Source organism: Azospirillum brasilense, assembly GCF_005222205.1.
GTDB classification, from domain to species: domain Bacteria; phylum Pseudomonadota; class Alphaproteobacteria; order Azospirillales; family Azospirillaceae; genus Azospirillum; species Azospirillum brasilense_G.
On record NZ_CP032345.1, the window covers coordinates 1,596,284 to 1,707,021 of the forward strand.

Consider the following 110,738-nt stretch of genomic DNA (forward strand, 5'->3'; position numbering starts at 1 on the left):
TTCACGAAACCCTCGGCGTCGGCCTGGGCGAAGTCGATCTTGTAGACGCGCTTGAACTGCGCCGGGACGTTGAAGCAGTCCGGAGTCGGCTGGCCGGTGCAGCCCTGGGCCGGGTTGCCCTCGCCATTGTCGCGCTCGATGATCAGGCCGGTGGTGGCGTCGATCATGTTGAAGTCGCCGATGTTGTTGCCGTTGGCCTCCAGAAGGTACTTGAAGCTGCGGCCCGTGAAGTCACCCTTGGCGACGTCGAATTCGGCGATGCGCAGGTACTCCCGCCCGTCCTTGGTCTCCCAGGCACCACCCGTCCACAGCGGACCTTCGAACAGCGGGTAGAGGAACTTGCCGTCCTTGGAAGCGGCCATTCCTTCGAAGCCCCGCGAGCGGCGCACCTCGAAGCCGACAGCGCCCGGCACCGCCGGGGTGGACACCGCATAATGGTCGGGGGAACGCACGGGCTTGCCGTCAACCTTGCTCTCATGCAGGGACAGCAGCTTGCCGGTGCGATCGGTCACCAGGATGTAGGGGCCGAACTCGTCGCCGAAATACATCCGGTCGCCGACGATCTGCACGCTCTCGACGTCGAAGTCGGCGCCGGTCAGGTAGCGTTCCTTGGTCGCCTCGGTGACGATGGGGAAGGGCACCTTGCGGTCGGGATCGCGCAGGAACAGCGTCTCGGCCACCGCCGCCGCGCCGGTCTTCCAGTCGATGGTCAGCCTGTGCACCGTCAGCATGGCGTCGGCCGAGTTGCCCTTGCTGCCGAAACCGTTGTCGGTCAGCACCAGGAAGCTGCCATCGCCCAGCGCCTTGATGCCGGAGAAGCCCTGGACCGGCTGGCCGTTGAAGGGCAGCGCCATACCGGTGGCGCGCGGCGCGCCCGGCGCCGACAGGAAGGACGTGCCGTCGATGCTGCGGGGCTGGTCGACGCGCTTGCGGTCGGCGGCGGTGAATTTCCCGGAGGTCCGGAACAGGTCCGGCGCGTCGGCGGGCGGCGCCACGAAGGTCGCCGCGTCGATGACACCGTGGCCGGCCAGCTCCGCCGGGAATTTCTGGTCTGCGAAAGCAGGACCGGCCAGCAGGGCCGCGGTGAGGCCGGCAAGGCACAGGCCGTGGATGGGCTTCATGAATCTCCCCTCTGTGTCGGCTCCGGCCGCGTCGCTGCGGCCGGACGACCCTGTTTAGGGGGATTTCATGTTAGTGCCGTTTCACTAAAGTGACAGTTTGGTTCCGCGACTTCCTACTCACCACCAAGGCGCCGCAGCACGTCGTCAAGCTGATCGAGCGTCTGGTAATGGATGGTGATGGAGCCGCCCTTGCCCTGCGGGGTGATCGCGACCTTCAGCCCAATCCGGGCCGAGATCTCTTCCTCCAGATTCACCAGATCGACGTCCTTGAGCGTCGGGTCGGTGGCGGCACCGCCGCGCGCACCACTCGCTTTCTTGGCCTTGACCGGCGCACTGCCGCGCATCAGGTCTTCGGTCTGCCGGACGTTCAGGCCGCGCTTGACCACCTCGCGCGCCACCGAGACCGGATCGGAGGAGGTGAGCAGCGCGCGGGCATGGCCGGCGCTGAGCGCCCCGTCCTGCACCATGCCCTTGACCGGGTCGGGCAGGGCGAGCAGGCGCATCATGTTGGCGACGTGGCTGCGGCTCTTGCCGACCGAGCGCGCCAGATCCTCCTGCGTGTGCTCGAACTCCTCCATCAGGCGCTTGTAGCCCTCGGCCTCTTCGAGCGGCGTCAGGTCCTGGCGCTGGATGTTCTCGATCAGCGCGATTTCCAGCGCCTCACGGTCCGACAGCTCGCGGATGACGACCGGCACCTCGTGGAGGCCGGCGATCTGCGCAGCCCGCCAGCGACGTTCGCCGGCGATCAGCTCGTAGGAGTTGGTCGTCTCCGGGTCCCGGCGGACGAGCAGGGGCTGGAGGATGCCCTTGTCGCGGATCGACTCGACCAGCCCCTGCAGCGCCTCATCGTCGAAGGTGCGGCGCGGCTGGTACTTGCCGGGATGGATGAACTCGATGGGCACCTGCTTGGATTGGCGCACCTTGTCGAGCGCGGAGTAATCCTCGGCCGCCTCGCCGAACAGGGCGGACAGGCCCCGGCCCAGGCTGGCACGGCGGGCACCGCCGTCCGAACGTTTGGTATCCTCCATCACGCGCTCAGCCTCTTCTCACGGCGCAGCACCTCGCCGGCCAGATGGATGTATGCCTGCGACCCGGGGCAGCGCATGTCGTAGATCAGCACCGGCTTGCCGTGGGACGGCGCCTCCGACACCTTCACGTTCCGCGGGATGACGGTGTCGTAGACCTTCTCCCCGAAGAAGCCGCGGACGTCGGCGGCCACCATGTCGGACAGGTTGTTGCGCTTGTCGAACATAGTCAGCACGACGCCATGGATGTCCAGGTCCGGGTTGAAGGCGCGCTTCACCCGCTCGATGGTGCGGACGAGGTGGCTGAGGCCCTCCAGCGCATAGAACTCGCACTGCAGCGGCACCATCACGGCGTGGGAGGCGACCAGCGCGTTCAGAGTCAGCAGGCCGAGCGCCGGGGGGCAGTCGATCAGCACGTAGTCGTATTCCAGCGCGCTCTTGTCCACCGCCTCGCGCAGCCGGAACTCGCGCCGCTCGGAGGTGACCAGCTCGACCTCCGCGCCGGACAGATCGACGGAGGAGGTGATGATCGACAGGTTCGGCACCGTCGACACCGTCGCGGCGTCTTCCAGCGGCATGCCGTCGAACAGCACGTCGTAGATGCCGACACGACGTTCGGCGCGCGGAATGCCGAGGCCGGTGGAGGCGTTGCCCTGGGGATCGAGGTCGATCACCAAGACGCGCTTGCCGATGGCGGCCAGAGCGGTTGCCAGATTGATGGTGGTCGTGGTCTTGCCCACGCCGCCTTTCTGATTGGCAATCGATATGACGCGGGCGGAGGGAAGGACGGAGGGCATGTCAGCCTCTCGGGAAGCCTCGGAGCGGGAATGCATCAGGGTCGCGGTCTTAGACACGGGCGATACCACTCACACGCAGGATGGTTCCGGTGGGGTCGGTGCGGCTGTCGAAACGCTCGGTCCGCATCTTCCAATATTTGGTGGTATCGGTCAATTCGTCCGCCACATTTTGCCCCTTGGGAAACAGTGCCGCACCCCGGTCCTGAAGGAAGGGATGGGCCCAGCTCAGCAGGTCGTTCAGTGGCGCCAGGGCGCGGGCGGTCACCACATCGGCGGCGATCGGCGGCACCGCCTCGATCCGCTTGTTGTGTACGGTAACCGACGCTCCCGCCACCCGCGCAGCCTCGCGCAGGAAAGCGCATTTGCGGGAGTCGCTCTCCACCAGATGGACCTCCGGCACGCCGAGGATGGCAAGGACGAGGCCGGGAAAGCCGGCTCCGCTGCCGAGATCGACCAGCACCCGCGTCCCTTCGGGCAGCAGCGGGTAAAGCTGGGCGGAGTCCAGGAAATGCCGGCGCCAAGCGTCGGGCAGGGTGGAGGGGCCGACGAGGTTGATCTTCGGCTGCCACTTGCGCAGCGTCGCCTCGTAAGCGGCGAGGCGGTCGAGCGTTTCACGTGAAACACCGGTCTCAGCCTGGAAGGCCGCGGCATCGAACAGGCTCATCAGACGGCCACCTTCACGTCGCGCCGTTTCACGTGGCGGAGCAGGGCAACCAGCGCCGCCGGCGTCATGCCGGGGATGCGGGCCGCCGCCCCCAAAGTCGCAGGGCGGGCTTGCCGGAGCTTTTGCCGGATCTCCGCCGACAGGCTGCCGATGCTGTCGGGATCGAGATCATCGGGAAGCTCCAGCGCCTCGTCCTTGCGGAAGGCACGGATGTCGGCCTCCTGCCGGTCGAGATAGCCGGCGTACTTCCCGTCGATCTCCAGCTGCTCGACAACATCGGCGGGGACTGCCGACAGCTCCGGCCACAGCCGGGCAAGGGTGGCAAGATCGAGGTCCGGGTAGCGCAGCAGATCGGCAGCGGTCCGGCGCACACCGTCCTGGTTGACCGCGATGCCCTGCCGCTGCAGCTCCGCCGGGGTGGCCTGGAGCGCACGCACCAGCGTGCGGCCGGCGGACAGCGCCTCAGCCTTCGCCGTGAAGGCATCGCGCCGCGCCGACCCGACGCAGCCGATCGCGAGGCCTTTCGGCGTCAGCCGCTGGTCGGCGTTGTCGGCGCGCAGGATCAACCGGTACTCGGCGCGCGAGGTGAACATCCGGTAGGGTTCGTTGGTCCCGCGGGTGATCAGATCATCGACCAGCACCCCGATATAGGCGTCGGCGCGGTCGAGCACGAAGCCCTCCGCCGAGCCGCCGGCCAGAAGGGCGGCGTTGATGCCGGCCATCAATCCCTGCGCCGCGGCTTCCTCGTAGCCGGTGGTTCCGTTGATCTGGCCGGCGAAGAACAGGCCGGGGGTCCGGCGGGTCTCCAGCGTCGGCTTCAGCTCCCGCGGGTCGACGAAGTCATACTCGATGGCGTACCCGGGGCGGATCATCACCGCCCGCTCCAGCCCTGGCATCGTCTTCAGGAAGCCGACCTGGACGTCGCGGGGCAGGGAGGTCGAGATGCCGTTCGGGTAGACCGTGTCGTCGTCCAGCCCCTCCGGCTCCAGGAAGATCTGGTGGCGCTCCTTGTCGGCGAAGCGCACCACCTTGTCCTCGATGGACGGGCAATAGCGCGGGCCGGTGCTCTGGATCTGGCCGGAGTACATCGGCGCGCGGTGGAGGTTGCCGCGGATCAGCGCGTGCATCTCCGGGGTCGTCCAGGTGATCGCGCAGTCGATCTGCGGCGTGTCGATCCGGTCTGTCAGGTAGGAGAAGGGCGGGGGCGGCGTGTCGCCGGGCTGCTTCTCCAGAGCGTCCCAATCGATGGTCTTGCCATCGAGCCGGGGCGGCGTGCCGGTCTTCAGCCGGCCGAGTGGGAAGCCCAGACGCGCCAGCGTGTCGGACAGGCCGATGGACGGCGCCTCGCCGACGCGACCCGCCGGGGTGGTTTCCTCACCGATGTGGATCAGACCGCGCAGGAAAGTGCCGGTGGTCAGCACCACGCTTCCCGCCGCGAGGGTCTCGCCGGACCCGGTGACCACACCGGTGACCCGCCCATCCTCGCCGATGGTCAAGTCCTCGGCGCCGCCGGCCTCGATGGACAGGTTCGGCTGTTCCGCGAGGATCGCCTGCACCGCCTGCCGGTACAGCTTGCGGTCGGCCTGGGCGCGCGGGCCGCGGACGGCCGGTCCCTTGCTGCGGTTCAGGATGCGGAACTGGATGCCGCCGCGGTCGATGGCGCGGGCCATGACGCCGTCGAGCGCGTCAATCTCGCGCACCAGATGGCCTTTCGCCAACCCGCCGATGGCCGGGTTGCAGGACATCTCACCGATGGTGTCCAGCTTGTGGGTGAGCAGCAGGGTGCGCGCACCCATGCGCGCCGCGGCGGCGGCAGCCTCGCAACCGGCGTGGCCTCCGCCGACAACAATGACGTCGAACGTTCGCATGGCCGGACCATAGCCGAGTCAGCGCCGGACGCCAAGCGCCGCGACGCCGCGCAGCCCGTGTTTCACGTGAAACAGAGCGGCGCGGCGCGTTTGTCACGCCCCGCTCGGCTCACTTGCCGATGCAGAAATCCCGGAAGATCACATCCAGCAAATCTTCGACATCGACACGCCCGGTGATGCGGCCGAGGGCGCGGCTCGCCAGTCGCACATCCTCGGCCATCAGCTCCGGCAGGGGGGCGGTCAAGGCGCGGCGCAGGGCATCCCGGCACCCCTCCAAGGCGGAGCGGTGCCGCGCACGGGTCAGCGCCGGGGCGCCGCTGCCAGCCAGCCGGTCGGCGGTAAACGCCGTCAAACGCCGCTCCAACTCGGGCAGGCCGGCACCGGTCCGGGCGGAGACCGCAACGGCCTCCCAACCGCCGACCGTCGGCACCGCGGCATCGACAACGTCTGTCTTGTTCAGCACCACCACCGTGTCCTTGTCGAGCAGGGCGACCGTCGCCGGGTCCAGCGTGGGCAGGGCGGTGGCGTCGAACACGGCGACCTTCACGTCGGCACGCGCAGCCCGGTCGAGCGCACGGCGGATGCCTTCCTCCTCGACCTCGTCGGCGGCCGCCTCGCGCAGGCCCGCCGTGTCGGCCAGCACCACCGGGTAGCCACCGAGGTCGAGATGGACTTCGATCACGTCGCGGGTGGTGCCGGCGCGGGCCGAGACGATGGCGGCCTCGCGGCGGGCAAGGGCGTTCAGCAGGCTCGACTTGCCGGCGTTGGGCGCGCCGACGATGGCGATGTGCAGACCCTCGCGCAGCCGTTCCCCGCGGCCACGGTCGTCGAGATGGGCGTCGATCTCGGCGGCCAAGGCGTCCAGCACGGGACGCGCGGCGTCCGACACACCGGACGGCAGATCCTCGTCGGGGAAGTCGATGTCGGCCTCGATGTGGGCCAGCGACCGGGTCAGCCTCTCGCGCCAGCCGTCGTAGAGTTTGCCGAGCGCGCCCTCCATCTGTCGCAGGGCCTGACGGCGCTGGGCGGAGGTTTCGGCGTCCACCAGATCGGCCACCGCCTCGGCCTCGGTCAGGTCGAGCTTGCCGTTCTCGAAGGCGCGACGGGTGAACTCGCCGGGTTCGGCGACGCGCAGGCCGGGCAGGGCGGAGAGCGCCTCCACAACGCCGGCGACCACGGCGCGCCCGCCATGCAGGTGCAGCTCGACCACGTCCTCGCCGGTGAAGCTGCGGGGGGCGGTGAAGCGCAGCACCAGGGCGTCGTCCAGCGCCTCCCCGGTCTTGGGATCGCGCAGCCGGACGAGCGTGGCCATGCGGGGTTTGGGCAGGGACTTGCCGGTCAGGGCAGCGAGCGCGTCGCCGGAGGCCGGGCCCGAAACGCGAACCACCGCCACACCGGCGCGGCCGGGGGCGGTGGCGAGGGCAAAGATCGTCGGGATCATTGTGCCAAAGATCATCGTGCCGGTTCCGGAACGATCAGCCGACCTGTTCCGGCAGCAATTCTTTTTGTTCCGGCTTCAGCATGAGCCGTTCCACACGGCCACCGCCGATCAGGTGCGTCTCCAGGATCGCGTCCACATCGGCGAAGGAGCGGTAGGTGTACCAGACGCCCTCCGGATAGACGACCAGCACCGGCCCCAGTTCGCACCGGTCCAGGCAGCCGGCGGCGTTGATGCGCACCCGGCCGTCCAGGCCCAGCTCGCGGGCTCGCGCCTTCATGTAGTCGCGGAGTTTTTCGGAACCCCGGGCGGCGCAGGAGCCGCGCTTGTGTCCGTCGGGGCGGCGGTTGGTGCAGGAGAAAACATGGGCTTCGAAGTAGGGCTTCGGATCGGTCACTTGCGTCCATCCTGTCCCATGGCGGCGGCCATCTGGGACCAAAACATTTTCTGAAGCTGCTCCATGCCCTGAATTCCCGCCGGCAGCCACGTCTTCATCATCGTCTCGGGATCCATGGCGAGCAGGGAGGCCTGCATGCGGTCCTGGATCTCCTGCATCATGGCGTCCTGCATGGGCTTGACGTCGGGAAGGCCCAGGAAGTGGCGCGCCTCCTCGGATGTGCAGTCGATGTCGATGGTGATCTTCATGGCCCCATTCCCTTGGAGAGCGCGCGGTGCGCGGGAAATTAAGGGTTGAGCGCCGCTTCGGCTCATGCCCCACTATACAGATAGGAAGCCCTGGCGCAACGGCACCGCCGCGCCAGTTTATTCCCAACCACGCCACAGACCGGAAACGCCTGCGATGCCCGCGAACCTGCTTGGCCGGGAGACCAGCCCCTACCTGCTCCAGCACAAGGACAACCCCGTCCATTGGATGGCCTGGGGCCGCGACGCCTTCGAACGGGCCAAGCGCGAGAACAAGCCGGTGCTGCTGTCGGTCGGCTACGCCGCCTGCCACTGGTGCCACGTGATGGCGCACGAGAGCTTCGAGAACCCGGAAATCGCCGCGCTGATGAACGAGCTGTTCGTCAACATCAAGGTGGACCGGGAGGAGCGGCCCGACGTCGACCAGATCTACCAGTCGGCCCTGGCCATGCTGGGGCAGCAGGGCGGCTGGCCGCTGACCATGTTCCTGACTCCGGAGGCCGAGCCCTTCTGGGGCGGCACCTACTTCCCGCCGGCCTCGCGCTACGGGCGCCCCGGCTTCCCCGACGTGCTGCGCGGCGTGGCCGAGACCTACCGCAACAAGCCGGAGAACGTGACCCGCAACGTCGCCGCGCTGAAGGACGCGCTGGGCAAGCTGGCCGAGAACCGGGCGGCGGGGGAGGTCGACCTCGCCATGCTCGACCAGATCGCCGACCGGCTGGTCCGCGAGGTCGATCCCTTCCACGGCGGCATCGGCCACGCCCCGAAATTTCCTCAGGTGCCGATCTTCACGCTGCTGTGGCGGGCCTGGCTGCGCACCGGCAAGGAACCCTACCGGGAGGCGGTCACCAACACGCTGGCCCATATGAGCCAGGGGGGCATCTACGACCATCTGGGCGGCGGCTTCGCCCGCTACTCGGTGGACGAGATGTGGCTGGTGCCGCATTTCGAGAAGATGCTCTACGACAACGCCCAGCTTCTCGACCTGATGACCCTGGTCTGGCAGGCGGAGCGGGAGCCGCTGTTCGAGACGCGCATCCGTGAAACGGTGGGCTGGGCGCTGCGCGAGATGATCGCCGATGGCGGCGGTTTCGCGGCGACCCAGGACGCCGACAGCGAGGGCGAGGAGGGACTCTTCTACATCTGGAACGAGGAGGAGATCGACCGTCTCCTCGGCTCCGGCGGGGAGGTCTTCAAGCGCGCCTACGGCGTCACGCCGCAGGGCAACTGGGAGGGGGCGACCATCCTCAACCGGCTGCACCGCATCGAGGCGCTGGACGCCGAGACCGAGGCGACGCTGGCCGAACAGCGGGCGATCCTCTGGCGGGAGCGCGAAAAGCGGATCAAGCCGGGCTGGGACGACAAGGTGCTGGCCGACTGGAACGGCCTGATGATCGCGGCCCTCGCCCAGGCCGGCATGGTCTTCGACGAGCCGGAATGGATCGCGGCCGCGCAACGCGCCTACGCCTTCGTCCGCGACCGCATGACCGAGGACGGGCGTCTGCTGCACAGCTGGCGGGCCGGGCAGCTCAAGCACCGGGCGACGCTCGACGACTACGCCCACATGGCGCGCGCAGCACTCGCCCTGCACGAGGCGACCGGCGACGCGGAGCCGCTGGAGCAGGCGCGGGCCTGGGTGCGGGTGCTCGACGCGCATTTCTGGGACTCCCAGGCCGGCGGCTACTTCTACACGGCGGACGACGCCGATGACCTGATCGTCCGCACCAAGTCGGCCGGCGATGCGGCGACGCCCAGCGGCAACGGCACCATGCTGGCCGTGCTGGCGACCCTGCACCACCGCACCGGCGAGGCCGCCTACCGGGAGCGGGCGGACGCCCTGGCCGCCTCCTTCTCCGGCGAGCTGAGCCGCAACTTCTTCCCGCTGCCGACCTATCTGAACGCGGCGGAGCTTCTCCAGAAGGCCCTGCAGATCGTCATCGTCGGCGACCCGCGGGCGTCGGACACCGCGGCGCTGCGCCGGGCGGTGCTCGACCGTCCGCTTCCCGACCGCATCCTCAGCGTCCTGCCGCCGGGGACGGATCTGCCCGCCGGGCACCCGGCCCACGGCAAGGGCATGCAGGGTGGGGTGGCGACCGCCTATGTCTGCACCGGCATGACCTGCTCCCCGCCGGTGACCGCGCCCGACGCGCTGGCCGCCGCCCTGACCGGGAGATGACCGCCATGACGACGACCGGCAGCCTGACCGTCGACAGCCCGCTGGGCCTGCTGACCCTGACCAGCGCGAACGGTGCCGTCCTGGCGCTCGACTGGGGACGGCTGGGCGACGACCGGCCGGACCCCGTGCTGGAGGAGGCGGCGCGCCAGCTCCGCGACTATTTCGCCGGGACGCGGTTGGAGTTCGACCTGCCGCTGGCCCCCCGCGGGACCGCCTTCCGGCAGAAGGTCTGGGCGGCGATGCGGGCCATTCCCTACGGCGGCGTCCTGACCTACGGCGACGTCGCGCGGATGCTGGAAACGGCGCCGCGCGCCGTCGGCGGGGCCTGCGGGGCGAATCCGATCCCGGTGATCATTCCCTGCCACCGCATCGTCGGGGGCGGCGGCGCGCCCGGCGGCTATTCCGGCCTGGGCGGCCTGCGGACCAAGGACTGGCTGCTCCGCCATGAGCGGCGGTACCGGGTGACAGCGGACCAGGCCGGCGATACGCTGGAGCTTCAGCTTCTATAAAAACGGAAGGGACCAACCACCATGGTTCACGCGATCCGCATCCACGACTACGGCGGACCCGAAGCGCTGCGCTGGGACGAGATCGAGGTGGGCGACCCCGGCCCCGGTCAGGTGCGCCTGCGCCAGACCGCCGTCGGGCTGAACTACATCGACACTTATCACCGCTCCGGCGCCTACAAGCTGCCGCAGCTTCCCGCCATCATCGGGACCGAGGGCGCCGGCGTGGTCGAGGCCGTGGGGCCGGACGTGACGACGCTGAAGCCCGGCGACCGGGTGGGTTACGCGCCGCTGATCGGCGCCTACGCCGAATCCCGCCTCGCCCCCGCCGACCGGCTGATCCCGCTGCCGAGCTGGATCGAGGACCGGCAGGCCGCCGCCATGCTGCTCCAGGGCATGACCGCGCAGTTCCTCCTGCGCTCCACCTACGCGGTGCAGCCGGGCGACACCATTCTGGTCCAGGCCGCCGCGGGCGGCGTCGGCCAGATCCTCTGCCAGTGGGCGAAGCATCTGGGCGCCACCGTGATCGGCACGGTCAGCAGCGACGAGAAGGCGGAGCTGGCCCGTGCCGCCGGCTGCGACCATCCCATCGTCTACACGCGCGAGAACTTCGTGAACCGCGTGAAGGATCTGACGGACGGGCAGGGCGTGCCGGTGGTCTATGACGGCGTCGGCAAGACGACCTTCATGGACAGCCTTGACTGCCTGCGGACGCGCGGCTTCATGGTGCTGTTCGGCGCGGCGTCCGGCCCGGTCCCGCCTCTGGACCTCCAGGTCCTGGCTGCCAAGGGCTCGCTCTACGTCACGCGCCCGACCCTGTTCAGCTACGTCGCCAAGCGCGACGACCTGATGGCCAGCGCCGCCGACCTGTTCGAGGTGGTGCATTCCGGCGGGGTGACGATCAACGTCGGCCAGACCTTCGCGTTGCGCGACGCGGCGGAGGCCCACCGGGCGCTGGAGTCCCGCGCCACGACCGGGTCCACGGTGCTGCTGCCGTAAGGTTCAAAGCCCTCTCCCGCCCCGGGAGAGGGAGGGACCCACGCGCGAGTGTGGGAGGGTGAGGGTGTTGGCAAGGACCAGTGCCTTGATCCTCGTGCGACCCTCACCCGCCTGCTTCGCAGGCACCCTCTCCCGAGACGGGAGAGGGAACAACTCATTCGGCGGCCCAGAGCGGGTTCTTCAGCTTCTTCAGAAGCTCCGCATGGGCCGCCAATTCCTCCTCGCTCGGCGCGTGGGCGCGCGGGGCGCGGTAGGGGCGGTCGATGCGGATCGCCGCGGGACCGCCTGCCGCCGGGCCGGAGGCCAGCGCCAGACCGGCCTGACGCCCGCCGCGCAGCTCCAGATACACTTCGGCCAGAAGCTGGGCATCGAGGAGCGCGCCGTGGTAGGTGCGGCTGGAATTGTCCACGCCGAAGCGCTTGCAGAGCGCGTCCAGGGTGGCCGGCGCGCCGGGGAACTTCTGCCGCGCCATCAGCAGCGTGTCGATGGCCCGGTCCTTCGGCATCACCGGATAGCCGGCGATCCGCAGCTCCCAGTTCAGGAAGTGCATGTCGAAGGCCGCGTTGTGGATCACCAGCGGCGCGTCGCCGATGAAGGCCACGAACTCCGCCACCACGTCGTTGAACAGCGGCTTGTCCGACAGGAACTCCGTCGTCAGCCCGTGCACCGCCACGGCGTCCGGCGGCACGTCGCGCTCCGGGTTGACGTAGCAGTGGAAGGTCTTGCCGGTGGCGACGTGGTTGTGCAGCTCGACGCAGCCGATTTCGATCAGCCGGTGCCCTTCCTCGGGCTTGAAGCCGGTCGTTTCCGTATCGAGGACGATCTCACGCATGAACCACCTGTCCGGGCTGGTATCCCCGCGGCGGCCATTGCCGTCCGCGGCGCCGCTTCACGTCGGCGAGGATGTTGCGCAGCGCCCGCCGGGTGGCCCGCCGCCCGTCGCCGGTGTTGACGACATGGTCGGCGCGCCGCCGCTTCTCCGCGTCGGGCATCTGCCGGGCCAGAATAGCGGCGAACTTCTCCGGCGTCATGCCCGGCCGCGCCAGCACCCGTGACTTCTGCACCAGGAAGGGGGCGGTGACCACCACGGTGCGGTCCACCTTGCGCTCCCCGCCGGTCTCGAACAGCAGGGGGATGTCGAGCACCGCCACGCGGACGCGGCGACGCGCCGCCTGCCTCAGGAAGCGCCGCTGTGCCGCCTGCACCGCCGGGTGGAGGATCGCCTCCAGCCGCTTCAGCGCCGCCGGGTTGCCGAAGACCGCCGCGCCCAGAGCCCGCCGGTCCACCGCACCCGCCACGACCACGCCGGGGAAGGCCGCGTCGATGGCTGGCACCGCGGCGCCGTGGCGCCCCAGCAGGCCATGCACCACCGCGTCGCTGTCGCAGACCGGCGCGCCCATGCGCTTCAGCATGCGCGCCGCCGTGCTCTTGCCCATGCCGATGGAGCCGGTCAGTCCCAAGACGATCATCGCGCGACCTCAGCCCTGGAGAACAGCCGTCTTCAGCCCCTCGGTCACCTCCGGCTCCCGGCCGAACCAGGCGGCGAAGCCGGGGCGGGCCTGATGGAGCAGCATGCCGACGCCGTCCACCACCCGGTTGCCGCGGGCCTGCGCCGCGGCCAGCAGCGGAGTCATCAGGGGCGTGTAGACGATGTCGGTGACGACCGCCGAACCGGGCAGGGCACGCAGGTCCAGCTCCAGAGGCGGCTGGCCCGCCATGCCCTGCGTCGTCGTGTTCACCACCAGCGCCGCCCCTTCGAGGAGGGTTTCACGTGAAACCCAATCGGCAACCTCGATGGCGCCGCCGATGTCGGCGGCCAGCTCCTCCGCCCGGGCCCGTGTGCGGTTGACCAGCCAGACCCGTGGCGCGCCCTCGTCGAGGAGCGAGGCGACGACGGCGCGTGCCGCACCGCCGGCCCCGATGACCAGCGCCGGACCGTCCGCGGCGGACCAGCCCGGCGCGCCGCTCCTCAAATTCTCAATGAATCCGAAGCCATCGGTGTTGCGGCCCTCCAGCGACCCGTCCTCGCCGACCACGATGGTGTTGACGGCGCCCATCCGCTTGGCGGTGGCGTCCAGCCGGTCGACCGTGCGGTAGGCGGCCTCCTTGTGCGGCACCGTCACATTGCAGCCGCGGAAGCCGAGCGCGGGCAGGGCCCGGATGGCCTGCTCGATGCGGTCGGGCGGCACGGCCAGCGGCACATAGGCGCCGTCGATGCCGTACTGCTCCAGCCAATAGCCGTGCAGCCGGGGCGAGCGCGAATGGCTGATCGGCCAGCCAAACACCCCGGCCAGCTTCGCCTTGCCGCTGATCGTCATTCCGCAATCACCCCATGCACCCGCAGGAACCCGAGCAGCGGCAGCAGCGGCAGCCCGAGGATCGTGAAGAAGTCGCCGTCCACCCGGTGGAAGAGTTGCGCACCCATCCCTTCCAAGTGATAGGCGCCGACCGACCCCAGAACGTCGTCGCCCGCCGCGTTCAGGTAGGAGTCCAGAAAGGCGTCGCTGAAGGGACGCATGGCCAGGCGGGCGCGGTCGACATGGTGCCACAGCCGCTCGCCGTCGCGGATCACCACGGCGCAGCTCACCAACCGGTGCGTCTTGCCGCGCAGGTCCTGAAGCTGGGCCCGCGCGGCGTCGCGGTCGGCCGGCTTGTCGAACCAGCGGCCCTCGCACTCCAGCATCTGGTCGGCGCCGATCACCAGGGCGCCGGGATGCTTGCGGGTGACGCGCTGCGCCTTCAGCTCGGCCAGAGCCTCGGCGACATCCTCGACCGGCGCGCCTTCGGCGCGGGCGGCCAGCTTGATCTCCTCCTCGTCCACCGCGGCGGGGGCGAGCGCGACGCGCACCCCGGCGCGCTCCAGCATCTCCGCCCGCGTGCGGGAGCCGGAGGCGAGGACGACCCTGGGAGCCGCTCCGCTCACGTCACCGGCCCCTCGGGAACGACGCCTGGAACGACGCCGGGCAGGCCGCCGGACTGGCGGCGGGCGAGCAGCATCATGATCTCCGCCGCCGTCTCCTCGATGGAGCGGCGCGACACGTCGATCACCGGCCAGCCGCGCCGGGTGAACATGCGCCGGGCGTCGGTAACCTCGGCGCGCACCACCTCGGGATCGACGTAAGTCGAGGACTCGTTCTGGTTCAGCAGCTTCAGCCGGTTGCGGCGGATCTGCACCAGACGGTCGGGGTCCTTGGTCAGGCCGACGACCAGCGGCCGGGTCAGCTTCTCGATCTCCGGCGGCATCGGGCATCCGGGAACGATCGGGATGTTCGCCGCCTTGATACCGCGGTTCGCCAGATAGATGCAGGTCGGCGTCTTCGACGTGCGCGACACGCCCATCAGGATCACGTCGGCCTCGTGCAGGTCCCAGCTCGACTGGCCGTCGTCGTGGGCCAGCGCGAAGTCCATGGCGTCCATGCGCCCGAAATACTCGGCGTCCAAGGCGTGCTGGCGGCCGGGCTGACGCTGCGATTCCACGCCGAGGAAGGCGGCCAGCGCGTTGATCAGCGGGTCGAGCACCGGGATGCAGGGGACCTGCACCTCGCGGCAGAAGTCCTGGAGGCGGCGGCGCAGCTTCTCGTCGACCAGCGTGAACATGACGAGGCCGCGATTCTCCTGGACGCCCTCCAGAACCATGTCGAGCTGACGCTCGGTCCGCACGAGATTCCAGAAATGCTCGACCGGGCGAACATCGTCGAACTGGATGACGCAGGCGCGGGCGACGCTGTTGATCGTCTCGCCGGTCGCGTCCGACACAAGATGCAGGTGGAACTGTCTCATCCGTCCCCAACGTGTTGTGGAGAACCCGTCCGAATCTGTGGACAACGGGGATCTCCTGGATTCTGTCCCTCCGGGCGGGACTCGTCGCCCCCGCTGGCGCCCCCTTCGGGACAATCCGCGCGCCCTCTCCGGAACATGGGTACAATGACTCCCGCGGACCATGTTATCCACGGGATTCCCAGGCTTCCTGATATAGCATTTCCGCCGTTTCCGGAGAAAGCGTCCGGAGTCGTCCACAGAATCCGATTTTCGTCCACAGCGCGCCGTCCGGCCTGTGGACGATTCCGCGCAAAGCGGGGATTCCCGTTTTCCACAGGCACCCACCACCCCTTCTTCCTTTCTCTCTTTAAAAAGAATACTGAGTAGAGGGGAGACAACCTGCAGACCCGATTCACTCATAGGGGAACGATCCGCCGTGTCCGAGGCCGTGACCAAGATTGCCAAGCCGATGCTCGCAGCCCTCGCCGGCGAGGCGCGTCCGCGCCCGCCCTTCTGGCTGATGCGCCAGGCCGGCCGTTACCTGCCGGAATATCGGGAATTGCGCGCCAAGGCCGGCAGCTTCCTGGACATGTGCTACAACCCCGACCATGCGGTGGAGGTGACCCTGCAGCCGCTGCGCCGCTACGACATGGACGCGGCGATTCTGTTCTCCGACATCCTGGTGGTGCCGCACGCCCTGGGCCAGTCCCTGGCCTTCCTCGAGGGCGAGGGCCCGAAGCTGGACCCTGTGAGAAGCGTGGAAGACCTCAAGCGCCTGTCGCGCGACCGCTTCCACGAGCGGCTGGAGCCGGTCTACGAGACCGTCCGCCGCCTCTCCCGCGCGATTCCGGCGCACACCACGCTGATCGGCTTTGCCGGGGCGCCCTGGACGATCGCCTGCTACATGGTCGAAGGGGCGGGGTCCAAGGAGTACGCGCACGTCAAGCGCTGGGCCTACGGCGATCCCGCCGGGTTCGGCGCGCTGATGGATCTGCTGGTCGAGGTGACCGCCGACTATCTGTGCACCCAGATCGAGGCCGGGGCCGAGGTCGTGCAGCTGTTCGACAGCTGGGCGGGTGTCCTGCCGGCCGGCGAATTCCACCGCTGGGTGATCGAGCCGACGCGGCGGATCGTGGAACTCATCAAGGCGCGCCACCCTGCGATTCCGGTCATCGGTTTCCCGCGCGGTGCGGGCCTCTCCTATGAGGCTTACGTCACGGGCAGTGGGGTGGATGCGGTCGGGCTCGACACCACCGTCCCGGTGGCTTGGGCGGCCGGGAATCTGCAATCCAGATTGCCGGTGCAGGGCAACCTCGACCCGATCATGCTCGCCGCCGGTGGCGAGGCCCTGCGCACCGCCGCGTCGGAGATTCTGGAGACGCTCGCCGGCAAGCCCTTCGTCTTCAACCTGGGCCACGGCGTGATCCAGACAACGCCGCCGGACCATGTCGCCGAGCTGGCCCGTCTGATCAAGGATTGGCCGAACCGCGGCTAAGCCCCGGCAGGTTCCAAAAAGTGCGCAACGGGAAGGGAAGGGGATTCCAGTGCTTTATCTCTGGGTCAAGGCTCTGCACGTCATCAGCATCATCGCCTGGATGGCCGGGCTTCTTTATCTGCCGCGGCTGTTCGTCTATCATTGCGAGACGGCGCCGGGCTCCGAATCCTCGGAGCGGTTCAAGGTGATGGAGCGCCGCCTGCTGCGCGCCATCATGAATCCGGCGATGGGCGCCGCCTATCTGTTCGGAATCACGATGATCGTGATGGAGCCGGCCTGGATGAAGCAGGGCTGGCTGCACGCCAAGCTGCTGTTCGTCCTGGCGCTCACCGGCACGCACATGATGATGGCGCGCTGGCGCAAGGACTTCGAGGCGGACCGCAACACCCGCCCGCAGCGTTTCTTCCGCATGTGGAACGAGGCGCCGACCCTGCTGATGATCGGCATCGTCATCTTCGTGATCGTGAAGCCGTTCTGACGGGACGGGGCGGCGGTCAGCCCCGCCGCCCCATCATCCGGCGGGTGACCGCCTTCTCCGCCTCTACCGCCAGGAAGATCGCCAGACCGGCCGCCGTCATGGCCACCCACTGGGTCCAGTCCACCGCCGCCGTGCCGAACAGGCTTTGCAGGGGCGGGGCGTAGGTGAAGGCGAGCTGGAAGACCAGCATCAGCCCGATGGAGATCCACACCGGGCGGCTGCCGAACAGCCCCCGCCGGTTCAGCACCGAGGCGGTGACCGCCCGGGCGTTCAGCAGGAAGAAGATCTCGCCCATCACCAGCGCGTTGACGGCCATGGTGCGGGCGACCGGCGTCGGGTCGCCGTGTCCCTCGTGGAGCAGGAAGAATCCGAAGCTGGTGGCGACCAGAAGCACCATCACCAGCACCATGCGTCCGATCAGGAAGCCGGGCAGGATCGGCTCGTCCTGCGGGCGGGGCGGGCGCTTCATCACCGCGGCTTCCGGCGGCTCGAAGGCCAGCGCCAGGCCCAGCGTCACCGCCGTGACCATGTTGACCCACAGAATCTGGACGGGCGTGATCGGCAGGGTGTAGCCGGCCAGCACGGCGACCAGGATCACCAGCGCCTGGGCGCCGTTGGTCGGCAGCATGAACAGGATCGTCTTGCGCAGATTGTCGTAGACGGTCCGCCCTTCCTCGACCGCGTGGGCGATGGAGGCGAAGTTGTCGTCGGCCAGCACCATGCTGGCGGCCTCCTTCGCGGCCTCCGTCCCCTTGCAGCCCATGGCGACGCCCACGTCGGCGCGCTTCAGCGCGGGGGCGTCGTTCACCCCGTCTCCCGTCATGGCGACCGTGTAGCCGGCCGTCTGGAGCGCGCGGACGAGGCGCAGCTTGTGCTCCGGCGTGGTGCGGGCGAAGACGTCGGCCTCGCGCGCCACAGCGACCAGCGCCGCGTCGTCCAGCCGGTCCAGCTCGCTTCCCGACACCGCGTCGCCCGACAGGTTGAATTGCCGCCCGATGGCCTGGGCGGTGCCGGCGTGGTCGCCGGTGATCATCTTGACGCGGATTCCCGCCGCCTGGCACTCGGCCACCGCCGCCACCGCCTCCTCCCGCGCCGGGTCGATGAAGCCGCACAGGCCGAGCAGGGTCAGCCCCTCGCGTACATCGTCCATGTCGAGCACGGTCTGGCCGGGCAAAGCGGGGCGACCGGCGAGCGCCAGGACGCGCTGGCCGCGCGCCGCCAGATCCTCCACCCGCGCCAGCCAATGGGCGATGTCGAGCGGCGCGCTGCCGCCGTCCGCGGCCCGTACGTGCGCGCACATGGACAGAACGCGCTCCGGCGCGCCCTTGACGTACAGCAGCCCGTGCCCCTCATGGTCGTGGTGCAGGGTGGCCATGTACTTGTGTTCGGATTCGAAGGGGATGACGTCCGTACGCGGGCGGCGGGCCGTCTCCTCCCGCGCGTCGAGCCCGGCCTTCATGCCCAGCGCCAGCAGGGCGCCGTCGGTCGGGTCGCCGGCCACCGTCCACCCCTCCTCGCCGCGCTGAAGCTCCGCGTCGTTGCACAGCAGGGCGGCGCGGGCCAGCTCGGCCAGGACGGGATCGGCGGCGGGGTCCAGGGCCTTGCCGTCGCGGCGGAACTCGCCCTCGGGGCGGTAGCCGGTGCCGGTCACCGCGCAATCGCCCGCCGTGGTCACCACGGTCTGCACGACCAGCTCGTTGCGGGTCAGCGTGCCGGTCTTGTCGGAGCAGATGATCCCGACCGAGCCCAGCGTTTCCACCGCCGGCAGGCGGCGGATGATGGCGTTGCGCCGGGCCATGCGGGTGACGCCGATGGCCAGCGTGATGGTCATCACCGCCGGCAGCCCTTCCGGGATCGCCGCCACCGCCAGACCGACCGCGGCCATGACCATTTCCGGCCAGGGCTCCCCCTGGACCAGCGCGCCGTAGAGGAAGGTCAGCGCGGTCAGCGCCAGGATGCCGATGGTCAGCCAGCGCCCGAAGACGGCCATCTGGGCGAGCAGCGGCGTGGTCAGCTCCTCCACGCCCGCCAGGAGCGTGCCGATGCGGCCCAGCTCCGTCCGGTCCCCCGTGGCCACCACGACGCCGGTGGCCTGTCCCTGGGCCACCAGCGTGCCGGAATAGGCCATGCCGCCGCGCTCCGCCAGGGGCGCGTCCGCGGCCACCGCGTCGGCGCTCTTGGCGACCGGCACGGATTCTCCCGTCAGCGCCGCCTCCTGCACGCGCAGCCCCTTGACGCGGACCAGCCGCAGGTCCGCCGGCACCTTGTCGCCCGAGGCCAGCAGGACGCGGTCGCCGGGCACCAGATCCTCCGCCGGGACGGTCACCTGATGGCCGCCGCGCAGAACCACCGCCTGCGGCGACAGCATGCTGCGGATGGCGTCCAGCGCCTGCTCCGCCTTGCCTTCCTGGACATAGCCGATGGCGGCGTTGATCAGCACGACGCCGGCGATCACCGCGGCGTCGACGAACTCGCCCAGCAGGACCGTGACGATTCCCGCGCCGACCAGCACGTAGATCAGCAGATTGTCGAACTGCGCCAGGAAGCGCATCAGCGCCGACCGGCGGGGCGGCGGGGTCAGCCGGTTGGGGCCGTACCGCCGCTGACGCTTCGCCGCCTCGTCGGGCGTCAGCCCGTCGTCGGGGCTGTCCAGCGCGGCCAAGGCCTGGTCCGGCGGTTGGGCGTGCCAGGGCAGGGGGTCGGCGGAAGCTTCGGGAGCGACGATGGTTCCGGGTGCGGAACGGTCATGCGGGCTCATGATGTCAACCTAACCGTTTCTGTCCTGCCAAACCGCTTCTGTCCTGAACGTCCAGGTCGTGTCCCGGTGGCCTGGATAACAGGGGATGCGGCATCGTGACCCGGACGAAATCGCGCAAGATTCCGCCCCGTTTCCAAGAATTCGCTTTCATTTGACTTGCAGACGGCGTTCCGCTAACCATCTTTCCCACCACGGGGCGGCAAGCCTCGCGGGCACCCATCCCACATCCGCCGTTCCGTCCCTCCCCAACGATCTGGGCGCGACGTCCGACAGGCATTCCCAGCCTTCAGCGCCGTCCGACGCTCAACCGACGCACCCTGCGCCGGCCCGGGACCTCTGGCACTCCCCCTCGCATGACCGATTCCCTTAAGGCACCCCCATGCATCTCCAAGAGCTGAAGTGCAAGAGCCCCGCCGAACTGCTGGCGTTCGCGGAGGAATTGCAGATCGAGAACGCCAGCACACTGCGCAAGCAGGACATGATGTTCGCCATCCTCAAGCAGTTGGCGGAAAACGATGTTCCGATCTACGGCGACGGCGTGCTCGAGGTTCTTCAGGACGGCTTCGGGTTCCTGCGCTCGCCGGAGGCCAACTATCTTCCCGGCCCCGACGACATCTACGTCAGCCCCAGCCAGGTGCGCCGCTTCGGCCTGCGCACCGGCGACACGGTGGAAGGTCAGATCCGCGCGCCCAAGGACGGCGAGCGCTACTTCGCCCTTCTCAAGGTCAACACGATCAACTTCGATGCGCCGGACAAGGTCCGCCACCGCATCAACTTCGACAACCTGACCCCGCTCTACCCGGAAGAGCGGCTGCGCATGGAAGTCGACGACCCGACCAAGAAGAACTACACGGGCCGCATCATCGACCTCGTGGCACCGCTGGGCAAGGGCCAGCGCGGGCTGATCGTCGCCCCGCCGCGCACGGGCAAGACCGTGATGCTGCAGAACATCGCCCATTCCATCGCGACCAACCACCCGGAAGCCTACCTGATCGTCCTGCTGATCGACGAGCGTCCGGAAGAGGTGACCGACATGGCCCGCTCCGTGCGGGGCGAGGTCATCAGCTCCACCTTCGACGAGCCGGCGACGCGCCACGTCCAGGTCGCCGAGATGGTCATCGAGAAGGCCAAGCGGCTGGTCGAGCACAAGCGCGACGTGGTGATCCTTCTCGACTCCATCACCCGTCTGGCCCGCGCCTACAACACCGTCGTTCCGTCCTCGGGCAAGGTGCTGACCGGCGGCGTCGACGCCAACGCGCTGCAGCGCCCGAAGCGCTTCTTCGGTGCGGCCCGCAACATCGAGGAGGGCGGCTCGCTGACCATCATCGCGACCGCGCTGATCGACACCGGCAGCCGCATGGACGAGGTGATCTTCGAAGAGTTCAAGGGCACCGGCAACTCGGAGATCGTGCTGGACCGCAAGCTCTCCGACAAGCGCACCTTCCCGGCCATCGACATCTCCAAGTCGGGCACCCGCAAGGAGGAGCTGCTGGTCGACAAGGGCACCATCTCCAAGATGTGGATCCTGCGCCGCATCCTGATGCCGATGGGCGTGACCGACGCGGTGGACTTCCTGGTCGACAAGCTGAAGCACACCAAGTCGAACTCGGAATTCTTCGAGTCCATGAACCAGTAGTCGGTGGTCGCCTCTCCCCCATCCGGTCCAAGGCTGGGGGAGGGCATGAAAAAAGGCGGGAGGCCCGATGGAGCCTCCCGCCTTTTTGTTTGTCCGAAACCAATGGCTCGGATCAGGACGGCGCTGTCAGAACCGCGTCATCAGAACGGCGACTGCGGCGCCTCTTCGGCCTGGGCCTGCTGGCCGGCGGTCTGGCGGCGGTACAGGTCGACGAAGTCGATCGGGTTGATCATCAGCGGCGGGAAGCCGCCGTCCTGGGTGCAGCCGGCGACGATGGCGCGGGCGAACGGGAACAGCATCCGCGGCGCCTCGATCAGCAGGACCGGGCGGTGATGCTCCTGCGGCAGGCCGGGAAGCTGGAACAGGCCGCCGTAGGCGACCTCGACCAGGAAGGCCGTCGCCTCGGCCTGCTTGGCCTCGCAATGCAGCTTCAGCACGACCTCGTAGACGTCCTCGCCCATCGGCTGAACCTGCACGTCCACGCCGATGTTGACCTGCGGCTGCGGCTGGCCGGGCAGCAGGCTCTGCGGGGCGTTGGGGTTCTCGAAGGACAGGTCCTTCACATACTGCGCCAGCACATGCATCGGCAGCGACGAGGCGGCTTCCTGATCTTGACCGTTGATCTGCTGATCGGACATGGACAACTCCTGGCCGCTGGGCGGCATCACGATGGAAAGGTCTTCAAGACCCGCTGGCTAGCACGGAACCGCGGGCTCCACAAAGTGAAACCGGTGCGTTTCACCCGCGGTCGTTGCGGTGGGGCGAACCGGGAGGCGCCCAGCGGGAGTCACCCAGCTTGGGCATGTCGTCCGACCCGTCACGGTCCGCCGGACCGCCGCTTCCCGGGCGGCCGCCGTCGGGGTCGACCTCCTGGTAATCGACGTCGATCACACCCGGCGGCGGGCGGTTGCGCGGGCCGCCTTGCGGGCCGGCGGGGCCGCTGCCGCTCCAAGTCCGGCCGTGCATCTGGAAGGAGGTGGCGCCTTTCATACGGTCGAACAGCCAGCGGCCCAGAGCGTTGCGGATCGGGCGCACGAACAGCAGGATTCCGACGATGTCCGTCAGGAAACCGGGGATGATCAGCAGCAGGCCGGCGACGACGACGCAGAATCCCTCGAACACGGCGCCGACCGGGCTCTCGCCACGTTCCGCCGCCTGCTGCGCGCGCTTCAGCACGGACAGGCCCTGCCAACGGATCAGGACGGACCCGAGGACGGCGGACAGGATGACCAGCCCGACCGTCGGGCCGGCGCCGATCCAGTCGCCGACCTCGATGAAGGTCGCGATTTCCGCGATCGGCAGCAGAAGGAACAACAGCAACAGTGGATTCATGGCCGTCCTTGCTCTTTCAACCCCAAGGGCCTATCTACACCAGGGTACGCACCCGATCTTTGTTGGGAGAACAGCTCCGGCACGGGCCATCGGGTGGAATCCTCGGCGGAGAGAGCGAGCAGGGACTTGGTCCCGGCACCGTTCCGGTACACTTAATGCTCACCCGCCGGAGGGTCCAGTAGTGGATCAAGCGGGGCCGGTGTTTTCGGGGCCGGCCTTCAGTCACCCGGAAGGATGGATGATGGGAGATGGGTTTGTGTTCGTCGAGATCCTGATCTTCGCGATGATCGCGGCGTTTCTCGTGTACCGGCTGCGCAGCGTGCTCGGCCGCCGCACCGGTGAGGAACGTCAGCGGCCGAACCCCTTCACGGCCCGCCCCAACAACCAGCCCGACAATGTGGTGGCGATGCCCAACCGCGAGCGGCCCGTGCCGAACGCCGCGCCGTCGCCCGACGAGCCGGTGTCGCTGGCCACCGCGCTGGAGCAGATCAAGGCTGCCGACCCCAGCTTCGACGAGAAGTACTTCCTTCAGGGGGCCCGCGGCGCTTTCCAGATGATCGTGGAGGCCTTCGCCAAGGGCGACACGGCCACCCTGCGCCCGCTGCTGTCCGACGAGGTCTACGACAACTTCGCCCGCGCGGTGCGCGAGCGCCAAGCGGCGGGCGAGACGCTGGAAACGCGCATCGAGACGATCACCGACGCCGATGTGGTGGAGGCCCGCATGGACGGCCGCACCGCGCTGGTCACCGTGAAGTTCGTGTCGGAGCAGATGAACGTCGTGCGCAACAGCGCCGGTGCCGTGGTGGACGGCGATCCGAACGCCGTGGTCGAGGCGGTGGACGTCTGGACCTTCGCCCGCAACACCCGCGCCAGCGACCCGAACTGGGCGCTTGTCGAAACCCGCACCCCTCAATGACCGATCGGTTCTGATGCTCTCCCATCCGGTTGTTCGTCTCAGCGCCGCGGCAGTCCTTGCCGCGGCGTTTCTCATTGGCTGCGAGCGCAAGGAGGAGGAGGCCAAGGCGCCGCCGCCCCCGCCGCCCGAGAAGCTGGTCCTCACCCCGGTCGCCTTCACCGCGCTGCCGGGCTGGAGCGCCGACCGCGTGGCGGAGGCCGTCCCGGCCTTCCAGCGTTCCTGCGCGAAGGTCAAGGCGCTGGCCGCCGACCGCTCCATCGGCCCGGACGGGGTCGGCGGCAAGACGGCGGACTGGCAGGCCCCCTGCGCCGAGCTGGCCAAGCTGCCACCCGGCGACGACGCGGCGGCGCGGGCCTATTTCGAGACCTGGTTCACCCCCTACGCCGCGGCCAACAACGCCGAGCGGCGCGGTCTCTTCACCGGCTATTACGAGGTCGAGCTGAAGGGCAGCCGGACGCCGGACCCGGCCTTTCCGGTGCCGCTCTACAAGCGCCCCGCCGATCTGGTGATGGTCGACCTCGGCGAGTTCGCCGACCGCTGGAAGGGCGAGCGCATCGCCGGGCGCGTCACCGCGGGCCGGCTGAAGCCCTTCGAGGACCGCGCGGCCATCGAGGCCGGGGCGCTGAACGGCAAGGGGCTGGAGCTGGTCTGGCTGCAGGACCCGATCGCCACCTTCTTCCTGCACATCCAGGGGTCGGGCCGGGTCAGCTTCCCCGACGGGACCGAGACGCGCGTCGGCTATGCCGCCCAGAACGGCCACAAATACGTCGCCATCGGGCGGGAGCTGATCGACCGCGGCGCCCTGAAGCGCGAGGACGTGTCGCTCCAGACCATCCGCGCCTGGCTCCAGGCCAACCCCGGCGAGGCGGCGGCGCTGATGAACAAGAACCCCTCCTACGTCTTCTTCCAGGAGCTGAAGGGGGAGGGGCCGAACGGCGCCCAGAACGTCGCCCTGACGCCGGGGCGCAGCCTCGCCATCGATTCCAAGTTCCTGCCCTACGGCGTGCCGGTCTGGCTGGACGCCGAGGACCCGCTGGACGCCCAGACCCGGCTGCGCCGTCTGCTGATCGCCCAGGACACCGGCGGGGCCATCCGCGGCCCGGTCCGCGGCGACGTCTTCTGGGGCCACGGTGCGGAGGCCGAGGAGAAGGCCGGTGTGATGAAGAGCGCCGGGGAGTATTACGTCCTGCTGCCGAAGACCGTCGCCCCGGCGAGCTGACCGCCGCCCGCTTCTCCTCTGAGGAACCGAAGCGCAGCGGTTTCGGTTGTGTCAACCAGCGCCGATCTTGGCGGTTCTGGTTGACACACGGGGGAGGGGGCCATGACCCCGCTGCAACGGCAAATCGACAGGCTCAACGAAATCGAAGGGTTGGCGCGGCTGGGCTACGCCGCGCGCGGCCTCGTCTATCTCATCGTCGGCTGGTTCGCCGTCACGGCGGCCTACGGCAGCAATCGGCCGACCGACACCAAGGGCGCGCTGGTCGAACTGTTCCAGAATCCCTTCGGCTCGGTCCTGCTGGCGCTGACGGCGCTTGGGCTGGCCGGCTACGCGCTGTGGCGGGTCATGCAGGCGGTGCTGGACGTCGACCATCTCGGGACCTCGCCCAAGGGGCTGGTGGTTCGCGCCGGCTTCGTGGTCGCCGGGGTGATCCACGCCGGTCTGGCAATCTTCGCCATCAAGCTGCTGGCCGGGCGCGGCGGCGGCAGCGGCGACGGCGAGGCGGCGGCGCATGACTGGACGGCGTGGCTGCTCACCAAGCCGATGGGCCGCGTCCTGGTCGCCGCGGTCGGGGCCGCCATCATCGGCGCGGCCGTCGCCCACGCCGTCAAGGCCTACAAGGCCAGCTTCCGCCGGGAGCTGGACGCCGATCCGAACACCATGAAGGTCATCTGCCCGATCGGCCGCTTCGGCTTCGCCGCCAAAGGGCTGGTCTTTGCGGTGGTCGGCAGCTTCTTCCTGGTGGCGGCGTGGCAGTCGGACTCGTCGGAGTCCGGCGGGCTGCTCAAGGCGCTGCAGTTCCTTCAGCAGCAGCCCTACGGCCCCTGGCTGCTTGGGATCGTGGCGGCCGGGCTGTTCGCCTTCGGTGCCTTCAGCGTCGTCCAGGCCGTCTACTGCCGCATCGACGGCGAAGCGGCGGAGCGGCAGATCCGCGCCATGGTGTGAACGCGGCAGGGGAGCGAAAAAGCCGGACCAAAATGAGAAGGGCGCCGAGGGTTTCCCCGGCGCCCTTTCCATTCGAGACGATGTTTCACGTGGATCGTCGTGCCCCTTGGGTGATCACCCCTTGGTGATCATCGGGCCCAGGCGGCGGCCGGCGAAGACGTGGATGTGCAGATGCGGGACCTCCTGGTTCGCGTCCTCGCCGCAGTTGGAGAGGATGCGGTAGCCGGGCTCGGCGGCACCGGCGCCGCGCGCCACCTCGCCGACCGCGCGGAACAGGCCGGCGATCTCCGCCTCCGTCGCGCGGGCGCTGAAGTCGTCCATGTCGACATAGGCGCCCTTCGGGATCACCAGGATGTGCGTCGGGGCCTGCGGGTTGATGTCGTGGAAGGCCAGCGCGTGCTCGGTCTCCAGGACCTTCTTGCACGGGATTTCGCCGCGCAGGATGCGGGCGAAGACGTTGTTCGGATCGTAGGTCTTGGCCATCGCGTCGTTTCCCCTTCCGCCTTTTATCGATTTAAGCCTTGCGCGCGTTCTTCTCGGCGATGCCGCTGGTGCCCTCGCGCTGGGCCAGCTTCTCCCACACCGCGGCGGGCTCCAGCCCGGCGTCGGCCCACAGCACCATCAGGTGATAGAGCAGGTCCGCCGATTCCGAGGCCATCGCCGCCTTGTCGCCGCGCACCGCCTCGATGACGGTCTCCACCGCTTCCTCGCCGACCTTCTGGGCGATCTTGGCGGTGCCGCGGTGGAACAGCTTGGCGGTGTAGGAGGTCTCCGGATCGGCGCCCTTGCGCGCCTGGACGGTGGCGTAGAGCCGGTCCAGGACCTCGGCGTTGACGGCCGCCTCATCGTTAGACATGAGCGGCCTCCGCCGTGGAAGACACTGGCCGCGCCGGACGCACCGGGATGCCGGCCTCGGCGAGCGCCGCCTTGGCCTGCCCGATGGTGTAGGTGCCGAAATGGAAGATGGAGGCCGCCAGAACCGCCGTGGCGTGGCCCTCGCGGATGCCCTCCACCAGATGGTCCAGCGTGCCGACGCCGCCCGAGGCGATGACCGGGATGCGCAGCCCGTCGGCCACCTTGCGGGTCAGGGCGAGGTCGAAGCCGCTCTTGGTGCCGTCACGGTCCATCGAGGTCAGCAGGATCTCGCCGGCGCCGTAGGACTCCATGCGCTTGGCCCATTCCACGGCGTCGATGCCCGTGGCCTTGCGTCCGCCGTGGGTGAAGATCTCCCAGCGGCCCGGCTCGACCTGCTTGGCGTCGATGGCGACGACGATGCACTGGGCGCCGAACTTCTCCGCCGCCTCCTGCACGAACTCCGGACGGTGGATGGCCGCGGTGTTGATCGACACCTTGTCGGCGCCGGCCAGCAGCAGCTTGCGGATGTCCTCGACCGTGCGCACGCCGCCGCCGACGGTCAGCGGCATGAACACCTGCTCGGCGGTGCGGCGCACCACGTCGTAGATCGTGTCGCGGTTCTCGTGGCTGGCCGTGATGTCGAGGAAGGTCAGCTCGTCCGCCCCCTCCCGGTCATAGACGCGGGCCTGCTCCACGGGGTCGCCGGCGTCGATCAGATCGACGAAGTTGACCCCCTTGACGACCCGCCCGTCCTTGACGTCCAGGCAGGGGATGACGCGCATCTTGAGCATCAGCCGGCCTTTCCGGTGACAGGAGTGGGGGAGAGCAGGTCCAAGGCCGTCTTCGGGTCGATGCGCCCGTCGTAGAGCGCGCGGCCGCAGATGACGCCCTGGATGCCGGTGTCCTCCTCCTTCTTCAACGCGATCAGGTCGTCGATGGAGGAGACGCCGCCCGACGCGATCACCGGGGTGGTCAGGTGGAAGGCGAGGTCGGAGGTCGCCTCGACATTCACGCCGCCCATGGCGCCGTCGCGGTTGATGTCGGTGTAGATGATGGCGGCGACACCGCTGTCCTCGAACTTCAGCGCCAGATCCAGCGCCTTGATGGTCGAGGTCTCGGCCCAGCCGGCGACCGCCACGTAACCCTCGCGCGCGTCGATGCCGACGGCGACCTTGCCGGGGAATTCGCGGCAGGCCTCGCGGACCAGCTCCGGCTCGCGCAGGGCGACGGTGCCGAGGATGACCCGGCTGACGCCCTTCTCCAGCCACATGGCGATGGTCTTCAGGTCGCGGATGCCGCCGCCCAGCTGCACCGGGATGGTCACGGCGCCCAGGATGCTCTCGACCGCCTGGCCGTTGACCGGCTTGCCCTCGAAGGCGCCGTTCAGATCGACCAGATGCAGCCATTCGAAGCCCTGACTTTCGAACAGGCGGGCTTGGTCGGCGGGTTCGGTGTTGAAGACGGTCGCCTGGCTCATCTCGCCGCGCAGCAGCCGAACGCAGGCACCGTCTTTGAGGTCGATGGCGGGATAGATGATCATCGCGGTGTCTCGTCCTATGGCGTGTCGTGAAGCGTGTCGGGGGTGAGGTCTTTCACATAAAAATGACCGGCCAGCCTTTTGCCGTCCACCAGCGCATAGAAGGGATGCGTGCCCCAGCGCTTGAAGCCCAGGTCCTCGTACAGCGCGATGGCCGCGGTCTGGGTCTCGCGCACGTCGAGGTTCAGGACGCGGAAGCCGGAGGCCCGCGCCTCCTCCTCGACCGCCACGGTCAGGCGGCGGGCCAGCCCGTGGCCGCGCGCCCAGGGGGCGACGAAGCTGGTGGTCAGGGTGGCGGCGTGGGCCTGCGCCTCGTTGTTGCGGGCCGGCTTGACGAGCTGGGCGGAGCCGGCGATGACGCCGTCCAGCCGACCGACGAACAGGATGCGCTCCGGCACCACCAGGACGCCCTTCCAGTAGCGTTCCATGATCTCGCGGGCGGGCGGCGCCACCCAGCCGAAGCCGCCGCCGGCCTTGACGGCGTCGTCGGCGGCGTCGCACAGGTCGTGCAGGTCGCCGGTCTTCAGCGTGTCGATGCGTTCGACCGTGACGTCGGCCATGGTCAGACCCGCCAGGTCAGGAAGTTGGCGACCAGGGCGAGGCCGGTCTCCTGGCTCTTTTCCGGGTGGAACTGGGTCCCGACCAGATTGTCGCGCCCGACCACCGCGGCGAAGGGCCCGCCGTAATCGGCGCTGGCGATCACGTCCTCCGGCCGCTCCACGGCGAAGCGGTAGGAGTGGACGAAATAGGCGTGCGCCCGCTCCGGCAGGCCGGCCAGCAGCGGGTGCTCCCGGCGCACGTCCAGCTCGTTCCAGCCCATGTGCGGGATCTTCAGCGTCGGGTCGGCGGGCTCCAGCTTGACCACCTCGCCCTTGATCCAGCCCAGCCCCTCGGTCACGCCGTATTCGCGCCCGCGCTCCGCCATCAGCTGCATGCCGACGCAGATACCCAGGAAGGGGCGGCCCTTGCGGTGCACCACCTCATCCAGCGCGTCGAGCATGCCGGGGACCTCCGACAGGCCGCGCTTGCAGTCGGCGAAGGCGCCCACGCCCGGCAGGACGACGCGGTCGGCCTTGCGCACCGCGTCGGCGTCGGAGGTCACCAGGACCTGGAAGGAGGCGTGGCACCCCGCCGCCGCGCGCTCCAGAGCCTTGGCGGCGGAACGCAGGTTGCCGGAGCCGTAATCGATCAGCGCAACGGTTTCCATGAAACGAGGACCTTGTGACAGAGAGCCGGCCTTATGGAAGCCGCCGGTTTTTTAGAGGGAGCCGCCCAGCGTCCCCTTGGTGGAGGGCACGGCGTCGCGCTTGCGCGGGTCGATTTCGATCCCGGCCCGCAGCGCGCGGGCAAGCGCCTTGTAGCAGCTTTCCACGATGTGGTGGTTGTTCTCGCCATAGAGGCATTCGACGTGCAGCGTCACGCCCGCCGCCATGGCGAAGGCCTGGAACCACTCGCGGAACAGCTCGGTGTCCATGTCGCCGATCTTGTCGCGGCTGAAGGACACCTTCCAGATCAGGTAGGGCCGGTTGGAGAAGTCCAGCGCGACGCGGGTCAGCGTCTCGTCCATCGGGATGTAGGCGTGGCCGTAGCGCTGGATGCCCTTGCGATCGCCCAGCGCCTTCGCCACGGCCTGGCCGATGGCGATGCCGCTGTCCTCGGTCGTGTGGTGGGCGTCGATGTGCAGATCGCCCTCCGCCGCCACCGACAGGTCCATCAGGCTGTGGCGCGACAGCTGCTCCAGCATGTGGTCGAGGAAGCCGACGCCGGTCTTCACGTCATAGACGCCGGTGCCGTCCAGATTCACGGCGACCCGGATCCGGGTTTCGGTGGTGTTCCGCTCGATCGAGGCGCGGCGGACGCCATTGGCAAGGCTCTGGTCCATGAGTCCGGGTTTTATCAGGAAGCGCGCGGGCGCGCCAGAGGCGCAGCCTCCGAAAACGCCTATGACCGTCGGCGGCGATGCCGCATAATGCGTGTGTGTTCATGCTTGTGTGCACGCTCAACGCGCATAATGGGATATGCCACCGGACATGCCGACGCCCGGACGCCTTTTTCTGTCCCTCGCCGCCCTGCTGGCGCTGGCCGCCTGCATGGGCGGGGAGCTGCCGCAGACCCGCAAGACGCCGCCCGTCGCCCGCGGTTCGACGGAGCCGGTCCGCTTCGACGGTCTCTCGCTCGGCTCGATGCGGCGGGGCATGGTGACGGGGCGTTACGTCTGGGCGCTGGAGTGCTGGCCGCCCTACGAGGACGTCTATTGGACCAGCGGGCGCAGCCTTCACGAGAACTCCACCTTCCAAGAACGCTTCGCCGAGGTTCTGGCCGACGCCGGCTACGACGTCGCGGGCGTCCAGGGCAGCGACTACGAGGCGGAGTTCGACCGCAAGCGCGCCCGCTTCATCCTGCGCGGCGACCTGCGCGCGGTGAACAGCGACCTGTGCCGCCGCCGGAGCTGGCTGACCGGCCGCAGCGAGGGGGTGTCCGGTGTCGGCAGCCTGCGGGTGGACTGGGCGGTCTACGACGCCGTGACGGGGCGGCTCGTCCACCGCGTCACCACCACGGGGATTGCCCGCAAGGACAGCGGCGTGCCGCAGGGCGACGTTCTGCTGATCGAGGAGGCCTTCGGTACGGCGGTGGAGGCGTTGGGCGCCGACCCCGGCTTCCGCGCCGCGGTGTCGCGGGGCGGGGCGATAGCGTCAAGTGGCCCCGCGATAGTGTCAAGTGGGCGGGGAGGAGTGTCAACCGCCCCCCTGGGAGCGTCAAGTGAGGCCCCGGTAGTGTCAAGTGGGGCGGCGGTAGTGTCAAGTGCCGCTCCGCGTGTGTCAACCGGGCCGGCGGTGGTGTCAACCACGGCGGTCGAAACGGTGATGGTCGATCCCGGCGGCGCCTCCGGAGGACCGGCGCCCGTCCTGGAGGACACCCGCCCGCCGACCCTGATTCTGCGCGTCGCCGACCCGCTCCAGGGCTACGCCGACGATCCCACCGCCCGCGTGTCCGCCGCCACGGTGCGCGTCGGACCGGAGGAGCGCAAGGGCCGGGGGATCGTGCTGGGGGAACTGGACGGCCAGTCGCTTCTGCTGACGCTCGACGCCGGGCTGGACGCGACCGTCACCGTCGCGCCGTCCCGTGGGGTGTCGCTGGACGGCACGGTGATGGCACGGGACCGCTCCGGCGGGATCGCCCTGGTCCGCGTGCCGGCCCGGTTGCGCGCGGCGCCGCTGCGTCTGGACGCCCCGGCGGTCAGCGAACCGGTGACGGCGGTCCTGGAGCGGGGCGACGAGACGGCATCCGGCATCCTGGCGGCCCGGCGCGCCGATCCGCAAGCCGCGCCGGGGGTGGAGGCGACGCTGCTCCAGGCTGACCTGACCGGGCCGGAGCCGGCTCCGGGCGACCCGCTGGTGGACGAGGCGGGCAACCTGCTGGGCGTCGCCCGCTCCGCTCCGCCGCCGGGCGGCGCGCACGGCCTGTCCGCCTTCGTCCCGGTGATGGAGGCGCTGGCCCGCCTGGGGGTGGAGGTCACGCAGCTCGCTCCCCGGCCAATTCCGTCCCGTGGGATGCCGGCCCGTGACGGCAGACTTGACGGGACCCGCCGTCCCCCCACATAGACCCGTGTTCCGATGTGCCTATGTCGGCCGGCGTCGCGCCGGGCCGTTCGGGCACGGGCGCCTCTTCCTTAGACCACGGTCCCGATGACTTCCCACGATCCCATCCAGTGGCACGGCACCACCATCCTCTCGGTCCGCAAGAACGGGCAGGTGGTCATCGCCGGCGACGGCCAGGTGTCCGTCGGCCAGACGGTCATGAAATCGAACGCCCGCAAGGTGCGCTGGCTCGCCGGCGGCACGGTGATGGGCGGCTTCGCCGGCGCCACCGCCGACGCGCTGACCCTGTTCGAGCGTTTGGAGACCAAGCTGGAGAAGCACCCCGGCCAGCTGCTGCGCGCCTGCGTGGAGATGGCCAAGGACTGGCGCACCGACCGCTACCTGCGCCGGCTGGAGGCCATGATGGCCGTGGCCGACCGCAACGTCAGCCTGATCCTGACCGGCAACGGCGACGTGCTGGAGCCGGAGGACGGCCTCATCGGCATCGGGTCCGGCGGCGCCTACGCCCTGTCGGCGGCGCGCGCGCTGGTCGACGTCGATGGTCTGGACGCGGAGGCCGTGGCCCGCAAGGCGATGAAGATCGCCGCCGGCATCTGCGTCTACACCAACGAGAACGTCACGCTTGAAAAGCTCTAACCCTCAGACCGGGTCCCACGCCATGTCCGCCCCCAGCACCGCCCCGAGCATCGCCGCCGCCACCGCCGCCTTCAGCCCGCGCGAGATCGTCTCCGAACTCGACCGCTACATCGTCGGCCAGCACGAGGCCAAGCGCGCGGTCGCCATCGCGCTGCGCAACCGCTGGCGCCGCCAGCAGCTCCCCGAGGGGCTGCGCGAGGAGGTTCTGCCCAAGAACATCCTGATGATCGGCCCGACCGGCGTCGGCAAGACGGAGATCGCCCGCCGTCTGGCGAAGCTGGCCCAGGCGCCCTTCCTGAAGGTCGAGGCGACCAAGTTCACCGAGGTCGGCTATGTCGGCCGCGACGTCGAGCAGATCGTTCGCGATCTGGTGGAGGCCGCCATCGGCCTGACCAAGGAGCGCCTGCGCAAGGAGGTCGCCGCCAAGGCCGAGCTGCGCGCCGAGGAGCGCGTGGTCGACGCGCTGTGCGGCGAGAACGCCAGCCCGGAGACGCGGCAGAAGTTCCGCAAGATGCTGCGTGAGGGCACGCTGAACGACCGCGAGATCGAGATTCAGGTGGCCGACACCGCCGGTGGCCTGCCGACCTTCGACATCCCCGGCATGCCGGGCGCCCAGATGGGCATGCTCAACCTGAACGACATCTTCGGCAAGGCGCTGGGCGGGCGCACCAAGTCCCGGCGCATGACCGTCGCCGAGAGCTACACCGTCCTGATGGCGGAAGAGTCGGACAAGCTGCTTGACCAGGAAAAGGTCGTTTCGGAAGCGATCCAGGCGGTGGAGCAGAATGGCATCGTCTTCCTCGACGAGATCGACAAGATTTCCGCCCGCTCCGACTACAAGGGCGGTGCCGACGTCAGCCGCGAGGGCGTGCAGCGCGACCTGCTGCCGCTGATCGAGGGCACGACCGTCAGCACCAAGCATGGCGCGGTGAAGACCGACCACATCCTGTTCATCGCGTCGGGCGCCTTCCACCTGTCCAAGCCCTCGGACCTGCTGCCGGAGCTGCAGGGCCGCCTGCCGATCCGCGTCGAGCTGAAGGCATTGGAGCGGGAGGATTTCCGCCGCATCCTGACCGAGCCGGAAGCCAGCCTGATCAAGCAGTACAAGGCGCTGCTGAAGACCGAGGAGGTCGATCTCGTCTTCACCGACGACGCCATCGACGAGCTGGCGCGCCTCGCCACCGAGATCAACGCGACGGTGGAGAACATCGGGGCGCGGCGCCTGCACACCGTCCTGGAGCGGCTGCTGGAGGACATCAGCTTCACCGCCAGCGACAAGGCCGGCCAGACCGTGACCATCGACGCGGAGACCGTCCGCTCCCAGGTCGGCGGCCTCGCCAAGAACGCCGACCTGTCCAAGTTCATTCTGTAAGACAACTCAAGACTATTTCATTTGTGATCCCCTCTCCCCTCTGGGGAGAGGGTTAGGGTGAGGGGGTTGCGCTTGTGCCGGACGTACCGCCACGCGCAACCCCCTCACCGCCCGCTTCGCGGGCACCCTCTCCCCGCTTTCGGCGGACCTTCGGTCCGCCTGTCGCGTCAGCGCAAACGAAGTTTGCGCGTGAGCGGAGGGGAGAGGGCTATAAGAATCCACCCGCCTTGATCGGCGGCCCGGCTGGGCTTAGGATGGCCGGCGTCTCACCACGGCAGGATGCGCAGAACGATGGATTTCAACCCGACCGCAACGTCCGTTCGTTTCGTCTTCGGGGAAATCCGCGTCCATGCCTGCTTCCATCACGCCGCCCGCCATCACCCTGGCGAACCTGTCCTGGTCCACGCCTGACGGGCGTTCCGTCCTATCCGACATCAGCCTGGGTTTCGGCCTTGAACGGACCGGGCTCGTCGGACGCAACGGCACCGGGAAATCGTCCCTTCTCAAGCTGATGACGGGCGCGCTGCGCCCGCAATCCGGGACGGTGTCCGTCCGCGGCAGCCTGGGAATCCTGAATCAGAACCTGCTGGTGAGACCGGACGACACGGTCGCCGGGCTGTTCGGCGCGACCGCCATGCTGGACCTGCTGCGCCGTGCCGAGCGGGGCGACGCGGACGCCGACGCGCTGGCCGAGGTGGATTGGACGCTGGAAGGCCGCATCCGGTCGGCGCTCGGCCGGGTGGGGCTGGAGGCGGAGCCCGAGACGCCGCTGACGCGCCTGTCGGGCGGGCAGCGCACGCGCGCCGCCCTGGCGGCGGCGATCTTTCCGGAGCCCGATGTCCTGCTGCTGGACGAGCCGACCAACGATCTCGACCGTGAGGGGCGGGAGGCGGTCATCGGGTTGCTGGCCTCCTGGCGGGCCGGGGCGGTGGTGGTCAGCCACGACCGCGACCTGCTCGACCGCATGGACGCCATCGTCGAGCTGACCACCCTCGGCGCCACCCGCTATGGCGGGAACTGGAGCCATTACCGCGCCGCCCGGGCGCAGGCTCTCGACGCCGCCCGCCACGATCTGGCGGATGCCGAGAAACGTGTGGCGGAGGCGGCCCGGACGGCGCAGGCCACCGCCGAACGGAAAGCGCGCAAGGACCGGGCGGGGCAGCGGAAGGCGGCGAAAGGCGACCTGCCGCGCATCCTGCTCGGCGGCCGGAAGGAGCGCAGCGAGGCCACCGGCGGCGACAACGCCCGCCGCGCCTCCCAGCAGAAGGCCGACGCGCTCGACGCCGTGGCCGCCGCCCGCGCGCGCATCGAAATCCTTCAACCCCTGTCGGTCGTGCTGCCGCCCACCGGCCTTCCACCCGGGCGGACCGTGCTGACGCTCGACGGCGTCTCCGCCGGCTACGAAGCGGGAAGGCCGGTCGTCCGCGACCTGTCCTTCACCATCACCGGGCCGGAGCGCGTCGCCGTCACCGGCCCCAACGGATCGGGCAAGACAACGCTGCTGACGCTCGTCGCCGGCCATCGCGCCCCCTGGTCCGGGACGGTCCGCGTCGTTGCCGGCGCGGTGATGCTCGACCAGCGGGTGAGCCTTCTCGATCCGTCGGAAACGATCCTGGACAATTTCCGGCGCCTCAATCCGCAGGCGGGAGAAAACGCCTGCCGGGCGTCGCTGGCCCGCTTCATGTTCCGCGCCGACGCCGCGTTGCAGCGCGTGTCGACCCTCAGCGGCGGGCAGACGCTGCGCGCCGGCCTCGCCTGCGTCCTCGGCGGTGCCGTCCCGCCGCCCCTGCTGATCCTGGACGAGCCGACCAACCACCTCGACATCGAGTCCATCGAAGCGGTGGAAGCCGGGCTGCGCGCCTATGACGGGGCGCTGCTGGTGGTCAGCCACGACGAGGCCTTCCTCGACGCCATCGGGATCACACGCCGGCTGGACCTCACCAATCGGTCAGGAAGCGGTCCTTCGGCAGGTGGATGACCACCGACGTGCCGGCGCCCTCCAGCGAGCGGATCTCCAGCCGGCCGCCGTGCCGTTCCACCAGCGACTTGGCGATGGACAGGCCCAGCCCGATCCCCTCGAACCGGCGGGCCAGTGAGGAATCGCCCTGGAAGAAGGGCTGGAAGACGGTTTCCAGACGGTCCTCCGGAATGCCGACGCCGCTGTCGAACACCTCGGCCACCAGGGCGCCCACGGAATCCACGCGGGCCGACACGCCGACGCGCCCGCCTTCCGGCGTGAACTTGATGGCGTTGGACAGGAGGTGCAGCAGCACCTGCTTCAGCGCCCGCGGGTCGGCCAGCAGGGGCGGCAGCTCGCTGGCGATGTCGGCCTCGACGTGCAGCTTGCCGCGCTCCGCCCGCTTGGCGACCAGACGGACGCAGGACACCACCACGTCGCGGAAGTCGCAGAGCGCCTCCTCCAGACCGACCTGACCGGCCTCGATGGTGGCCATCTCCAGCAGGTCGTTGATGTTGGCGAGCAGCAGCTCGCCCGACCGTTTGATCTCCGCCGCGAAGGTGACGTACATGGGGTTCTCCAGCGACCCCAGCATCTGCTGGTGGATCACGTCGGCGAAGCCCAGGATGCCGTTCAGCGGCGTGCGCAACTCGTGGCTCATGTTGGCGAGGAAGGCGGTCTTGGCGCGGTTGGCCAGCTCAGCCGCCTCCTTGGCCTCGATCAGCGCCTGCTCGGCGGCCTTGAAGGCGCTGAGGTCGCGCAGCATCGCAACGAAGACGTGGAAGCCCGGCAGGTCGATCTCCGACAGGGACAGCCAGACGACCATGGCGGTGCCGTCCCGGCGGAGAACGGTCACCTCCCGCCCGACGCCGATGACCTGCCGCACCCCGGTTTCCTTGTAACGGCGCATGTGGGCGCCGTGCTGCGCGGCCTCCTCCGGCGGCATCAGGACGGCGATGTGCCGGCCGGTCAGCTCGTCCGGGCTGTAGCCGAGGAGCAGCTCCGCCGCCTGGTTGGCGGCCAGGATGACGCCGCGGGCGTCCACGGTCAGGATGGTTTCGACCGCCTGTTCGACGATGGCGCGGTTGCGCGCCTCGCTGCGCTGGAGTTCCTCCTCGGCGGCGCGGGCGGTCGTCACGTCCTCGATCACCGCGGCCAACGCCCGCACCCGCCCGTCGGGTCCGTGCAGGCAGGACGGGCGCATGGCGGCGCGCATCACCCCGCCGTCGGCGTGCAGGAACCGCTTCTCGAAGGGAGCCGGCGCCGCTTCGCCCCGCACCACCCGATCGAAGCGCAGGCTTTCCCAGGCCCAGTCCTCCGGATGGGTGACGTCGGCCAGATGCTGGCCGGCCATGTCTAGCGGCCGGTATCCCAGGCTGCGGGCGAAGGCGGGGTTGGCGGCCAGGATGCGCCCGTCCGGCCCGGCCACGATCATGCCGACCGACGCGCTGTCGAAGATGGAGCGGAACAGGGCGTCCGTGACGCCGTCCCCCGGCATTACGGACCCGACCTCGGCGGTCATGCGATAATCCCGTCTGGTCAAGCCTGGATCTGGGGAACCCCGGAGCGGATGGTACGGGATTCGGCGCGGTGAAAGCGAACGCGAAACGTCCGGTTGCCTATGCCCAAGGTGCGACCGATTAACCCACAAGGCAATTCAGGGCGTTACGCGGCTTTCCCGTCCTATCGCCGCCGCGGAGCCGCCCGCCGCCGCACCGCCGCACCACCGCGGGCCGGCGCCTCGTCCAGCAGCAGCAGCAGCCGGTCCAGCGTGCCGTCGTCCAGGTCGTGGATGCGCTCGGCCAGCCGGTTCGCCAGCTCGGTCGCCTTCGGATTGAGCCCGGCGGTGTCCACCGTCACCCGCGGGTGCGACAGGTCGGCCAGCCGCTCCAGCTCCTCCGCCTCGTCCCAGATGATGCCGAAATAGGCGCAGATCTGCCGGACGAGCTGGGGGGAGGGCTGGCCCCGCTTGCCATGCTCCAGCGCCGACAGGTAGGCCGAGGAGATGTGGAGGTCCGCCGCCATCTGCTTGAGCGTCACGCTCTTGCCCTCGCGCAGCGCGCGGACCCGTTCGCCGAAGGGTGTCATGGCGGCCCCGTCCTATCGGTGATGGTCGCGCCGCCGCTTGACGAGGACGTACAGCGCCCCGTCGCCGCCGTGCCGGGGCTGCGCCGGGCGCACCGCCAGAACCATCGGGCGCAGGGCGGCGTCGGCCAGCCAGCGCGGCACCGACTGGCGCAGCACGCCGGCCCCGCCGGTGTAGGTGCCCTTGCCGGTGATGACCAGCACGCAGCGCCGCCCCTCGTGCCAAGCCCGGTGGACGAAGCCGGACAGGGCGCCGTGGGCCTGGGCCTGGCTCATCCCGTGCAGGTCGATGCGCCCGTCGATCTCCATCTCGCCGCGCGAGAAGCGGTCGGCGGTGCGGCGGTCGATGTTGTCAAGGTTTCCGACCTTCAGCGGCGGCTGCGACGGGCGCCCACCCTTCGGCACGCCGCCGCGCGGCGGCAGGGTGGGGGGCGGGGAGGCGGTGGTGGCGACCGGCTCCGGCTCGCCCGCCGGGGCGGCGGGGGGATCGGGGTCCTCGATGGTCCGGCCCGGCATCGGCTCCGCGTCGCGCATGGCGATCCGCCACAGCCGCCGTTCCTCGGTGGAGACCGAGCGGCGGCGGCTCATCGCAGGGACCTCGGCGCGGCCCGTTCGGGCGCGCGGGTCGAAGGGCGGGTCGGATCAAGCACGGTGAAACAGGGGTTCCGGCACGGACAACGCTCCGATAAACCCTTGAACGCTCAGCCGTGTCAATCCTCCACCAGCAGAATGTGAAGACGCCGCGGCCCGTGGGCGCCCAGCTCGATCCGCATCTCGATGTCGCCGGTCCGCGACGGCCCGGTGATGAAGTTGACGGTGCGGGGCAGGGAGCCCTCTCCCCCGGCGGCGCGCAGCCGGTCCCAGGCGTCCTCCATCGTGCCGACGATCTGGCCGCGCCGCAGCACGACGATGTGGGTGTCGGGCAGGAAGTTCAGCGTGGTCGGCCGCTCCGCCCCGGACAGCAGCATCAGCGTGCCGGTTTCCGCCACCCCGGCGAAGGCGCCGGTCAGCGACGCACCGTCGCTGTCGCGGGCGCGCCCCCTGGTCACCGTCAGGGTCGGGCGTTGGTCCCAGGGGATGGCGTCCAGCGCGGCGTCCGGGGCGACGCGGAGCTCGGCGGGCAGGTTCAGCCCCGCCAGATAGTCGGCCACCGCCCCCGGCACCTCGGCCATCCCGCCCAGCAACTCGACGGTCGCCGAGACCTCGGTGGCCATGGCGGCGAACAGCTCGACCTGCCGGTCGTGGGGGAGCTGGGCGCGGGCCGGGATCAGGTTGCGCGGGTGGGTGGCGAGACGGCGGCGGGCCTCCTCGGTCCCCTCGGCGGAGTTCAGCGCCTTGCGGATGCCGCCCAGGATCTGGGCGCGGGCGGAGCTGGTGTCGGCCATGGTCAGCGCGTCCCCTTCTTTTCGGCCGCTTTCCGTTCGGCTGCCTTTTTCTGGGCCCACATCTGCTGGAAGGTCTTGCCCTCCGGCGCCGGCATGTCGCGGTGCCGGGTCCAGCCCTGGGCCAACGGCAGGCGGGCGAAGCGTCCCTTGCCGCGGCCCAGCGCCCCCAGCGCCCGCACCGCCATGCGGGTGGCGGCGTGGTACAGCGCCGGGCGCCGGGCGAACCAGCCCCACAGGGCCAGCCCCCGGCGCATGGCGGCGGGCTGGAGGTTCTGCTCGAACTCCTTCTCCCGCCAGTGTCGCATCATCTTGGGCAGGGGGATGCGCATCGGGCAGACCGCCTCGCACCGCCCGCAGAAGGTCGAGGCGTTGGGCAGGTGCCCGGCCTCCTTCACCCCCAGCAGCGCCGGCTGCATCACCGACCCGATCGGTCCCGGATAGACCCAGCCGTAGGCGTGGCCGCCGACCGAGCCGTAGACCGGACAATGGTTCATGCAGGCGCCGCAGCGGATGCAGCGCAGCACGTCCTGGAACTCGGTGCCGAGCAGCGCCGACCGCCCGTTGTCGAGCAGCACGACGTGGAACTCCTCCGGCCCGTCGAGGTCGCCGGGGCGGCGCGGCCCGGTGGAGAAGGTGGTGTAGGCCGACGCCTCCTGCCCGGTGGCGGAGCGCGCCAGCAGGCGCAGCACAAGCGCCGCGTCCTCCAGCGTCGGCACCACCTTGTCGATGGTGGCGATCACCACATGGACGCGCGGCAGGATCTGGGTCAGGTCGCCGTTGCCCTCGTTGGTGACGATGACGGTGGAGCCGGTCTCCGCCACCATGATGTTGGCGCCGGTGATGCCGACATCGGCCTGCTGGAACTTGCGGCGCAGCACCTGCCGCGCCTCGGCGATCAGCACCTTGGGCTCGTCCAGCACGCGGTCCGCCGGCAGGTCGCTGTGGGCCTGCCGGAAGGTGCCCTCCACGTCCGCCTTGGACAGGTGGAAGGCCGGGGCGATGATGTGGCTGGGCGGCTCGCGGCGGAGCTGGATGATGTATTCGCCCAGATCCGTCTCGATGGGGGTCAGGCCGTTGGCCTCAAGGTAGTCGTTGATCCCGATCTCCTCGGAGATCATCGACTTGCCCTTGGTGACGGTCTTCGCCCCGACCTTGCGGCAGATGCCCAGGATGGCGTCGCGCGCCTCCTGGTCGGTGCGGCACCAGTGCACATGGCCGCCCTGTTCGGTGACCTTGACCTCGAAGGCCTCCAGATAGGTGTCGAGGTTGGCCAGGACGTGGTTCTTCAGGTCGCGGCCCTGGTCGCGGAGATCCTCGAACTCCGGCAGCCGGTCGGCGGCCTGTTTGCGGCGGTTGACGAAGCCGGCCGGCGCGATGGCCAGGACCTTCTGGAGCCGCTCGTCGCTCAGCGCCTTGCGGGCGTTCTCAGGGAAGGCGTGGGTGGTCGGCTGCATGGCGTTATGCCTTCTCGCCAATCGGGGGGGTGTCGGTGACGCCGGCCAGCACCTCCGCGACATGGCGGACGCGGATGGCGGAGCCCTCGCGCTTCAGCTTGCCGGCCATGTTCAGCAGGCAGCCCATATCGCCGGCCAGCAGCGTGTCGGCCTTCGTCTCCTTGATGTCCGCGGTCTTGGCCTCGACCATGCGGTTGGAGATGTCGGGGTACTTGACGCAGAAGGTGCCGCCGAAGCCGCAGCAGACCTCCGCCCCCGGAAGCTCGTTCAGCGTCAGGCCCTCGACCTTGGCCAGCAGGCGGCGCGGCTGTTCCTTGACGCCCAGCTCGCGCAGGCCGGAGCAGCTGTCGTGGTAGGTGATCGTGCCGTCGTAGCGCGCGCCGGTGTCCGTCACCCCCAGCACGTCGGTCAGGAAGGACACCAGCTCATAGGTGCGCGCCGACAGATGCTGCGCCCGCGCCGCCCAGGCCGGGTCGTCGGCCAGAAGCTCCGGGTAATGCTTGCGGATCTGCCCGGCGCAGGAGCCGGAGGGGACGACCACATGGTCGAACCCCTCGAAGGCGGCGATGGTGCTGCGGGCGAGGTCCCGCGCGGTGGCGCGGTCGCCGGCGTTGAAGGCGGGCTGGCCGCAGCAGGTCTGGGACGCGGGCACCTCGACCGTGCAGCCGGCGTCCTCCAGCAGCTTCACCGCGGCGAAGCCGACCGTCGGGCGGTAGACATCGACGAGGCAGGTGACGAACAGCCCCACTTTGGGGGCGGGGCGGGTGTCGGCCATGGTGTCCTGTTCTTCTTGTGTGCTGATCCCCTCACGTTGGCGACTGTAGGTCGTCCTGTTGGGGATGGCAACGGGCCGGGCCGGCGGCGTCCGGCCGCGGTGCGCCGGTTGTCGGAAGGTCTCTGCACAACCAAAAGTGAAAAAGATAAACATACAGAAAGCGAAACAAACAATGGGGCAGGCGCGCTTTCTGTTTCAAAAAGATGGAAAACGTTTTTACCAAAATGAAATCTAAATTCACATATCGTCCGTATACGAAGATAGGCCGACCGATCGATTCGGTCATGGAAATCATCTGTAAGTTGCAGAGATCGTCGCGTGAGGGGAGGGGGCAAGTCCATGAGTCTGATGGGATTTTTCCGGGGTGGGTCCAAGGGCGGCACTGGCCGTGGCGCTGAACTGGCTGAGCTGACCGAAGCGCTCGACCTTTATGGCAACCACGCCGGCGTGGGTCTGTGGGACGCGGTGTTCCACAACGGCGACCCGGCGCATCCGCAGAGCCGCTGGACCTGGTCCGGGCAGTTCCGCCGCCTGCTCGGCTTCGAGGGCGAGCAGGACTTCCCGAACCTGATGACCTCCTGGTCGGACCGCCTGCACCCGGAGGACAGCGCCCGCACCTTCGCCTCCTTCGGCGCCTTCCTGGCCGACGCCAGCGGCCGCACGCCCTTCAACGTGCGCTACCGCGTCAAGATGCGCGACGGCTCCTACCGCTGGTTCCGTGCCATTGGCGGCTGTCGGCGCAACGCGGCCGGCTTGGCGCTGCGCGCCTGCGGCTCGCTGATCGACGTCCAGGAGGAGGAGGAGATGCGCCAGCGCGCCGCCTCCCTCGCCGCCGACTTCGACGCCAAGGTCAAGAGCGTGGTGCAGGCGGTGTCCGGCAGCTCGGCCGACATGCAGGGCGTGTCGCGCCAGCTCGGCGCCCTGTCGGAACGGTCGACCCGCCAGAGCGCGGAGGCGGCCAGCGCCACCGCCCAGGCGGCGTCCAACGTCCAGGCGGTCGCCGCGGCGGCGGAGCAGCTCTCCGCCTCCATCGGGGAAATCGGCCAGCAGGTCGAGCGGTCGGTCGCCATCGCCCGCGAGGCGGTGTCGCGCACCGAGCAGATCGGCGGCACCGCCGACAGCCTCGCCCAGTCGGCGCAGCTCATCGGCGACGTGGTGAAGCTGATCCAGGGCATCGCCGGCCAGACGAACCTGCTGGCGCTCAACGCCACCATCGAGGCGGCGCGGGCCGGAGAGGCCGGCAAGGGCTTCGCCGTGGTGGCGAGCGAGGTCAAGAGCCTCGCCAACCAGACGGCCAAGGCGACCGAGGACATCTCCGCCCAGATCGCCGGCATCCAGGCGGCGACCAACCAGACGATCGGCGCCATCCAGGGCATCGGCGAGACGATCCGGTCGATCAACGAGATCTCCACCACCATCGCCTCGGCCGTTCAGGAGCAGGCGGCGGCGACGCAGGAGATTTCCAACAACGTCGCCCAGGCCGCCCGCGGCACCGACGAGATCGCCCGCAGCATCGAGGCGGTCAGCGTGGCGGCGAACGAGACGGCGCAGGCCTCCACCCTCGTCATCCGCTCCTCCTCCGACCTCTCGGGCCAGTCCGACAGCCTGAAGCATCAGGTCGAGACGTTCCTGCAGGCGCTGAAGGCGTCCTGACGACCGGACCGGCGCGGGGAAGGGGGATCTCCGCGCCGGCCCCCTGTCGACGTCCCATCGCTCAGGCGACCAGGGTCACCGCGATCGTGCACATGACGACGCCGATGCCGGTGTCGAGCGCCCGCCACGCGCCGGGCCGGGCGAAGACGGGCCGCAGCAGGCGCGCACCAAAACCCAGCGCGAAGAAGAACAGGACGGACGCGGTCATCGCCCCCAGCGCGAAGGCGTGCTTGCCCTCGGCGAACTGGGTGGACACCGACCCCACCAGCACCACCGTGTCCAGATAGACGTGCGGGTTCAGCCAGGTCAGCGCCAGGCAGGTCGCCAGCGTCGCGCCGAGCCCCGCCGGAACCGCCGAAGCCGGGTCCAGCGCGCCGCTCGCCCGCCAGGCCGAGCGGAAGCTGCGCAGCCCGTAGACCAGCAGGAAGGCCGCCCCGGCGTAGCGGGTCGCCGTTTCCAGCCAGGGCAACCAGTGGGCGGCCTGGGCGAAGCCGCCGACCCCGGCCAGGATCAGCAGGGCGTCCGACACCGCGCAGGTCGCGCAGACGGCCAGCACATGCTCCCCGCGCAGGCCCTGGCGCAGCACGAAGGCGTTCTGCGCGCCGATGGCGACGATCAGGCTGAGACCAAGCAGAAGGCCGGGAAGGAAGGCGGAGAGCATGGCGGCCCCATTCGTTGGCGATATCGGTGGCGGAGGGCGTTCCCCTACCATCGCCGTCTGGATTAGAATAACTAAAGTCCCTTATCCGGATTAAGGAACGCTAAGCCATGCTGGACTACGCCCTGCTCGCCGCACTGGCCGCGGTCGTCCGCACCGGCAGTTTCGAGCGGGCGGCGCAGCAGCTCCACGTTACCCCCTCCGCCGTGTCGCAGCGGGTGAAGCTGCTGGAGGAGCGGATGGGGACGATCCTGGTGGTGCGCGGATCGCCCTGCACCGGCACCCCCGCCGGTTTGCGGCTGAGCCAGCACGCGGAGCGGGTGGCCTTGCTGGAGAGCGAGCTGCGGGACGGGCTGCCCGGCCTGCCGCAGGACGGACCGGCGGTGACGGTGCGCATGGCGGTCAACGCCGACAGCCTCGCCACTTGGTTCGTCGCCGCCATGGCCGGGACGCCGGACGTGCTGTTCGACCTCGTTCTGGACGACCAGGAGCACAGCGCGGACTGGCTGCGCCGGGGCGAGGTGCTGGCGGCGGTGACGGCGAGCGCCCAGCCGGTGCAGGGCTGCGACAGCACCCCGCTGGGGGCCTTGCGCTACGTGGCGACGGCCAGCCCGGAGTTCCTGCGGCGGCATTTTCCGGAAGGGGTGGAGGCGGCGTCGCTGGCCCGCGCGCCGCGCCTCACCTACAACAGCAAGGATCGCCTTCAGACGCAGTGGACCCGTCAGGCTTTCGGGGTGGAGATCGCCTCGCCGACCCACTGGATGCCCTCCACCCACGCCTTCGTGGACGCGGCTCTGGCCGGGCTCGGCTGGGGGATGAATCCGGAGCCGCTGGTCGCCGACGCCCTGCGCGACGGGCGGCTGGTGGCGCTGGTGCCGGACCAGCCGCTCGACGTGCCGCTGTTCTGGCAGCGCAGCCGCATCGCCAGCCGCACCCTGGCCGACATCACGCGCTCGGTGTTGACGACGGCGCGCGTCCGCTTGACGCAAGTGTGATGGTCAGCGGTTCGCCGCCGGCACCATCATGCTCGCCAGGAAAAGGGCGGCGGCGGCGACCACGATGCTCGGCCCGCCCGGCAGGTCCCAGTTCAAGGAGGAGAGCAGGCCGCCCAGCACCGCGGCGATCCCGAAGACCGAGGCCAAGGCGGCCATCGTCTCCGGCGTGCGGGAGAAGCGGCGGGCCGCCGCCGCCGGGATGATGAGGAGCGAGGTGATCAGCAGGATGCCGACGATCTTCATCGCCGCCGCGATCACCAGCGCGATCAGCAGCATGAAGGCCAGCCGCAGCGCCTCCACCGGCATGCCTTCCACCCGCGCCAGATCCTCGTCCACCGTCACCGCCAGCAACCGGCGCCACAGCAGCAGAAGCCCGCCCAGCGCCGCGCCGCCACCGGTGTAGATCCAGGCGAGATCGCTGGTGGTGACGCTGAGGATGTCGCCGAACAGATAGGCGACCAGATCGACGCGCAGCGTCTCCAGGAAGGCGATGGCGACGAGGCCCAGCGACAGCGACGAATGCGACAGGATGCCCAGCACGGTGTCCGTGGCCAGCGCGCGTCGCCGCTGCAGCCCGACCAGCGCCAGCGCCAGCGCGACGCAGACCCCGACCACGCCGATCAGCGGGTTGACGCCCAGCAGGAAGCCCAGCGCCACCCCCAGCAAGGCGGAATGGGCCAGCGTGTCGCCGAAATAGGCCATGCGCCGCCACACCACGAAGGAGCCCAGCGGGCCAGCGACCAGCGCGATGCCGCAGCCGGCGGCGAGCGCGCGCAGAACGAAATCATCCATGGCAGCAGTCCCCGTCATGGCCGGGCACCACGGCGCCGTCGGTGGCGTGCGCGTGGTCGTGGTGGTGGACATAGACGGCCAGCGCGTCGGCGTGGCCGCCGAACAGGGCGCGGTATTCCGGGTGGCGCCGCACGTCCTCCGGCGCGCCCTGGCAGCAGACATGGCCGTTGAGGCAGAGCACGCGGTCGGTGCGGGCCATCACCGTGTGCAGGTCGTGGCTGACCAGCAGCACGCCGCAGCCGCGGGTGCGGCGCAGCGTCTCGATGCGCCCGAACAGCTCGGCCTGCCCATGGACGTCCACCGCCTGGTCGGGCTCGTCGAGCACGAGAAGCTCGGGATCGCCGAGCAGGGCGCGGGCCAGCAGCACCCGCTGCATCTCGCCGCCCGACACCGTCTGCACCGGGCTGGCGGCGAGGTGGGAGACGCCGGCCTCCTCCAGCGCCGCGGTGATGCGCGCCTCGGTCACCGGGCGCCACAGCGCCAGGAAGCGGCGGACGGTCAGCGGCAGGGTCGCATCGACCGTCAGGCGCTGCGGCATGTAGCCGATGCGCAGGCCCCGGCGCCGCTCCACCACCCCGGACGAGGCGCGGACGAGGCCCAGCACGGCGCGCACCAGCGTCGTCTTGCCCGCACCGTTGGGGCCGATCAGCGTGACGATCTCGCCGGGCCGCACCTCCAGGTCCACGCGGTCGAGGATCGTCCGCCCGCCCAGCCGCACCGTCAGTCCCTTGGTGTCGATCAGGGGAGGAGCCAGGGACGGGATCGGCGATCGCGCCGCGCGGGGGGCCGCATGATGGGCCCCGTGATGGGTTGACATGTTATGTTATAACGTGACATTGCTGAAAACGAAGACAGCTATGCGCCGGAAAGGCCCGGCTGTCCAGTCAGACGATGAGGAACCCACCCATGCGCGCCGCGATGCGTCCCCTGCCGCTCCTTGCCCTTGTTGCCACCCTGGGCGCCGCGTTCCCGGCGCTGGCCGAGGCGCCGAAGGTCGTCGCCTCGATCAAGCCGGTCCATTCCCTGGTCGCCGCGGTGATGGAGGGGGTGGCGGAGCCGGCGCTGATCGTGCGCGGTGCGGCGTCCCCCCACACCTACGCCATGAAGCCGTCGGACGCGAAGGCGCTGGCGACCGCCGACCTCGTCTTCTGGATCGGGCCGGAGCTGGAGGGCTTCCTCGACAAGCCGGTGACGGCGAACGCCAAGAAGGCCACGTCCGTCACACTGCTGGAGGCGCCGGGCGTCTCCCTGCTCGACGCCCGCGAAGGCGGCGCCTGGGAGGCCCACGACCACGGGCATGAACACAAGCACGATCACGATCATAAGCACGACGACAAGCACGCCCATGAGGACGATCACGGGCATGACGAGGTGAACACCCACATCTGGCTCTCCCCCGCCAACGCCCGCGCCATGGTCGCGGCCATCGCCGAGGCTCTGTCGGCCAAGGACCCGGCCAACGCCGCGGCCTACACCGCCAACGCCGAGCGCACCGCCCGTTCCATCGACGCGCTGGACGCCGAACTGAAGGCGGCGCTCGCCCCGGTGGCCGGCAAGCCCTTCGTCGTCTTCCACGACGCTTACCAGTATTTCGAGGCGCAGTACGGCCTGAACGGCGTCGGCGCCATCACGGTCAACCCGGAACGCCGCCCCTCGGCCAAGCGGCTGTCGGAGATCCGCGCCAAGATCGGCGGCCTCGGTGCCGCCTGCGTCTTCGCCGAGCCGCAGTTCGAACCGGCGCTGGTGAACACCATCGTCGAGGGCACCCCGGCGAAGAAGGGCGTGCTCGACCCCGAAGGGGCGGACCTGAAGGACGGTCCCGGCCTCTACCCCGCGCTGATGCGCAGCATCGCCGCGTCGCTGAAGAACTGCCTGGGGTCCTGATCCTTCTCGGCGCTTAAGCCTTGCCCCCGGCTGTGCTAGACCCGTGTCGGAATTCTCCCAGGGAGGCAGGCATGAAGATCGGGGTCGTCGGGTGCGCGGGGCGCATGGGGCAGATGCTGGTGCGCGAGATCGCCGCCACGCCGGGCTGCACGCTGGCCGGCGGCACGGAGCGGGTGGGCGGCCCGGCGCTCGGCAAGGACATCGGCGTTCTCGCCGGCCTCGAGCCGCTGGGCGTCGTCGCCATCGAGGACACGGCGGCGCTGTTCGCCGAGGCCGACGCGGTGATCGACTTCACCAGCCCCGACGCCAGCGTTCGCCACGCGGCGCTGGCCGCCCAGTCGGAAACGGTGCTGGTCATCGGCACGACCGGCATCGGCCCGGCCCAGCAGGAGGCCATCGCCCAGGCCGCCACCCACACCCCGATCGTCCAGTCGCCGAACATGTCGCTGGGCGTCAACCTGCTGCTGGCGCTGGTCGAGCAGGTCGGCCGCGCGCTGGGCGACGACTACGACATCGACATCCTGGAGATGCACCACCGCAACAAGGTGGACGCGCCCTCGGGCACCGCGCTCGGCCTCGGCCGGGCGGCGGCGGCGGGACGCGGGGTGGCGCTGGAGGATGTCTGGCAGAAGGTCCGCGACGGCCACACCGGTGTCCGCCCGCGCGGCGAGATCGGCTTCGCCACGCTGCGCGGCGGCGACGTGATCGGCGACCACACGGTGGTCTTCGCCGCCGAGGGCGAGCGGGTCGAGCTGACCCACAAGGCGTCGGGCCGCCAGATCTACGCCAAGGGCGCGGTCCGCGCGGCGCTGTGGGCCAACGACAAGCAGCCGGGCCTCTACAGCATGAAGGACGTGCTGGGCCTCTGACCGGCTAGGCCGCGCCTCAAGCGGCCGCCTCGTCCTCCGGCATCGCGTGCCCCTGCTCCCAGGCGAGCAGGGCGCGCTTGCGCGGGACGCCGTAACGGTAGTTGTGGATGATCCCCGACTTCTGGATCACCCGGTGGCAGGGGATCAGCACGCAGACCGGGTTGCGCCCCACCGCCGCCCCCACCGCCCGCATGGCGGTCGGCTGGCCGATGGCGCGGGCCACGTCCTCGTAGGACACGACGGCGCCGGAGGGGATGCGCAGCAGCGCCTCCCACACCTTGATCTGGAAATTGGTGCCCTTCATCAGCAGGCGCAGCGGCTCGCTCCCTGCGGAACCGTCCCAGCGGAAGGCGCGGGCGGCGACCGGGCGGGTGGCGTCGGCGTCCTCGACCAGACGGGCGGCCGGCCAAGCGGCGGCCATCTCGGCCAGCGCGTCGCGCCCGTCCTCCTCTTCGGCGAAGCTCAGCCAGCAGACGCCGCGCTCGGTGGCGGCGACCAGCGACGGGCCGAAGGGGGTGGGGTGCAGGCCCCAGCGGATGGTCAGCCCGCCGCCCAGCGCCTTGTACTCGCCCGGCGTCATCGCCTCGCAGGCGACGAACAGGTCGTGCAGCCGCGACGGGCCGGACAGGCCGACGTCCAGCGCCACGTCCAGCACGCTCTGGTTCGCGGCGAGCAGCCGCTTGGCGTTGTCCAGCGTCAGGAACTGCAGAAAGCGCTTCGGGCTGATTCCCGCCCATTGGGTGAACAGCCGCTGGAAATGGAAGGGGCTCATGCCGGCGACCGCGGCCAGCTCGTCCAGTCCCGGCTGGTCTTGCCAGTGGTCCACGAGATGGCGGATGGCGGCGGCGATGGCGCGGTGGCGCCGCGCGTCAATAGGGTCTTCGGCGGGATTCAGGCACGGCATGGCGTTCTCTCCCAGGCTCCATGACCGGCGCAGGATGCGCCGCCGGAGCGGGCCGACCAACCCGTTTCTTGCGCAATCCCACAGGCGCTCAGGGCACCGGTTCGGGATGGCAGGGAGCGCGGCGCCACCGCGCCAGCGCGCCGCGCAGCGCCATGGCGAAGTCCGCCCGCTCGTCCGGCGTCAGGAAGGCGCCGACGGTCACCGACTGCCCGTGCGAGGAGAGGGTCACCCGGCCGCCGTGGCGGGGCGGGCCGTCCAGGGTGACGCGCAGCCAGTTGGGCTGAAGGCTCCAGCGCCGCTCCGGCTTGTTCCGGGCGACGCGCTGGACGGTCAGGTCGGTGTCGGTCAGGCGCACCCGCTCGTACAGTTGGGCGGCGCGGTTGTTGACGCGGAAGGCGAGCCAGAGGATCAACACGTCCAGCCCGCAGAAGGGCACCACCGGCCACGCCCCGTTGGCCGCGAAAATCCCGGCAATCAGCAGGTTGACGAGGATCACCACCCCCATCAGAACGCGGAATCCGTACCGCCCGAGGCTGCGGTGCGGGTGGAGGATCGCGTCGAAGAAGACGCGGGGAGCCGGGGGCAGATTATGACTGGCCATGGTCATGCACACAAACTGGTGTGGCTTGGGCGCGGGTTCCAGCCGTCCTGTTTGCATGGACGGCCAGGGTCCCGCTATGCTGCGCGCCATGAAGCCCGCCGCCGTCCAGGAATTCTTCCGCCGCCTCAGCGCCGCCAACCCGGAGCCGAAGAGCGAGCTGGAATACATCAACCCCTACACGCTCCTGGTCGCCGTCGTGCTGTCGGCCCAGGCCACTGATGTCGGTGTGAACAAGGCCACCGGCCCTCTGTTCCAGATCGTCACCACGCCGCAGCAGATGGTGGAACTGGGGGAGGAACGGCTGCGCGGCTACATCAAGACCATCGGCCTGTTCAACACCAAGGCCAAGAACGTCATCAAGCTGTCGGAAATCCTGGTCGCCCAGTATGGCGGCGAGGTGCCGCGCGACCGCGAGGCCCTGGAAACCCTGCCCGGCGTCGGGCGCAAGACCGCCAACGTGGTGCTGAACGTCGCCTTCGGCGAGGAGACCATCGCGGTGGACACCCACATCTTCCGCGTCGGCAACCGCACCGGCCTCGCCCCCGGCAAGACGCCGGATGCGGTGGAGGCAAAGCTGCTGAAGGTGGTTCCCAAGGCCTACCGCCGGCACGCCCACCACTGGCTGATCCTGCACGGCCGCTACGTCTGCAAGGCGCGCAAGCCCGACTGCCTCGTCTGCCCGGTCAGCGACCTGTGCGGCTTCAAGGACAAGGTCCTGCCGGCCGCCGTGGTGTGAGCGGCAAAGTGTGATGTTTCCCGTGAAACGGCAGCGATGACGGCAAAATGAAAAAGCCCGGCGAGGGGTCGATCCCCGCCGGGCTTGATCGTGAAACCGCGTTTAACGGCGTTTAGCCATCGACCACGATGGGGTCCAGCGCGGCCGGGGCCGGGGCCGCTTCCGCCGGAGCGGCGGAGGCCGCGGCGGGCTTGGCCGCCGGGGTGTATTTGCCGATCTCGCCGTTCAGCAGGGCGCCGGCCTCGACCGCCAGCTCGCCGTACTTGATCGAGCCGTTGATCTTGCCGGTGGAGCGCACGGTCAGGCGGCCGCGCACGATGATGTCGCCCTCGAAGCGGCCGCCGATGTCGGCCTCGTCGATCTCCACGGCGCCCTTGAACAGGCCGGTCTCGGCGATCTCGATGGACCGGCCGTCTCGCAGCTTGGCCTCCACCGTGCCCTCCACGACCAGCACGTCGCAGGAGCCGATCTCACCGTTCAGCGAGATGTCGCGGCCGACGATCAGGCGGCGCTGGTCACTGGCCAGCGGAGCGGCGGGCGCCGGGGCCGGGGCGACCGGGGCGGGGGTTGCGGCGGGCGCCGAAGCCGGGGCGCCATACCCCTCGGTGCGGCGCGGCGCGGCACCCGGCAGGTCGACGGTGCGGCGCGGAATGTCCGTCGGCTTGTAGCTCGAACCGGGGATCGGGGCGCCAGCCGGCGGCTTCGGGGTGCTCGTGTTCATCTCGGGTCCCTTGGAGGAAAACGGCTCGGGGTGCGGCGTGCGGGCGACCGGGGCGGCCGGCGGATTCGCCGCGGACGGGTTGCTCAGGGAGGCGAGCGGCGACACCGCCGCCGCGGGTTCGGCGGCGCCCGCCTGCGGTGCGGCCGGGGTGGCCGGGTCGGCGCTTTGGGTCTTCGGCGCACCGACGGGCGGATTCTTTCGTCCGAACAGCATGAACGTTGATCCCCAGGTCAGTCAGGTCGTGAAGGTTGGCAGGTCGTGGACGTCGGGTCATCGGAGGCGGTGACGCATGACCGAGCCCGCTCGACAGCAGCCAAAAGACCACCCCGCCGGGGTAACACGGTCATCCGGCCGGCCGCAAGTGGGCTTTGGTGCACGGTCCGGGCCGCGCCGCGCCGCGGTCCGTCACGCCCCTTCCCGACGGGAAAGGCCCGTCATGGACCCCGTCATGGAATGGTAGATGTGGACCATGAAGGCGCTCGCGATCACCGGCACCAGCAGGTTGACGAAAGGAATTGTCGAAAGAAAGGCAATTACCGCGCCAGCCAAAAATGGTTTCAACGGGCTGGAGCGCCGCAGAAACCCCGCCTCCTTCCGTCCCATTCGCCGGATCGCCACCATCTCGAAATATTCGCGGCCGAGAAGATAGCCGTTGGCGGTGTAGAAGATCAGCAGGTTCAACCCGGGCACCATCAGATACAGGGGCAGGGCGAACAGATTGACCAGCAGGACGATGGCGAAAAAGCGCAGCGCGGTCAGCAGTTCTTCGCCAAGGCCGGTCTGGCGGGGCGGCGGCAACTGGGGATAGTGGCGCCGCTCCACCGCCTGCACCACCTCGTCCAGGAAGAAGCTGGACACCATGCCGACCGTGGCGGGAAACAGCACCCAGGCGAGCAGCAGGACGGCCAGCCCGCCCAGCACGTCCAGCACCCCGTCCACCCAGGCGTAGCCGGTCAGCGCCGTGTGGAACAGCGCCCACCACACGGCCCCGGCCAACAGGGCGAAGGCGGCGATGGTGGACAGCACGCCGATCCACACGACACGGCGGGACGCCGGGTCGGAAAGCTGTCCGATGGCGAGAAGCAGGGCGCGGATCATACGGATTCTTTCTATGGGGCCGTTGCGGCCGGGCGACGCTTATCTACGACGGCGGGCCGTTCCATTCCAGGGGGCCTTGCGCCGCGCTTGAGAAGTGAAGGCGGGCCGCTATACTCGCGCCCGGTTTTGTTCAGCGGTCCAGACACCGCATTTCCCCAGCCTTTCCAAGGAGCGCCCATGGCCACGGCCGAATTCGACGTCACCGGCATCGGCAACGCCATCGTCGACGTGATCGCCCATGCCGACGACGCCTTCCTCACGGCCAACGGCATCGAGAAGGGCGCGATGACGCTGATCGACGCCGCCCGCGCCGAGGAGCTGTACGGCCGCATGGGTCCGGGCATCGAGGTGTCGGGCGGTTCCGCCGGCAACACCATGGCCGGCATCGCCTCGCTGGGCGGCCGGGGGGCCTACATCGGCAAGGTCCACGGCGACCAGCTCGGCCAGGTCTTCCGCCACGACATCCGCGCCGCCGGTGTGCATTTCGAGACGGCGGCCGGCCATGGCGGCGCCCCGACGGCGCGCTGCCTGATCCTGGTGACGCCGGACGCCCAGCGCTCCATGAACACCTTCCTCGGCGCCTGCGTGGAGCTGGGGCCGGAGGACATTGACGAGGCGCTGATCGCCAACTCGCAGGTCACCTACCTGGAAGGCTATCTGTGGGACCCGCCCCGCGCCAAGGAGGCCTTCCGCAAGGCCGCCTCCACCGCCCACGGCGCCGGGCGCAAGGTGTCGCTCTCGCTGTCCGACAGCTTCTGCGTCCACCGCCATCACGCGGAGTTCCTGGATCTCGTCGAGGGCCATGTCGACATCCTGTTCGCCAACGAGCATGAGATCACCGCCCTCTACAAGACCGACCGCTTCGAGGATGCGCTGGAGGCGGTGAAGCGTCTCGGCAAGACCGCCGCCCTGACGCGCAGCGAGAAGGGCGCCGTCATCGTCTCCGGCGGCGAGGTGGTCGAGGTTCCCGCATCCCCGGTCGCCCGCGTGGTCGACACCACGGGGGCCGGCGACCTCTACGCCGCCGGCTTTCTCTACGGCTTCACCCGCGGCATGGCCCCGGCGGTGTGCGGCCGCATCGGCGCGCTGGCCGCGGCGGAGATCATCAGCCACGTCGGCGCCCGTCCGGACGTCGTGCTGGCCGATCTGCTTAAAGACGCGGGCGTTCCGGCCTAATTGCCGGAACAGCGCCTGTACGGTATAAGCTGGCGGACCTTCCCGTCCGCCGGCTCCGCCCCCATGCAAGTCTATCTGCCGATCGCCGAGATGTCGGTCAACGCCCTGCTCGTGCTCGGCATGGGGGGGCTCGTCGGCTTCCTGTCCGGCATGTTCGGGGTGGGCGGCGGTTTTTTGATGACGCCGCTGCTGATCTTCATCGGCGTTCCGCCCGCCATCGCGGTGGGCACCCAGGCCAACCAGCTCGTCGCCGCCAGCGTGTCGGGCGTGCTCGCCCACTGGCGGCGCGGCAACGTGGATGTCAAGCTCGGCGTGGTCATGCTGCTGGGCGGCATGGTCGGCACGGTGGTCGGCGTCTGGATCTTCTCCATTTTGCAGCGGATCGGCCAGATCGACGCGGCGATCACGCTGTCCTACGTCTTCTTCCTCGGCACCATCGGCACGATGATGATGGTGGAGGCCAGCCGCGCGCTGATCCGCCGCCGCGCCCCCACCGCCAAGCGGGGCAAGCTGCACCGCCACATGTGGCTCCACGGCCTGCCGCTGAAGATGCGCTTCCAGCGCTCCAAGCTCTACATCTCCGCCCTGCTGCCGGCCGGGATCGGGGCGGTCGGCGGGATGCTGGTGGCGATCATGGGCATCGGCGGCGGCTTCATGCTGGTGCCGGCGATGATCTATCTGCTGAACATGCCCACCGGGCTGGTGGCCGGCACCTCGCTGTTCCAGATCATCTTCACCACGGCCATGGCGACGCTGCTCCAGGCGGCGACCAACCAGACGGTGGACGTGATGCTGGCGCTGCTGCTGCTGATCGGCGGGGTGGTCGGCGCGCAGTTCGGCACCAAGGCCGGCGGCCGTCTGCGCGGCGAACAGGCGCGCCTTCTGCTGGCCTCGCTGGTCGTCGCGGTGGCGCTGAAACTTGCCTTCGATCTGGTGGTCGAACCGAACGACGTCTTCACCATCTCGACGAGGATGTCGTGAGCGCTGTCCGCAGGGGCGCCGGGCGGCTGTGGTCCGTCCGGATCGCCGGCGGGCTGGTGGGGCTTCTGGCGGGGGTGTTCCTCGCTGCTACGGTGTGGGCGCAGCAGCTCGTCGCCGACCTGTCGAGCCACCTGATCGCCATCACCACCGGCTTCACTGGGACGGAGGTCGTGCTGTTCGGCACCACCGACGGGGCGGGCGACGTCGCCATCGTGGTGACCGGCCCGCGCACCCCGGTCACGGTGCGCCGCAAGGAGCGCATCGCCGGCATCTGGATCAACGCGCGCAGCGTGCGGTTCGAGCAGGTGCCGGGCTACTACATGGTCGCGACGAACCGCCCGCTGGACCAGTTCGTCGGCCGCCCGGTGCTGGAGCGCCATCAGATCGGCCTGCCGAACCTTCAGCTCGGCCCGCGCGAGCAGTTGGCCCCGGACCAGCTCGCCCTGTTCCGCTCCGCCCTGATCCGCAACAAGCAGCGCGCCGGGCTCTACGGCATCACGCTGGGGCAGGTGTCCTTCCTGGGCGAGCGGCTGTTCCGGACCAACATCTATTTTCCGGCCAACGTGCCGACGGGGCTGTACAATGTGGAGGCGCTGCTGATCCGCGACGGCGAGGTGGTCAGCGCCCAGACCACGCCGCTGGTGGTGTCCAAGGTCGGCTTCAGCGCGGAAATCTACGACTTTGCGCGCAACCAGCCGATGATTTACGGTGTTGCCGCGGTGATTGGCGCCATCGCCGCCGGCTGGCTGGCCGGCGCCATCTTCCGGAGGGTGTGACCGATGTCCGATCCGATTGCGACCGATCCGGCGGTGAACGATCCGGCTGCGACCGAACCGGATTCCACGGCCAAGCCGCCGGTCCGCATCTTCCTGGTCGTGGTGGACGAGAGCCCGGAGCTTCAGCTCGCCCTGCGCTACGCCTGCCTGCGCGCCCGCAAGTCGGGGGGCAAGGTGGCGCTGCTCTACGTCATCGAGCCGGGCGAGGTGCAGCAGTGGCTGGCCCTGGAAAACCTGATGCGCGAGGAGCAGCGCGCGGAGGCGGAGCAGAAGCTCCAGAAGCTGGCGCGCGACGTCAACCGCCTGACCGGCACCCTGCCGGCCCTGTACGTGCGCGAGGGCAACCGCCGTGACGAGGTGCTGGCCCTGATCGACGAGGAGCCGAGCATCTCCATCCTCGTGCTGGCCGCCGGCATCGAACCGGAGGGGCCGGGGCCGCTGATCTCCTACTTCACCAACCGCGGCCTCGCCAAGATGCGCATTCCGCTGACCATCGTTCCGGGCGGCATCGGCATCGACGCGCTGGACGCCATCACGTAAGGCATCAACGCCCGTAAAGCGCGGTGAGGCTGCGCTGGTCGATGTCGGACCGGTCGTCGGTCAGCACCGGGTGCCCGGCCAGTTCCGCGGGGGCCAGCGTCTCCAGGATGCGCGAGGCGGCGTACGCCGCACCCGGCGGAGCGGCGCGCAGGCGTACACTCAGATCCTCAAGCGTACGCGCCTCCTTCGTGGCGATCAGCAGGTAATTCCCGCGTCCGGCGTCGGCGACGTACACCGACGGGAAGACCGCGCCCTGCGTCGCCGCCAGCGGCCCGACCAGGGCGTCGCGGTCCATGGGGGAGGCGACGTTCATGACCAGCACACCGCCCGGCGCCACCCGCCGCTCCACCGCCGCGAAGAACTCCCGGGTCGCCGTGAAGAAGGGGATCAGCGCGGTCGAATAGAGATCGACGATCACCACGTCGTGCTGCTCCGGCGACCGCTCGACGTGGCGGCGGGCGTCCTCCACGGCGACGCGCACCTCGGGCCGCAGGCCGAACCTCTCGCGCGCCACCTCGACCACCGCGGGGTCCAGCTCCACCCCCAGGATGTCGGCGCCGGGCCAGCTGTCGAGGATCTCCTTGGCGGCGGCCCCGCCGGCCAGCCCCAGCACCAGGACGCGCGAGCCGTTCCCCAGGGCCGGGACGGCGGCGAACAGGTCGTAATAGAGGCCGGTCGGCCCGCCGTCCTTGCGCAACCGCGACTGGGTGGCCCAAGCCACGTTCAGGTGCAGGCGGATCTGCTCGGCGTCCTCCTGCACCATGATCGTGTTGTGCGGCGTCTCGCGGTAGAGGGCGAAGCCCTGCCCCTCGCCATGGCCGGCCGCCCAGGCCAGGGGAACCGCCAGGGCTGCGGCGGCAGCCACCCGTTTTCCACCCGGAACGAACAGGCAGGCGAGCGTCGGCAGGACCGCCGCCAAGGCGTAGCCCGCCGACACCCCGACCTGCGGGATCGCGTAGAAGGAGGCGAAGAAGGTGCCGCCGATGCTGCCCAGCGTGCCGACCGCGTAGATCCGCCCCGCCGCCGCCGCACCCGTCAGGCTGCTCAGCCCCGCGCAGATCGGCGACACCATGGCCAGCGCGAAGGAGGGCAGCCCGAGGATCAACGCCGCCCCGACGACCGACCCCTCCACCGCGTTGAAGCGGCCCGCGGCGTCGGCCAGCATCGGCTTGCCCAGCCACGGCGTCAGCGCCGCCGCGGCGACCCCCGCCAGCAGGGCGGCGCGCAGCGCCGGCACCGCTTTCGGCCCGTCTCCGAGCTGCCCGCCGGTCCAGTAGCCGGCGGCCATGAAGGTCATCACGACGCCGATGACGGCGCCCCACTGGTAGACCGAATAGCCGAAATGCGGCGCCATCAGCCGCCCGCCGAGGATTTCCATCATCATCAGCGACCAGCCCGCCGAGAAGGCGGCGGCGGCCAGCGCGAAGGAACGGAGGGACGGGCGGGCGGGGGAGGGATCGGGTCCGCTCAAGGCCGGCGACCGGGGGTTCGTTGCAGCGCCCTATTCATCGGTCCCTTCATCGGTCGCTGTCTTCTCCTTCAGCCCATAGACCTCGATCGGATCGTTCAGCCCCTTCACCGGGTGCCAGCCGACCGAGACGAGGCGGCTGGCGCAGGCCTCGGCCACCTCAGCGGAGGTCAGGACATTGCGGTCCAGGCGGCTGCACAGCCCCTCGATCCGGCTGACCAGATTGACCGCCGGGCCGATGACGGTGAAGTCCAGCCGGTTGGCGGAACCGATGTTGCCGTACATGACCTCGCCCATGTGCAGAGCGATGCCGCAACGCAGCGTCGGCTGGCCCCAGGCGGCGCGCTCGGCGTTGCGGGCGGCCATGTCGGTCAGGGCCTCCTGCGCGGCGTCCAGCGCCTTGGTGCAGGCGGCGGCCCCGGTCGGGTCGCTCTCCTCCAGCGGGAAGATGGCCAGCATGGCGTCGCCGATGAACTTCATGATCTCGCCGCCGCGGCTTTCCACGGCGCCGCCCATGATCTCGAAATAGCCGTTCAGCAGGGCGATCAGCTCCTCGCGCGGCAGCCGGTCGGCCAGCGAGGTGAAACCGCGCAGGTCGCAGTACCACAGCACGGCGCGGACGTTGGCGCCGGTGCCGCGGCGGATGTCGCCGGACAGGATGCGCGCGCCGGTGCGGTGGCCGACATAGGTGTCCAGCACCGTCGTCGCCAGCCGCCGCAGCGCCAGCGTCTCCAGCACCGCGCCCAGCGCCGGCAGCACCGCGTCGACCAGCGCCAGATCGGCGGTGGAGAAGCCGCCGGGCCGGTCGGTGGTGAAGCTCAGCACGTTGCGCCGTCCTCCGGCGAACAGCACGGTCATGGCGACATAGTCCGTCGCCCCCTGCGCTTTCAGCTCGGCGAAGACCGGGTATGGGTAGGGCGGCTCCATCTGCTCCAGACGGTAGCGCAGGCCGTCGGCGCCGTCCTCGATCAGGGTGGCGAAGGGGCTGGTCAGATATTCGTCACTGGTCTCGGTGCCGTGGGCGCGGGTGGCGATCTCCACCTGCTCGGCGTTGCGGCGCCAGAAGAAGGCGATGGTGCGGATCTGCGGGTGCAGCAGGGGCAGGGCGCAGACGGCGCGCAGCAGCGGGACGCCGGACGCCATCAGGCGCCGGCAGAAGCGGTCCATCATCGGCTCGAAGCCGGGGGCGTGCCGGCCTTCCAGCAGCAGCCATTCGACGACCTCCCGCGCGGCGTCGTCGATGGAAGGGGCCGCAGGGATCGCCGGTGTGGCGGACGGTGCGGCGGCCGCGGGCGGTGCCATGCTCACGGATCGATAACCATAAAGATGCGATGCTTGATCTGTCGGTGGATTCTGCCCAAGTTTCGCCTACGCCGCCAGTGTTGTTCGGCGCCGATGGAGGATATCACCATGTTCATTCAGACCGAGCAGACGCCCAACCCGGCGACTCTCAAGTTCCTGCCGGGGCGTGACGTGCTCGGACGCGGCACCGCGGACTTCCCGTCCCGCGATGTCGCCGCCGCTTCGCCGCTGGCCCAGCGGCTGTTCGAGATCGACGGGGTCCAGGGCGTGTTCCTGGGCGCCGACTTCGTGACCATCACCAAGGCCGGCGACAAGGAGTGGTTCCTGCTGAAGCCGTCGATCCTCGGCGTCATCATGGAGCATTTCACCGCCAACCGCCCTGTGCTTCTGGAGGAAACGGCCGGCGACGGCCACGCCGCCAGCGCGGACGACGACGAGATCGTCACCCAGATCAAGGAGCTGCTGGACACCCGCGTGCGTCCCGCGGTGGCCCAGGACGGCGGCGACATCACCTTCTACGGCTTCGAGGAGGGTGTGGTGTATCTGGAGATGAAGGGGGCCTGCTCGGGCTGCCCCAGCTCCACCGCCACGCTGAAGGCCGGCATCGAGAACATGCTGCGCCACTACATCCCCGAGGTGGTCGAGGTCCGCGCCGTCCGCTGACGGCAACCGCCGGCGGGCGCAGTCCGAACAGGCGGACCGCGCCCGCCGGCTTGTTCCAGCGCCTATTCCGGAACCACGAACTGCATGCCGAGCCAGCGCCAGCGCCCATCGGGGGCGGGCAGGGTGCAGTTGACGCGCGTGCGGCCCGGCGGGAAGGGGTCGCGGATGCGCACCTCCACCCGGTCCTCCGTCACGCGCTCCAGCGCCGTCCGGCCCTGCCCGGCGGCGAAGCAGGCCAGCCGCCCGATGTCGCCGACCTCGTCCGACACGGTGAAGCCGATCGACGGCGGATTGGCGGTCAGCAGCGGGTCGTCGGGCGTCAGGTCGGTCACCGGCAGCGGCAGCGCGTTGGCGGCCAGCCGGAAGCGGTCGACGCTGCCGAAGCTCTCGTTCATCACGAAGCGGGGCAGGGTCGCCCGGTCGGCCTGCGGGTGCAGGACGCCCGATTGCTGGCCGAAAGCGGCGGCGAAGCCCTGCTCCGTCACGATGGTCCGCACCGCCGCCGACACCTCCCCCTGCGGGTAGGCGAACAGGGTGGGGCGCTGGCCGGTCTCCGCCTGCAGCCGGTCGGCCATGCGGCGCAGCTCCGCCCTCACCTCCTCGGCGGGGCGGGACACCAGCGACTGGGTGGAGGCGCCGAGCCCGCCGAGCGTGACCCCGGCGGCGGCGAGCTGCCGCACCTCCGCCCAGGTCACGTGGGTGGGCGACCCGCGGTCGATGGCGTCGGTCGCCACGAACAGGGTGAAGGGCAGCCCCGCCGCCTTCAGCCGCGGCCACGCCTCGCGGAAGGCGGAGCGGCTGGCCTCGTCGATGGTGATGGCCACCGTCCGGTCGGGCAGCGGCGCGCCGCTGCGCAGCGCCTCCAGGATGCGGGGCAGGGGCAGGACCTGATAGTCGCCGTCCTGAAGCTCGTCGAGATGGGCTTCGAACTGGTCGATGCGGATGCTGATGGACGGGGTCTGGTCCTCGCCGAACCGGTCGTAGGCGAAGACCACGGCGGTGTTCGCCGTGCCATCCGCCGCAACGCCGGGCGCCGCAACGCCGGGACTTCCCGCCAGGGCCTGGAAAGCCCAGGCGGCGGCCACGGCGAAGAGGGTGGCGGCACGGCGGAACGGCATGGTGGCCTGTCGTGGGTCCGGAACGGTCGGGCGGCCGGACGGTGGTCCAGGCGGCGCCAAGGCTGGTGTGGCACAGGCACGCCGCCGGGAACAAGTCCGCAACGCCCCCGGTGCGCTTCCGGCGTTTTCGTGATGCAGCCTTGCAACAACCCCTGTGACATCCGGCCGCGGAGCCCGAGCCCCGGGGTCGGGCCGACGGGGATCAGCCCATCATCAGGCCGCCCCCATCATGAGGCCGCCCCCCATCATGAGGCCACCGAGCGCGGCGTCGGTCAGCAGAGGGTAGCGCTGCTCGTCCGGCAGTTGGTAGTGCCACCACTCGAAGCTGTAATGCCGCCAGCCCGCCGCCGTCATGACGCCGAGAAGGGCGGCGCGGTTGCGCTGCTGCTCGACGGTCAGGTCGGTGCGGCCATGGTGGGACTGCTCGGTCATGTCGTCGAAGCCGGTGCCCATGTCCAGCGGGCGCCCGTTGCCGTCGGACAGCGTCAGGTCCACGGCGATGCCGCGGGAATGGGTGGAGCCGCCCGACGGGTCGGCGATGTAGGACGGATCGGGCAGCGCCCGCCACAAGGCCCATTGCGCCTCGACCGGGCGGAAGGCATCGTACAGCCGCAACCGGCAGCCGATGCCGCGGGCCAGCCGGATGGCCGCGCGCAGCGCCGCCGCCGCGTCGGGGTGCAGCAGGCAATGCGGGTGCCGGTAGATGGGCACCCCGGTCAGGTTGTCCGGCGTGGCGTACAGCAGGTCGATGTCGACGTCGAAGTCCGGTGGTGCGATGGGTGTGAGCATGATCCATGCCGTCAGGGAAGGTCGGGGCTGTCTATCACGCTCTTGACCCAGGCTTGAAGTGGGGCTTTGAAGATGGCGGATCCGACGACGCGTGTGAGGCGATGAGAGTTCTGGGACTGGACACGGCGACCTCCGGCTGTTCGGCCGCGCTGTGGGACGACGGCACCGTCACCGTGCGGCGGCGCGAGCCGATGGCCCGCGGGCAGGCGGAGGCGCTGGTGCCGCTGGCGCAGGCCGCGCTGGCGGAGGCCGGCTGCGCCTTCGACGCGCTCGACCGCATCGCCGTGACCGTCGGGCCGGGCGCCTTCACCGGTCTGCGCATCGCGCTGGCGGCGGCGCGCGGCTTCGCCGTTGCCGCCGGGCTGCCGGTGGTCGGGATCACCAGCTTCGACGCGATCGCCCACGGCCTGCCGGAGGCGGAGCGGGATGGCCGGACCATTCTGGTCGCCGTGGACTCCCGCCGCACGGAGCCGTTCCTGCAACTCTTCCACCCGGACCTGACGCCGTTCGGCGAACCGGCGATGCTGGAGCCCGCCGCGGTGCCGGCCTGGCTGGACGGGCTGCTCGCCGGTGAAGCCGGTGCCGCGCCGTTGCTGATCGCCGGGGACGGGGCGGCGGCGCTGCGCCCGCTTCTGGAGGGGCGTGCCGACACCGCGTTCGCCGCCGGACCGGGCACGCCAGACGCCGCCGTGGTCGCCGCCCTGGGCGCCCGGCGGGAGGTCGGTCTGCCGGCCCAGCCCTTCTACCTGCGTCCGCCCGACGTGTCCCTCCCGCGGAAGACGGCATGACGGCGACGGCGCCCGATACCTCCAGCCCCCGGGCGTGTCATCCGGTCCGACTTCAGACCGCCGGCCTCGCCGACGCCGCGGTGATCGCGGCCTTGCAGCAGGGCTGCTTTCCCGACGACCCCTGGGGCAGCGAGGCGGTGGCCAGCCTGATCGGCCAGCCCGGCTTCTTTTCCGTGCTGGCCCTGCGGGAGGATGCCCAGGGCGACGATCCGGTCGGCTTCCTGCTCGCGCGGGTCGCCGCGGAGGATGGCGAGATCATCGCCATCGGCGTTCGGGACGACGCGCGGGGGCAGGGCACCGGGCGGCGGCTGGTCGCGGCGGCTCTGGACGGTGCGCGGGCGCTGGGCGCCACCGCGCTGTTCCTCGAAGTCGCCGAAGACAATGGTATGGCGCAATCCCTGTATAAATCTTGTGGCTTCTTTGCCGTGGGCCGTCGTCCCGGCTATTACCGCAGGGCGGACGGAAGGGTTGCCGCCCTGGTGTTGCGGTATTCGTACACCGACGAATAAACCTTAACCTTTCTGAATCCACAGGCGGTGCACCCCGTCCGGCTCATCCGGATTTTCGGGCGTCACGGCGAGAATGGAGTGACCCAGTTCGGCTAAGGATCGGGGTACATTCTCCAAGGGTTCGCCAGCGTTCAGCCGGACTTCAAGCGTCTGCCCGGCCGCCATGCGCTCCACCGACAACTTGGTCTTGACGAAGGTTAACGGACACACCTCGCTGGTGATGTCCAAAAACAAATCCGGAGAATTTTTTTCGTACACTGCTTCCTCTTTAAGAGCAAAGGATGGATATTGCGCGCGGCCACAAACCTCTTTATATGGAGAGGAACGCCAAGCTGCGGAGCAAGCTTACATGAGCAATGGTAACCCTTCCAACGCGCTGTTGTCTCTGACCACGGAGATCGTGGCGGCGCATGTCTCGAACAATACAGTCGCTCTCGGCGATCTTCCGACGCTGATTGAGCAGGTGTACAAGTCACTCGCGAATGTCGGGACCGAGCCGGTTGCGACTGAGGAGCGTCCGCAGCCGGCGGTGCCCATCAAGAAGTCCGTCACTCCCGACTACATTGTGTGCCTGGAGGATGGCAAGAAGCTGAAGATGCTGAAGCGCCATCTGAAGACGGCCTACGACATGTCGCCGGAGGAATACCGCGACCGCTGGGGCCTGCCGGCCGACTATCCGATGGTCGCCCCGAACTACGCCCGCCAGCGCAGCTCGCTGGCCAAGCAGATCGGTCTCGGCACCCGCGCCCGCCGCGGCGCGGCCTGAGGTCCTGGTCCAACGGGCTTGTGCGTTGGTGTCCGGCGGACCGCCGTTCGGTCCGGTCCGCCCCGGAACCCCTCCGCCCGGATGTGATCGTTTCTTCCTTCCCGCGTGATCATTTCCGTCCCGTCTTGCCGCCGTCCCCGTCCGCCGGGGCCGGACCTTGTGGCTTGCCCGGAATCCGGGCTCGCCGGGGACGGGTTCGTCACGTCGCGGTTGACCGGCAACCGGCCATTCGTGTTATCCCTGTTCCGTGCCCGACCGGGCTCCGGAAGGAGAACCGGCGGTTGCCGCGACCCGAACAACGCCAGCGAAGCGTCGAGTATGGCTGATACAGGCACGGACCAGGGCAGCTCTTCGGATCTGCGCATGGGCTCCCTCGAAGTCCGGCTGGCCGAAAGCGCCGCCGAGATCGACTGGGCCCAGGCGTTGCGCTACCGCGTCTTCTACGAGGAGATGTCGGCTGTGCCGTCGCCGGACATGGCCGCGCGCCATCGCGACTTCGACGATTTCGACACCATTTGCGACCATCTGCTGGTCATCGACCACGCCCGCGGCGACGGCCCGGAGTCCGTGGTCGGCACCTACCGTCTGATCCGCCGGCCGGCGGCGGCCAAGGCCGGGCGCTTCTACTCCAGCGACGAATACGACATCGGGCGGCTGGTCAGCTATCCGGGGGAGATCCTGGAGCTGGGGCGGTCCTGCGTCGACGCCGCCTACCGCACGCGCGGCAGCAGCATGCAGCTGCTGTGGCGCGGCATCGCGGCCTACGTCTTCCACCACGACATCGCGGTGATGTTCGGCTGCGCCAGCCTGCCGGGCACCGACCCGGTGGCGATGGCCGAGCCGCTCGCCTATCTGCATCATTTCCATCTGGCCCCGGAGGAGCTGCGCCCGGTGGCGCTGCCGGAACGCTACGTCGGCATGGATCTGATGCCCCGCGACCGGATCGACCCGAAGCGCGCGCTGACCGTCCTGCCGCCGCTGATCAAGGGCTATCTGCGGCTGGGCGGCTTCATCGGCGACGGCGCGGTGATCGATCACCAGTTCAACACCACCGATGTGTCGATCGTGGTGAAGACCGACCTGATCACCAACAAATACTCCAAGCATTACGAGCGGCGCAGCCGCGACGCCCAGATCGCGTGATCCGCGATCGCATCAGGAGACGGGTGGCATGACGGCGGCGGATGCAACCGGTGCGCGCGCCCTGGGATCGCCGGTGCGCGGTGGCCTGCGTCTGGCCGCCTACCTGCTGTGGACGCTCCTGCTGATCCCGCTGCAGGCGCTGGCCGTCGCGCTGCGCTCGCCGCTGCGCTTCCGGATACCGCAGCTTTACCATCGGGTCTGCGCCGCCATCCTGGGCATCGGCGTCGTGGTGCGCGGCGAGCGGGCCACGGACGGGCCGGTGCTGTTCGTCTCCAACCATTCCTCCTACCTCGACATCACGGTGCTGGGGTCGGTCATTCCGGGCTCCTTCGTGGCGAAGAGCGAGGTCGCCGGCTGGCCCTTCTTCGGGGCGCTGGCGAAGCTCCAGCAGACCGTCTTCGTGGAGCGCAAGGCCCGCTCCGGGGTGGAGAAGCAGCGCGACGAGCTGGGCGCCCGGCTGGACGCCGGCGACAACCTGATCCTGTTCCCCGAGGGCACCTCCAGCGACGGCAACCGCACGCTCCCCTTCAAGACGGCGCTGTTCGCGGTGGCCGCCCGGCGCATCGGGGACCGGCCGCTGACCGTGCAGCCGGTCAGCATCGCGCCGACGCGGCTGGACGGCATCCCGATGGGGATCGCCTTCCGTCCTTGTTACGCGTGGTACGGCGACATGGATCTCGCCCCCCACCTGTGGACCGTCTTCACGCTGGGCCGCATGACGGTGGAGGTGGAGTTCCATCCCCCGGTGACCATCGACGGCTTCTCCAGCCGCAAGGCCCTGGCCGACCATTGCCAGCGCGCCGTGGCGCGCGGCGTTGAGCGCGCGGTGTCCGGGAAGCCGCTGCCCGCCGCAACCGCGTGATGGAAACTTTCCATGTCGCGAAAAGGGCCGCGAAAGGGGCTGCGGAAGGGACCGTGAAACGAATGGTCGCCTTGCGGGCACGATTGACTCGTTTTCCTGCACTCGTGCTACCATATCGGCAGGGTGCGAGGCCGCGATGCGGCGGGTCGCGCGCCGGATTGCGCCGCTCGGCCGGTGCCGTCCTGGCGCGCGTTTTTGCATTGGTCGAGATCGCGGCTGGCCAAGACACAATTGGCCGAATTCGCGTTTGGTCCGGATCGTTCAGCGCTGTGGAAGGGATCGTTGAGTAAGAAGCTCTTCATCAAGACCTGGGGTTGCCAGATGAATGTCTACGACTCCGCCCGCATGGCGGATGTCCTGGCACCCCTGGGCTACCGGCCGGTGGACGAGCCGGACGGCGCCGACATGGTGATCCTCAACACCTGCCACATCCGCGAAAAGGCCTCCGAGAAGGTGTTCTCGGAACTGGGCCGCCTGCGCCAGCTCAAGGACGTCAAGGCCGAGGTCGGCGACGGCCGGATGATCGTCGCGGTGGCCGGCTGCGTCGCCCAAGCCGAGGGCGAGGAGATCGTCGCCCGTGCCCCCTTCGTGGACATGGTGTTCGGGCCGCAGACCTATCACACCCTGCCGGAAATGGTGGCCAAGGCCAGCCGCAAGGCGGGCAGCGTCCTGAACACCGACTTCCCCGTGGAGTCCAAGTTCGACTTCCTGCCGGACGAGAGCGCCAGCCAGGGCGTCTCCGCCTTCCTGGCGGTGCAGGAGGGTTGCGACAAGTTCTGCACCTTCTGCGTGGTGCCCTACACCCGCGGCGCCGAGTTCTCGCGCCCCGGCGCCCAGATCCTGGCGGAGGCCCGGCGCCTCGTCGCCGGCGGCACGCGCGAGATCAACCTGCTCGGCCAGAACGTCAACGCCTGGCACGGGGAGGGGCCGGACGGCACCACCTGGGGCCTTGGGCGGCTGGTCCGCGAACTGGCGGACATCGACGGGCTGGAGCGCATCCGCTACACCACCTCGCACCCGCGCGACATGGAGGACGACCTCATCCGCGCCCACGCCGAGGTGCCGCAGCTCATGCCCTACCTGCATCTTCCGGTGCAGGCCGGGTCGGACCGCGTGCTGGCGGCGATGAACCGCAAGCACACGGCGGACGACTACCGCCGCATCGTCGAGCGGCTGCGCGCCGCCAAGCCGGATCTGGCGCTGTCGGGCGACTTTATTGTCGGCTTCCCCGGCGAGAGCGACGCCGATTTCGCGGCGACGCTGCGCCTCGTCACCGACATCGGCTACGCCCAGGCCTATTCGTTCAAGTACAGCGCGCGCCCCGGCACCCCGGCGGCGCTGGAGCACGGCCAGCTTCCGGAGGACGTCAAGGACGCCCGTCTCGCCGCGCTCCAGCAGTTGCTGAACGCGCAGCAGCAGGCCTTCAATGAGAGCTTCGTCGGGCGCACCGTGCCGGTCCTGTTCGACCGCGTCGGCAAGCGCGCCGGCCAGCTCCTGGGCAAGAGCCCCTATCTGCAGTCGGTGCACGCCGACGCCAACGAGCGGCTTCTCGGCCGCATCGTCGAGGTCCGCGTCGACGCCGCCCATCCGAACAGCCTTGCCGGCAGCGTGGCGACCGGTGAATACCGCAGCTCCGCCACCGGCACGCAACCCGTGGAGGCGACCGTTTGAACGGCTTGCCCGATCAGCGCCCCGACCCGCGCTCCGATCAACGCCCCGATCAACGCATTGATCTGAACTTCGACGACAACCGGCTGCTGCCGATGCTGTACGGGGAGCATGACCGCCACCTCGCCCGCATCGAGAACCAGCTCGGCGTCTCCCTGATTTCCCGCGGCAACACGCTGACCATCGCCGGTCCGGCGGAATCGTCGGAAGCGGCCCGCTCGGCCATCGACGCCCTCTACGAGCGCCTCAAGCGCGGCATGACCGTCGGCACCGGCGAGGTGGACGCCGCCGTCCGCATGGCGACCGGCGTCGGCGGCGCCGTGCGCGACCAGAATCTGGCGACGCTCAGCCGGGGCGAGGTCGCGGTGCGCACGCGCCGCAAGGGCGCCATCACCCCGCGTTCCCCCATGCAGGCGGCCTATCTGCAGGCGCTGGCGGAAAGCGAGATGGTCTTCGGGCTCGGCCCGGCCGGCACCGGCAAGACCTACCTCGCCGTCGCGCAGGCGGTGGCGCTGCTGACCACGGGCCAGGTGGACCGCATCATCCTGTCGCGCCCCGCCGTCGAGGCGGGGGAACGTCTGGGCTTCCTGCCCGGCGACCTCAAGGAGAAGGTGGATCCCTATCTGCGCCCGCTCTACGACGCGCTGCACGACATGCTGCCGGCGGAGCAGGTGAAGAAGCGGCTGGAGTCCGGCGAGATCGAGATCGCGCCCCTCGCCTTCATGCGCGGCCGCACGCTCGCCAACGCCTTCGTCATCCTGGACGAGGCGCAGAACACCACGCCGATGCAGATGAAGATGTTCCTCACCCGCCTGGGCGAGGGGGGCCGCATGGCGGTCACCGGCGACATCTCCCAGACCGACCTGCCGGCCGGCGCCAAGTCCGGCCTGCGCGAGGCGCTGGACATCCTGGAGGGGGTGGAGGGCATCCGCTTCGTCCAGTTCACCGCCGCCGACGTGGTGCGCCACCCGCTGGTCGCCCGCATCATCCGTGCCTATGACCGTGCCGAGGGCGCCCGCGCCGAGAACGATCGCGCTGGGGAGGACCGTGCCCGGAGCGCCCGCGCCGACGGCCGGCGCAAACCCGCCCCGGACGGGGAGGGAACACCGTGATGGCCGTCGACGTCGTCGTTTCACGTGAAGCGGGCGAGTGGGCGGACAACGCCGAATGGCTGTGCGAACGCGCGGCGCTCGCCGCGCTCGCCGTCACCTACGACGAGGATGAGGGGCCGGCGGAGCTGTCCGTCGTGCTGGCCGACGACGCGCTGGTGCACCGCCTGAACCGCGAATACCGCGGCAAGGACAAGCCGACCAACGTGCTGTCCTTCGCCCTGACCGAAGCGGAGGAGCCCGAACTGGGCGAGGACGCGCCGGTCATGCTGGGCGACGTCATCCTGGCCTGGGAGACCGTCGCCCGTGAAGCCGCCGAGCAGGGTAAAACCCCTTCGGACCATATGACCCACCTTGTGGTGCATGGCGTTCTTCATTTGCTCGGGTATGATCACGAGACGGATGACGAGGCCGAGGAGATGGAGCAGCTCGAAACCGACGTGCTCGCGACCCTCGGCATCGCCGATCCGTACGCCGCCACGCGCTCTCCGCCCGGAGAGCCGAACCTGGACGAACAACCACCGGACCGATGAGCGAGATTTCCGACAGTCGAACGCCCCGTGAAGACGGGGCCGAAGATCAACAATCCTTGGGCCACCTGTTTCGCGGGTGGATGAGGACCGTTTTGGGGGGGCGCGACGACGCCACCCTGCGCGCCACGATCGAAGGCCTGATCGAGGATCAGGACAGCGGCGAGGGATCGCTGGGGGCGGGCGAGCGCGCTTTGCTCGCCAACATCCTGAAGCTGCGCGACCGCACCGTCGACGATGTGATGGTGCCCCGCGCGGACATCGTGGCCGTGGAGGTGGACACGCCGTTCCCCACCCTCGTCCAGCGCATGGCGGAGGAAGCGCATTCCCGCCTGCCGGTGTTCCGTGAAACGCTCGACGACGTCGTGGGCATGGTCCACATCAAGGACGTTCTGGTGGCGATGGCCAGCCGGACGCCGGTCGAGCTGAAGGACATCGTGCGCGATCTCAGCATCGTCGCTCCCAGCATGCCGGTGGTCGACCTTCTGGTGCAGATGCGCCAGAAGCGCCAGCACATGGCGCTGGTGGTCGACGAGTTCGGCGGCATCGACGGCCTCGTCACCATCGAGGATCTGGTCGAGGAGATCGTCGGCGAGATCGAGGACGAGCACGACGAGGAGGCGACTCCCCATTTCGTGGAACGCCCCGACGGCTCGATCCTCGCCGACGCCCGCGTCTCCATCGAGGATTTCGAGGACCGTGTCGGCGCCTTCCTGACCGAGGAGGAGCGCGAGGACATCGACACGCTCGGCGGTCTCGTCGTGTCGCTGGCCGGGCGGGTGCCGGGCAAGGGGGAGACGCTGATCCATCCCTCCGGCCTGGAGTTCGAAATCGTCGAGGCCGACCCCCGCCGCATCAAGCGGCTGCGCGTCCGCACCGCCCCCGCCGAGAATTCCGCCCTGGCCGAGGTCGGGTAAGGCCCTCCAGGGGCTTTTTCACCACGACGGCACGAAGGACACAAAGACGGCACAAAGAGGCTCTACCGCATCCCCGGACCCACCGGCGAAGCGGGAGCTTCTCTGTGCCCCTCTTCGTGTCTTCGCGCCTTTGTGGTGAGGTCGTTTCCAGCCCGGCACAATCGCCTCACCAGCCCACCCGCATCCGGAGTGTCACCGCTTGACCGCCACCGACATGACGATCCCCCCGGCCCGGCTGGGCCGCCTGTCCGCGGGTCTGGCCGGGCTGACCGGATGGCGTCGGCTGCTGGCGGCGGCGGGGTTCGGCGGGCTGGCGGCGCTGGCCCTGCCGCCGGCCGACGCGGTGCCGCTTCTGCTGATCGCCTTTCCCGGACTGCTCTGGCTGCTCGACGGGGCACGGACGAAGCGGCAGGCCTTCGCGGTGGGCTGGTTCTTCGGCTTCGGCCATCATCTGCTCGGCCTCTACTGGATCAGTGCGGCGCTGTTCACCGAAATCGAGCGGTTCTGGTGGGCGCTGCCGCTGTCGGCGGCGGGGCTGCCGATCCTGCTGGCGATGTTCACCGGCTCCGCCACGTTGCTGGTCTGGATGCTGCGGTGCAGGGGGATGGGGCAGGGGCTGTGGAAAGCGGTCCTGTTCGCCGCCTCCTGGGCGCTGTTCGAATGGCTGCGCGGCCATGTCTTCACCGGCTTCCCGTGGAATCTCATCGGCTATGGCTGGACGGGCGTCCTGCCGGTTCTGCAGGGCGTCTCGCTGATCGGCGTCTACGGCCTCAGCCTGCTGACCGTGCTGGTGGCGTCGCTGCCGGCGTCCTTGGCCGATCCGGCGGTGCCGCGCCGCCGCGCCTGGGGGGCGCTGGCCGCCGGGCTGGCGCTGTTCGCGGCGCTGGGCGCCTGGGGCGGGCTGCGGCTGGCCGGGGCGTCGGACGCGACGGTTCCGGGCGTGCGGCTGCGGCTCGTCCAGCCGGCCATCGACCAGCGGCTGAAATGGGCGGCGGGCGAGCGGGTGCGCAACGTCCAGCAGCAGATGGAACTCTCCGTGGCCCCCTCCACGGACTCCATGGCCACCGAGCCGGTCACCCATGTGATCTGGGCGGAGACCGCCGTGCCCCTGTTCCTCGACCAGGACGCCCGCCTGCGTCAGGCGCTGGGCTCCGTCACCCCGCCCGGCGGGCTGCTCATCACCGGGGTGCCGCGCATGGAGGCCGGGCCGGAGGGCGAGCCGCTCTATTACAACAGCCTGGCGGCGGTCGACGGCAGCGGGGCGGTGACGGGGCGCTTCGACAAGTTCCACCTCGTGCCCTTCGGCGAATACATGCCGCTGCGCCGCTGGCTGCCGGTCGGGGCGATCGCCGGCAACGGGGCGGAGTTCTCCGCCGGGCCGGGCCCGGTGTCGCTCGATCTCAAGGGCCTGCCGCCGGTCAGCCCGCTGATCTGCTACGAGGTGATCTTTCCCGGCGCCGTTCTGCCCAGCGGTGACGATGGAGCCGGACGGCCGCGCTGGATGCTCAACCTGACCAACGACGCCTGGTACGGCAACACCGCCGGCCCCCACCAGCATTTTGCCATCGCCCGGACCCGCGCGGTGGAGGAGGGGATGCCGCTGGTCCGCGTCGCCAACACCGGCATCTCCGGTGTGGTGGACTCCCACGGTCGCGTCACCGCCATGCTGCCGCTTGGTCGCAGGGGTGTGGTCGATGCGGCCTTGCCGGAGGCGCTGCCCACCCCCACTCTCTACGGACGAGTGGGCGACGGCGCGTTTGGGTTGCTTCTCTTGACCTGTTTCGCGGTGGGCCTGCGCGCACGACATCGCGGTTAGCGCAACCGAGACTCTTTTTTCAATCACGCGCATCGGGAGCGCTCGGGCGCCCTTGACTGCATACATGGATATGTCGTATCAAGGTTGCACAACTGTTTCAGGGAATTAGAGCAATGCCAGCAACAGAAACGCGGGGCCGCCGGGCCGCTGCCGGCCGCCCCAAGACGGGCAAGCCGAACCCGATCGACGTTCACGTCGGCTCCCGCGTCCGGTTGCGCCGGACCCTTCTCGGAATGAGCCAGGAGAAGCTGGGCGAGGCCATCGGCCTGACCTTCCAGCAGGTGCAGAAGTACGAGCGCGGCGCCAACCGCATCGGCGCGTCGCGCCTGTTCGACCTCAGCCGCGTCCTGGACGTGCCGGTCTCCTTCTTCTTCGACGACATGCCCGCGGAAGCCGCCGCGGCCCCGGTTGACGACGACGAGGGCGCCGCCGCCGGCTTCGAGGAGCGTTCGGGCGGCTACGAGCCCGATCCGATGGCCAAGCGCGAGACGCTGGAGCTGGTGCGCGCCTACTACCGCATCAACGACCCGTCGGTGCGCAAGCGCCTGTTCGAGCTGACCAAGGCCGTTGCCAATTCCGGCATCGTCGAAGCGGCCGAATAACACGGTTTAGAGACCTGAGCCGAACAACCGGAAGCAATCCGGACGGCAGGAAGATTGGGGAACGCGGCCCTCCGGCCCGTTCCCCGATGTCGTTCTAGGGCGAATTTCCGCCGGTCTCCCCCAACCCCAGGGAGATCGCTTGACCTGGAACGCAAAGCTTGTCACATACGGAAAATGACTGGCTTTCCGTGGGTGCTGCGCCGGTCTCCCAATTTGCTTTTGTTGAATAGCCCCCGCCCATTGCCGAGGTTCGTCGTGGCCAAGCTCAACTACGTGTTCACCAGCGAGTCCGTGTCCGAAGGCCATCCGGACAAGGTGTGCGACCGCATCTCCGACGCCATCGTCGATCTGTATCTGTCGCACGATCCCTACGCCCGCGTGGCGGTGGAAACGCTGGCGACCACCAACCAGATCGTTCTGGCTGGTGAGGTGCGCGGGCCGGAGAGCATCACCCCCGACATGCTGGTCCAGGTTGCCCGCGCCGCGGTGAAGGACATCGGCTACGAGCAGGACGGCTTCCATTGGGAGAAGATGGACGTCAAGTGCTTCGTCCATTCGCAGTCCGCCGACATCGCGGTCGGCGTCGACGCCGCGGGTGAGAAGGACGAGGGCGCCGGCGACCAGGGCATCATGTTCGGCTACGCCTGCAACGAGACCCCGGCCCTGATGCCGGCGCCGATCTATTACAGCCACGCCATCCTGAAGTCGCTGGCCGAGGCGCGCCACTCCGGCGCCGCCCCGCAGCTCGGCCCCGACGCCAAGAGCCAGGTGACGCTGCAGTACGAGAACGGCAAGCCGGTGCGCGCCACCGCGGTGGTCGTCTCGACCCAGCACGCCGACGGCCTGACCCAGGAGCAGGTGCGCGAGATCGTCCGCCCGCACGTCCTCAACTGCCTGCCCGCCGGCTGGATGTGCGACGAGGCGAACTTCTACGTCAACCCGACCGGCCGCTTCGTCATCGGCGGTCCGGACGGCGACGCCGGCCTGACCGGCCGCAAGATCATCGTGGACACCTACGGCGGCGCCGCTCCGCACGGCGGCGGCGCCTTCTCCGGCAAGGACCCGACCAAGGTCGACCGTTCGGCCGCCTACGCGGCGCGCTATCTGGCCAAGAACGTGGTCGCCGCTGGCCTGGCCGACCGCTGCACGATCCAGCTCTCCTACGCCATCGGCGTGTCGAAGCCGCTGTCGGTCTATGTCGACACCCACGGCACCGGTAAGGTGGACGAGGACCGGCTGTCGGAGATCCTGCAGAAGCTGGTCGACCTCAGCCCGCGCGGCATCCGCACGCATCTGGGCCTGAACCGTCCGGTCTACGCCCGCACCGCCGCCTATGGCCACTTCGGCCGCGAGGCGGAGGCCGACGGCGGCTTCTCCTGGGAGAAGACCGATCTCGTCAACGATCTGCGCGCCGCCTTCTTCTAAGAGCGGCTTCTTCCAAGACCGGACCCGATGGTCCGGGATGCAGGGGCCAGCCGGCCCCTGCGTTCGTTTTGGGACCCTGCTGTCACGATGACCGACTCCTTCCTGGACTCGTCCAAGAGGCTCTACGGGCGGCGCAAGGGGCGTCCGCTCCGCAAGCGCAAGACCGAACTGCTCGACGGGCTCCTGCCGTCGCTGGAAATCCCGGTGCCGCAGCCGGGCGACCGCATCGATCCCCACGCCCTCTTCGCCAACCCGATGCGGGACGTCTGGCTGGAGGTCGGCTTCGGCAGCGGCCACCACATGGCGTGGCAGGCGGCGAACAACCGCGACGTCGGGGTGATCGGGGCGGAGCCCTTCATCAACGGCGTGGCCGGCCTGCTCAAGCTGGTGGATGACGAGGGCGTGCAGGACAATGTCCGTGTCCTCCCGGACGACGCCCGTCCGCTGCTCGACGCCCTGCCCGACGCCTCCATCGGGCGCGCCTTCGTGCTGTTCGCCGATCCCTGGCCGAAGAAGCGCCATTGGGAGCGCCGCTTCATCGGACCGGACAATCTGCCGCGCCTCGCGCGTGTCCTGAAGGACGGAGCCGAGCTGCGTCTGGCCAGCGACGACATGGGGCTGGTGCGCTGGATGCTGGAGCACACGGTCCGCCACCCCGATTTCGAATGGACCGCCCGCGGCCCGTCCGACTGGCGCCACCGCATCGCGGACTGGCCGCCCACCCGCTATGAGGAAAAGGCCATCGAGGCCGGGCGCAAGCCGGTCTTCCTGCGCTTCATCCGCAAGGCGCGGGGGTAGACACCACCGGCTCGCCATAATGCTCCACCACCGGGAACGGGTCGTAGAAATGGTGGAGCAGGGCCTTCCAGCGGGCGTAGCGGTCGGACCCGCGGAAGCTGTCGGTATGGTCCTCCAGCCTCTCCCAGCGGACGAGCAGAAGGTAGCGGTCGGCCGCCTCCAGGCAGGGCCGCAGGTCCAGCCCGAGGAAGCCGGGAGTCGCCGCGATGAGAGGCTGAGCCTCGGCCATCGCCCGTTCGAAGGCCGGGCCTTGGCCGGGTTTGACCGTCAGGAGAGCCATTTCGAGAATCATGGTGAGCGGCCTCCACGGGCAGTTTTCCGCACGGCGCAAAGGCCGCCGCGGGCTTGACGTTACCCTGGCCGGACCCGCCCACCAAGCGCCGGGCATAGGACCTTGCGGAAAAGCGCTTGCGGCCTGCTCCGGAATGTCTATATTCACCGCATGAACCCATACGGATCGGCGGCTCGGGAAACCGGGCCGGCGGGACGCTTTGCGGGTGGGCTTTGGCCCACTTATTTTTTTATCAGCGTATGGCATCCCCGTGTTGGTCCCAGGGCGCTGTGCCAGGGGAGACCGCGGGGGCGGGTCAGGTGGAATGGAAGCAACCGGTCGTATCGAGCAGATCATCACGCCGTCGGTCGAGGCCATGGGCTACGAACTCGTGCGTGTGCAGTTGACCGGTGGGCAGCGCATGGTTCTGCAGGTCATGGCGGAACGCGCCGACGGCGCGCCCATGACGGTCGAAGACTGCGCCGACATCAGCCGCGCGATCTCCGCGGTGCTCGACGTTGAAGATCCGATCAAGAGCGCCTACACGCTGGAGGTCAGCTCGCCCGGCATCGACCGGCCGCTGACCCGTCTGAAGGATTTCGAGCGTTTCGCCGGTTTCGAGGCCAAGCTGGAGACCCGGCTCGCCGTCGATGGCCGCAAGCGCTTCAAGGGCATGCTGAAGGGCGTCGAAGACGGCCTCGTGTGCATCGAATCGGAACAGGGAGCCGCCCGGCTGGAGTTCGACAACATCCTGCGCGCCAAGCTGGTCTTGACGGATGAACTGATCCGCGCCAGCCAGGGCCAGGGTTGACGGCCGCTCCGGGCTTCACTCGAAGAACAAACGCCAGTCCAGGAAGTGTGACGGATGGAACTGCTGCAAGTCGCTGACGCGGTTGCCCGCGAAAAGAACATCGACCGGGACGAGGTCCTGGAGGCGATGGAGCAGGCGATTCAGAAGGCCGGGCGCTCCAAGTACGGCCACGAGCACGACATCCGCGCCCGCATCGACCGCAAGACGGGCGACATCCACCTGACCCGCCACCTGGAGGTGGTCGAGGCGGTGGAGAACGAGGCGACCCAGGTGACCCTCGCCTACGCCCAGCGCCGCAAGCCCGGCGCCCAGGTCGGCGACTTCCTGGTCGATCCGCTGCCGCCCATCGACTTCGGCCGCATCGCCGCCCAGACGGCCAAGCAGGTCATCGTCCAGAAGGTCCGCGACGCGGAGCGCAAGCGCCAGTTCAACGAATACAAGGACCGCACCGGCGAGATCGTCAACGGTCTGGTCAAGCGCGTCGAGTACGGCAACGTCACCGTCGACCTGGGCCGCGCCGAAGCGATCCTGCGCCGCGACGAGCTGCTGCCGCGCGAGCATTTCAAGAACGGCGACCGCGTGCGCGCCTACATCTACGACGTGCGCGAGGAAGCGCGCGGCCCGCAGATTTTCCTGTCGCGCACCCATCCGATGTTCATGGCGAAGCTGTTCGCGCAGGAAGTGCCGGAGATCTACGACGGCATCATCGAGATCAAGGCGGTCGCCCGCGACCCGGGCTCGCGCGCCAAGATCGCGGTGATCAGCAACGACAGCTCCATCGACCCGGTCGGCGCCTGTGTCGGCATGCGCGGCAGCCGCGTCCAGGCGGTCGTCGGCGAGCTGCAGGGCGAGAAGATCGACATCATCCAGTGGAACCAGGAGCCGGCGACCTTCATCGTCAACGCCCTGGCCCCGGCCGAGGTCGCCAAGGTCGTGATGGACGAGGACAACAGCCGCATCGAGGTGGTGGTGCCCGACGACCAGCTGTCGCTGGCCATCGGCCGCCGCGGCCAGAACGTGCGGCTCGCCACCCAGCTCACCGGCTGGGACATCGACATCCTGACCGAGCAGGAGGAGTCGGAGCGCCGCTCGGACGAATTCCGCACCCGCTCGCAGCTCTTCATGGAAGCGCTGGACGTGGACGACGTGATCGCCCATCTCCTGGTCGCCGAAGGCTTCACCTCCGTGGAGGAGATCGCCTACGTCGAGACCGAGGAACTGGCCGAAATCGAAGGCTTCGACGAGGACGTGGCGGAGGAGCTGAAGCAGCGCGCCCTCAACTTCCTCGACGAGCAGGACGTCCGCATGACCGAGAAGCGCCAGGCGCTCGGCGTCGAGGACGCGGTGGCGGAAGTCACCGGCTTCAGCCCGACCCTGCTGGTGAAGCTGGGTGAGAACGGCGTGAAGACGATGGACGACCTTGCCGATCTCGCCGCGGACGAGCTGCGGGACATTCTCGGCAAGGAGGCCCCGACGGAAGACGAGGCCAACGAGATCATCATGGCCGCCCGTGCCCACTGGTTCGACGGCGAGGAAGGCGCGCCCACCGCGGCGCAACCCTCGGCGGACGACCAGGCGGCGCAGAGCTGAGCCAGGACTTAGGACGCACAAACGGTACGGATGGTTGGGCTGAGCGACAGGAACGAACAGACTCCGGCGGACGGTGAACCGGACGGCCTCGCGGCCGAAGGGGACGCGCTGCTGCCGGCGGACCTGGAAAAGGGTCCGCTGCGCCGCTGCATCGCCACCGGCACCGTGCAGTCGAAGGACGGCATGATCCGTTTCGTGGTATCACCCGACGGCGAGATCGTGCCCGATCTGGAGGAACGGCTTCCGGGCCGCGGCCTCTGGCTGTCGGGGGACAAGGCGGCCTTCACGAAGGCCGTCGCCAAGAACATGTTCGCCAAGGCGGCGCGGCGCGCGGTGCGCGTTCCGCCCGATCTGGCGGAGCGGCTGGAGAGATTGTTGGAACGGCGGTGCCTGGATGCCTTCGGGCTGGCGCGCCGGGCCGGGCAGGCTCTGGCCGGATACGAAAAGGTGCGCGAGGCGCTGAAGACCAACCAGGTCGGACACGCCGGACCGCCCTATCTGCTGGTCGAGGCCAGCGACGGTTCGCCCGACCAGCGGGGCAAGATCACAGCGCTGGCGCCGGATATGCCGGTCGTGGACCTGTTCGACGCCGCGGCGATGGCCGCGGCCCTGGGACGGGAAAACGCCGTGCACGCGGTGGTGGCGCGCGGGAAGCTGGCCAAGGCATTGGCACGCGACTCCGCGCGTCTCAAGGGTATCAAAGGCTTTGTCGCCGGCTCTCCGCCGGCCGGCCACGTAAGCAACGTCTGACCATTCGGGAACCGATGACCGACAGCAACGACCAGGACCAAAAGAAAGTCTTGCACCTCTCCGGCTCCGGCAAAGGGAAGCTGGAGCTGAAGAAGCCGGTCGAGACCCAGGTCCGGCAGAGCTTCTCCCATGGCCGGTCGAAGCCCGTGACCGTGGAGGTCAAGCGTAAGCGGGCCGTGGAGAAGGGCGCCCTGCCGGGCGTGGCCGACGGCGGCGCCGCCGCGCGTCAGGCCGCCCAGGGCATTCCCGTCCGCGGCGTGCCGGGCCAGCGCCAGCGCGGCGGCGGCGGTGCCGTTCGTCAACTGACCAACCAGGAACGCGAAGCGCGCATCCGCGCTCTGCAGGGGGCGGCCGAAGACAACCGCCGCCGCGCCGAGGAGGAGGCCGAGGCCGCCGTTCTCGCCGCCGAGGCCGCCGCCCGCGCCGCCGAGGAGGCGGCCTCCCAGCCGGCCCCGGTGGTCGAGGAGGAGCCGGAGATTCTCGACGCCGAGACTCTGCGCCAGCGCGAGCTGGCCGAGCTGCGCGGCATCGAGGAGGCGGAGCGCGCCAAGGCCCAGGAGGCCGAGCGCCGCCGCCAGGAAGAGGAAGCCAAGCGCAAGGAGGCCGACGAGGCCAAGCGCAAGGACACCGAGCAGACCCGTCCGCAGGGTGCCGGCGCCCGTCCCGCCGCCGGCGGCGCCGGTGCGCGCTCCGCGGCCACGACGGAGGCTCCGGCCGCCCGTGGCCCGGGGGCTCCGGCCGCTCCCCGCTTCGGCGAGGAAGAGGACGACCGCCGCGGCAAGCCCGGGAACAAGAAGGCGCCGGCACCGGCTCCGGTCCGCAAGGCCGCTCCGGGTGCCGACCGCCGCAAGGGCTCCAAGATGACCGTCTCGCAGGCGCTGAGCGACGAGGGTGGTGAGCGCACGCGCTCGCTGGCCGCCGTCCGCCGTGCCCGTGAGCGCGAGCGGCTCCGTCAGATGAGCCGTCAGGAGACGCAGAAAGTGACCCGCGACGTCGTGCTGCCCGAGGTCATCACCGTCCAGGAGCTGGCGAACCGCATGGCGGAACGCGGCGCCGACGTGATCAAGCAGCTCATGCGCATGGGCGTGATGGCCACCATCAACCAGACGATCGACGCCGACACGGCGGAGCTGATCATCGCCGAGTTCGGCCACCGCGTGCGCCGCGTGTCGGAGGCGGACGTCGAGGTCGGCCTGCGCCTCAACGACGATGCGGAAACGGCGCTGGTGCCGCGTCCCCCGGTCGTCACGATCATGGGCCACGTCGACCACGGCAAGACCTCGCTGCTCGACGCCCTGCGCCAGACCGACGTGGTCAGCCGGGAGGCCGGCGGCATCACCCAGCACATCGGCGCCTATCAGGTGCAGCTGGAGTCGGGTGCGAAGATCACCTTCATCGACACGCCGGGCCACGCCGCCTTCACCGAGATGCGCGCCCGCGGCGCCAACGTCACGGACGTGGTCGTGCTGGTCGTCGCCGCGAACGACGGCGTCATGCCGCAGACGATCGAGGCGATCCATCACGCCAAGGCCGCGAAGGTTCCGATCATCGTCGCCATCAACAAGATCGACCTTCCCGACGCCAAGCCGGACCGCGTCCGCCAGGAACTGCTCCAGCACGAGCTGGTCGTGGAAGAGCTGGGCGGCGACATCCAGACCGTGGAAGTGTCGGCCAAGGCCAAGCGCAACCTGGACAAGCTGGAGGAGGCCATCCTCCTGCAGGCGGAAATCCTGGAGCTGAAGGCCAACCCGGAGCGCACCGCCGAGGGCGTCGTGGTCGAGGCCAAGCTGGAGCGCGGCCGCGGTTCGGTCGCCACCGTGCTGGTCCAGCGCGGCACGCTGAAGGTCGGCGACGTCTTCGTCACCGGCTCGGAATGGGGCCGCGTCCGCGCCCTGGTCAACGACCGCGGCCAGAGCGTCGAGCAGGCCGCCCCGGCCAGCCCGGTCGAGGTGCTTGGCCTCAACGGCACGCCGCTCGCCGGCGACGACTTCACCGTCGTCGAGTCGGAAGCCCGCGCCCGCGAGATCGCCGAGTTCCGCCAGCGCAAGAAGCGCGAAGCCGCCAACGCGGCGTCGGCCCGCGGCTCGCTGCAGGACATGTTCAGCCGCATCCAGGCCGGCGAGGCCAAGGAACTGCCGGTCGTCATCAAGGGCGACGTGCAGGGCTCCATCGAAGCGATCTCCAACGCCCTGGAGAAGCTCACGGCGGAGAACACCGAGGTCAAGGTCCGCGTGCTGCACGCGTCGGTGGGTGCGATCAACGAGTCCGACATCACGCTGGCGAACGCCTCCAACGCGATGGTCATCGGCTTCAACGTCCGCGCCAACCCGCAGGCCCGCGACATGGCCAAGCGCGACGGCGTCGAGATCCGCTACTACTCGATCATCTACAACGTGATCGACGACGTGAAGGCGGCCCTCACCGGCATGCTGTCGCCGACCCTGCGCGAGCGTTTCATCGGCTACGCCGAGATCCGCGAGGTGTTCAACATCACCAAGGTCGGCAAGGTCGCCGGCTGCATGGTCACGCAGGGCACCGTCAAGCGCGGCGCCGGCTGCCGCCTGCTGCGCGACAACGTCGTCATCCACGAGGGCACGCTCAAGACGCTCAAGCGCTTCAAGGACGAGGTCAAGGAAGTGCGCGAGGGTTACGAGTGCGGCATGGCCTTCGAGAACTACGACAACATCCTGGCCGGCGACATCATCGAGGCCTTCGAGATCGAGGAGGTGGCGCGCGAGCTGTAAGCCCGCCGCCGCACCCCGGCTCTCGGACCGGCCAGAGATGACATTACAGATGACAAGGGCGCCCGTGCGCCCTTGTCGCGTTTTCGCGGAGGGGCGGATCCCTCCCGCACCGCATTCGGGATCGACAGCATGAGAAAGAAACACGATCTGGCCGGAAAGCCGCCGTCCCAGCGCCAGCTCCGCGTCGGCGAGGAAATCCGCCACGCCCTGGCCGACCTGTTCCGGCGCGGCGACTTCCACGACCCCGAACTGGCGGACCTGAACGTCACGGTGACCGAGGTGCGGATCAGCCCGGATCTGCGCAACGCCACCGCCTTCGTTACCCCGCTGGGCGGCGGGCACATGGACGAGACGCTGTCGGCCCTGCGCCGTGCCGCTCCCTTCCTGCGCGGCCAGATCGCCCGCGTCATCAACCTGCGCCACGCCCCGACGCTGAGCTTCGAGGCCGACACCTCCTTCGACTACGCCGGGCGCATCGACGCCATCCTGCACAGCCCGGCGGTCGCCCGCGACGTCGGCTACCGCTCGCTCGCCGACCGCGTGAACGGCGACGACGACCATGACGACGAGGACGACGGCTGGGACGAGGAGGACGAGACCGAGACGGACGACCTCGACGACGATGAGGACATCGACGACGAGGACGACGATGAGGATGAAGGCAACGGCGGCGAGGGCGAGGGGCGCCGTGGCTCGTAAGCGCAAGGGCGAGCCGATCCACGGCTGGATCGTGCTGGACAAGCCGGCGGGGATGACCTCGACGCAGGCGCTGTCCAAGGTGCGCCGCCATCTGAACGCGGAAAAGGCCGGGCACGGCGGCACGCTGGACCCCATCGCCACCGGCATCCTTCCCATCGCGCTGGGCGAGGCGACCAAGACCGTCTCCTACGCCATGGACGGCGAGAAGACCTACCGCTTCACCGTGGCCTGGGGCACCCGCACCACCACCGACGACCGCGAGGGCTCGGCGGTGGAGACCTCCGCGGCGCGTCCCGACGCCGAGGCGATCCGCGCCGCTCTGCCCGGTTTCCTCGGCTTCGTCGAGCAGATCCCGCCGCAATACTGCGCGCTCAAGATCAACGGCGAGCGGGCCTACGACATCGCCCGCGAGGGCGAGGTGGTGGACATCGCCCCGCGCACCGTGCGCATCGACCGGCTGGAGCTGATCGAGATTCCGGACGCCGACCACGCGGTGCTGGAGGTGGATTGCGGCAAGGGCACCTATGTCCGCTCCATCGCCCGCGACCTCGCCGAACGGTTGGGGACGGTGGGGCACATCCGCGATCTGCGACGCCTGCGCGTCGGGTCCTTCACGCTGGACGGGGCGATTTCCCTGGACGATCTGACCGCGATGGAGCAAGGTGCCGCGGTCGAAAGACTTCTGCTGCCGATCGAGACCGCGCTGGACGACATCCCGGCGCTGGCCCTGACGGACGCGGAAGCGCACCGACTGAAGCACGGCCAGACGGTGGCACTCCTCACCCGGCAGGACCGCGAACGCCTTACGGCGCTGCGCGGCGATGTTGGTGGGGATGGCACCGTCATTGCGCTTTTCGGCGGCAAGCCGGTGGCGCTGGCGCGCGTGGAGGGGGCGGAGGTCCGTCCGGTGCGCGTTCTCAACCTATGAACGATGGAGACCCCGATGTCGATCACGCCCGATCGCAAGCAGGAACTCATTAAGGACTATTCCCGCGGCACCAACGACACCGGTTCGCCCGAGGTCCAGGTCGCGATCCTGTCCGAGCGCATCCGGAACCTGACCGAGCACCTGCAGGGCCACAAGAAGGACTTCCACTCCCGCCGTGGTCTGCTGGTGATGGTCGGCCAGCGTCGCCGTCTTCTCGACTATCTCAAGAAGAAGGACAACAGCCGCTACGCCACGCTCATCGAGCGTCTGGGCCTGCGTCGCTGATTTCCAAAAGGCGTCCGTCCTGGTGACCGAACATCCGTCCCGATCCGCGCTCGATCCGCCGCACCGCCTTCCGGTGCACCGGGGAGCGTCGCGCCGGTCGGGACGTTCGGTTGTTCGCGAAGGTATGTTCTAGTCAGACGGCCGGCCCGGACCTTCCGGGACCGGCCGTTTGATTTTTTTAGCCCTTTTCGGGTTTTGCCCTTTGTTGGGTTTTCACATGCGGGGTCCGACGACCGATGACCCCGGCTTAGGCCAGCAATCCGGCGGGCCTAGGCGTCGGATGGAAGGAAGAATCCATGTTCAAAGTTTTCCGCAAAGAAATCGAATGGGGTGGACGCAAGCTGACGTTCGAGACGGGCAAGATCGCCCGTCAGGCCGACGGCGCGGTGCTGGTCACCTATGGTGAGACCACGGTCCTCTGCACGGTCGTCGGCGCCAAGTCGCCGAAGCCGGGCGTCGATTTCTTCCCGCTGACGGTCAATTACCAGGAAAAGGCTTTCGCGGCCGGCAAGATTCCCGGCGGCTTCTTCAAGCGTGAAGGCCGCCCGACGGAGAAGGAGACGCTGGTCAGCCGCCTGATCGACCGCCCCATCCGTCCGCTGTTCGCCGATGGCTTCCGCAACGAGACGCAGGTCATCTGCACCGTGCTGAGCCACGATCTGGAGAACGATCCGGACATCGTCGCGATGGTCGGCACCTCGGCCGCGCTGACGATCTCCGGCATCCCGTTCCTGGGTCCGATCGGCGCCGCCCGCGTCGGCTACATCGACGGCCAGTATGTGCTGAACCCGACCATGGACGCCGTTGACGGTTCCGCGCTCGACCTCGTGGTCGCCGGCACCCGCGACGGCGTGCTGATGGTCGAGTCGGAAGCCCAGGAGCTGACCGAGGAGGTCATGCTCGGCGCCGTCGTGTTCGGCCACACCGGCTTCCAGCCGATCATCGACGCCATCATCGACCTCGCCGAGGAATGCGCGAAGGAGCCGTGGGACCTGCCGGCCCCGGCCTACGACCGCCCGGCCCTGAAGGCGAAGCTGCGCGAGACCGTCGGCGCCGACGTCGAGGCCGCCTACACCGAGACGGTCAAGCAGGTCCGCTACGAGAAGATCGGCGCCGCCAAGGCGAAGGCGCTGGAGTCGCTGGCCGAGTCCTTCGAGACCCAGGCCATCGCGACCGAGTTCAAGGAGCTGGAGGCCGACATCCTGCGCGGCGCCGTCCTGAAGACCGGCCGCCGCATCGATGGTCGCGACACCAAGACGGTCCGCCCGATCGTGTCGGAGGTCGGCGTGCTGCCGCGCGCCCACGGTTCGGCGCTGTTCACCCGCGGCGAGACGCAGGCCCTGGTCGTCACCACGCTGGGCACCAGCCAGGACGAGCAGATCATCGACGCGCTGGAAGGCGAGTACCGCGAGCATTTCATGCTCCACTACAACTTCCCCCCGTACTCGGTGGGCGAGGCCGGCCGCATGGGCTCGCCGGGCCGCCGCGAGATCGGCCACGGCAAGCTGGCGTGGCGCGCCATTCACCCGCTGCTGCCGAAGAAGGAGGACTTCCCCTACACGCTCCGCGTGGTGTCGGAAGTGACCGAGTCCAACGGCTCGTCGTCGATGGCGACGGTCTGCGGCACCTCGCTGTCGCTGATGGACGCCGGCGCGCCGCTGCCGCGCCCGGTGGCCGGCATCGCCATGGGCCTGATCAAGGAAGACGACGGCTTCGCGGTCCTGTCGGACATCCTGGGTGACGAGGATCACCTGGGCGACATGGACTTCAAGGTCGCCGGCACCGAGAAGGGCATCACCGCCCTGCAGATGGACATCAAGATCACCTCGATCACCGAGGAGATCATGAAGATCGCCCTGGGCCAGGCCAAGGACGGCCGCCTGCACATCCTGGGCGAGATGTCCAAGGCGCTGACCGGCGCCCGCGAGGCGGTGAACGAGAACGCCCCGCGCATCACCGTGATCAACATCCCGAAGGAGAAGATCCGCGACGTGATCGGCTCCGGTGGCAAGGTGATCCGCGAGATCGTGGAGCAGACCGGCGCCAAGATCGACATCGAGGACGACGGCACGGTCAAGGTCGCCGCGGTGGACACCAAGGCCGCCCAGGCCGCCATCGACTGGATCAAGGGCATCGTCGCCGAGCCGGAAATGAACGTGATCTACACCGGCAAGGTCGTGAAGGTCGTTGATTTCGGCGCCTTCGTGAACTTCCTGGGCTCCCGCGACGGCCTCGTCCACATCTCCGAGCTGGCGCAGCAGCGCGTCGGCAAGGTGTCGGACGTGGTGTCGCAGGGTGACTCGGTGAAGGTGAAGGTCATCGGCTTCGACGACCGCGGCAAGGTGAAGCTGTCGATGAAGCAGGTCGACCAAGCCACTGGCGAAGACCTGACCAAGAAGGACGGCCCCGCCGCCTGATCCTTCTTCCCCGCATAAGCGGGAATGGTACTTCTCTCCCTCCCCTGCGAAAGCGGGGGAGGGTCGGGGAGGGGGCAAGGCGCCGAAAGGCGCCTTTTTCTGTATCTGGCCCCCTTACAGCCGCCCCGCCCCGAACGTGTCGCAAGCGTTCAGCTCGCCACGCTCCAGACCGGTGCGGAACCATTGCACCCGTTGGGCGGAACTGCCGTGGGTGAAGCTGTCCGGCGTAACCGTGCCGCGGGACTGGCGCTGCAGGCGGTCGTCGCCGATGGCGCTGGCCGCCGCCAGGGCCTCCTCGACGTCGCCGGGCTCGATGATCTGGCGCTCTCGGTTGGCGTGGTTGGCCCACAGGCCGGCGAAGCAGTCGGCCTGAAGCTCCAGCCGTACCGACAGCCCGTTGGCCTCGGCCTGCGATCCGGCCTGCCGCTGGGCCTGCTGCACCCGGTCGGAAATGCCCAGCAGGTTCTGCACATGATGGCCGACCTCATGGGCGATCACATAGGCCTGGGCGAAGTCGCCCGGCGCGCGGAAACGGTCGCGCAGGTCGCGGTAGAAGCTGAGGTCGATGTACACCTTGCGGTCCTGCGGACAGTAGAAGGGACCCATCGCCGCCTGGGCGAAACCGCAGCCCGAATCCACCGTGCCGGAGAACAGCACCAGCGCCGGGTCCTGGTAGGTCCGCCCGATCTGCTGGAACTGGGCGGCCCAGGTGTCCTCCGTGTCGGCGAGGACGACCGAGACGAAGCGCTTCAACTCGTCGTCGCCACCGCCGCGCGGGGCGTCGGACTGCTCGTAACGGGCCTGCTCCTGCGGCGCCGTGCCCTGCAGCAGGTCCAGCGGGTTGATGCCGAGCAGAAGCGACACCACCACGATCACCGCCAGCCCGCCGATGCCGATCCCGCCGCGCCCGATGGGGATGCCGATCCCGCCGGTGCGGAACCCGCCGCTTCCAGGCGCGCCGCGCCGGTCCTCGACATTCTCGCTCTCGCGACCGTCCTGCCACCGCATCGCCCATTCCTCCCCCGACGCATTGCCAGAGGAAAACCGGCGAGGGGCACGGCTGTTCCGGCGCTCCGCCGGATGCGTCAACCGCGCGCTTGACCGCAAGCGGGGCCGTGCCATTTCCTAAGGCATGAACCACCGCTCCTTCGTCCCGACGGAACCCGCAACCGACACCGGCCCGCTGCCCTTCCGCGTGCACTGGTGGCAGGCTCTGGTCTTCTGGCTGCTCACCAACACCTACGGCGTGTTCGAGAGGGGCGGGGAGCCGTTTCCCGGCTATCAGCCCTCGCCGCTGCAGCCGCCGGGCTGGGCCTTTCCCGTCGTCTGGTTCAGCATCAGCCTGATCCAGCTCTGGGGCTGCGTGCGGCTGCTGAACGCGCCCTGGACGATCCGCTGGCGCCCGGCGCTGATCGGCATGCAGGGGGCGCTGTGGCTGCTCTACGCCAGCTTCGGCTTCGCCTATTTCACGATGGGCAGCCCGATCCTGGCGGCGGCCTGGACCATCGCCTACTTCATCATCGCCTCGACCTGCGTGCTTCTGGTCTGGCCGGACGACCGCGCCATCGCGGCGAGCTGGCTGCCGCTGGTGCTGTGGACCGGCTTCGCCTCCATCGTCGCCGTCCATGGCGTGGTCCTGAACCCGGACCCGCTGTTCGGGCTGGGGCCGGGGCTGGGGACGCGCTGATCAGCCGCGGTAGCGGTGCGTCGCCCCGGTGAAGTCCTCCGCGAGATAGCCGCCCTCGCCATCGGGCCGCACCCAGCCCGGCGCGGCTGGGGCCTTGCCGTGCCCGCCGGGGATATCCAGCACATAGGTCGGCTGGCAGAGACCGGAGACGCGCCCGCGCAGCCCCTTCACCAGCGCCTGCCCCTCGGCCAGGGTCGGGCGGAAATGGCTGGTGCCGGCGGCGAGGTCGGGATGGTGCAGGTAATAGGGCTTGATCCGGTTGCGCACCAATCCCCGGAACAGCGCCTCCAGCGCCGCCGCCTCGTCGTTGATGCCCTTCAGCAGCACCGTCTGGCCGAGCAGGGGAATGCCGGCATCGGCCAGACGGGCGATGGCGCCGCGCGCCGGCTCCGTCAATTCGTCGGCGTGGTTGACATGGATGGCCATCCAAGTCGCCAGCTCCGGCGCCTTCAGCGCCTCGACCAGCTCCGCCGTCACGCGCGCCGGGTCGGCGACGGGGATGCGGGTGTGCAGCCGGACCACCCCGACATGGGGAATATCCGACAGGCTGCGGACAATGTGCGACAGCCGCCGCGGCGACAGCAGCAGCGGATCGCCGCCGGTCACCACGACCTCCCACACCTCGGGGTGTGTACGCACGTACGCCAGCGCGGCGTCCAGCTCCTCGGGCGACAGGGCCTCGCCGCCGGGACCGACCATTTCCCGCCGGAAGCAGAAACGGCAATAGACCGCGCAGGCGTGCAGCGGCTTCAGCAGGACCCGGTCCGGGTAGCGATGGACGATGCCCTTCACCGGGCTGCGCGCCACGTCGCCGATGGGGTCCGCGCGCTCCTCCGGAGCGGTGTACGCCTCCTCCGGAGAGGGGACGTACTGCGCGTACAGGGGATCGCCGGGAGCGGCGTCCGCCAGCGTTTCCAGCAGGTACGGGGTCAGGGCGATGGCGTAGCGGTCGGCCACGGCGGCCACGGCCTCGCCCGCCGCGGGCGTCATCAGCCCGGCGGCCACCAGATCGGTCACGCTGTGGGCTGCCTTCATCGCTCGTTCCCGATCCGCCGCTTTGCGCCTATCATGAGAGGCCCGCTCATACTCCTGCAGGACCCATGCTGTCGACTCTTCCCCGCCTGATCGGCCACCGCGGCGCCAAGGAAAACGCGCCGGAAAACACGCTCGCCAGCCTGCGCGAGGCCGCCCGCCAGGGCGCCGCCTGGGTCGAGGTCGACGTGATGCTCACCCGCGACCGCGTGCCGGTGCTGATCCACGACGACACGCTGGAGCGCACCACCAACGGCGCCGGACCGGTGCCCGACTTCACCCTGGCGGAGCTGAAGGCGCTGGACGCCGGTTCCTGGTTCGACGCCCGTTTCGCCGGCGAAACGGTGCCGACCCTGGAGGAGGCGCTGGGCGTGATCCGCAAGTTGGGCCTGGGTCTCAATCTGGAGATCAAACCCTATCCCGGCCAGGAGGTGGCGACGGCGGAAGCCGCGCTGGATCTGCTGACGCGGCTGTGGCCGAGCGGCCTGCCCCTGCTGGTGTCCAGCTTCGAGGTGCCCTGCCTGGAGGTGGCGCGCGACCGGGCGCCGGAGATTCCGCGCGGCTACCTGCTGTGGGACCCGCCGGCCGACTGGGCGGCCATCGCCGACCGCATCGGCGCGGCCACGCTGAACGTCCACCAGAACCGCCAGACGGCGGAGAGCGTCGCCGCCTACCGTGCCACCGGGCGCCCGGTGCTGGCCTACACGGTCAACGACGCGGCGCGGGCTCGCACGCTGTTCGGCTGGGGTGTGGCCGGCGTCTTCACCGACGCGCCGGGCCGGCTGGCGGCGGAACTGGCCGAACAGACGCCCCTGTGACGCGGTTGCCGTTGGGACCGTCGGTTGACGTTTGGGGACATGTCGCTGTGACAGATTTTTTTCTAACACCGCGAATCCGCTCGTCCGCACGGAAATTTCCTCATATATAGATCGCTCATGGCGGCATGGGCCGTCGGGGGCATGACTCCCGGCGGCGTTTTTCGTCGTCTTTCGGGTCGCGCTGTCCGGGTGCCCGCGCGCGGGCGCTCTCATGGTCTTGGAGGTTTCGTTGAAGGCGCTTAAGCCGTTGCTGATGTCTGGCCGGGAGGTTCTGCCGCTCGTCGAGGGTGGCAAGGGAATTGCCGTCTCCAACGGGGAAAGCTCGGGCGCCTGGGCGGCGGCCGGGGGTATCGGAACATTCTCGGGCGTGAACGCCGACAGCTACGACGAGAACGGGAATCTCCTGCCGCAGATCTATCACGGCAAAACCCGCCGCGAGCGCCATGACGAGTTGATCAAGTTCGGCATCCAGGGCGGCATCGCGCAGGCGCGCATCGCGCACGAGGCGTCGAACGGCCAGGGCCGCATCCACATGAACGTCCTGTGGGAGATGGGCGGCGCCGAGCACATCCTGCACGGCGTGCTGGAAGGCTCCCAGGGCATGATCCACGGCGTCACCTGCGGCGCCGGCATGCCCTACCGCGTGGCGGAGATCGCCGTTCACTACGGTGTGCACTACTACCCCATCGTCTCCTCGGCCCGTGCCTTCCGCGCCCTGTGGCTGCGCGCCTACCACAAGTTCCGCGAGAACCTGGGCGGCGTGGTCTACGAGGACCCGTGGCTGGCCGGCGGCCACAACGGCCTGTCCAACTCCGAGGACCCGCTGAAGCCGGAGGATCCGTTCCCCCGCGTCCTGGCGCTGCGCCAGATGATGAACAGCTTCGGCCTGAACGACACCCCCATCGTCATGGCGGGCGGCGTCTGGTGGCTGTCGGACTGGGAAGACTGGATCGACAACCCCGACCTCGGCCCGGTGGCCTTCCAGTTCGGCACGCGCCCGCTGCTGACCCAGGAAAGCCCGATCTCCAACGCCTGGAAGCAGCGTCTGCTGACCCTGAAGGAAGGCGACGTCTTCCTGAACCGCTTCTCGCCGACGGGCTTCTACTCCTCCGCCGTCAAGAATCCGTTCCTGATGGACCTGATGGCCCGCTCGGAGCGTCAGGTGGCCTATCTGCCCAAGCCGGTGGGCGAGCATTCCGCCGAACTGCCGCTGGGCCCGCGCGGCCGCCCGGTCTATGTGACCGAGACGGACAAAGCCCGCGCCGAGGGCTGGCTGTCCCAGGGCTTCACCAGCGGTCTGAAGACGCCGGACAGCACCGTCATCTTCGTCACGCCGGAGCAGGCGGAGCGCATCCACCGCGATCAGGTGGACTGCATGGGCTGCCTGTCGGCCTGCAACTTCTCCAACTGGGCGCAGAACGAGGAAGGTACGAACGGCAAGCGCGCCGATCCGCGGTCCTACTGCATCCAGAAGACCCTGCAGGCGGTCAGCCACACCGACGACTGCGAAAACCAGCTCATGTTCGCCGGCCACAACGCCTTCCGCTTCGCGTCGGACCCTTACTACAAGGACGGCTTCATCCCGACCGTGAAGCAGTTGGTCGAGCGGATCGCCACCGGCTACTGACGCCGGCGGCACGCGGGTTTGCGGGGGGCGCTTGCCCCCTGACCTGAAATCGTTCTAAAGTGAGCGGGCTGCGGCGGATCGCCGCGGTCCGTTTCGCGTTCCGACTTTGTGACCTGAACCAGGGCGAACAGACGACGATGACCGGCACCCGACCCTTCAAGCGCGCCCTCGACCGCCTGCAGACGGCCGGCTTCCGTCCGACGCGCCAGCGTCTGGGTCTGGCCCGGCTGCTGTTCGAAGGGGAGCACCGCCACGTCACCGCCGAGCAGCTCCACACCGAGGCCATGGGGGCGGACCTGCGCGTGTCGCTGGCCACGGTCTACAACACGCTGAACCAGTTCACCGCCGCCGGCCTGCTGCGCGAGGTGGTGGTGGAGGCGGGCAAGTCCTACTTCGACACCAACACCAGCGACCATCACCATTTCTTCCTGGAAGGGACGGGCCGGCTGGAGGACATCCCCGGCGACGACGTGGTGGTGCAGCATCTGCCGCCGGCCCCCCCGGGCACGCGCATCGCGCGGGTGGATGTGATCGTCCGGCTGAGCGCGGAGCAGGGCGAGGACCGCTGAGGTCCCTGCGGCCCACGGCCGCGTCATGAAAAAATCCGTCTCCCAACCGGGCCTCCAGGGAATTTCCGGAACATTGACGCGTTTTGGGAGCAATGGCATAAGCCGTAGCCGAGGCTCGGCCGCCGGAGGCCCCACGCCCGCGCGCGGCCGGGCCGGACAGAACCCCGTCGGGAGAACGCCGCCATGTCGCTGAAGGGCACGAAGACCGAGCAGAACCTCAAGGCGGCCTTCGCGGGGGAGAGCCAGGCCAACCGCCGCTATCTCTATTTCGCCCAGAAGGCCGACGTGGAAGGCCACAACGAGGTCGCCGCCGTCTTTCGCTCCACCGCGGAGGGCGAGACCGGCCACGCCCATGGCCACCTGGAATTCCTGGAGGAGGCCGGCGATCCGATCACCGGCCTGCCCATCGGCGACACGGTGAGCAACCTGAAGGCCGCCATCGCCGGCGAGACCCACGAATACACCGACATGTACCCTGGCATGGCCCGCACCGCCCGCGAGGAAGGCTTCGAGGAGGTCGCGGACTGGTTCGAGACGCTGGCCAAGGCCGAGCGCAGCCACGCCGGGCGGTTCCAGAGGATGCTGGACCAGCTGTCGTCATGACGGCGCGCCGGACTGCGATCACCCGCGCCGACATTCTTCCCCCGGACCGCTACGCCCGCGAACGGGCCGCCCGCCGCAGCGCGCTGGTCGCCGTGAAGAAGAGGCGTCGCGTCGCGGTCGGCCCCTACGCCCTCGTCCATTTCGAGAGTTACGAGACGATGTGGCAGCAGGTCCACGAGATGCTGTTCATCGAGCGGGGCGGCGACGACCAGATCGACGGCGAGCTTCGCGCCTACAACGGCCTGATCCCGCAAGGGATGGAGCTGGTTGCCACGGTGATGTTCGAGATCGCCGACCCGGCGCGGCGCGCCGCCGAGCTTGGCCGGCTGGGCGGGGTGGAGCGGACGGTGACGCTGCGCTTCGCCGGCCACACGGTGACCGGCCGGCCGGAGCAGGACGTGGAGCGCACCAACGAGGCCGGCAAGGCGTCCGCCGTCCATTTCCTGCATTTCGACTTCACGCCGGAGCAGATCGCCGCCTTCCGCACCCCTGGGAAGGAGGTGATCCTCGGCATCGGCCATCCCCACTACGGCCACATGGCGGTGATGCCGGAGGCGGTGCGGGCGGAGCTTGCGGGGGATTTCGGGTAGGGGAGACCCTTGCCCCCTCCCTGACCCTCCCCCGCTGTCGCAGGGGAGGGAACTGTCTCCCTCTCCTGCGAAGCGGGGGAGGGAAGGGGCCCACGGCGCCAGCCGTGGGAAGGGTGGGGGCAAGCCGCCCACCGGTTACTCGAACGTCTCGTCCTTGTAGGCGCCCCAGAACTCCCCGCGGCTCATCCAGCCGCGATAGCCCTTCAGGTCCACCTCGCACCACTCGCCCTTGCACTTGCGCAGCCAGCCGATCACCCCCGGCTGGGCGCGGGCCACGACGGCGGCGTCGCTGTGCGGCTCCTTGCGGACGGTGCGGATGTCGCCGGTGATGACGATGCTGCGCTTGCCCGACAGCATGCTCTGGTGCACCCAGCCCTCGCTGCCTTCCCAATCGCGGATGCGGCGCCAGGTGTCGAACTCCTGGGTGATCTCCACCGGCATTTCCTTGCGGGTGAACACCCATTCGATGGGGTAGCGCACGTTGGGGCCGGTGCGTGCGTTCACCTCGCCCGAGCGCAGCGACACGAAACGGGGGATCGGCAGGCCCGAGGCGTGGGTCGGGTCCTTCTCGCGCCGCCCGCCGTCCGACGCGTCGGCGGTGGACGGCGTGACCGGCGCCAGGGCTGCGATGGCCAGCGCCAGAACGGCGAGAGCGCGGCGGATGGCAGACGTCGTCGGCAACGGCAACACCGGCAGCCCCGTGCTGTGGAGATCGGAAGGATTTGAGTCGGACGCACTATAATTAGGGGTAGCCGCCGGGAGCAAGCGCAAGGCGCCGGCGGGCGCACGGCATCGGTTCTTGTCACATGGCGGGGCGGCTCATCAGGCTGGCCGCCGCGCCGAATCGTCACTGCCATCTGGACAGCTTCCCAACCGCTTGATAGGACAAGCGTCGGCCCGGAATGGGGGAGGCACCGTCTATGACCGAAAAGAAGAAGCCGCTCGTCGTCGTCACCCGGAAATTGCCCGACGTCATCGAGACGCGGATGATGGAGCTGTTCGACGCACGGTTGAACTCCGACGACGAACCCCTGACCCACGCCCAGCTCATCGACGTGGCGCAGGTGGCCGACGTGCTGGTTCCCACCGTCACCGACCGGATCGACCGCGAGGTGATCGAGAAGGCCGGGCCGCAGCTCCGCCTCATCGCCTCCTTCGGGACGGGCGTGGACCACATCGACCTGAAGGCGGCGCGGGAGCGCGGCATCAGCGTCACCAACACGCCGGGCGTCCTGACCGAGGACACGGCGGACATGACCATGGCCCTGCTGCTGGCGGTCGGCCGCCGGCTGGCGGAAGGCGAGCGGCTGGTCCGCTCCGGCCAGTGGAAGGGCTGGGGGCCGACGACGATGCTTGGCCACCGCATCCAGGGCAAGCGTCTGGGCATCCTCGGTATGGGCCGCATCGGGCAGGCCCTGGCGCGCCGGGCGCGGGCCTTCGGCATGTCGATCCACTACCACAACCGCCGCCGCGTCTATCCCGACGTCGAACAGGAGCTTGAGGCGACCTACTGGGACAGCCTGGACCAGATGCTGGCGCGCATGGACGTGGTGTCCATCAACTGCCCGCACACCCCGGCCACCTATCACCTGCTGTCGGAGCGCCGACTGAAGCTGCTGCGTCCGCACTGCTTCATCGTCAACACCTCGCGCGGCGAGGTCATCGACGAGACGGCGCTGACCCGGATGCTGTCGAAGGGCGAGATCGCCGGCGCCGGCCTGGACGTGTTCGAGCATGAGCCGGCGGTGAACCCGAAGCTGCTGCGGCTCGACAACGTGGTCCTGCTGCCGCACATGGGCTCCGCCACCATCGAGGGCCGCATCGACATGGGCGAGAAGGTCATCATCAACATCAAGACCTTCGCGGATGGCCACGCCCCGCCCGACCGCGTCCTGGAAACGCTGCTGTAAAGCTGAGTGCTGGAGAGGGCGTCTAGAGGACGCCCTCATACAGGCTGGCCATGGGCATCTCGATCCCGACCGAGGGGAAGCGCAGCGTCCCGCCCCCGATGACGTCGCGGCCTCTGATGTCACGAACAACCCAGCTCTGTTCGTCCTCGCGGTGCCACAGCTCGGCGCAGCGCTTCGTCGAGTCGAGCAGCAGGATTTCCTGCACCGACGGGATTTCCCGATAGATCGCCAGCTTCCGGCCACGGTCGAACTGGGCGGTGGAGGGCGACAGGATCTCGACGATGATCGTCGGGTCCGGCACCGGAACCATGCCGGGCTTCAAGGGCTGGCAAGTCACCGCGATGTCGGCCTGGAAATAGGTGTCCTCGTGGTCGGAAACCCGAATGCCCGCTTCGGAAACGACACGGCATGGAGGCTGGAGCCGGGTTCCGATCTGAATGCCGATGGCCATCGCCAAGGCGCCATGGGTCGCGGCGGGCGGCGCCATGGCGACGGGTTGGCCGCCGACCAGCTCATAGCGGGTGTCCGTTCCGTCGTTCCAGACGAGGAACTCATCCACGGTCATCGGGCGGGGTGCCGGATCGCTCATGCCCATGACTATGGCCCACTCTTTCCCGCGCTCCAAGGGGCCGCCGCGGTTATTCCGCGGCCAGCCCGCCGCCCAGCTCGATCCGGACCTCGACCACGCCGGGCTCGTCCAGGTTCTCCTTGCGGATGAAGCCGAGCGCGCGGCACATGCCCAGCATGCTGGTGTTCTCGCGCAGGACCTCGCCGTAGACCTCCTTGATCCCACGGGAGCGGGCGTAGTCCAGGATCTTGTTCATCAGCTGGTAGCCCAGCCCCTGGCCCTTCATGTCCGACCGCACCATCACGGCGTATTCGGCGCGCAGGTTGTCGGGGTCGGCGGTGATGCGCACCACGCCGTACATGATGGTTTCGCCGGTCTCCGGGTCCGGCCCGACGGCGACCAGACCCATCTCGCGGTCGTAGTCGATCTGGGTCAGGCGGGCGGCGGCCTGGTGCGACAGGCGCTTCAGCGGCGCGAAGAAGCGCAGCCGCAGATCCTCCTGCGTCTGGTTGGCCACCATGTGGTGCACCAGCGGCTCGTCCTCCGGCAGGATGGGGCGGACGAGGAACTGGCGGCCGTCCTTGATGGTGATCCGGTCCTCCAGCCCCTTGGGGTAGGGGCGGATGGCCAGACGCCGGGCGCCGGGCAGGGCCGGGACGCCGACCTTGATGCGGGCGTCGAGCGCCAGCACGCCCTCCGCATCGGCCAGCAGCGGGTTGATGTCCAGCTCGGCGACCTCCGGGAAGTCGACGATGAGCTGCGAGATCTTGTTCAGCGTCAGCGCCACCGCCTCCAGATCGACCGCGGCGCGCGAGCGGTAGCCCTGCAGCTGGCGCCAGATGCGGGTGCGGCCCATCAGCTCCGTCGCCAGCTTCATGTTCAGCGGTGGCAATGCCAGCGCATAGTCCTCCACCACCTCCACACCGATGCCGCCCTCGCCGAACAGCAGGACGGGGCCGAACAGCTCGTTCTCGGTCATGCCGACGATCAGCTCGTAGGCGTCGGCGCGCACCGCCATCTCCTGGACGGTGAAGCCCTCGATGCGGGCGTCGGGCACCGCCTCGCGCACGCGGGCCAGCATCGCCTCGGCCTCGGCCTTGACCTCCGCCGGCTCGGTCAGGTGCAGGGCGACGCCGCCGACGTCCGACTTGTGGGTGATGTCCGGCGACAGAATCTTCAGCGCCAGCGGCCCGCCGATCATCTCGGCGCAGTGGGCGGCCTCCTCCGGCGTGTCGGCGCGGCGGGTGTCCACCACCGGGACGCCGTAGGCGGCGAGCACGCGCTTGGCCTCATACTCGCTCAGCCAGTCGCGCTTCTCGGCGATGGCGCGGGAGATGATCTTGCGCACCGTGATGCCGTCGGGCTGGAAATCCTCCGGCACCGACGGCGGCGTCTCCATCAGCAGCTCCTGGTTCCGGCGGTATTCCACCAGATGCAGGAAGGCGCGCACCGCGTGGCTGGGCGTGTCGTAGGTGGGGACGCGGTTGGCGGCGAACAGCTTGCGCGCCTCCGCCGCGGTGTTGTCGCCCAGCCAGCTCGTCAGCACCGGGTGCTTGCGCGTCTTGTTGGCGATCATGGTGTCGACCACCGCCTGCGCGGCGGCCAGCCCGTCGGTCACCGCGGTCGGGCAGTTCAGCACCAGCACGGCGTCGTTGTTGGGGTCGGCCATCAGCGCGTTCAGCGCGTCGGCGTAGCGCTTGGGCGGGGCGTCACCGCCGATGCGCAGCGGGTTGCGGGCGCTGCCGGCGCCCAGCGCCTTCTCCAGCGCGTCCATCGTCTCCGGCGCGAACTGGGCCAGACGCCCGCCGGACAGGATCAGGCTGTCGGTCGCCATCACCCCCATGCCGCCGCCGTTGGTCAGGATGGCCAGCCGGTCGCCGGTGATCGGCGCGCCGGTGCCCAGCGTGCCCACCGCGTCGAACAGCTCGTCCAGCCCGGTGACGCGCAGGATGCCGGCGCGGCGGAAGGCGGCGTCATAGACGGCGTCGGACACCGCCAGCGCCCCGGTGTGGGAGGTCGAAGCCTCCAGCGCCTCGTCGGTGCGGCCGGACTTGATGACGATCACGGGCTTCTGGCGGGCGGCGGAGCGCGCCGCCGACATGAACTTCCGGGCGTCGCTGATGCTCTCGATGTAGAGCAGGATGGCCCGCACCGTGGCGTCGCCGGCCAGATAGTCGAGCAGGTCGCCGAAATCGACGTCCGCCTTGTCGCCCATCGAGATCAGGTGCGAGAAGCCGATCCCGCGCGCTGTCGCCCAGTCGGCGATCGAGGTCACCACCATGGAGGACTGCGCCACCAGCGCCACGTCGCCCTTCTTCGGCGTGACGTGGCCGAAGCTGGCGTTCAGCCCGCGGCCCGGCACCATGATGCCCAGGCTGTTGGGACCCAGCACGCGCATCAGGTGGGGCTTCGCCGCCTCGCGCAGGGTCTGGGTCTGCTCCTTGGAAAAGCCGCTGGAGATGACGATGGCCGCCTTGGTCCCGCGCTTGCCCAGCGCCTCGACGGTGGCGGGCACCGTGGCGGCGGGGGTGCAGATCACCGCCAGGTCCGGCGTGACCGGCAGATCGTCCACCGACTTGTAGGTCAGCACCCCCTCGACCGCGCGCTCGCCGGTCACCGGCATGATCGGGCCGTCGAACCCGGCGTTGAACAGGTTGCGGGCCACCACGGCGCCGATGGTGTTCGGCTTTCGGGTCGCCCCGATCAAAGCGATGGACGTGGGCTTGAACAGGCGGTCGAGGTTGCGAACGGTCATGGCCGGTTTCCGGGGGTTCGTCTCACACAGCAAGGCTCGAACAGCCGCCATTCCGCTAAAGATCGGACCGGGGCTGTCGACTTGCAATCAGCGGTAAGGAGGCAATCGCAGGACGGGAACGCGACCGATCGCCGCTCATGTTGCGGTGCAACATACACTCTGGTCATACCTTTGTACAGGCGCCCTTTGTCGCGCCCCCCTCGGCAACGGATATCCCCGTCGCGCATCGGGGCTTGAGCGGACCGGCGCGATGCTCCACCCTGTTGACCCTCAACGGAAAAAACAGGGAGCGGGAGCCATGAAGGTCGGGATCGTCGGGGCCGGCGCGGTGGGCGCCACGGCGGGATTCGCCATGGTGATGAGCGGCGCGGCCAGCGAGGTCGTGCTGGTCGACATGAACGAGAAGCTGGCCGCGGCCCAGGCGCAGGACATCGCCCACGCCGTGCCCTTCGCCCGCGCCGCCCAGGTGCGCCAGGGCGGCTACGCGGCGCTGGCCGGGGCCGGCGTGGTGGTGCTGGCCGCCGGCGTGGCGCAGCGGCGCGGCGAGACGCGCCTGCAGCTGCTGGAGCGCAACGCGGCGGTGTTCGGCGCGATCATCCCGGCGGTGCTGGCGGCGGCACCCGACGCCATCCTGCTGGTGGCGACCAACCCGCTGGACGTGATGACGCAGATCGCCACGCGCATCTCCGGCCTGCCGCCGTCGCGGGTGATCGGCTCCGGCACGATCCTCGACACCGCGCGGTTCCGTGCGCTGCTGGCCGACCGGCTGGGGGTGACGCCGAAGTCGGTGCACGCCCATGTGGTGGGCGAGCATGGCGATTCGGAAGTCCTGCTGTGGTCCGGCGCCACCGTGGCCTGCCTGCCGGTGGACCGCGGCGCCGAGCGGCTGAAGCGTCCCCTGACCGCGGAAGACCGCGCCGCCATCGACGAGGGCGTGCGCCGGGCCGCCTACCGCATCATCGACGGCAAGGGCCACACCGCCTTCGGCATCGCCGGCGGCCTGTCGCGCATCGTGGCGGCCATCGCCGGGGACGAGCGGGCGGTGCTGACCTGCTCCATCCTCAACGACGAGGTGCTGGGGGTGCCGGACGTGGCGCTGTCGCTGCCGCGGGTGATCGGGGCGGGCGGCGTCCTGGAGACGGTGATGCCCGACCTGTCGGAGGAAGAGGCGGCGGCGCTGAAGCGCAGCGCGGACATCCTGAAGGAGGCGGTGACCTCGGTGGAGAAGTCGCTGCCCTGACGGGGAAGAGAGGAGCGGGGCCGGTCCGCGTTGCAGGACCGGCCCCGCGCTGCGGAGCCGGCCCTTGCAACCCGTCCAGTCGAGAGGCGCGTCAGACCACCGGGCCGGGCTGGCCCTTGGTGGCGGCGGCGGCGCGCTCCATGCCTTCCTGGATCTTCTTGGCGGCTTCCTGCTCGTCGCCCCAGCGCAGGATCTTCACCCACTTGCCCTTTTCCAGATCCTTGTAGTGCTGGAAGAAGTGGGCGATCTGCTCCGTGGTGATCTCCGGCAGGTCCTTGTAGGACTTCACGTTGCTGTAGAACGGGTGCAGCTTGTCGACCGGAACGGCCAGCAGCTTCTCGTCCTCGCCGCCCTCGTCCTCCATGAACAGCACGCCGATCGGGCGCGAGCGCAGCACGGCGCCCGGGATGACCGAATGGCGGCCGACCACGCAGACGTCCACCGGGTCGCCGTCACCCGACAGGGTGTGCGGGATGAAGCCGTAGTTGCAGGGGTAGTACATGGCGGTGTGCAGGAAGCGGTCGACGAACATCGCGCCCGACTCCTTGTCGATCTCGTACTTCACCGGCTCGCCGCGCAACGGGATCTCGATGACCACGTTCACGTCCCACGGGGCGTTCTTGCCGACCGGAACCTTGCTGAGATCCATGGAAAACCATCCTTCGACTGCAAAAGCGGGTTGCGCTTGGTTGTGGACGCGGGCCAAAGCTCCCGGCGCCGCGCGCGCGGAGTTTAGGCAGATGCGGGCATAAGTCAAAGCCACTTGCGCAGGTGCGGCAAAGGGACGAGCCTTCGCCATGCCCTGCATCCTCTTTGCGCTGCTCTGTCTCGCCTTTTTTCCCCTTGCGGCACGGGCCGACCCCCCCGCGAAGGCTGCCCACGCCATTGCCATGCATGGCGGCCCCGCCTACCCGCCGGATTTTGCGCATTTCGCCTACGTCAATCCCGACGCGCCCAAGGGCGGCACGCTGCGCCAAGCGGTGACCGGCGGCTTCGACACGCTGAACCCCCATGTGGTCAAGGGCGTGCCGGCGCTGGGGCTTGGTTTCGTCTTCGAAACGATGCTGAACCGCTCCTGGGACGAGCCCTTCTCGCTCTACGGCCTGCTGGCCGAGAGCCTGGAGGTGCCGGAGGACCGGAGCACCGCCGTCTTCCATCTGAACCCCGCCGCGCGCTGGCACGACGGGACGCCGGTGACCGCCGCCGACGTGCTGTTCTCGCTGGAGGTCCAGCGCGCCCACGGCACGCCGAACCGCCGCCAGTACTACGCCAAGGTGGCGAGCGCCGAGGCGCCGGACGCGCGCACCGTCCGCTTCGCCTTCGCCCCCGGGCCGGACGGCCGTTATGACCGCGAGATGCCGCTGCTGATGGGGCTGATGCCGATCCACGCCAAGGCGTGGTGGGCGGGCCGGGACTTCGCCGCCACGACGCTCGACCCGCCGCTGGGCAGCGGCCCCTACCGGGTCAAACAGGCGGAGGCCGGGCGGCGCATCGTCTACGAGCGGGTGGCCGACTACTGGGGGCGGGACCTGCCGTCGCGGCGCGGGCTGTTCAATGTCGACACGCTGGATTTCACCTATTACCGCGACGACTCGGTGGCGCTGGAGGCCTTCCTGGCCGGGCAGGGCGACGTGCGGCGCGAATCCGACCCCGCCAAATGGGCCACCGGCTACGACGGCCCGGCGCTGCGCGCGGGGCGGATCATGCTGGAGGAACTGCCGCACCGCCGTCCGGAGTTCGCCCGCGGCCTGATCTTCAACACGCGGCGTCCGCCGTTTCAGGACATCCGGGTGCGGCGGGCGCTTGGCCTCGCCACCGATTTCGCCTGGATCGGCAAGACGCTGTTCCACGGCGCGCTGGTCCGCACCGCCAGCTACTACCCGAACTCCGAACTGGCGGCGGAGGGCCTGCCGGGGCCGGAGGAACTGGCGGTGCTGGAGCCCTTCCGCGACCGCCTGCCGCCGGCGCTGTTCACCGACCCCTTCGCCCTGCCGCGCACCGACGGCAGCGGCCCGGCGGGGGCGCGGGACAATCGGCGCGAGGCGCTGCGCCTGCTGGCCGACGCCGGCTGGCGGGTGAGCGGCGGGCAGCTGACCGACGGGGCGGGGCGTCCCTTCGCCTTCGAAATCCTGCTGGGCAACCCGGCGGACGAGCGGGTGGCGCTGGAATACGCCCGCTCGCTGGAGCGGCTGGGCATCGCCGCCACGGTGCGCACGGTGGACAACGCCCAGTATCAGGCGCGCCTCGATCATTTCGATTTCGACATGACCCTGCGCTGGTGGATTTCCAGCCTCTCGCCGGGCAACGAGCAGCTCTACTATTACGGATCGGAGGCGGCGGATCAGCCGGGCAGCCGCAATTATCCCGGCATCCGCGACCCGGTGGTGGACGCCATCGCTGCCTCCATCGCCGAGGCGCGGACGCGCGCCGACCTCGTGGCCCGCGTCCGCGCGCTCGACCGGGTGCTGCTGTGGGGCCATTACATGGTGCCGCTGTTCCACAGCCCGGCCGACCGCATGGCCCGCTGGTCGCGGCTGAAGCGCCCGGAGGCGACGCCCCTCTACGGCCCGCTGGTCGAGTCCTGGTGGATCGGTGAGGGCGGCTGAGTCTCGGCGTGCCCGCCATGGATCCGGTAGGCGTGCAGGATCAGGTCCGTGACGGCGTCCAGGTCGGTGAAGCGGTCGGTGTTGACGATCAGGTCGTATTGCAGCGGATCGCCGTTGGAGACCTTGAAGAACTCCTTGAAATACTTGGCGCGGGCGGCGTTGACGCGCTGCACCTCGTGCAGCGCGTCGGCGACCTTGGCGGGGTCGCCGCCGGCCAGCCGCGCGGCGCAGACCTCGTCCGAGCCGACGATGCGGACGCGGAAGCGCGGCGCCCCGCGCAGCAGCAGATGCGCCCCGCGCCCGACGATCACCCCGCCGCGGAAGGCGATGCCGTTGACCACGCGGGTCAGCAGCCGCTGATACTCGGTCAGCGGATCGTGCAGCCCCATCAGGCTGGCGTAGAGGAACATCCCCGCCCGCCCCGGCAGCTTCTCGTCGAGCTGGCGCATCAGCGCGGGATCGGAGGTGGCCGTCGCCACCACGGCGTCGAGGATTTCCTTGTCGAAGCAGGGCACCCCCAGCGACTCGGCGAGCTTCGCCGCGATCGCCTCGCCGCCGGCGCCGTGGTCGCGGGCGATGGTGACGACGGGGGGCGGGGACCCCAGCGGGCCGGAGCGGGGCCGGTGCGGCTGGAGCTGGTCGGTTCGGATGTAGGTCAGAAGCGCCTGGAATTCGTCGCGGGCCATGGCTTCCCTCCGCGAACGGTTGCGACGGTTCCAGTGTCCGGCCGGGCGGCGGCGGGGTCAACGACGCCCAAGGGGGAGGGGCACGACGCCGCACCCCTTCCGCGCGCCGCCGAAGAGGACCGCCGCCGAAAAAGGCCCTACAGCACCCGGACCGCGATCACCGTCAGCAGGACGACGATGATCCACAGGGCGATGCGCTCGCTGATCCGGCGCTCCACCCAGCGGTCGAGCATGTGCTTGATCGAGTGGGGGTGCAGGCGCAGGCCGCCGTCGGCCAGCTCGGCAGCGGCGCGTTCGGCCTGGTTCACCAGCCGGGGCAGGCGGCGCACCGTCGACACCATGGCCTCCAGATCGTCGAGGATCTGCGCCTCCGGCCCGCGGTTCTCGCGCATCCAGTCCTCGATCAGCGGGCGCGCCAGCTCCCACATGTTGATGTTCGGGTTCAGGATGCGGCCCACCCCCTCCGCCGTCAGCATGCTCTTCTGGAGCAGGAGGAGCTGCGGCTGGGTCTCCATCTCGAACTGCTCGGTCACCGCGAAGAGCTGGGCGAGCAGCCGGCCGACGGAAATCTCGCTCAGCGGCTTGTTCTGCAGCGGCTCGCCGATGGCGCGGCAGGCCTGGGTGAAGACCTCGATCGACTGGTGGCGGGGGACGTAGCCCGCCTCGAAATGCACCACGGCGACGCGGCGGTAGTCGCCGGTCAGGAAGCCGATGAGCATGTCGGCGAGGTAGGTCCGCGTCGCCCGGTCCAGCCGGCCCATGATGCCGAAATCGACGGCGGTGATGTTGCCGTCCTGGGTGACGAACAGGTTGCCGGGATGCAGGTCGGCGTGGAAGAAGCCGTCGCGGAACACCTGATTGAAGAAGCTGGCCGAGGCCTTGGCCAGGATCTCGTCGCGGTCGTAGCCGGCGGCGTCGAGCTTTTCCGATTCGTCCACCTTGAAGCCGCGGATGCGCTCCAGCGTCAGGACGCGGCGCGCCGTGCGGTCCCAGTCAATGGTCGGGACGTTGAAGGTGGGGTCGTCCTTGAAGTTGTCGCCCAGCTCCGACGCCGCCGCGGCTTCCATCCGCAGCTCCATCTCCAGGCGGGAGGTGCGGGCGAAGGTGTCCACCACCTCGCGCGGGCGCAACCGCTTCAGCTTGGGCATGACCATGACGGCCAGCTCGGCCAGCCAGTAGAACAGGTCGATGTCCCGCTCGAAGGCGTTCTCGATGCCCGGCCGCAGCACCTTCACCGCGACCTCCCGCCCGTCGGCGGTGACGGCGAAATGCACCTGCGCGATGGAGGCGGCGGCCACCGGCACCTCGTCGAAGCTGCGGAACAGCTTGCCGATCGGGGCGCCCAGCTCCTCCTCGACGATGGCGCGGGCCTGCGATCCTGGGAAGGGCGGCAGCTTGTCCTGAAGCTCGGCCAGATCGAGCGCCATCCGCTCGCCGACGAGGTCGGAGCGGGTGGACAGCAGCTGCCCCAGCTTGATGTAGGTCGGCCCCAGATCGGCCAGCGCGCGGGCCAGCCGCTGGCCGACGCGGCCCGGCTCCTTGGCGTTGCCGACCCAGCGCCAGAACAGCGCGAAGCCGGGGGCGGTCTGCGGCAGCGTTTCCGGCAGCGCGTTGTAACGCGCCAGCGTGCGGCCGATCACGAAGAGGCGGCCGATGTTTCGGGCGGTCCGGAACAGCATCCGGTCAGATCCGCCAGCCGGAATGGATGGCGGCGATGCCGCCCGTCAGGTTGCGCACACGCACCGCGCCGAATCCCGCGGCCTCGATGCGCTTGACCAGCGCCTGCTGCTCGGGGAAGCGGCGGATGCTCTCCGCCAGATAGCGGTAGCTGTCCTCGTCCCCGGCCACCATGCGGCCGAGCCGCGGCAGGACCTGGAAGGAATAGACGTCGTAGATCTCGCGCAGGACCGGAAGGACCACGTGGCTGAACTCCAGGCAGAAGAACTTTCCGCCGGGCTTCAACACGCGGCGCGCCTCGGAAAGCGCGGCGTCGATGCGCGTGACGTTGCGCAGGCCGAACGCAATGGTGTAGGCGTCCACCGAACGGGAGGCGATGGGCAGCCTTTCGGCGTCGCCGACCGTCCAGTTCACGCCGGTCAGCAGGTTGCGGTCGTAGGAGCGGTCGCGCCCGACGCGGACCATCGATTCGGTGATGTCGCAGACCACGGCCCGCCCGCCGCCGCGCTCCAGGAAGCGGAAGGCGATGTCGCCGGTGCCGCCCGCCACGTCGAGCAGCGTCATGTCGGCGCGCGGGGCGACCATCTCCATCAGCGTGTCCTTCCACAGCCGGTGGATGCCGCCCGACATCAGGTCGTTCATCAGGTCGTAGCGCCCGGCCACGCTGTCGAAGACGGCGCGGACGAGGCCGGACTTGGCGTCGGGATCGACGGGGCGGTAGCCGAACCAGTTCCCTTCGGCCCCGGCGGACACGCCGGTGGCCTGGGCCGGAGCTGCGGGCTGGGACGGGGCGGAGGGGGTGCGCGGATCGGTCATGGCGCGCAACATAGCGCGCGGCCTGGGCTTGCGCCAGCCGGGGCGTTGCCGTGACGCACCCCCGGCGCGCGGTTTTTGCGGGCTTGACCCCGCGTCCCGGCTTCGCCACCGTGCCGCTGGGCGGAACCGGGGGGACTGACGGGGGACCATGGCCACGCTGCAGGAAGCCCTGTTGATCGCCTTCGACCTCCAGCGGGAGGGGCGCTTCGCCGAGGCCGACTCGGTCTACGGGCAGATCCTCGACGCCGTTCCCGGCCACCCGCCCACGCTGCATCTGCGCGGCCTCCTCCTCGCCCAATGCGGGCGGCTGGAGGAGGGCTGCGCCCTGGTCGAGCAGGCCATCGCCGGGGATGGAGGCCAGCCCGACCCGCACGCCAACCATGCCAGCCTGCTGGAGGCGCTGGGCCGCTTCGGCGCGGCGGCGGAGGCGCTGGCCCGGGCCGCCGCCCTCGATCCGGACCGGGTGGCGCTTCTCAACAATTTCGCGGTGCGCCGGCTGGCCGCCGACGATCCGGCGACGGCGGAGCGGGCCCTGCGCGCCGCGCTGGACCTCCAGCCGGGGCTCGCCGATCCGCGCATCAACCTTGCCCGGGCGCTGGAGGCGCTGGGCCGGACGGACGCGGCGTTGGCCCAGCGGCGGGCGGCCGCGCTGCTGGCGCCGGACGACGCCGCCCTGCTGGGGGCGCTGGCCCTGCGGCCCGACGCGGGAGAGGCGGACCTGCACCGCGCCCTGTGGCTCGATCCGACGCGGGCGCTGCTGTGGAACCGGCTGGGGGCTTGGCGGAAGGACCGTGGCGCGCTGCCCGCCGCCCGCCACGCCTACGAGCGCGGCCTGGCGCTGGCCCCCGCCGACGCCGCGCTGTGGAACAACCGGGCCAACGTGCGGAAGGGACAGGGCGATGCGGAGGGCGCGCGGGACGCCCTGCGGCGGGCGGCGGCGCTCCAGCCGGAGTCGGCGGCCATCCGCAACAACCTCGCCGACGCCCACACGCTCTGCGGCGACCCGGCGGCGGCGCTGGCCGAGGCTGAGGCGGCGCTCGCCCGCGATCCCGCCCTGGCCGACGCGCGGCTGGCGCGGGCCTCGGCGTTGCTGGCGCTCGGGCGCTTTGACGAGGGCTGGGACGCCTGGGAGGATCGCTGGTCCGCCGAGCCCTGGTGCCGCACCGCCGGACGCTTCCCGCAGCCGCTGTGGAGCGGGCAGCCGCTGGGCGGCGGGCGGCTGCTCGTCTGGGGGGAGCAGGGGGTGGGCGACGAGTTGATGTTCGCCACGCTGCTCCCTTTGTTGACGCAATCGTCAACAAAAGAGGCGCAATCATCAACAGGTGCTTTGGCGGGCTGCCTGTTGGAATGCGACGCCCGGCTGGCGCCGCTGTTCGCCCGCGCGCTGCCGGGGGTGGAGGTGGTGCCGCGCGGCCCGCGGCCGGACCCGCGCCTGTTCGCTCCGGACATCGCCGCGCAGATCCCGTCGGGCAGCCTGCCGCGCCTTCTGCTGCGCGCCGAGGAGGATTTCCGCCGGCTCCGTCCGATCCTGAGCGCCGATCCGGCGCGGGTGCCGGCGGTTCGGCGGCGTGGCCGGCGCCCTCTGGTCGGCATCAGCTGGCACACCACCAACCCGAAATGGGGGCGCCTGCGCAACGTGCCGCTGGCCGATCTGGCGCGCACGCTGAACGCCGCGGGCGCCGACATGGTGGTGTTGCAATATGGAGACTGCGCGGACGAGGTGGCGGCGCTGGCGGCGGAGGGCATCGCCATCCTTCTGCCCTCCGGGCTGGACCGCAAGGACGACCTGGAGGGGCTGGCCGCGCAGATCGCCGCCACCGACCTCGTCGTCACCATCGACAACGCGACCGCCCATCTGGCCGGGGCGCTGGGCCATCCGGTCTGGCTGCTGCTGTCCCACGCGCCGGACTGGCGCTGGCTGATGGGGCGGGACGATTCGCCTTGGTACCCCACCGCCCGGCTGTTCCGCCAGACCCGGAGCGGCGACTGGTCCGGCCCGGCCGAGGCGGTGGCGCGCGCCTTGCGGGGGCTGGTGGAGGGCTCGGAGGGCTGAGAGCGTCATTCCGCCGATGCCGCGAACACCCTTTCCCCAATCGAGCGTCCACCGCTGCCCCTTGCGTCAACCGGCGCTTCCCACCATCCTCCTTGCCATCATGCCCGAACTTCCCGAAGTCGAAACCGTCTGCCGCGGCCTCGCCCCGCATCTGGAGGGGCGGACCCTGGTCCAGGTGCTCCAGCGCCGCGCCAACCTGCGCGTTCCCTTTCCCGCCGGCTTCTGCGAGCGGCTGACCGGGCGCCGCGTCGAGTCGGTGCGCCGCCGCGCCAAATACATCCTGGTCCATCTGGACGACGGGACGGTGCTGATCGCCCATCTCGGCATGTCGGGCCGCATGATCATCACGCCGGAACGGCCCGCCGCCTGGGGCGCCCACGACCACGTCGTGCTGGAGACCGACGCCGGGACGGTGGTGACCTTCAACGACGCCCGCCGCTTCGGCCTGATGGACCTCGCCATGGCGGAGACGCTCGCCGAGCACCCTCTGCTGCGCGCGCTGGGGCCGGAGCCGCTGGGCAACGCCTTCTCCGGACCGGTGCTGGCCGCGCGGCTGGCCGGGCGGATGACCAGCATCAAGGCCGCGCTGCTGGACCAGAGCGTGGTCGCCGGGCTCGGCAACATCTACGTGTCGGAGGCGCTGTTCCTCGCCCGCCTCAGCCCGACGCGCATCGCCGCCACGGTGACCGGCGCCAAGGCGGAGCGGCTGGCCACGGCGATCCGCGCGGTTCTGGAGCGGGCCATCGCCGCGGGCGGATCGTCCTTGCGCGATTACCGGCAGGCGTCGGGGGAACTCGGCTACTTCCAGCACCAGTTCTCGGTCTACGACCGCGAGGGCGCGCCCTGCCCGGGCTGCACCTGCGATGTCGCGAAGACCGGGGGCGTCCGCCGCATCGTCCAGGCGGGCCGTTCGACTTTCTATTGTCCGCAACGCCAGCGTTGATATAGGTGGAAGGCATGACGGCTCCATCGGCCACCGCGAGGGCGACGCTCGCCGCCCTCCTCCTCGCCGGCCCCGCCCTTGCGGGTCTGGCCGGGGTTCCATTGCCCGCAACGTCCTCCGCCTGGGCTGCCGACTCCGCCCGCTACGTCGAAGGCATGGGGGACGTGCCGGTCATGCCGGGCCTCGCCCCCGCCGAGGAGGCGCCGCTGGTCTTCGACAAGCCCGCCGGACGCATCGCGCAGTCCGTCATGGCGGGCGCCATGGACCGCAACGCGGTCCTGTCCTTCTACAACCAGACCATGCCGCAGCTCGGCTGGAGCCGCGCCCCGCAACGGGCGGGCGGTAGCGCCAGCTTCCTGCGGGAGGGCGAGGAGCTGCGCCTGGAATTCGTCGAGCCGGCCCCCGCCGCCGCCCGGAAGGCGGCGGCCACGGTCGTCCGCTTCTCGCTGATTCCGCGCTGATCCTCCAAAGAGACCAAAAGCAAACCAGAACGCCCTCCGCCCCGAGCGAGGGGGCAAACCACGGGAGCCTGCTGCATCATGCCGTACGAAACCATTCTCGTCGAAACCCGCGGACCGGTCGGGCTCGTCACGCTGAACCGGCCCAAGGCGCTGAACGCGCTGTCCGACCTGCTGGTGACTGAGCTGGGCCAGGCGCTGGACGCGCTGGAGGCCGACGACTCCGTCGGCGCCATCGTGGTGACGGGTTCGGAGAAGGCCTTCGCCGCCGGCGCCGACATCAAGGAGATGCAGGGCTTCTCCTACATGGACGTCTACAAGGCCAACTTCATCACCGCCAAGTGGGAGCGGCTGGCCAAGTGCCGCAAGCCGACCATCGCCGCGGTCGCCGGCTACGCGCTGGGCGGCGGCTGCGAGCTGGCGATGATGGCCGACTTCATCCTGGCCGCCGACACCGCCAAGTTCGGCCAGCCGGAGATCACCATCGGCACCATCCCCGGCGCCGGCGGCACGCAGCGCCTGACCCGCTTCGTCGGCAAGTCGAAGGCGATGGAGATGTGCCTGACCGGCCGTCTGATGGACGCCGCCGAGGCCGAGCGCGCCGGCCTCGTCAGCCGCGTCGTGCCGGCGGTGGACCTGGTGGACGAGGCGGTGCGGGTCGCCGAGAAGATCGCCAAGCTCTCGCGCCCGGTCGTCATGATGGCCAAGGACGCCGTCAACGCCGCCTACGAGACGACCATGTCCGAGGGCATCCGGGTCGAGCGCCGAATCTTCCACTCCACTTTCGCCACCGAAGACCAGAAGGAAGGCATGGCCGCCTTCGCCGAAAAGCGTCAGCCGGATTGGAAGCATCGCTGACATCCCCCGACTCCTCCCCCGTATCTAGCGGGGGAGGACCAGAAATCCGTCAAGATCTCGTAATCTTTCCTTTGCCGAGAAACAGTGTTGGACGGTGCCTTGACTCCCATTCGGCTGGAGCGTATAAGGCCCCCTCGCACTGGGACAGGCGTGTCGTCCGGAGTAGGGTTTTCATGGCCAATCATAAGTCTGCTGAAAAGCGCATTCGTCAAACCGCGCGTCGTACGGAGATCAACCGTAACCGCGTCAGCCGCATCCGCACCTTCGTGAAGAAGGTCGAGACGGCGATCTCGTCCGGCAACAAGGCTGAAGCCGCTGAGGCTTTCAAGGCCGCGCAGCCGGAACTGATGCGTGGAGCCTCCAAGGGCGTTCTCCACAAGAACACCGTGTCGCGCAAGCTGTCGCGCCTGTCGGCCCGCATCAAGGCTCTCTGAGTTTACTCGGCGTTATAAAGCCGCGCACCAGGTCTGGGCGCGGCTTTTTGCGTTTTTGATAAGTACAGTCTCCGTTCCTTCCGAGTCCTCCGGCAATACTCCGGCGGGGCAGGGGATCACGGCTGTTGGACGGCGACTCGCCTCCGGCGGTTCTGGTCTTGCGTGAAGGCTGGGGCGAGGTTCGGGAGCGCTGCGTGATTTTTGCCGCAGTCCGGACCGTTCGCTTTCTGTCCTATTGCCAGGGCGGGGACGGCTGATTAGACTTTCCATCCGTTGGGAATGGCGCACCGATGTTGTCTTTGATGTCACGCGCCATTCGCTGAAGGACGGAGACGTTCAAGGCGGCGGGCAAGGCTGCGGGGCGCTCAAGAGGCTCGACTCAACCCGTTGCTCCTGGAGCGATGCTTTTCTTAAAACTCGACGTGGCAAAGGCGGAGTCCAACTTCGCCGAAGGGATAGTATTGCCGCCCAGTTGGGAGGCATCCACCGTTGGAGTCTTCAGGAGAGGAACGTTTTGCCGGCGCGGGGCCTAGATTAAGGGGTCTGGAGTCAAGGGGTCTGGGTTCGGTCGGGCGGGACGGTGCCCCCTGCGGCGCGGGGCCGTCCGGGGGGAAAGGAGCGGGGTAGGGGAAGCATGTCGGTCGGCGCGTCGTTGGATCAGCAGTGGGCCCGCATCCGGGGCCGCCTCAAGGACGAGGTGGGCGAGATCGCCTACCGCAGCTGGCTGCAGCCGCTTTCCTTCGCCGGAATCCGCGGCGGGGAGGTGCGCATCGTCGTGCCCACCCGCTTCATGCGCGACTGGGTGCTGACCCACTACGCCGACCGCATCCGCAACCTGTGGGCCGGCGAGAATCCGGACGTGCTGTCGATCGATGTCGTGGTCGCCTCGGCCAACGCGCCGTCCATGCTGATGCCGGACGAGAGCGGGGGCGAGGCGCCGCACGACTCCGGTCCGGGAGACGGCCCCGCCGCCGACGGTCCGGTTCCCCCGGCGCCCGCCCCGCGGGCCGCGGCGCTCGGCCAATCCGCGTCCTATGGGGCCGCCTCCTACGGCGCGACCTCCTACATCGGGTCCTCCTATTCGGCGGGGCCGCCCTCCTTCGCGTCGGACGAGTCGCCCACGGCGGTCGCCTCGGTGCTGGAGGATCGGACCGACATCTCCGCGCCGCTGGACCCCCGCTTCACCTTCGAGAATTTCGTGGTGGGCAAGCCGAACGAACTGGCCCACGCCGCCGCCCGGCGCGTCGCCGACGCCACCTCGGTCACCTTCAACCCGCTGTTCCTCTATGGCGGGGTCGGGCTGGGCAAGACCCACCTGATGCACGCCATCGCCTGGCAGATCCGGCGGAACGATCCGAACCGCAAGGTGATCTACCTGTCGGCGGAAAAGTTCATGTACCAGTTCATCCGGGCGCTGCGCTTCAAGGACACCATGGCCTTCAAGCAGCAGTTCCGCTCGGTGGACGTGCTGATGATCGACGACGTGCAGTTCATCAGCGGCAAGGACAGCACCCAGGAGGAGTTCTTCCACACCTTCAACGCGCTGGTGGACCAGAACCGTCAGGTCATCATCTCCGCCGACAAGAGCCCGTCCGACCTGGAAGGCATGGAGGAGCGGCTGCGCTCCCGCCTCGGCTGGGGCCTCGTCGCCGACATCCACCCGACCACCTACGAGCTGCGGCTGGGCATCCTTCAGGCCAAGGCGGACGCGCTGAACGCGGCCATTCCGCTGAAGGTCCTGGAATTCCTCGCCCACAAGATCACCTCGAACGTGCGCGAGCTGGAAGGGGCGCTGAACCGCATCGTCGCGCACGCCGAGCTGGTCGGCCGGGCCATCTCTCTGGAATCGACGCAGGAGGTGCTGCATGATCTGCTGCGCGCCAACGACCGCCGCGTCACCATCGACGAGATCCAGAAGCGGGTGGCGGAGCATTTCAACATCCGCGTCGCCGACATGCATTCGGCCCGCCGCGCCCGCGCCGTGGCCCGCCCGCGGCAGGTCGCCATGTACCTCGCCAAGCAGCTCACTGCCCGCTCCCTGCCGGAGATCGGGCGCAAGTTCGGCGGGCGCGACCACACCACCGTGATGCACGCGGTGAAGAAGGTGGAGGAGCTGCGCACCACCGACCCCGCGTTCGCCGAGGACGTCGAGCTTCTCCGCCGCATGCTGGAAAGCTGAGCGGGCCGGGTGGCCCCCGTGGATGGCCCCCGTGGGTGGGAGCCGGCG

Annotated in this window: 110 protein-coding genes (1 of these 110 cut by a window edge); 59 read left to right on the forward strand and 51 right to left on the reverse strand. The window is 69.5% G+C overall.

Translation table 11 applies throughout. The features are described from left to right. From D3869_RS07730 to D3869_RS07765, 8 genes are all read right to left on the reverse strand, one after another. Window positions 1-1,121: the 5' portion of an esterase-like activity of phytase family protein gene (locus tag D3869_RS07730; protein ID WP_137139575.1), read on the reverse strand. 244 nt of this gene lie to the left of the window's left edge; 1,121 of the gene's 1,365 nt are visible here — the first part of the coding sequence; it begins with the start codon at window positions 1,119-1,121; its stop codon lies beyond the left edge, outside the window. 113 nt (window positions 1,122-1,234) lie between these two features. After that, window positions 1,235-2,149: a ParB/RepB/Spo0J family partition protein gene (locus D3869_RS07735; protein ID WP_175426418.1), complete on the reverse strand. Its 915-nt coding sequence runs from the start codon at window positions 2,147-2,149 to the stop codon at window positions 1,235-1,237. Next, window positions 2,149-2,943 (reverse strand): ParA family protein, encoded by a 795-nt coding sequence (locus D3869_RS07740; RefSeq protein WP_137139577.1) that lies wholly within the window; start codon window positions 2,941-2,943, stop codon window positions 2,149-2,151. The genes D3869_RS07735 and D3869_RS07740 overlap by 1 nt, the downstream gene beginning before the upstream one ends. A 49-nt stretch (window positions 2,944-2,992) precedes the next feature. After that, a complete protein-coding gene (rsmG, locus tag D3869_RS07745; RefSeq protein ID WP_137139578.1) occupies window positions 2,993-3,607 on the reverse strand; it encodes a 16S rRNA (guanine(527)-N(7))-methyltransferase RsmG in 615 nt (204 codons plus the stop codon). Further along, window positions 3,607-5,475 (reverse strand): tRNA uridine-5-carboxymethylaminomethyl(34) synthesis enzyme MnmG, encoded by a 1,869-nt coding sequence (gene mnmG / locus D3869_RS07750; RefSeq protein WP_137139579.1) that lies wholly within the window; start codon window positions 5,473-5,475, stop codon window positions 3,607-3,609. Before mnmG ends, rsmG begins: the two co-directional genes overlap by 1 nt. Before the next feature lie 109 nt (window positions 5,476-5,584). Beyond that, on the reverse strand, window positions 5,585-6,916 hold the full coding sequence (gene mnmE / locus D3869_RS07755) for a tRNA uridine-5-carboxymethylaminomethyl(34) synthesis GTPase MnmE (protein WP_137140597.1): 1,332 nt from the start codon (window positions 6,914-6,916) through the stop codon (window positions 5,585-5,587). 34 nt (window positions 6,917-6,950) lie between these two features. Beyond that, on the reverse strand, window positions 6,951-7,310 hold the full coding sequence (locus D3869_RS07760) for a (2Fe-2S) ferredoxin domain-containing protein (protein WP_137139580.1): 360 nt from the start codon (window positions 7,308-7,310) through the stop codon (window positions 6,951-6,953). Continuing rightward, window positions 7,307-7,558, reverse strand: coding sequence for a DUF6489 family protein (locus D3869_RS07765; protein ID WP_137139581.1), 252 nt, complete (start codon window positions 7,556-7,558; stop codon window positions 7,307-7,309). Before D3869_RS07765 ends, D3869_RS07760 begins: the two co-directional genes overlap by 4 nt. Before the next feature lie 154 nt (window positions 7,559-7,712). Here D3869_RS07765 and D3869_RS07770 point away from each other — a divergent pair, with 154 nt between their 5' ends. Genes D3869_RS07770 through D3869_RS07780 form a run of 3 tightly spaced genes read left to right on the forward strand, consistent with a single transcriptional unit; the run spans window position 7,713 to window position 11,236 of the window. Next, entirely contained in the window at window positions 7,713-9,731 is a 2,019-nt protein-coding gene (locus tag D3869_RS07770; protein ID WP_137139582.1) for a thioredoxin domain-containing protein, read from the forward strand. A 5-nt stretch (window positions 9,732-9,736) separates the two neighbouring features. Continuing rightward, window positions 9,737-10,240 (forward strand): methylated-DNA--[protein]-cysteine S-methyltransferase, encoded by a 504-nt coding sequence (locus D3869_RS07775; RefSeq protein ID WP_137139583.1) that lies wholly within the window; start codon window positions 9,737-9,739, stop codon window positions 10,238-10,240. Between the two features lie 21 nt (window positions 10,241-10,261). Next, complete coding sequence (locus D3869_RS07780; protein ID WP_137139584.1) at window positions 10,262-11,236, forward strand: quinone oxidoreductase family protein; 975 nt, start codon at window positions 10,262-10,264, stop codon at window positions 11,234-11,236. Between the two features lie 154 nt (window positions 11,237-11,390). Here the strand turns inward: D3869_RS07780 and dnaQ are convergent, their stop codons facing one another. From dnaQ to D3869_RS07805, 5 genes are read right to left on the reverse strand one after another with little or no spacing between them, the layout of a single operon-like run. After that, window positions 11,391-12,068: a DNA polymerase III subunit epsilon gene (gene dnaQ / locus D3869_RS07785; RefSeq protein WP_094301386.1), complete on the reverse strand. Its 678-nt coding sequence runs from the start codon at window positions 12,066-12,068 to the stop codon at window positions 11,391-11,393. Further along, window positions 12,061-12,705 (reverse strand): dephospho-CoA kinase, encoded by a 645-nt coding sequence (coaE, locus tag D3869_RS07790; RefSeq protein WP_137139585.1) that lies wholly within the window; start codon window positions 12,703-12,705, stop codon window positions 12,061-12,063. Before coaE ends, dnaQ begins: the two co-directional genes overlap by 8 nt. A gap of 9 nt (window positions 12,706-12,714) precedes the next feature. Further along, the gene (locus D3869_RS07795; RefSeq protein WP_137139586.1) at window positions 12,715-13,554 is read right to left on the reverse strand and encodes a shikimate dehydrogenase; all 840 of its coding nucleotides are present in this window, start codon (window positions 13,552-13,554) and stop codon (window positions 12,715-12,717) included. Beyond that, complete coding sequence (locus D3869_RS07800; RefSeq protein ID WP_137139587.1) at window positions 13,551-14,159, reverse strand: Maf family protein; 609 nt, start codon at window positions 14,157-14,159, stop codon at window positions 13,551-13,553. Before D3869_RS07800 ends, D3869_RS07795 begins: the two co-directional genes overlap by 4 nt. Continuing rightward, a complete protein-coding gene (locus D3869_RS07805) occupies window positions 14,156-15,016 on the reverse strand; it encodes a pyruvate, water dikinase regulatory protein (RefSeq protein WP_137139588.1) in 861 nt (286 codons plus the stop codon). Before D3869_RS07805 ends, D3869_RS07800 begins: the two co-directional genes overlap by 4 nt. 448 nt (window positions 15,017-15,464) lie before the next feature. Between D3869_RS07805 and hemE the strand changes: the two genes are divergently transcribed. Both hemE and hemJ read left to right on the forward strand, forming a co-directional pair. After that, complete coding sequence (hemE, locus tag D3869_RS07810; RefSeq protein WP_137140598.1) at window positions 15,465-16,490, forward strand: uroporphyrinogen decarboxylase; 1,026 nt, start codon at window positions 15,465-15,467, stop codon at window positions 16,488-16,490. 49 nt (window positions 16,491-16,539) lie between these two features. After that, window positions 16,540-16,968, forward strand: a complete 429-nt coding sequence (gene hemJ / locus D3869_RS07815) for a protoporphyrinogen oxidase HemJ (protein WP_137139589.1) — start codon at window positions 16,540-16,542, stop codon at window positions 16,966-16,968. A gap of 16 nt (window positions 16,969-16,984) precedes the next feature. On the opposite strand, the gene D3869_RS07820 is transcribed toward hemJ, so the two are convergent. Next, window positions 16,985-19,726, reverse strand: a complete 2,742-nt coding sequence (locus tag D3869_RS07820; RefSeq protein WP_137139590.1) for a cation-transporting P-type ATPase — start codon at window positions 19,724-19,726, stop codon at window positions 16,985-16,987. A gap of 379 nt (window positions 19,727-20,105) precedes the next feature. Here D3869_RS07820 and rho point away from each other — a divergent pair, with 379 nt between their 5' ends. Then, complete coding sequence (gene rho, locus D3869_RS07825) at window positions 20,106-21,362, forward strand: transcription termination factor Rho (protein ID WP_109069958.1); 1,257 nt, start codon at window positions 20,106-20,108, stop codon at window positions 21,360-21,362. A gap of 140 nt (window positions 21,363-21,502) precedes the next feature. On the opposite strand, the gene secB is transcribed toward rho, so the two are convergent. Then, complete coding sequence (secB, locus tag D3869_RS07830; RefSeq protein ID WP_035670309.1) at window positions 21,503-22,000, reverse strand: protein-export chaperone SecB; 498 nt, start codon at window positions 21,998-22,000, stop codon at window positions 21,503-21,505. Window positions 22,001-22,100: 100 nt separating this feature from the next. Continuing rightward, a complete protein-coding gene (locus D3869_RS07835) occupies window positions 22,101-22,694 on the reverse strand; it encodes an FxsA family protein (RefSeq protein ID WP_137139591.1) in 594 nt (197 codons plus the stop codon). 241 nt (window positions 22,695-22,935) lie between these two features. Between D3869_RS07835 and D3869_RS07840 the strand changes: the two genes are divergently transcribed. The 3 genes from D3869_RS07840 (at window position 22,936) to D3869_RS07850 (ending at window position 25,774) form a co-directional block, all read left to right on the forward strand. Next, a complete protein-coding gene (locus tag D3869_RS07840) occupies window positions 22,936-23,610 on the forward strand; it encodes a Tim44/TimA family putative adaptor protein (RefSeq protein ID WP_175426481.1) in 675 nt (224 codons plus the stop codon). Window positions 23,611-23,623: 13 nt separating this feature from the next. Continuing rightward, window positions 23,624-24,829, forward strand: coding sequence for a murein transglycosylase A (gene mltA, locus D3869_RS07845; protein WP_137139593.1), 1,206 nt, complete (start codon window positions 23,624-23,626; stop codon window positions 24,827-24,829). A gap of 102 nt (window positions 24,830-24,931) precedes the next feature. Continuing rightward, window positions 24,932-25,774, forward strand: a complete 843-nt coding sequence (locus D3869_RS07850) for a DUF1206 domain-containing protein (RefSeq protein WP_137139594.1) — start codon at window positions 24,932-24,934, stop codon at window positions 25,772-25,774. Window positions 25,775-25,888: 114 nt separating this feature from the next. On the opposite strand, the gene D3869_RS07855 is transcribed toward D3869_RS07850, so the two are convergent. Genes D3869_RS07855 through hisB form a run of 7 tightly spaced genes read right to left on the reverse strand, consistent with a single transcriptional unit; the run spans window position 25,889 to window position 30,048 of the window. Beyond that, window positions 25,889-26,257 carry a histidine triad nucleotide-binding protein gene (locus D3869_RS07855; RefSeq protein ID WP_014238910.1) on the reverse strand — a complete coding sequence of 123 codons (369 nt, stop codon included), beginning with the start codon at window positions 26,255-26,257 and terminating at the stop codon, window positions 25,889-25,891. Between the two features lie 31 nt (window positions 26,258-26,288). Next, window positions 26,289-26,630: a phosphoribosyl-ATP diphosphatase gene (locus D3869_RS07860; protein WP_137139595.1), complete on the reverse strand. Its 342-nt coding sequence runs from the start codon at window positions 26,628-26,630 to the stop codon at window positions 26,289-26,291. After that, complete coding sequence (gene hisF / locus D3869_RS07865) at window positions 26,623-27,420, reverse strand: imidazole glycerol phosphate synthase subunit HisF (RefSeq protein ID WP_137139596.1); 798 nt, start codon at window positions 27,418-27,420, stop codon at window positions 26,623-26,625. The genes D3869_RS07860 and hisF overlap by 8 nt, the downstream gene beginning before the upstream one ends. Further along, a complete protein-coding gene (gene hisA / locus D3869_RS07870) occupies window positions 27,420-28,169 on the reverse strand; it encodes a 1-(5-phosphoribosyl)-5-[(5-phosphoribosylamino)methylideneamino]imidazole-4-carboxamide isomerase (RefSeq protein WP_137139597.1) in 750 nt (249 codons plus the stop codon). The genes hisF and hisA overlap by 1 nt, the downstream gene beginning before the upstream one ends. Window positions 28,170-28,183: 14 nt before the next feature. Beyond that, window positions 28,184-28,726: a GNAT family N-acetyltransferase gene (locus D3869_RS07875; RefSeq protein WP_137139598.1), complete on the reverse strand. Its 543-nt coding sequence runs from the start codon at window positions 28,724-28,726 to the stop codon at window positions 28,184-28,186. 2 nt (window positions 28,727-28,728) lie between these two features. After that, window positions 28,729-29,373, reverse strand: a complete 645-nt coding sequence (hisH, locus tag D3869_RS07880) for an imidazole glycerol phosphate synthase subunit HisH (protein ID WP_137139599.1) — start codon at window positions 29,371-29,373, stop codon at window positions 28,729-28,731. Window positions 29,374-29,424: 51 nt separating this feature from the next. Further along, window positions 29,425-30,048 carry an imidazoleglycerol-phosphate dehydratase HisB gene (gene hisB, locus D3869_RS07885; RefSeq protein ID WP_038530232.1) on the reverse strand — a complete coding sequence of 208 codons (624 nt, stop codon included), beginning with the start codon at window positions 30,046-30,048 and terminating at the stop codon, window positions 29,425-29,427. Between the two features lie 148 nt (window positions 30,049-30,196). On the opposite strand from hisB, the gene D3869_RS07890 reads away from it, so the two are divergent. The 4 genes from D3869_RS07890 (at window position 30,197) to D3869_RS07910 (ending at window position 35,751) form a co-directional block, all read left to right on the forward strand. Continuing rightward, complete coding sequence (locus D3869_RS07890) at window positions 30,197-31,768, forward strand: trypsin-like peptidase domain-containing protein (protein ID WP_137139600.1); 1,572 nt, start codon at window positions 30,197-30,199, stop codon at window positions 31,766-31,768. 84 nt (window positions 31,769-31,852) lie between these two features. Beyond that, a complete protein-coding gene (hslV, locus tag D3869_RS07895) occupies window positions 31,853-32,401 on the forward strand; it encodes an ATP-dependent protease subunit HslV (protein WP_014238902.1) in 549 nt (182 codons plus the stop codon). A gap of 22 nt (window positions 32,402-32,423) precedes the next feature. Beyond that, complete coding sequence (hslU, locus tag D3869_RS07900) at window positions 32,424-33,773, forward strand: ATP-dependent protease ATPase subunit HslU (protein ID WP_137139601.1); 1,350 nt, start codon at window positions 32,424-32,426, stop codon at window positions 33,771-33,773. A gap of 349 nt (window positions 33,774-34,122) precedes the next feature. Further along, the gene (locus D3869_RS07910; protein WP_137139602.1) at window positions 34,123-35,751 is read left to right on the forward strand and encodes an ABC-F family ATP-binding cassette domain-containing protein; all 1,629 of its coding nucleotides are present in this window, start codon (window positions 34,123-34,125) and stop codon (window positions 35,749-35,751) included. On the opposite strand, the gene D3869_RS07915 is transcribed toward D3869_RS07910, so the two are convergent. From D3869_RS07915 to D3869_RS07940, 6 genes are all read right to left on the reverse strand, one after another. Then, entirely contained in the window at window positions 35,711-37,252 is a 1,542-nt protein-coding gene (locus D3869_RS07915; RefSeq protein WP_137139603.1) for a sensor histidine kinase, read from the reverse strand. The genes D3869_RS07910 and D3869_RS07915 overlap by 41 nt on opposite strands. Before the next feature lie 161 nt (window positions 37,253-37,413). Beyond that, window positions 37,414-37,818, reverse strand: coding sequence for a helix-turn-helix domain-containing protein (locus D3869_RS07920; protein WP_109069973.1), 405 nt, complete (start codon window positions 37,816-37,818; stop codon window positions 37,414-37,416). A gap of 12 nt (window positions 37,819-37,830) precedes the next feature. Further along, window positions 37,831-38,403, reverse strand: coding sequence for a Smr/MutS family protein (locus D3869_RS07925; protein WP_137139604.1), 573 nt, complete (start codon window positions 38,401-38,403; stop codon window positions 37,831-37,833). A 122-nt stretch (window positions 38,404-38,525) separates the two neighbouring features. Continuing rightward, window positions 38,526-39,200 (reverse strand): LutC/YkgG family protein, encoded by a 675-nt coding sequence (locus D3869_RS07930; RefSeq protein ID WP_137139605.1) that lies wholly within the window; start codon window positions 39,198-39,200, stop codon window positions 38,526-38,528. Between the two features lie 2 nt (window positions 39,201-39,202). Continuing rightward, window positions 39,203-40,654, reverse strand: coding sequence for a LutB/LldF family L-lactate oxidation iron-sulfur protein (locus D3869_RS07935; protein WP_137139606.1), 1,452 nt, complete (start codon window positions 40,652-40,654; stop codon window positions 39,203-39,205). 4 nt (window positions 40,655-40,658) lie between these two features. Continuing rightward, a complete protein-coding gene (locus tag D3869_RS07940) occupies window positions 40,659-41,429 on the reverse strand; it encodes a (Fe-S)-binding protein (protein ID WP_137139607.1) in 771 nt (256 codons plus the stop codon). Window positions 41,430-41,768: 339 nt separating this feature from the next. Between D3869_RS07940 and D3869_RS34420 the strand changes: the two genes are divergently transcribed. Beyond that, entirely contained in the window at window positions 41,769-43,082 is a 1,314-nt protein-coding gene (locus tag D3869_RS34420; protein ID WP_137139608.1) for a methyl-accepting chemotaxis protein, read from the forward strand. A 61-nt stretch (window positions 43,083-43,143) separates the two neighbouring features. Here the strand turns inward: D3869_RS34420 and D3869_RS07950 are convergent, their stop codons facing one another. Then, on the reverse strand, window positions 43,144-43,743 hold the full coding sequence (locus D3869_RS07950; RefSeq protein ID WP_137139609.1) for a LysE/ArgO family amino acid transporter: 600 nt from the start codon (window positions 43,741-43,743) through the stop codon (window positions 43,144-43,146). Window positions 43,744-43,850: 107 nt separating this feature from the next. Here D3869_RS07950 and D3869_RS07955 point away from each other — a divergent pair, with 107 nt between their 5' ends. Next, window positions 43,851-44,735, forward strand: coding sequence for a LysR family transcriptional regulator ArgP (locus D3869_RS07955; RefSeq protein WP_137139610.1), 885 nt, complete (start codon window positions 43,851-43,853; stop codon window positions 44,733-44,735). Between the two features lie 3 nt (window positions 44,736-44,738). Here the strand turns inward: D3869_RS07955 and znuB are convergent, their stop codons facing one another. After that, window positions 44,739-45,527 carry a zinc ABC transporter permease subunit ZnuB gene (znuB, locus tag D3869_RS07960; protein ID WP_137139611.1) on the reverse strand — a complete coding sequence of 263 codons (789 nt, stop codon included), beginning with the start codon at window positions 45,525-45,527 and terminating at the stop codon, window positions 44,739-44,741. Further along, on the reverse strand, window positions 45,520-46,344 hold the full coding sequence (gene znuC, locus D3869_RS07965) for a zinc ABC transporter ATP-binding protein ZnuC (protein WP_211114932.1): 825 nt from the start codon (window positions 46,342-46,344) through the stop codon (window positions 45,520-45,522). Before znuC ends, znuB begins: the two co-directional genes overlap by 8 nt. A gap of 89 nt (window positions 46,345-46,433) precedes the next feature. Here znuC and znuA point away from each other — a divergent pair, with 89 nt between their 5' ends. Together znuA and dapB are read left to right on the forward strand one after the other, a co-directional pair. After that, complete coding sequence (gene znuA, locus D3869_RS07970) at window positions 46,434-47,411, forward strand: zinc ABC transporter substrate-binding protein ZnuA (RefSeq protein WP_137139612.1); 978 nt, start codon at window positions 46,434-46,436, stop codon at window positions 47,409-47,411. Between the two features lie 71 nt (window positions 47,412-47,482). After that, window positions 47,483-48,280, forward strand: coding sequence for a 4-hydroxy-tetrahydrodipicolinate reductase (dapB, locus tag D3869_RS07975; RefSeq protein ID WP_014238885.1), 798 nt, complete (start codon window positions 47,483-47,485; stop codon window positions 48,278-48,280). Between the two features lie 16 nt (window positions 48,281-48,296). Here dapB and D3869_RS07980 read toward each other — a convergent pair whose 3' ends face one another. Together D3869_RS07980 and D3869_RS07985 are read right to left on the reverse strand one after the other, a co-directional pair. Next, window positions 48,297-49,184 carry a methylated-DNA--[protein]-cysteine S-methyltransferase gene (locus D3869_RS07980; protein ID WP_137139613.1) on the reverse strand — a complete coding sequence of 296 codons (888 nt, stop codon included), beginning with the start codon at window positions 49,182-49,184 and terminating at the stop codon, window positions 48,297-48,299. Window positions 49,185-49,272: 88 nt separating this feature from the next. Beyond that, window positions 49,273-49,785 carry a DUF2244 domain-containing protein gene (locus D3869_RS07985; protein ID WP_247895590.1) on the reverse strand — a complete coding sequence of 171 codons (513 nt, stop codon included), beginning with the start codon at window positions 49,783-49,785 and terminating at the stop codon, window positions 49,273-49,275. A gap of 76 nt (window positions 49,786-49,861) precedes the next feature. Between D3869_RS07985 and nth the strand changes: the two genes are divergently transcribed. Beyond that, a complete protein-coding gene (gene nth / locus D3869_RS07990) occupies window positions 49,862-50,521 on the forward strand; it encodes an endonuclease III (RefSeq protein WP_247895591.1) in 660 nt (219 codons plus the stop codon). A gap of 112 nt (window positions 50,522-50,633) precedes the next feature. Here the strand turns inward: nth and D3869_RS07995 are convergent, their stop codons facing one another. Further along, the gene (locus D3869_RS07995) at window positions 50,634-51,455 is read right to left on the reverse strand and encodes a bactofilin family protein (RefSeq protein WP_137139615.1); all 822 of its coding nucleotides are present in this window, start codon (window positions 51,453-51,455) and stop codon (window positions 50,634-50,636) included. Between the two features lie 192 nt (window positions 51,456-51,647). After that, window positions 51,648-52,340 carry an EI24 domain-containing protein gene (locus D3869_RS08000; RefSeq protein ID WP_137139616.1) on the reverse strand — a complete coding sequence of 231 codons (693 nt, stop codon included), beginning with the start codon at window positions 52,338-52,340 and terminating at the stop codon, window positions 51,648-51,650. A 177-nt stretch (window positions 52,341-52,517) separates the two neighbouring features. Between D3869_RS08000 and D3869_RS08005 the strand changes: the two genes are divergently transcribed. From D3869_RS08005 to D3869_RS08020, 4 genes are all read left to right on the forward strand, one after another. Then, complete coding sequence (locus tag D3869_RS08005) at window positions 52,518-53,516, forward strand: adenosine kinase (protein ID WP_014238879.1); 999 nt, start codon at window positions 52,518-52,520, stop codon at window positions 53,514-53,516. 63 nt (window positions 53,517-53,579) lie between these two features. Then, window positions 53,580-54,497, forward strand: a complete 918-nt coding sequence (locus D3869_RS08010) for a sulfite exporter TauE/SafE family protein (protein WP_014238878.1) — start codon at window positions 53,580-53,582, stop codon at window positions 54,495-54,497. Beyond that, window positions 54,494-55,273: a TIGR02186 family protein gene (locus D3869_RS08015; RefSeq protein WP_137139617.1), complete on the forward strand. Its 780-nt coding sequence runs from the start codon at window positions 54,494-54,496 to the stop codon at window positions 55,271-55,273. The genes D3869_RS08010 and D3869_RS08015 overlap by 4 nt, the downstream gene beginning before the upstream one ends. A 3-nt stretch (window positions 55,274-55,276) precedes the next feature. Continuing rightward, the gene (locus D3869_RS08020) at window positions 55,277-55,813 is read left to right on the forward strand and encodes a universal stress protein (RefSeq protein WP_137139618.1); all 537 of its coding nucleotides are present in this window, start codon (window positions 55,277-55,279) and stop codon (window positions 55,811-55,813) included. 4 nt (window positions 55,814-55,817) lie between these two features. Here D3869_RS08020 and D3869_RS08025 read toward each other — a convergent pair whose 3' ends face one another. Beyond that, window positions 55,818-57,284, reverse strand: a complete 1,467-nt coding sequence (locus D3869_RS08025; protein WP_137139619.1) for a fused MFS/spermidine synthase — start codon at window positions 57,282-57,284, stop codon at window positions 55,818-55,820. A gap of 30 nt (window positions 57,285-57,314) precedes the next feature. Further along, window positions 57,315-58,583 carry an adenylate/guanylate cyclase domain-containing protein gene (locus tag D3869_RS08030; RefSeq protein WP_137139620.1) on the reverse strand — a complete coding sequence of 423 codons (1,269 nt, stop codon included), beginning with the start codon at window positions 58,581-58,583 and terminating at the stop codon, window positions 57,315-57,317. A gap of 108 nt (window positions 58,584-58,691) precedes the next feature. Between D3869_RS08030 and D3869_RS08035 the strand changes: the two genes are divergently transcribed. Then, window positions 58,692-59,246, forward strand: a complete 555-nt coding sequence (locus tag D3869_RS08035) for a NifU family protein (RefSeq protein WP_137139621.1) — start codon at window positions 58,692-58,694, stop codon at window positions 59,244-59,246. Window positions 59,247-59,308: 62 nt separating this feature from the next. Here the strand turns inward: D3869_RS08035 and D3869_RS08040 are convergent, their stop codons facing one another. Next, window positions 59,309-60,364, reverse strand: a complete 1,056-nt coding sequence (locus D3869_RS08040) for a polysaccharide deacetylase family protein (RefSeq protein WP_137139622.1) — start codon at window positions 60,362-60,364, stop codon at window positions 59,309-59,311. Between the two features lie 213 nt (window positions 60,365-60,577). Next, window positions 60,578-61,153: a D-alanyl-D-alanine dipeptidase gene (ddpX, locus tag D3869_RS08045; RefSeq protein WP_137139623.1), complete on the reverse strand. Its 576-nt coding sequence runs from the start codon at window positions 61,151-61,153 to the stop codon at window positions 60,578-60,580. Between the two features lie 101 nt (window positions 61,154-61,254). On the opposite strand from ddpX, the gene tsaB reads away from it, so the two are divergent. Both tsaB and D3869_RS08055 read left to right on the forward strand, forming a co-directional pair. Then, entirely contained in the window at window positions 61,255-61,941 is a 687-nt protein-coding gene (gene tsaB, locus D3869_RS08050) for a tRNA (adenosine(37)-N6)-threonylcarbamoyltransferase complex dimerization subunit type 1 TsaB (RefSeq protein WP_137139624.1), read from the forward strand. Continuing rightward, window positions 61,938-62,450 (forward strand): GNAT family N-acetyltransferase, encoded by a 513-nt coding sequence (locus tag D3869_RS08055; protein ID WP_137139625.1) that lies wholly within the window; start codon window positions 61,938-61,940, stop codon window positions 62,448-62,450. The genes tsaB and D3869_RS08055 overlap by 4 nt, the downstream gene beginning before the upstream one ends. 3 nt (window positions 62,451-62,453) lie before the next feature. Here the strand turns inward: D3869_RS08055 and D3869_RS08060 are convergent, their stop codons facing one another. Continuing rightward, window positions 62,454-62,708: a sulfurtransferase TusA family protein gene (locus D3869_RS08060; RefSeq protein ID WP_137139626.1), complete on the reverse strand. Its 255-nt coding sequence runs from the start codon at window positions 62,706-62,708 to the stop codon at window positions 62,454-62,456. A gap of 91 nt (window positions 62,709-62,799) precedes the next feature. On the opposite strand from D3869_RS08060, the gene D3869_RS08065 reads away from it, so the two are divergent. From D3869_RS08065 to trmB, 11 genes are all read left to right on the forward strand, one after another. Next, a complete protein-coding gene (locus D3869_RS08065) occupies window positions 62,800-63,216 on the forward strand; it encodes a MucR family transcriptional regulator (RefSeq protein ID WP_014238866.1) in 417 nt (138 codons plus the stop codon). A 318-nt stretch (window positions 63,217-63,534) separates the two neighbouring features. Then, on the forward strand, window positions 63,535-64,359 hold the full coding sequence (locus tag D3869_RS08070) for a GNAT family N-acetyltransferase (protein ID WP_094301432.1): 825 nt from the start codon (window positions 63,535-63,537) through the stop codon (window positions 64,357-64,359). A gap of 28 nt (window positions 64,360-64,387) precedes the next feature. Further along, window positions 64,388-65,221, forward strand: coding sequence for a lysophospholipid acyltransferase family protein (locus D3869_RS08075; RefSeq protein ID WP_137139627.1), 834 nt, complete (start codon window positions 64,388-64,390; stop codon window positions 65,219-65,221). A gap of 282 nt (window positions 65,222-65,503) precedes the next feature. Further along, window positions 65,504-66,892, forward strand: coding sequence for a tRNA (N6-isopentenyl adenosine(37)-C2)-methylthiotransferase MiaB (gene miaB, locus D3869_RS08080; RefSeq protein WP_137139628.1), 1,389 nt, complete (start codon window positions 65,504-65,506; stop codon window positions 66,890-66,892). 5 nt (window positions 66,893-66,897) lie between these two features. After that, a complete protein-coding gene (locus D3869_RS08085) occupies window positions 66,898-68,001 on the forward strand; it encodes a PhoH family protein (RefSeq protein ID WP_247895766.1) in 1,104 nt (367 codons plus the stop codon). Continuing rightward, entirely contained in the window at window positions 68,001-68,531 is a 531-nt protein-coding gene (gene ybeY, locus D3869_RS08090) for an rRNA maturation RNase YbeY (protein ID WP_137139629.1), read from the forward strand. The genes D3869_RS08085 and ybeY overlap by 1 nt, the downstream gene beginning before the upstream one ends. Further along, window positions 68,528-69,445 carry a hemolysin family protein gene (locus tag D3869_RS08095; protein ID WP_175426419.1) on the forward strand — a complete coding sequence of 306 codons (918 nt, stop codon included), beginning with the start codon at window positions 68,528-68,530 and terminating at the stop codon, window positions 69,443-69,445. Before ybeY ends, D3869_RS08095 begins: the two co-directional genes overlap by 4 nt. A 199-nt stretch (window positions 69,446-69,644) precedes the next feature. Further along, a complete protein-coding gene (gene lnt, locus D3869_RS08100; protein WP_137139631.1) occupies window positions 69,645-71,261 on the forward strand; it encodes an apolipoprotein N-acyltransferase in 1,617 nt (538 codons plus the stop codon). Window positions 71,262-71,374: 113 nt separating this feature from the next. Beyond that, window positions 71,375-71,863: a helix-turn-helix domain-containing protein gene (locus D3869_RS08105; protein WP_137139632.1), complete on the forward strand. Its 489-nt coding sequence runs from the start codon at window positions 71,375-71,377 to the stop codon at window positions 71,861-71,863. Between the two features lie 255 nt (window positions 71,864-72,118). After that, window positions 72,119-73,288 (forward strand): methionine adenosyltransferase, encoded by a 1,170-nt coding sequence (gene metK, locus D3869_RS08110; RefSeq protein ID WP_137139633.1) that lies wholly within the window; start codon window positions 72,119-72,121, stop codon window positions 73,286-73,288. A gap of 87 nt (window positions 73,289-73,375) precedes the next feature. Then, window positions 73,376-74,086, forward strand: a complete 711-nt coding sequence (gene trmB / locus D3869_RS08115) for a tRNA (guanine(46)-N(7))-methyltransferase TrmB (protein WP_137139634.1) — start codon at window positions 73,376-73,378, stop codon at window positions 74,084-74,086. Here trmB and D3869_RS08120 read toward each other — a convergent pair. Next, window positions 74,064-74,378, reverse strand: a complete 315-nt coding sequence (locus D3869_RS08120) for an antibiotic biosynthesis monooxygenase family protein (RefSeq protein WP_137139635.1) — start codon at window positions 74,376-74,378, stop codon at window positions 74,064-74,066. The genes trmB and D3869_RS08120 overlap by 23 nt on opposite strands. 304 nt (window positions 74,379-74,682) lie before the next feature. Here D3869_RS08120 and rimP point away from each other — a divergent pair, with 304 nt between their 5' ends. The 8 genes from rimP (at window position 74,683) to pnp (ending at window position 84,581) form a co-directional block, all read left to right on the forward strand. Beyond that, entirely contained in the window at window positions 74,683-75,168 is a 486-nt protein-coding gene (gene rimP, locus D3869_RS08125) for a ribosome maturation factor RimP (protein WP_094301442.1), read from the forward strand. Between the two features lie 54 nt (window positions 75,169-75,222). Beyond that, window positions 75,223-76,758 carry a transcription termination factor NusA gene (gene nusA / locus D3869_RS08130; RefSeq protein ID WP_137139636.1) on the forward strand — a complete coding sequence of 512 codons (1,536 nt, stop codon included), beginning with the start codon at window positions 75,223-75,225 and terminating at the stop codon, window positions 76,756-76,758. A gap of 30 nt (window positions 76,759-76,788) precedes the next feature. Further along, entirely contained in the window at window positions 76,789-77,508 is a 720-nt protein-coding gene (locus tag D3869_RS08135) for an RNA-binding protein (RefSeq protein ID WP_137139637.1), read from the forward strand. Between the two features lie 14 nt (window positions 77,509-77,522). Continuing rightward, window positions 77,523-80,252, forward strand: a complete 2,730-nt coding sequence (gene infB / locus D3869_RS08140; RefSeq protein ID WP_137139638.1) for a translation initiation factor IF-2 — start codon at window positions 77,523-77,525, stop codon at window positions 80,250-80,252. Window positions 80,253-80,381: 129 nt separating this feature from the next. After that, complete coding sequence (gene rbfA, locus D3869_RS08145; protein ID WP_137115328.1) at window positions 80,382-80,951, forward strand: 30S ribosome-binding factor RbfA; 570 nt, start codon at window positions 80,382-80,384, stop codon at window positions 80,949-80,951. Next, on the forward strand, window positions 80,941-81,879 hold the full coding sequence (truB, locus tag D3869_RS08150) for a tRNA pseudouridine(55) synthase TruB (RefSeq protein ID WP_137139639.1): 939 nt from the start codon (window positions 80,941-80,943) through the stop codon (window positions 81,877-81,879). Before rbfA ends, truB begins: the two co-directional genes overlap by 11 nt. 15 nt (window positions 81,880-81,894) lie before the next feature. Beyond that, window positions 81,895-82,164 (forward strand): 30S ribosomal protein S15, encoded by a 270-nt coding sequence (rpsO, locus tag D3869_RS08155; RefSeq protein WP_035670129.1) that lies wholly within the window; start codon window positions 81,895-81,897, stop codon window positions 82,162-82,164. 296 nt (window positions 82,165-82,460) lie between these two features. Then, window positions 82,461-84,581 carry a polyribonucleotide nucleotidyltransferase gene (pnp, locus tag D3869_RS08160; protein ID WP_137139640.1) on the forward strand — a complete coding sequence of 707 codons (2,121 nt, stop codon included), beginning with the start codon at window positions 82,461-82,463 and terminating at the stop codon, window positions 84,579-84,581. 114 nt (window positions 84,582-84,695) lie between these two features. On the opposite strand, the gene ypfJ is transcribed toward pnp, so the two are convergent. Next, window positions 84,696-85,589: a KPN_02809 family neutral zinc metallopeptidase gene (ypfJ, locus tag D3869_RS08165; RefSeq protein WP_137139641.1), complete on the reverse strand. Its 894-nt coding sequence runs from the start codon at window positions 85,587-85,589 to the stop codon at window positions 84,696-84,698. A 124-nt stretch (window positions 85,590-85,713) separates the two neighbouring features. Here ypfJ and D3869_RS08170 point away from each other — a divergent pair, with 124 nt between their 5' ends. Then, window positions 85,714-86,268, forward strand: a complete 555-nt coding sequence (locus D3869_RS08170) for a TspO/MBR family protein (protein WP_137139642.1) — start codon at window positions 85,714-85,716, stop codon at window positions 86,266-86,268. On the opposite strand, the gene D3869_RS08175 is transcribed toward D3869_RS08170, so the two are convergent. Continuing rightward, entirely contained in the window at window positions 86,269-87,303 is a 1,035-nt protein-coding gene (locus D3869_RS08175; protein WP_137139643.1) for a lysine-2,3-aminomutase-like protein, read from the reverse strand. A gap of 65 nt (window positions 87,304-87,368) precedes the next feature. Between D3869_RS08175 and D3869_RS08180 the strand changes: the two genes are divergently transcribed. The 5 genes from D3869_RS08180 to D3869_RS08200 all read left to right on the forward strand — a co-directional run bounded on the left by D3869_RS08180 (window position 87,369) and on the right by D3869_RS08200 (window position 91,507). Beyond that, complete coding sequence (locus D3869_RS08180) at window positions 87,369-88,118, forward strand: glycerophosphoryl diester phosphodiesterase (RefSeq protein WP_137139644.1); 750 nt, start codon at window positions 87,369-87,371, stop codon at window positions 88,116-88,118. Between the two features lie 229 nt (window positions 88,119-88,347). Then, entirely contained in the window at window positions 88,348-89,745 is a 1,398-nt protein-coding gene (locus D3869_RS08185) for an NAD(P)H-dependent flavin oxidoreductase (RefSeq protein WP_247895592.1), read from the forward strand. Window positions 89,746-89,882: 137 nt separating this feature from the next. Next, window positions 89,883-90,314, forward strand: coding sequence for an iron response transcriptional regulator IrrA (irrA, locus tag D3869_RS08190; RefSeq protein ID WP_014238832.1), 432 nt, complete (start codon window positions 89,883-89,885; stop codon window positions 90,312-90,314). A 183-nt stretch (window positions 90,315-90,497) separates the two neighbouring features. Next, the gene (locus D3869_RS08195; protein WP_014238831.1) at window positions 90,498-90,917 is read left to right on the forward strand and encodes a rubrerythrin family protein; all 420 of its coding nucleotides are present in this window, start codon (window positions 90,498-90,500) and stop codon (window positions 90,915-90,917) included. Beyond that, the gene (locus D3869_RS08200; RefSeq protein ID WP_137139646.1) at window positions 90,914-91,507 is read left to right on the forward strand and encodes a DUF3501 family protein; all 594 of its coding nucleotides are present in this window, start codon (window positions 90,914-90,916) and stop codon (window positions 91,505-91,507) included. Before D3869_RS08195 ends, D3869_RS08200 begins: the two co-directional genes overlap by 4 nt. A 135-nt stretch (window positions 91,508-91,642) precedes the next feature. Here D3869_RS08200 and D3869_RS08205 read toward each other — a convergent pair whose 3' ends face one another. Next, entirely contained in the window at window positions 91,643-92,197 is a 555-nt protein-coding gene (locus D3869_RS08205; protein WP_137139647.1) for an SH3 domain-containing protein, read from the reverse strand. 230 nt (window positions 92,198-92,427) lie between these two features. On the opposite strand from D3869_RS08205, the gene D3869_RS08210 reads away from it, so the two are divergent. Continuing rightward, window positions 92,428-93,417: a 2-hydroxyacid dehydrogenase gene (locus D3869_RS08210; protein ID WP_137139648.1), complete on the forward strand. Its 990-nt coding sequence runs from the start codon at window positions 92,428-92,430 to the stop codon at window positions 93,415-93,417. Between the two features lie 22 nt (window positions 93,418-93,439). Here D3869_RS08210 and D3869_RS08215 read toward each other — a convergent pair whose 3' ends face one another. Together D3869_RS08215 and D3869_RS08220 are read right to left on the reverse strand one after the other, a co-directional pair. Next, window positions 93,440-94,006: a Uma2 family endonuclease gene (locus D3869_RS08215; RefSeq protein WP_175426420.1), complete on the reverse strand. Its 567-nt coding sequence runs from the start codon at window positions 94,004-94,006 to the stop codon at window positions 93,440-93,442. A 49-nt stretch (window positions 94,007-94,055) separates the two neighbouring features. Beyond that, window positions 94,056-96,740 (reverse strand): bifunctional acetate--CoA ligase family protein/GNAT family N-acetyltransferase, encoded by a 2,685-nt coding sequence (locus D3869_RS08220; protein ID WP_137139650.1) that lies wholly within the window; start codon window positions 96,738-96,740, stop codon window positions 94,056-94,058. A 298-nt stretch (window positions 96,741-97,038) separates the two neighbouring features. Between D3869_RS08220 and D3869_RS08225 the strand changes: the two genes are divergently transcribed. Beyond that, entirely contained in the window at window positions 97,039-97,980 is a 942-nt protein-coding gene (locus tag D3869_RS08225; RefSeq protein WP_137139651.1) for an L-lactate dehydrogenase, read from the forward strand. Between the two features lie 91 nt (window positions 97,981-98,071). Here D3869_RS08225 and ppa read toward each other — a convergent pair whose 3' ends face one another. Further along, window positions 98,072-98,629 (reverse strand): inorganic diphosphatase, encoded by a 558-nt coding sequence (ppa, locus tag D3869_RS08230; protein ID WP_137139652.1) that lies wholly within the window; start codon window positions 98,627-98,629, stop codon window positions 98,072-98,074. A 148-nt stretch (window positions 98,630-98,777) separates the two neighbouring features. On the opposite strand from ppa, the gene D3869_RS08235 reads away from it, so the two are divergent. Further along, entirely contained in the window at window positions 98,778-100,586 is a 1,809-nt protein-coding gene (locus D3869_RS08235) for an extracellular solute-binding protein (protein WP_137139653.1), read from the forward strand. On the opposite strand, the gene D3869_RS08240 is transcribed toward D3869_RS08235, so the two are convergent. The 3 genes from D3869_RS08240 to D3869_RS08250 form a co-directional block, all read right to left on the reverse strand. Next, a complete protein-coding gene (locus D3869_RS08240) occupies window positions 100,541-101,272 on the reverse strand; it encodes an AAA family ATPase (protein ID WP_137139654.1) in 732 nt (243 codons plus the stop codon). The genes D3869_RS08235 and D3869_RS08240 overlap by 46 nt on opposite strands. A gap of 137 nt (window positions 101,273-101,409) precedes the next feature. Then, window positions 101,410-102,951, reverse strand: a complete 1,542-nt coding sequence (gene ubiB / locus D3869_RS08245) for a 2-polyprenylphenol 6-hydroxylase (RefSeq protein ID WP_247895593.1) — start codon at window positions 102,949-102,951, stop codon at window positions 101,410-101,412. A 4-nt stretch (window positions 102,952-102,955) separates the two neighbouring features. After that, the gene (locus tag D3869_RS08250; RefSeq protein WP_246472384.1) at window positions 102,956-103,765 is read right to left on the reverse strand and encodes a class I SAM-dependent methyltransferase; all 810 of its coding nucleotides are present in this window, start codon (window positions 103,763-103,765) and stop codon (window positions 102,956-102,958) included. 148 nt (window positions 103,766-103,913) lie between these two features. Between D3869_RS08250 and D3869_RS08255 the strand changes: the two genes are divergently transcribed. The 6 genes from D3869_RS08255 to dnaA all read left to right on the forward strand — a co-directional run bounded on the left by D3869_RS08255 (window position 103,914) and on the right by dnaA (window position 110,690). After that, entirely contained in the window at window positions 103,914-105,818 is a 1,905-nt protein-coding gene (locus D3869_RS08255) for a tetratricopeptide repeat protein (protein ID WP_137139655.1), read from the forward strand. A 100-nt stretch (window positions 105,819-105,918) separates the two neighbouring features. Continuing rightward, window positions 105,919-106,761: a bifunctional DNA-formamidopyrimidine glycosylase/DNA-(apurinic or apyrimidinic site) lyase gene (gene mutM, locus D3869_RS08260; RefSeq protein WP_137139656.1), complete on the forward strand. Its 843-nt coding sequence runs from the start codon at window positions 105,919-105,921 to the stop codon at window positions 106,759-106,761. A gap of 14 nt (window positions 106,762-106,775) precedes the next feature. Beyond that, a complete protein-coding gene (locus tag D3869_RS08265) occupies window positions 106,776-107,222 on the forward strand; it encodes a hypothetical protein (protein WP_137139657.1) in 447 nt (148 codons plus the stop codon). Window positions 107,223-107,300: 78 nt separating this feature from the next. Beyond that, window positions 107,301-108,077: an enoyl-CoA hydratase gene (locus D3869_RS08270; RefSeq protein ID WP_137139658.1), complete on the forward strand. Its 777-nt coding sequence runs from the start codon at window positions 107,301-107,303 to the stop codon at window positions 108,075-108,077. Window positions 108,078-108,250: 173 nt separating this feature from the next. Continuing rightward, window positions 108,251-108,511 carry a 30S ribosomal protein S20 gene (gene rpsT / locus D3869_RS08275; protein WP_094301467.1) on the forward strand — a complete coding sequence of 87 codons (261 nt, stop codon included), beginning with the start codon at window positions 108,251-108,253 and terminating at the stop codon, window positions 108,509-108,511. Window positions 108,512-109,145: 634 nt separating this feature from the next. Then, window positions 109,146-110,690, forward strand: a complete 1,545-nt coding sequence (gene dnaA, locus D3869_RS08280) for a chromosomal replication initiator protein DnaA (protein WP_137139659.1) — start codon at window positions 109,146-109,148, stop codon at window positions 110,688-110,690. Window positions 110,691-110,738: the final 48 nt, after the last annotated feature.

Bases quoted from the DNA above. Each gene is read 5' to 3' on its own strand.
- D3869_RS07735 (WP_175426418.1), bottom strand. From the start codon at position 2,149: ATGGAGGATACCAAACGTTCGGACGGCGGTGCCCGCCGTGCCAGCCTG.
- D3869_RS07740 (WP_137139577.1), bottom strand. From the start codon at position 2,943: ATGCCCTCCGTCCTTCCCTCCGCCCGCGTCATATCGATTGCCAATCAG.
- rsmG (WP_137139578.1), bottom strand. From the start codon at position 3,607: ATGAGCCTGTTCGATGCCGCGGCCTTCCAGGCTGAGACCGGTGTTTCA.
- mnmG (WP_137139579.1), bottom strand. From the start codon at position 5,475: ATGCGAACGTTCGACGTCATTGTTGTCGGCGGAGGCCACGCCGGTTGC.
- mnmE (WP_137140597.1), bottom strand. From the start codon at position 6,916: ATGATCCCGACGATCTTTGCCCTCGCCACCGCCCCCGGCCGCGCCGGT.
- D3869_RS07765 (WP_137139581.1), bottom strand. From the start codon at position 7,558: ATGAAGATCACCATCGACATCGACTGCACATCCGAGGAGGCGCGCCAC.
- D3869_RS07770 (WP_137139582.1), top strand. From the start codon at position 7,713: ATGCCCGCGAACCTGCTTGGCCGGGAGACCAGCCCCTACCTGCTCCAG.
- D3869_RS07775 (WP_137139583.1), top strand. From the start codon at position 9,737: ATGACGACGACCGGCAGCCTGACCGTCGACAGCCCGCTGGGCCTGCTG.
- D3869_RS07780 (WP_137139584.1), top strand. From the start codon at position 10,262: ATGGTTCACGCGATCCGCATCCACGACTACGGCGGACCCGAAGCGCTG.
- dnaQ (WP_094301386.1), bottom strand. From the start codon at position 12,068: ATGCGTGAGATCGTCCTCGATACGGAAACGACCGGCTTCAAGCCCGAG.
- coaE (WP_137139585.1), bottom strand. From the start codon at position 12,705: ATGATCGTCTTGGGACTGACCGGCTCCATCGGCATGGGCAAGAGCACG.
- D3869_RS07795 (WP_137139586.1), bottom strand. From the start codon at position 13,554: ATGACGATCAGCGGCAAGGCGAAGCTGGCCGGGGTGTTTGGCTGGCCG.
- D3869_RS07805 (WP_137139588.1), bottom strand. From the start codon at position 15,016: ATGAGACAGTTCCACCTGCATCTTGTGTCGGACGCGACCGGCGAGACG.
- hemE (WP_137140598.1), top strand. From the start codon at position 15,465: ATGCTCGCAGCCCTCGCCGGCGAGGCGCGTCCGCGCCCGCCCTTCTGG.
- D3869_RS07820 (WP_137139590.1), bottom strand. From the start codon at position 19,726: ATGAGCCCGCATGACCGTTCCGCACCCGGAACCATCGTCGCTCCCGAA.
- rho (WP_109069958.1), top strand. From the start codon at position 20,106: ATGCATCTCCAAGAGCTGAAGTGCAAGAGCCCCGCCGAACTGCTGGCG.
- secB (WP_035670309.1), bottom strand. From the start codon at position 22,000: ATGTCCGATCAGCAGATCAACGGTCAAGATCAGGAAGCCGCCTCGTCG.
- D3869_RS07835 (WP_137139591.1), bottom strand. From the start codon at position 22,694: ATGAATCCACTGTTGCTGTTGTTCCTTCTGCTGCCGATCGCGGAAATC.
- D3869_RS07840 (WP_175426481.1), top strand. From the start codon at position 22,936: ATGGGAGATGGGTTTGTGTTCGTCGAGATCCTGATCTTCGCGATGATC.
- mltA (WP_137139593.1), top strand. From the start codon at position 23,624: ATGCTCTCCCATCCGGTTGTTCGTCTCAGCGCCGCGGCAGTCCTTGCC.
- D3869_RS07850 (WP_137139594.1), top strand. From the start codon at position 24,932: ATGACCCCGCTGCAACGGCAAATCGACAGGCTCAACGAAATCGAAGGG.
- D3869_RS07855 (WP_014238910.1), bottom strand. From the start codon at position 26,257: ATGGCCAAGACCTACGATCCGAACAACGTCTTCGCCCGCATCCTGCGC.
- D3869_RS07860 (WP_137139595.1), bottom strand. From the start codon at position 26,630: ATGTCTAACGATGAGGCGGCCGTCAACGCCGAGGTCCTGGACCGGCTC.
- hisF (WP_137139596.1), bottom strand. From the start codon at position 27,420: ATGCTCAAGATGCGCGTCATCCCCTGCCTGGACGTCAAGGACGGGCGG.
- hisA (WP_137139597.1), bottom strand. From the start codon at position 28,169: ATGATCATCTATCCCGCCATCGACCTCAAAGACGGTGCCTGCGTTCGG.
- D3869_RS07875 (WP_137139598.1), bottom strand. From the start codon at position 28,726: ATGGCCGACGTCACGGTCGAACGCATCGACACGCTGAAGACCGGCGAC.
- hisH (WP_137139599.1), bottom strand. From the start codon at position 29,373: ATGGAAACCGTTGCGCTGATCGATTACGGCTCCGGCAACCTGCGTTCC.
- hisB (WP_038530232.1), bottom strand. From the start codon at position 30,048: ATGGACCAGAGCCTTGCCAATGGCGTCCGCCGCGCCTCGATCGAGCGG.
- D3869_RS07890 (WP_137139600.1), top strand. From the start codon at position 30,197: ATGCCGACGCCCGGACGCCTTTTTCTGTCCCTCGCCGCCCTGCTGGCG.
- hslV (WP_014238902.1), top strand. From the start codon at position 31,853: ATGACTTCCCACGATCCCATCCAGTGGCACGGCACCACCATCCTCTCG.
- hslU (WP_137139601.1), top strand. From the start codon at position 32,424: ATGTCCGCCCCCAGCACCGCCCCGAGCATCGCCGCCGCCACCGCCGCC.
- D3869_RS07910 (WP_137139602.1), top strand. From the start codon at position 34,123: ATGCCTGCTTCCATCACGCCGCCCGCCATCACCCTGGCGAACCTGTCC.
- D3869_RS07915 (WP_137139603.1), bottom strand. From the start codon at position 37,252: ATGACCGCCGAGGTCGGGTCCGTAATGCCGGGGGACGGCGTCACGGAC.
- D3869_RS07920 (WP_109069973.1), bottom strand. From the start codon at position 37,818: ATGACACCCTTCGGCGAACGGGTCCGCGCGCTGCGCGAGGGCAAGAGC.
- D3869_RS07925 (WP_137139604.1), bottom strand. From the start codon at position 38,403: ATGAGCCGCCGCCGCTCGGTCTCCACCGAGGAACGGCGGCTGTGGCGG.
- D3869_RS07930 (WP_137139605.1), bottom strand. From the start codon at position 39,200: ATGGCCGACACCAGCTCCGCCCGCGCCCAGATCCTGGGCGGCATCCGC.
- D3869_RS07935 (WP_137139606.1), bottom strand. From the start codon at position 40,654: ATGCAGCCGACCACCCACGCCTTCCCTGAGAACGCCCGCAAGGCGCTG.
- D3869_RS07940 (WP_137139607.1), bottom strand. From the start codon at position 41,429: ATGGCCGACACCCGCCCCGCCCCCAAAGTGGGGCTGTTCGTCACCTGC.
- D3869_RS34420 (WP_137139608.1), top strand. From the start codon at position 41,769: ATGAGTCTGATGGGATTTTTCCGGGGTGGGTCCAAGGGCGGCACTGGC.
- D3869_RS07950 (WP_137139609.1), bottom strand. From the start codon at position 43,743: ATGCTCTCCGCCTTCCTTCCCGGCCTTCTGCTTGGTCTCAGCCTGATC.
- D3869_RS07955 (WP_137139610.1), top strand. From the start codon at position 43,851: ATGCTGGACTACGCCCTGCTCGCCGCACTGGCCGCGGTCGTCCGCACC.
- znuB (WP_137139611.1), bottom strand. From the start codon at position 45,527: ATGGATGATTTCGTTCTGCGCGCGCTCGCCGCCGGCTGCGGCATCGCG.
- znuC (WP_211114932.1), bottom strand. From the start codon at position 46,344: ATGTCAACCCATCACGGGGCCCATCATGCGGCCCCCCGCGCGGCGCGA.
- znuA (WP_137139612.1), top strand. From the start codon at position 46,434: ATGCGCGCCGCGATGCGTCCCCTGCCGCTCCTTGCCCTTGTTGCCACC.
- dapB (WP_014238885.1), top strand. From the start codon at position 47,483: ATGAAGATCGGGGTCGTCGGGTGCGCGGGGCGCATGGGGCAGATGCTG.
- D3869_RS07980 (WP_137139613.1), bottom strand. From the start codon at position 49,184: ATGCCGTGCCTGAATCCCGCCGAAGACCCTATTGACGCGCGGCGCCAC.
- D3869_RS07985 (WP_247895590.1), bottom strand. From the start codon at position 49,785: ATGGCCAGTCATAATCTGCCCCCGGCTCCCCGCGTCTTCTTCGACGCG.
- nth (WP_247895591.1), top strand. From the start codon at position 49,862: ATGCTGCGCGCCATGAAGCCCGCCGCCGTCCAGGAATTCTTCCGCCGC.
- D3869_RS07995 (WP_137139615.1), bottom strand. From the start codon at position 51,455: ATGCTGTTCGGACGAAAGAATCCGCCCGTCGGTGCGCCGAAGACCCAA.
- D3869_RS08000 (WP_137139616.1), bottom strand. From the start codon at position 52,340: ATGATCCGCGCCCTGCTTCTCGCCATCGGACAGCTTTCCGACCCGGCG.
- D3869_RS08005 (WP_014238879.1), top strand. From the start codon at position 52,518: ATGGCCACGGCCGAATTCGACGTCACCGGCATCGGCAACGCCATCGTC.
- D3869_RS08010 (WP_014238878.1), top strand. From the start codon at position 53,580: ATGCAAGTCTATCTGCCGATCGCCGAGATGTCGGTCAACGCCCTGCTC.
- D3869_RS08020 (WP_137139618.1), top strand. From the start codon at position 55,277: ATGTCCGATCCGATTGCGACCGATCCGGCGGTGAACGATCCGGCTGCG.
- D3869_RS08030 (WP_137139620.1), bottom strand. From the start codon at position 58,583: ATGGCACCGCCCGCGGCCGCCGCACCGTCCGCCACACCGGCGATCCCT.
- D3869_RS08035 (WP_137139621.1), top strand. From the start codon at position 58,692: ATGTTCATTCAGACCGAGCAGACGCCCAACCCGGCGACTCTCAAGTTC.
- D3869_RS08040 (WP_137139622.1), bottom strand. From the start codon at position 60,364: ATGCCGTTCCGCCGTGCCGCCACCCTCTTCGCCGTGGCCGCCGCCTGG.
- ddpX (WP_137139623.1), bottom strand. From the start codon at position 61,153: ATGCTCACACCCATCGCACCACCGGACTTCGACGTCGACATCGACCTG.
- tsaB (WP_137139624.1), top strand. From the start codon at position 61,255: ATGAGAGTTCTGGGACTGGACACGGCGACCTCCGGCTGTTCGGCCGCG.
- D3869_RS08055 (WP_137139625.1), top strand. From the start codon at position 61,938: ATGACGGCGACGGCGCCCGATACCTCCAGCCCCCGGGCGTGTCATCCG.
- D3869_RS08065 (WP_014238866.1), top strand. From the start codon at position 62,800: ATGAGCAATGGTAACCCTTCCAACGCGCTGTTGTCTCTGACCACGGAG.
- D3869_RS08070 (WP_094301432.1), top strand. From the start codon at position 63,535: ATGGCTGATACAGGCACGGACCAGGGCAGCTCTTCGGATCTGCGCATG.
- D3869_RS08075 (WP_137139627.1), top strand. From the start codon at position 64,388: ATGACGGCGGCGGATGCAACCGGTGCGCGCGCCCTGGGATCGCCGGTG.
- ybeY (WP_137139629.1), top strand. From the start codon at position 68,001: ATGGCCGTCGACGTCGTCGTTTCACGTGAAGCGGGCGAGTGGGCGGAC.
- D3869_RS08095 (WP_175426419.1), top strand. From the start codon at position 68,528: ATGAGCGAGATTTCCGACAGTCGAACGCCCCGTGAAGACGGGGCCGAA.
- D3869_RS08105 (WP_137139632.1), top strand. From the start codon at position 71,375: ATGCCAGCAACAGAAACGCGGGGCCGCCGGGCCGCTGCCGGCCGCCCC.
- trmB (WP_137139634.1), top strand. From the start codon at position 73,376: ATGACCGACTCCTTCCTGGACTCGTCCAAGAGGCTCTACGGGCGGCGC.
- D3869_RS08120 (WP_137139635.1), bottom strand. From the start codon at position 74,378: ATGATTCTCGAAATGGCTCTCCTGACGGTCAAACCCGGCCAAGGCCCG.
- rimP (WP_094301442.1), top strand. From the start codon at position 74,683: ATGGAAGCAACCGGTCGTATCGAGCAGATCATCACGCCGTCGGTCGAG.
- nusA (WP_137139636.1), top strand. From the start codon at position 75,223: ATGGAACTGCTGCAAGTCGCTGACGCGGTTGCCCGCGAAAAGAACATC.
- D3869_RS08135 (WP_137139637.1), top strand. From the start codon at position 76,789: ATGGTTGGGCTGAGCGACAGGAACGAACAGACTCCGGCGGACGGTGAA.
- infB (WP_137139638.1), top strand. From the start codon at position 77,523: ATGACCGACAGCAACGACCAGGACCAAAAGAAAGTCTTGCACCTCTCC.
- rbfA (WP_137115328.1), top strand. From the start codon at position 80,382: ATGAGAAAGAAACACGATCTGGCCGGAAAGCCGCCGTCCCAGCGCCAG.
- rpsO (WP_035670129.1), top strand. From the start codon at position 81,895: ATGTCGATCACGCCCGATCGCAAGCAGGAACTCATTAAGGACTATTCC.
- pnp (WP_137139640.1), top strand. From the start codon at position 82,461: ATGTTCAAAGTTTTCCGCAAAGAAATCGAATGGGGTGGACGCAAGCTG.
- ypfJ (WP_137139641.1), bottom strand. From the start codon at position 85,589: ATGCGGTGGCAGGACGGTCGCGAGAGCGAGAATGTCGAGGACCGGCGC.
- D3869_RS08170 (WP_137139642.1), top strand. From the start codon at position 85,714: ATGAACCACCGCTCCTTCGTCCCGACGGAACCCGCAACCGACACCGGC.
- D3869_RS08175 (WP_137139643.1), bottom strand. From the start codon at position 87,303: ATGAAGGCAGCCCACAGCGTGACCGATCTGGTGGCCGCCGGGCTGATG.
- D3869_RS08180 (WP_137139644.1), top strand. From the start codon at position 87,369: ATGCTGTCGACTCTTCCCCGCCTGATCGGCCACCGCGGCGCCAAGGAA.
- irrA (WP_014238832.1), top strand. From the start codon at position 89,883: ATGACCGGCACCCGACCCTTCAAGCGCGCCCTCGACCGCCTGCAGACG.
- D3869_RS08195 (WP_014238831.1), top strand. From the start codon at position 90,498: ATGTCGCTGAAGGGCACGAAGACCGAGCAGAACCTCAAGGCGGCCTTC.
- D3869_RS08200 (WP_137139646.1), top strand. From the start codon at position 90,914: ATGACGGCGCGCCGGACTGCGATCACCCGCGCCGACATTCTTCCCCCG.
- D3869_RS08210 (WP_137139648.1), top strand. From the start codon at position 92,428: ATGACCGAAAAGAAGAAGCCGCTCGTCGTCGTCACCCGGAAATTGCCC.
- D3869_RS08215 (WP_175426420.1), bottom strand. From the start codon at position 94,006: ATGAGCGATCCGGCACCCCGCCCGATGACCGTGGATGAGTTCCTCGTC.
- D3869_RS08220 (WP_137139650.1), bottom strand. From the start codon at position 96,740: ATGACCGTTCGCAACCTCGACCGCCTGTTCAAGCCCACGTCCATCGCT.
- D3869_RS08225 (WP_137139651.1), top strand. From the start codon at position 97,039: ATGAAGGTCGGGATCGTCGGGGCCGGCGCGGTGGGCGCCACGGCGGGA.
- ppa (WP_137139652.1), bottom strand. From the start codon at position 98,629: ATGGATCTCAGCAAGGTTCCGGTCGGCAAGAACGCCCCGTGGGACGTG.
- D3869_RS08235 (WP_137139653.1), top strand. From the start codon at position 98,778: ATGCCCTGCATCCTCTTTGCGCTGCTCTGTCTCGCCTTTTTTCCCCTT.
- D3869_RS08240 (WP_137139654.1), bottom strand. From the start codon at position 101,272: ATGGCCCGCGACGAATTCCAGGCGCTTCTGACCTACATCCGAACCGAC.
- ubiB (WP_247895593.1), bottom strand. From the start codon at position 102,951: ATGCTGTTCCGGACCGCCCGAAACATCGGCCGCCTCTTCGTGATCGGC.
- D3869_RS08250 (WP_246472384.1), bottom strand. From the start codon at position 103,765: ATGACCGATCCGCGCACCCCCTCCGCCCCGTCCCAGCCCGCAGCTCCG.
- D3869_RS08255 (WP_137139655.1), top strand. From the start codon at position 103,914: ATGGCCACGCTGCAGGAAGCCCTGTTGATCGCCTTCGACCTCCAGCGG.
- mutM (WP_137139656.1), top strand. From the start codon at position 105,919: ATGCCCGAACTTCCCGAAGTCGAAACCGTCTGCCGCGGCCTCGCCCCG.
- D3869_RS08265 (WP_137139657.1), top strand. From the start codon at position 106,776: ATGACGGCTCCATCGGCCACCGCGAGGGCGACGCTCGCCGCCCTCCTC.
- D3869_RS08270 (WP_137139658.1), top strand. From the start codon at position 107,301: ATGCCGTACGAAACCATTCTCGTCGAAACCCGCGGACCGGTCGGGCTC.
- rpsT (WP_094301467.1), top strand. From the start codon at position 108,251: ATGGCCAATCATAAGTCTGCTGAAAAGCGCATTCGTCAAACCGCGCGT.
- dnaA (WP_137139659.1), top strand. From the start codon at position 109,146: ATGTCGGTCGGCGCGTCGTTGGATCAGCAGTGGGCCCGCATCCGGGGC.